Below are 115,343 nucleotides of genomic sequence, written 5' to 3' on the forward strand. Positions count from 1 at the left end.
GGTGGGTCGTGCAGGATTCGAACCTGCGACCAATTGATTAAAAGTCAACTGCTCTACCAACTGAGCTAACGACCCGAGTGGTGGGTGATGACGGGATCGAACCGCCGACCCCCTCCTTGTAAGGGAGGTGCTCTCCCAGCTGAGCTAATCACCCAATACTACGCTGGATATTACTGACTAACCGAAGTTAGCGGTGGGTCGTGCAGGATGACTCGGCTTCGCCTCGCCCTACGGGCCGTTGCTGACGCAACGTTATCCTTCACGTTTTATTCTCGTTTCCACCGAACGATTGGTGGGTCGTGCAGGATTCGAACCTGCGACCAATTGATTAAAAGTCAACTGCTCTACCAACTGAGCTAACGACCCACTTTTGCGTTGCTTTCGAGTTGTTTAATATCCCGTGGCAACGGCGGCATATATTACTGATTTCAGATTTGAGCGCAACAAAAATTTCGACGCAGGGGGCTCAACTGCTTAGGAATCGCACGACGCGACCAGAAAAAAGGCGTTTTCTGGTCGCATGGTACGCATTACATCGCGTTAAGACGCTTTTGCGCCTGTTTCGCGCCATCAGTGCCAGGATATTTGTTAATCACCTGCTGATAAACCGCTTTCGCTTTTGCCGTATCACCTTTGTCCTGCATGATAACGCCAACTTTGTACATCGCGTCCGCAGCCTTCGGCGACTTAGGATAGTTTTTTACTACCGAGGCGAAATAATAGGCGGCATCATCTTTTTTACCCTTGTTGTAATTCAACTGGCCCAGCCAGTAATTGGCGTTCGGCTGATAAGTAGAATCAGGGTATTTCTTGATGAAGTTCTGAAACGCCACAATCGCATCATCCTGGCGAGACTTATCCTGCACCAGCGCAATTGCCGCATTGTAATCGGTATTCGCATCGCCACTTTGTACCGGCGCCCCTGAGGTTGCCGTACCGGCATCCGGAGCGGAGGTCGCAGCGGTTGCCGCCCCACTCTGGTCACCAGCTGCTGGCTGCGCTGCGCCGCCATTATTTAAGCTCCCCAGCTGCAGCATAATTTGCTTCTGGCGTTCCATCACCTGATTCAGTTGATACTGATTTTCCTGGATTTGGCCGCGCAAAGAATCGATATCGGACTGATTATCGGAGAGCTGCTGCTGAAGTTGGGTTAAAAGCTGGCTGTGAGCGTTAGAGATACGCTCAAGTTGAGTGACGCGGTCTTCGACCGAGCCTGAGCCGACACTACTGATTGGCGCCTGAGCAAAAGCGGCCCAGGGGGCCGCTATGCCAACCAGTAACGACAGACTCAACAGGTGATGTCTGAAGTTACTGCTCATGCAATTCTCTTAGTAAACCAGTACAGCGCGACGGTTCTTAGCGTAAGCCGCTTCGTCGTGGCCCAGTACGGCAGGTTTTTCTTTACCGTAAGAAACGATGGAGATCTGGTCAGCGGAAACACCTTTACCCTGCAGGTACATTTTAACGGCGTTAGCACGACGTTCGCCCAGGGAGATGTTGTATTCAGGCGTACCACGTTCGTCCGCGTGACCTTCTACGGTGACTTTGTAAGACGGGTTGCTACGCAGGAAGTTAGCGTGCGCATCCAGCATTGCCGCGAAGTCAGAACGGATATCGTACTTGTCGAGATCGAAGTAAACGATGTTGTTCTGCTGCAGCTGCTGCATCTGCAGACGCGCTTGCTCTTCAGATGACATGTTGCCGTTGCCGTTAGCGTCCATACCAGTGCCGGCGCCGTTCAGCATGCCGCCTTCGCTACCGTCATTGCTGGCGTTCTTGTTGGAAGAACATGCCGCGATTGCCATAACAGGCAGGGCAATCATCAGGCCCTTCAGCACTTTGTTCAGTTGCATTTCTTTAATTCCTTTAGTAATCAATTAATTATTATCACAGATACGGCGACCAGGCAGGCGATTTCACCTGACCATCAGTTGCCGGAAGACGCGCTTTGAAACGCCCATCTGTAGAAACCAAATTCAGCACAGATCCCATCCCCTGAGAAGAGCTGTAGATTACCATCGTGCCGTTAGGTGCCAGACTTGGCGTTTCATCCAGGAACGTTGACGACAGAACCTGTACGCCACCCGTCACCAGATCTTGTTTGGCAATGTGCTGCTGCCCGTTATTTGAGCTTACCATTACCATAAATTTACCGTCGCTGCTGACATCCGCATCCTGGTTTTGCGAACCTTCCCAGGTAATACGCTGCGCCGCACCGCCGTTAATGTTCATTTTATACACTTGCGGACGTCCAGCCTGGTCAGAGGTAAAGGCCAGAGTCTGGCTGTCCGGGAACCAGGTCGGCTCCGTATTGTTGCTACGCCCGTCCGTTATCTGACGAATCTGGCCGGAAGCAAGATCCATAACGTACAGGTTCAGACTTCCGGTTTTCGATAACGCGAACGCCAGTTTCGTCCCATCCGGCGAGAAGGCCGGCGCGCCATTGTGACGCGGGAAGGACGCAACCTGACGCACTGCGCCGTTTGCCAGCGTCTGGATAACCAGCGCGGAGCGACCGCTTTCAAATGTCACGTAAGCCAGTTTTGAGCCGTCCGGAGACCACGCCGGAGACATCAACGGCTGCGGAGAACGGTGCACCACAAACTGATTGTAACCATCGTAATCCGACACACGCAGTTCATACGGGAACTGACCGCCATTAGTCTGTACCACATAGGCGATACGAGTACGGAACGCGCCCTTAATGCCCGTCAGTTTTTCAAAGACTTCGTCACTGGCGGTATGACCTGCATAACGCAACCACTGCTTGTTCACTTTATAAGAGTTTTGCGCCAGTACAGTCCCCGGCGCGCCTCCAGTGTCAACCAGCTGATAAGCAACATTGTAGGAACCGTCCGGATTCGGCGTGACCTGTCCAACGACGACGGCATCAATACCCAGCGCAGACCATGCGGTAGGCTGAACTTCCTGAGCGGTGGCTGGCTGCTGCGGCAGTCGGGACCGGTCTAACGGATTAAATTTACCGCTATTGCGTAAATCTGCCGCCACGATGCCGCCGATATCTTCAGGCGCAGCGCCCGGCCCGGCCCATTTAAAAGGCACAACGCCAATCGGTCGCGCCGAGTCCACCCCCTGGGTGATCTCGATACGGACTTCTGCGTGCAGCACCGCCGCCCACAGCATCAGAAAACCAAATGCTACTCGTAATGCCTGCTTCATCATATCTCCCATACCTGGGCCTGCGACCCACGATAATTTAGCAGAATGTTAACAAACTCAAATACACAAAACCACCAGGACCAGTAACAACTCAACTGCTCCAACTTCCATAAAGAAAAGTATCTACAGTTTAAAGTCTAGTTTGGCATCCTTTATTTTCTCATAAACAGCCTGGCTTGGCGGTTTAGGAATTTTCGCGGTTTTTGCCGCCATTAACGCCGCCTGACAAAGCGCCGGATCGCCGCCCTCAGACGTAATGCTTTTTAATGAGCCATCCGGCGCCAGGCTAATATGCAAGACACATTGTTTGCCCTGATACAGGCTCGCATCATACAGACGGCTCTGAATGGCGACCTGAATCTGTTTCGCGTAGGCGCTGATATCAGCGCCTGTCGTCCCACCGTTAGCGCCCGATGTACCGCTATCTTTCGATGGCTGACCATTCCCTTTCGCGCCGCCGCCGGTTTTCGGCGCATTCTTACCCGAGCTGAGATCGCCAAGCAGATCGTCGACGCCTTCTGCGGCGGCCGCTTTTTCGGCAGCCGCTTTCTTCTTAGCGTCCGCCGCTGCTTTCGCCGCCGCGGCATCCGCTTTCTTCTTCGCCTCCGCCGCCGCTTTCGCCGCCTCGGCATCCGCTTTCTTCTTCGCCTCCGCCGCTGCTTTCGCCGCTTCGGCCTCCGCTTTCTTCTTCGCCTCCGCCGCTGCTTTCGCCGCTTCGGCCTCTGCTTTCTTCTTCGCGTCCGCCGCCGCTTTCGCCGCTTCGGCTTCCGCTTTCTTCTTCGCGTCCGCTGCCGCTTTTACCGCCTCGGCCTCTGCTTTCTTCTTCGCGTCCGCCGCCGCTTTCGCCGCCTCGGCCTCCGCTTTTTTCTTCGCGTCCGCCGCCGCTTTCGCCGCTTCTTCGGCCTGTTGCTGCTGTTGCGCCAGTTTTGCCGCTTCTTCAGCCTGCTTTTGCTGCTCCTGAGCCGCTAAACGTTCTTTCTCAAGTTGTTTCAACCGCTCCTGTTCGGCAGCCTGCTTCTGCTGCAGCTCCTCTGCTTGCTGCTGTTGCAGCTTTTTACGCTCTTCTTCCGCGCGTCTGGCGCTGGCCTGTTGATCCTGCTGACGGTTGTACTGCTGCACAACGGCGCCAGGATCGACCATCACCGCGTCGATAGCGGAACCACCGCCGCCGCCGGCAGAAGCCTCTATATGCTCATCAAACGAACTCCAGATCAGCACTGCAAATAAGATGATATGCAGCACGGCTGAAATAATTATCGCCCGTTTGAGCTTGTCGTTTTGTTCGGTTGCCTTTGACACTCTCGGTTCCCAAAAAACTGTTCGCCTGTTACTCGCCGTCTTTCAAGCCAACGGGACGCAGACTTCAGATTGGCTGCGTCATTAAGCCAACCGATTTTACGCCCGCGCTGTGTAACAAGTTCAGCGCTTTAATTATTTCATCGTACGGCACCTCTTTCGCGCCGCCGATTAAAAAGACTGTTTTCGGATTAGCCTGCAGATGACGCTTTACTTCTGCGATCACCTGTTCAGACGGCAGTTGATCCATTCGATCTTTATCAACCACTACGCTGTATTGCCCTACTCCGGAAACCTCAATAATGACCGGTGGATCGTCGTTACTACTGACCGCTTGCGACTGATTCGCCTCCGGCAAGTCGACCTCCACGCTCTGGGTAATGATCGGCGCGGTTGCCATAAAGATCAGCAGCAGCACCAACAGTACGTCGAGCAGCGGTACAATATTGATTTCGGACTTAAGTTCGCGACGACCTCGTCCACGCGTTCTGGCCATGGCTTACCCCTTGTTGCTTTCGCTTACGGTAAACGCCTGGCGGTGCAGAATCGCGGTGAACTCTTCCATAAAGTTGTCGTAATTCAGTTCCAGCTTGTTCACGCGCTGATTCAGTCGGTTGTAAGCCATAACCGCAGGGATGGCGGCAAACAAACCAATCGCCGTGGCAATCAATGCTTCGGCAATACCCGGCGCAACCATTTGCAGAGTCGCCTGTTTCACCGCGCCCAGGGCGATAAACGCATGCATAATCCCCCATACGGTGCCAAACAGACCGATATAAGGACTGATAGAGCCTACCGTGCCAAGAAACGGGATATGCGTTTCCAGCGTTTCCAGCTCTCGGTTCATGGAGATGCGCATCGCACGCGACGCCCCCTCTACCACGGCCTCCGGTGCATGGCTGTTGGCGCGATGGAGCCGGACAAACTCTTTGAACCCGCTATAAAAGATTTGTTCCGAGCCCGACAGACTATCGCGTCTCCCCTGGCTTTCCTGGTACAGACGCGATAGTTCGATTCCGGACCAGAATTTATCTTCAAACGCTTCCGCCTCACGCGCAGCGGCGTTCAGGATACGCGTTCGCTGGATAATGATGGCCCAGGATGCTATTGAAAAACCAATCAAAATCAACATGATAAGTTTAACCAGAAGGCTTGCCTTCAGGAACAAATCAAGGATATTCATGTCAGTCACTGCTTAAACTCCGCGACAATAGACTTAGGAAGCGCACGAGGCTTCATTTTGAGTGGATCAACGCAAACAATCAGAACCTCTGCTTCATTTAGCAGCGTGTTCTCTGCGTTGACAATGCGTTGCGTGAAAACCAAAGCGGTGCCACGCATTGACGTAATTTCTGTTTGAACTTCAAGCATATCGTCGAGCCGCGCAGGCGCATAGTATTCCAGCGTCATCTTGCGCACCACAAAGGCGACCCGCTCCGCCAGCAGCACCTGTTGGCTGAAGTGATGGTGACGCAGCATCTCCGTGCGCGCTCTTTCATAAAAAGCGACATAGCTGGCGTGATAAACCACACCGCCGGCGTCCGTGTCTTCGTAATAAACTCGAATTGGCCATCGAAACATATACTTATTCATCCCTGCAGCCTCTTTGTTGGCGTCATCCGCTTGCCGCCGTAATGCCTCAAGAATGCCGTTGTATATCGCCTTGTATTCACTTTACATCCCGGTAATGCAACAAAAGTAGAGCTTTTAAACGTTGCTACTATACGCGCGGGAATGAGGCTTGGGAATGGGGGGAAGTTAAGGGAGAGTAAAAATATATGGGCTTATGCAAGCCCCTATATTTTTAAGGAGGTTTCTTATTCACAAGAAGAAGAAAATCAGGCCGACGATAAGGACGATATCCGCAAGGAGCGGACAAAAAATCCCTTGCCAGTGTACGGATTCAGGGCGAAAACCCACGCCGTGGATTATGCCTGCGCAAACCGCCCACATCAGCAATAATCCGTGCCAGATTTCAAGCGTGCTGGTCCTGGCGGCAAACCGTGACGGGTCCCAGAACATACATCCTGCCAGCACTATCGCCATCACGAAGGAAAGCGCCCTTAACGGGCGCTTGTCCATTACCGCATACAGTTTTGCGATAATATGGGTCATTAGCTTTCTTCTTGACCGGTTTTACCCGCTTCAACGTGCTCAAGCGCCAGGGCGGTAATGATCCCGAATGCACAGGCAAGAAGCGTTCCCAGAATCCATGCGAAATACCACATTTTAAGCTCCTTACTTAGTACAGAGAGTGGGTGTTGCTTTCAATATGTTCTTTAGTGATACGACCGAACATTTTCCAGTAACACCAGCTGGTGTAGATCAGAATGATCGGTACGAACACCGCCGCAACCCAGGTCATCAGGTTCAGCGTCATCTGGCTGGATGTCGCATCCCACATGGTCAGGCTGGCATTCATCATCGTGCTGGACGGCATCACAAATGGGAACATAGCGATACCCGCCGTCAGAATAATGCAGGCCAGGGTCAGCGAAGAGAACAGGAATGCCCACGCGCCTTTCTCCATACGGGAAGTCAGGATAGTCAGCAGCGGCAGAACCACGCCCAGAGCCGGAACCAACCACAGGATCGGAGCATTATTAAAGTTCACCAGCCAGGCGCCAGCTTCACGCGCCACTTCTTTAGTCAGCGGGTTAGAGGCGGCATGATGATCAATCGCGGATGTCACGACATAACCATCAATACCATACATTACCCAAACGCCCGCCAGCGCAAAGCACACTAATGTCACCAGCGCCGCAATCTGCGAGGTGGCGCGCGCGCGCAGGTGCAGTTCGCCAACGGTACGCATTTGCAGGTAAGTCGCCCCCTGCGTGATGATCATCCCTACGCTTACGATGCCCGCCAGCAGACCAAACGGGTTCAGCAACTGGAAGAAGTTACCGGTGTAGTACAGACGCAGATACTCATCTACGTGGAACGGTACGCCCTGCAACAGGTTGCCAAAGGCCACGCCAATCACCAGCGGCGGCACAAAGCTACCGATGAACACGCCCCAGTCCCACATGTTGCGCCAGCGCGGGTCTTCAATCTTGGAACGGTAATCAAAACCGACCGGACGGAAGAACAACGACGCCAGCACCAGGATCATCGCCACATAGAAACCGGAGAACGCCGCAGCGTAAACCATCGGCCAGGCAGCAAACAACGCGCCGCCCGCGGTGATCAACCACACCTGGTTACCGTCCCAGTGCGGGGCGATAGAGTTAATCATAATTCGACGTTCGGTGTCGTTACGACCGAGGAAACGGGTGAGCATCCCCACCCCCATGTCGAACCCATCGGTGACAGCGAAACCAATTAGCAAAATGCCAACCAGCAGCCACCAGATAAAACGTAGTACTTCATAATCGATCATTTGACGACTCCTGTCTTAGCGTGCCGGCTGAGAAGTCACGGTGGACTGCTCAAAGTGATAGCGACCGGTTTTCAGGCTGCTTGGGCCAAGGCGTGCAAATTTGAACATCAGGAACAATTCTGCCACCAGGAACAGGGTATACAGGCCGCAAATCAGGAACATGGAGAACAGCAGATCGCCTACGGTCAGCGATGAGTTCGCCACGGCTGTCGGCAACACTTCGCCGATCGCCCACGGCTGACGACCATACTCGGCGACGAACCAACCTGCTTCAACCGCAATCCACGGCAGTGGAATACCGTACAGCGCCGCGCGCAACAGCCATTTTTTCTCACCGATGCGGTTACGAATCACGCTCCAGAAGGAAAGTGCGATGATCGCCAGCAGCAGGAAGCCGCACGCCACCATGATACGGAAAGCGAAGTACAGCGGCGCAACGCGAGGAATGGAATCTTTCGTCGCTTGCTGGATCTGCGCTTCGGTCGCGTCAGTCACATTAGGCGTATAGCGTTTCAGCAGCAGGCCGTAACCGAGATCTTTCTTCATGCTGTTGAACTGGTCGCGAACGGCCTGGTCGGTAGAACCGGCGCGCAGCTGTTCCAGCAGTTCATAGGCTTTCATCCCGTTACGGATACGCTCTTCATGCTGAACCATGAGATCTTTCAGGCCAATAACCGGCGTGTCCACGGAACGCGTAGCGATAATACCGAGCGCATAAGGGATCTGAATCGCCAGATGGTTTTCCTGTTTGTCCTGGTCAGGAATGCCGAACAGGGTAAAGGAGGCCGGAGCAGGTTGCGTTTCCCATTCAGCTTCAATCGCAGCGAGCTTGGTTTTCTGCACGTCGCCCATTTCGTAACCGGATTCGTCACCGAGTACGATAACGGACAGTACGGCAGCCATACCGAAGCTGGCGGCAATAGCAAAGGAGCGTTTAGCAAAGGCGAAGTCACGACCTTTCAGCATGTAGTAAGCGCTGATACCGAGGATGAACATCGCGCCGGTGACATAGCCGGACGCCACAGTGTGAACAAATTTCACCTGTGCTACCGGGTTCAGCACCAGTTCAGAGAAGCTCACCATTTCCATACGCATGGTTTCGAAATTGAAATCCGCAGCGATTGGGTTTTGCATCCAGCCGTTCGCTACCAGAATCCACAACGCGGAGAGGTTGGACCCCAGAGCCACCAGCCAGGTGACGCACATATGCTGAACTTTACTCAGACGATCCCAGCCGAAGAAGAACAGACCTACAAAGGTGGATTCGAGGAAGAAGGCCATCAAACCTTCGATGGCCAGCGGCGCACCGAAGATATCCCCAACATAGTGGGAGTAGTACGACCAGTTTGTCCCGAACTGGAACTCCATGGTCAAACCGGTAGCCACACCCAGAGCAAAGTTGATACCAAACAACTTGCCCCAGAACTTGGTCATATCTTTATAAATCTGTTTGCCGGAAAGGACGTATACCGTTTCCATAATGGCCAGCAGGAACGCCATACCGAGCGTTAGCGGCACAAACAGGAAGTGGTACATCGCGGTCAAGGCAAACTGTAAGCGCGACAGTTCGACTATATCTAACATCATGACTCCTTGCTCATCGCATGAAGACTCCGAGAGTGAACCCCGTTAGAAAGGGTCACACGCATGCCCCAATACAAATTTATTTGCGGCCTCTCATCGTACTATCCCCTCGGGAAGGAAACAGTAATGATGAAAAGTTACAAACATGTTAATAAAAAACCCAAATTGATCCCGCAAATATATTACGCCGTAAAACCCTTACAATAAACAGGTTTTTAGTGGGTCAGATTTGCTTTTTTCGACAGCGATCAATTTATGGCTAATCTATCGCTTTTCAGGGAATTTGATCACGGACAATTTAACCAGTTTTGATGCTCTTTTCCAACATTTAAATATTGATTAAAATCAATTTTTGAAGTTAATGTTAATAATGTTTATTCATTGAATGCATGGTGAATTTTTTGTTAACTTTTTGTTTTTGCAAAGAGTAATTTCAAACTCCCTGTAAAAAGAGGCTTATTCGGTAAGGCTAAACATTTTGTGCGTTTTTTACTGCCCCGCATCCCGTAAAAAACATTGCACATTGATGTTCAATTATTGCTAAATAGCTCACAGATTTTTTCTGTAGGTTATCAACACTTATTATTTTATACATTTAATCTATTTTTATTTTACTTATAATTAACACCGCAAAGAAACTATCTCATTGCACACGCGCCATCATCCCACCGGGATTACCCTGCCCCAACTTCCCTTTCCCGACGACTAACGGCCAGGATCATCTTGCCAGGTTATCGCCTTAATTATCGCTAATAAGCTTTCCAGATAGCCAGAAACAAACATTTTATTCGCTAATTTTTCTTTATTTCAATAACACCGTATTTGCCTCTCTATAATTATTATAGTGAAGATTCTGTTATCACCTTCACAGATTTACCCTCAATTTCTACGTCACTCATAGTGATAATTCTGTTTATTCGCAGCCATAAATACCCTTTAAACATGATTAATCACGAACGAATAGTGTCAATAAGTTCTTAATAATTTTTAAAGTTAACCTCTTTTAACCAGCAAAAGTTCATATAATTTATTAAACGATATCTTTAATACTTCAGGGAAATAATGCCGGTACTCTTATGATTAAAATAGCTGTTTTATTCTGCCATTAAACAAGCAGTCTGTGTAAGCGCGATACATCTGAGGAGACATGTAGTTCGCGCTCAGGCAAACATGCGCGGCCACAGAGTCAAGCGTCAATTTACTATAGAGGTTAGCGTCAACATAGTGTAATGCTGCGATGCGTTTTTTTCATGGCGGAAAGCGCATAATCCGTCTCCAGTGAGGTCGGCAGGTCTTTCACTAAGACAGCATCTGTATTTGCTGAAAAAGAGTTAACCAGCAAACTGAGTAAATTTACTGCCGCTGCCAGACGGTTATTATCAATTATTTTTAGACTCCACCATGTTTTTTTAATGAGGCATCATTTTCCTATAGTTCAATATTTACAAAGCCAATAATTTTATATCCCGGATGCTTCACCCGTACTTTGCCACAAACAATAAAGCCATAAAAAAGGCCACCGTAAAGGTGGCCAACCATGTCGAAAACGGACATTTATCTGTTCCCGCAGGAACAGCGAGTTTTATTTTATAATTGCTTTCAGCGCTTCGCCGATATCGGCCAGGCTGCGAACGGTTTTCACGCCCGCGGCTTCCAGCGCGGCGAATTTTTCATCCGCAGTGCCTTTACCACCGGCAATGATGGCGCCAGCGTGGCCCATGCGCTTGCCTTTCGGCGCGGTAACACCCGCGATATAGCCAACAACCGGCTTGGTCACGTGGTCTTTAATATAAGCCGCCGCTTCTTCTTCTGCGCTACCGCCGATCTCGCCGATCATCACGATCGCTTCAGTCTGCGGATCTTCCTGGAACAGCTTCAGGATGTCGATGAAGTTAGAGCCCGGAATCGGGTCGCCGCCGATACCCACGCAGGTGGACTGGCCGAAACCGTAGTCGGTGGTCTGCTTAACCGCTTCATAGGTCAGCGTGCCGGAACGGGAAACGATACCCACTTTACCCGGCTTATGAATGTGACCCGGCATGATGCCGATTTTGCATTCGCCCGGGGTGATCACACCTGGGCAGTTCGGGCCGATCATGCGTACGCCCGCTTCGTCCAGCTTCACTTTCACGGTCAGCATATCCAGCGTCGGAATACCTTCGGTGATGGTGATAATCAGTTTGATGCCTGCGTCGATCGCTTCCAGAATGGAGTCTTTGCAGAACGGCGCCGGCACGTAGATAACGGATGCGGTCGCACCGGTAGCTTCTACCGCTTCGCGCACGGTGTTGAACACCGGCAGACCCAGATGCGTGGTGCCGCCTTTGCCCGGCGTTACGCCGCCGACCATCTGCGTACCGTAAGCAATCGCCTGTTCGGAGTGGAAAGTCCCCTGGCTACCGGTGAAGCCCTGGCAGATAACCTTGGTATCTTTATTAATTAAAACGGACATTATTTCCCCTCCACTGCGGCAACAACCTGCTGAGCTGCATCCGTCAGACTTTTCGCTGCAATAATATTCAGGCCACTGTCAGCCAGTTTCTTCGCGCCGAGTTCAGCGTTGTTGCCTTCCAGACGCACCACCACCGGAACGTTAACGCCCACTTCTTCCACCGCGCCGATGATACCGTCGGCAATCAGGTCACAACGGACGATACCGCCGAAGATGTTAACCAGAACCGCTTTCACGTTGTCATCCGAGAGGATGATTTTAAACGCTTCGGTGACGCGCTCTTTGGTTGCGCCGCCGCCCACGTCAAGGAAGTTAGCCGGTTCGCCGCCATGCAGCTTAACGATGTCCATGGTGCCCATCGCCAGGCCCGCGCCGTTCACCATGCAACCGATGTTGCCGTCCAGCGCGACGTAGTTCAGTTCCCACTGCGCCGCCTGCGCTTCACGCGGATCTTCCTGAGACTGGTCACGCATTTCACGCAGATCCGGCTGGCGGAACAGCGCGTTGCCGTCAGCGCCCAGCTTGCCGTCGAGGCAAATCAGATCGCCCTGCTTAGTGATCACCAGCGGATTAATTTCGATTAGCGCCAGGTCGCGCTCAAGGAAAATGGTTGCCAGGCCCATAAAGATTTTGGTGAACTGCTGCACCAGTTTACCTTCCAGACCCAGTTTGAACGCCAGTTCCCGTCCCTGATACGGCATCGGGCCGGTCAGCGGATCGAGCGCGACTTTATGGATCAGATGCGGGGTTTCCTCCGCAACTTTTTCGATCTCTACGCCGCCTTCGGTAGACGCCATAAAGACCACGCGACGAGAACTACGGTCAACTACCGCGCCGAGGTACAGTTCTTTGCCGATGTCGGTCGCCGCTTCAACCAGAATCTGGTTTACCGGTTGGCCATTAGCGTCTGTTTGATAGGTCACCAGACGTTTGCCCAGCCAGTTTTCCGCAAAGGCGCGAATCTCTTCCTTGCTTTTTACTACCTTCACACCGCCCGCTTTGCCGCGGCCGCCAGCGTGAACCTGACATTTCACTACCCACGGGCCGGCGCCGATTTTAGACGCGGCTTCTTCGGCTTCACGCGGAGTAGTACAGGCATAACCCACCGGCGCCGGTAAGCCATAGCGGGCAAAAAGTTGTTTTGCCTGATATTCATGTAAGTTCATGTGTTCTGTCCATCCTTCAGGTAATCGTTATCTTTAGACCTGTAGGCCTGAAAGCTGCGCGCCATCAGGCATTACACCATCGCCGGATGGCGGCGTGAACGCCTTGTCCGGCCTACAGGTAGCAGGTGATGCTCTTGCTGACTACACGTCCAACAGCAGACGGGTCGGATCTTCCAGCAACTCTTTGATGGTGACCAGGAAGCCCACGGATTCGCGACCATCGATCAGGCGATGATCGTAAGAGAGCGCCAGGTACATCATCGGCAGGATTTCTACCTTGCCATCCACCGCCATCGGCCTGTCTTTAATAGCATGCATTCCCAGAATCGCGCTCTGCGGCGGGTTGATGATCGGGGTAGACATCAGCGAACCGAATACGCCGCCGTTGGTAATGGTAAAGTTACCGCCGGTCAGGTCTTCTACGGTCAGCTTGCCGTCGCGGCCTTTGACAGCCAGTTCTTTAATTTTTTTCTCAATGTCAGCCATGCCCAGCGTATCCACGTCACGCAGGACCGGCGTGACCAGGCCGCGCGGCGTAGACACCGCCATGCTCACATCAAAGTAGTTGTGATACACCACGTCATCGCCGTCGATAGAGGCGTTCACTTCCGGATAACGCTTCAGCGCTTCCACTACCGCTTTCACGTAGAAGGACATAAAGCCCAGGCGGATACCATGACGTTTTTCAAACACTTCGCCATACTGCTTACGCAAATCCATAATCGGCTTCATGTTGACTTCATTGAAGGTCGTCAGCATGGCGGTGGAATTTTTCGCTTCCAGCAGACGCTCGGCCACGCGCTTACGCAGGCGGGTCATTGGCACGCGTTTTTCGCCGCGCGCGCCCAGAGCGGGTTGTGCTGCAGGTTCAACAGCGGGTGCTTTAGACTCGCCTTTCGCCAGATGTTTTTCCACATCTTCACGGGTCAGACGCCCACCCACACCAGTGCCTTTAATGGCGCTGGCTTCCAGATTGTGTTCAGCCAGCAGGCGACGGATCGCCGGGCTGAGCGCATCGTTGTTTTGTTCTTCCAGCGACGCCTGCTGGCGCTGTGCCGGCGTAGACGCTTTCTCTTCAGATTTCGCGCTGGTCTCTTTACCCGCGCTGTTGCCTTCACGCAGGCGACCCAGGATCTGGCGAGAGGTGACAGTCGTCCCCTCTTCTTCCAGAACCGCATCCAGAATGCCGTCCGCTGATGCCGGTACTTCCAGTACCACTTTGTCAGTTTCGATTTCTACCAGCACTTCGTCACGAACAACCGCATCGCCCGGTTTTTTATGCCAGGTGGCGACGGTCGCGTCCGCTACGGACTCAGGCAGGTCGGGAACAAGAATATCTACGCTACTCATTATTTATCCTTTATTTAATCGACGTTCAGCGCGTCATTAACCAGATCTTGTTGCTGTTTCTGGTGAACGGACATATACCCTACCGCCGGAGAGGCGGAGGCCGGGCGACCTGCATAACGCAGAGCGGCCCCAAACGGAATCACTTCACGGAAATGATGCTGGCTGCAGTACCATGCGCCCTGGTTGAGCGGCTCTTCCTGGCACCAGACAAAATCATGGACGTGAGCGTATGGTTGCAGCGCTTCCTGCACCGCTTTATGCGGGAACGGATAGAGCTGTTCGATGCGCACGATAGCGACATCTTTCTGGTCGTTTTTGCGACGTTGTTCCAGCAGGTCGTAATAAACCTTACCAGAACACATTACCACGCGTTTTACGGCTTTAGGGTCCAGCTCGTCAATTTCGCCAATGGCCGGCTGGAAGGAACCGTTCGCCAGTTCATCAAGCGTGGAAACCGCCAGCGGGTGACGCAGCAGCGATTTCGGCGACATCACCACCAGCGGACGACGCATCCCGCGCAGCGCCTGACGGCGCAGCATATGGTAGACCTGCGCCGGAGTGGACGGCACGCAAACCTGCATATTCTGCTCGGCGCAAAGTTGCAGATAACGTTCCAGACGCGCGGAGGAGTGCTCCGGCCCCTGCCCTTCATAGCCGTGCGGCAACAGCATCACCAGACCGCACATCCGACCCCATTTCTGCTCGCCGGAGGAGATGAACTGGTCAATCACCACCTGCGCGCCGTTGGCAAAATCGCCAAACTGCGCTTCCCAGATAGTCAGGGTACGTGGTTCCGCCGTGGCATAACCGTATTCAAAAGCCAGCACCGCTTCTTCAGACAGCACGGAGTCCCAGACTTTAAACTGTCCCTGACCGCTGTGAATATGCTGCAACGGCGTATACGTTGAGCCGTTCGTCTGGTTGTGGATCACCGCATGACGATGGAAAAAGGTGCCGCGACCAGAGTCTTCCCCGGACAGGCGCACCGGAATGCCTTCATCGACCAGCGTGGCGTAAGCCAGATTTTCCGCGCCGCCCCAGTCAAACAATTTCTCGCCTGCCGCCATTGCCTGACGGTCGCCATAAATTTTCGCCACGCGAGACTGCATTTCAATGGCTTCCGGCACGGTGCTGATACGTTTTGCCAGCTCCTGCAGGCGCTTCATTTCTACCTTGTTCGGGTATGCTTCATCCCATTCGTGGTTTAGATACGGCGACCAGGTGAACGAGTGCATATTCATCGGACGCCACTCTTTCACCACGCATTCGCCTGCATCCAGCGCATCGCGATAGAGGTTGACCATTTCGGTGGCATCTTCCAGCGTTGCGACCTTATCAGCTTCCAGTTTGTCGGCGTAGATTTTACGCGGCGTCGGATGCTTTTTGATTTTCTGGTACATCAGCGGCTGGGTTGCGCTTGGCTCGTCGGCTTCGTTGTGGCCGTGACGGCGGTAGCACACCAGATCGATGAACACATCGCGTTTAAAGGTATTACGGAAGTCCAGCGCCAGACGGGTCACAAAAGCTACGGCTTCCGGATCGTCCGCATTGACGTGGAAAATCGGCGCCTGGACCATTTTACCGATATCGGTGCAGTAAGGCGTTGAACGCGCATCCAGTGGGTTAGAGGTGGTGAAACCCACCTGGTTGTTGATAACGATACGTACCGTACCGCCCACTTCGTAACCGCGCGCTTTCGACATGTTCAGGGTTTCCTGAACCACGCCCTGGCCGGTCACCGCGGCGTCGCCGTGAATAGTGATCGGCAACACTTTGTTGCTGCTCGGTTCGTCCAGTCTGTCCAGACGGGCGCGCACGGAGCCCATCACCACCGGGCTCACAATTTCCAGATGCGATGGATTAAACGCCAGCGCCAGGTGAACCAGACCGCCTTCGGTTTCGATATCTGACGAGAAGCCCATGTGATACTTCACGTCGCCGGTACCCAGATGTTCTTTATGCTTACCGGCAAATTCGTCGAACAGATCCTGCGGTTTTTTACCCAGTACGTTGATCAGCACGTTCAGGCGACCGCGGTGCGCCATCCCCAGCACCACTTCGCGAGTGCCGCTGTTACCCGCATGGCGAACCATCTCTTTCAGCATGGGTATCAGCGCATCTCCCCCCTCGAGCGAGAAACGTTTCGCACCCGGGAATTTGGCACCCAGATAACGTTCCAGCCCTTCAGCGGCGGTCAGCTCGTTCAGGAAGCGTTTTTTCTCGTCAGCGCTAAAGGCCGCGCGACCGGATTCGATGCGCTGTTGGATCCAGCGTTTCTCTTCGGTGCTGGTGATGTGCATATACTCAGCGCCAATCGGGCCGCAGTAGGTCTGTTTGAGCGCGTCGAGCAGCTCGCCCAGCTTCATCGTCTCTTTGCCGCTGGCAAAGGAGCCGACATTGAAGGTTTCCTGGAAATCGGCCTCGGTCAAATCATGGAAAGAAGGATCCAGATCCGCCACGCGTTCTTGTTTCCACAGTCCCAGCGGATCGAGGTTTGCATGCTGATGGCCACGGAAACGATAAGCGTTGATAAGCTGCAGGACTTTAACCTGCTTCACATTGGTGTCAGGGTCGGAAATCGTAGAAGAGTGACGTGAGCCAGCCAACGCCTGCCGCCGGAAATATTCACGTGTTTTTGAATGGAGTTGATCCGGTTTGACTCCGGTACCAGGTAACTGCTGGAACGTCAAACGCCAGTTAGCGTCTACCGAGTCAGGATCGGTTAAGAAGTCTTCATAGAGCTGTTCTATCCAGCTCTGATTCGAACCAGAGAGGTAAGAAGAGTCCAACCAGGCTTTCAAAGCGCTGTTCTGCATCGTGATCCCTTAAGCATCTTTTCTGCTTATTTAATACTCTAAATAGGTCACGTTTCAGGAAGGCGGCAAGCTTGCGAATCCCTGGGAGCTTACATCCAGTAAGTGACCGGGGTGAGCAAGTGCAGCCAACGCACATGCAACGTGATCTATGACGAGTATTTCGCCGTGGATACTAACCACGCATACGCTGTATGCGTGCCGGGGTTCACTTGTTGCGGACTGTCGTGTCATCTGCGTCCGCTAAGGAACCTTTAAAAACTGTCTAATAATCTTCGCTGTTCAGGCTACGACTGCGTTGCGGCCTTCGCTCACTCCGGTCACATAGTTAACTATGCTCCCGAAGATTCGTTCAGACCGCGCCTTGTCTCGCTCTGAACATCTCGATTATTACTAATCATATGGCAGTTTTTAGAGGTTTCCTGCACTTCTATTGCCTGATGGCGCTGCGCTTATCAGGCCTACGGGATTGCGCCTGTAGGCCGGATAAGACGGTACGTCGCCATCCGGCAACCACTACAACTACTTACGCACTACGCTGCAACAGCATCGACTTAATATGGCCGATAGCGCGCGTCGGGTTCAGTCCCTTAGGACATACACTGACGCAGTTCATAATGCTGTGACAGCGGAATACGCTGAATGCATCGCTCATCCCTTCCAGACGACTATCGGTCTCGGTATCACGGCTATCGATCAGGAAGCGATACGCCGCGAGCAGACCCGCCGGACCGATAAACTTATCCGGGTTCCACCAGAATGACGGGCAGGATGTTGAGCAACAGGCGCAAAGAATACATTCATACAGCCCATCGAGTTTTTCACGCTGCTCCGGCATCTGCAGATGCTCACGAGCCGGTGGATTTTGCCCATTATTCAATAAGTAAGGCTTAATCTTCTCATATTGTGCGTAGAATTGCCCCATGTCTACCACCAAATCGCGGATCACCGGCAAACCGGGTAGCGGGCGAATCACAATCTTCTTACCCGGCTGAGTCAGCGCCGAAATAGGGGTAATACAGGCCAGACCATTCTTACCGTTCATATTCAAACCATCAGAACCACACACGCCTTCGCGGCAGGAACGGCGGAAAGAAAGGCTGGGATCTTTTTCTTTAAGCTGGATTAACGCATCCAGCAGCATCATGTCACGCCCTTCTTCGCCTTCCAGGGTGTAGTCCTGCATACGCGGAGCGTTATCGACATCCGGGTTATAACGATAAATCGAAAATTCGAGTTTCATCATCCTGTCTCCGCAATTAATAAGTACGAATCTTCGGCGGGAACGCCGGACGCAGTTTCGGTTCCATATTGACGCTTCGGCGCGTCATGGATTCCGTTTGCGGTTGATACAGGGTATGACACAACCAGTTGGCATCATCACGCTCCGGGAAATCGAAGCGGCTATGCGCGCCGCGGCTTTCCGTCCGGAAGTTGGCTGATACGGCAGTGGCGTAGGCGGTTTCCATCAGGTTATCCAGCTCCAGACACTCAACACGCTGGGTATTAAACTCGCTGGACGTGTCATCCAGACGGGCGTTTTTCAGACGCTCGCGGATCACTTTCAACTGCTCAAGCCCTTTCGCCATCGCGTCGCCTTCACGGAATACGGAGAAGTTATGCTGCATACACTCCTGCAACGCTTTGCGGATAGCCACCGGATCTTCGCCATTGCGGTTATTGTTCCAGCGATTCAGGCGCTCCAGAGAACCTTCAACGTCAGACTCGCTGGCGTCGCGCAGCACGCCCTGCTCGGCGATGGATTCCTGTAAATGCAGCCCCGCCGCACGGCCAAAGACCACCAGATCCAGCAGTGAGTTACCGCCCAGACGGTTGGCGCCGTGAACCGATACACAGGCGATTTCGCCTACCGCAAACAGCCCCGGAATCACCACATCTTCGCCCTGCTCGTTCACGGTCAGCGCCTGACCGGTCACTTTAGTCGGAATACCGCCCATCATGTAGTGGCAGGTCGGGATAACCGGAATCGGCTCTTTCACCGGATCGACGTGAGCGAAAGTGCGGGACAGCTCCAGGATACCCGGCAGGCGAGATTCCAGCACCTCTTTACCCAGGTGATCCAGTTTCAGCTTAGCGTGCGGCCCCCACGGACCGTCGCAGCCGCGGCCTTCACGGATTTCGATCATGATGGAACGCGCCACCACGTCACGACCCGCCAGGTCTTTGGCGTTCGGCGCATAACGCTCCATAAAGCGCTCGCCGTGTTTGTTCAGCAGGTAACCGCCTTCGCCGCGGCAGCCTTCTGTCACCAGTACGCCCGCCCCGGCGATACCGGTCGGGTGGAACTGCCACATTTCCATGTCCTGCACCGGGACACCGGCACGCAGCGCCATACCGACACCGTCACCGGTGTTGATGTGAGCGTTGGTGGTGGACTGGTAGATACGGCCTGCGCCGCCGGTCGCCAGCACCGTTGCGCGGGCTTTGAAGTACACCACTTCACCGGTTTCGATGCACAGTGCGGTACACCCTACCACCGCGCCATCCTGGTTTTTCACCAGATCCAGCGCATACCATTCGGAGAAAATCGTGGTGTGGTTTTTCAAATTCTGTTGATACAGCGTATGTAGCAAGGCGTGACCGGTACGGTCAGCCGCTGCCGCGGTACGTGCCGCCTGCTCGCCGCCAAAGTTTTTCGACTGGCCACCGAACGGGCGCTGATAGATACGTCCATCATCAAGACGGGAGAACGGTAACCCCATGTGCTCCAGTTCCAGAATCGCTTCCGGTCCGGTCTTACACATATATTCGATGGCATCCTGGTCACCAATGTAGTCCGACCCTTTTACGGTATCGTACATGTGCCATTCCCAGTTATCTTCATGGGTATTGCCGAGCGCCACGGTGATACCGCCCTGCGCGGAAACGGTATGGGAACGGGTCGGGAAGACTTTCGAGAGCAGCGCACAGGTTTGGCCGCTCTGGGAAATTTGCAGCGCCGCGCGCATACCTGCGCCACCGGCACCAATCACAACAGCATCAAATTCTCTGACTGGCAGTTTCATTACACACCCCACACCACAACAAATCCATAGATGACGTAAACCACCAGCGCAACAACAATAACGAGTTGCAGTATCAGACGCACTGCCAGTGGTTTAACGTAGTCGGTTAACACCTGCCACATGCCGATCCAGGCATGAATCAAGATGGAAAAAAGCGCCAGCAGGGTGAAGACTTTGGTGAAGGCCGATGAGAAGAAACCGGTCCAGGCTTCAAAGGTCAGTTCGCCGCTCGTGGCGAAAAAACCCACCATGTAGATGATGTATAACGTCAGAACGATAGCGGTAGCACGGACCAGGATGAAGTCATGTACGCCATTGCGTCCTAATGCGGAGGCGTTGCTTACCATACGAGGACTCCTGCGAGAAGTGAAAGCACGACAATGATAACAAAAGAGATTTTGGCAGAGCGTTGACCCGCTTCGAATGTTTCTTCCAGATAGCCAAAATCCATTAACATGTGACGAATTCCCACGATGACGTGATACGCCAGCGCGGTAAGGATGCCCCACATGATAAATTTAACGATGAAGCCGTCCATAATGTCGGCGGCCTGCTGGAATCCTTCCGGAGAAGAGAGGCTGGTGCCCAGTAGCCACAGTAGTATGCCGACGGCGATGAAAGTAATCACACCGGATACGCGATGGAGAATGGACGCTATCGCTGTGATGGGGAACCGAATCGTTTGTAGATCCAGATTGACAGGTCTTTGTTTTTTCACATTTCTTATCATGAATAACGCCCACATGCTGTTCTTATTATTCCCTTAAGACTTCGGTTACAGAGGTGAATCTACCTGTAGCCAGAAAGACGACGGGATTTCCTTCCTCCGGTCTGCGTGCGGGTCAGACAGCGTCCTTTCTATAACTGCGCGTCATGTAAAACACTGCTTCCAGTAGCTAAAACGACACGTTACAACGCTGGGTGGCTCGGGATTGCAGGGTATTCCGGAGACCTGGCGGCAGTATAGGACGTTCACAAAATCATTACAATTAACCTACATATAGTTTGTCAGGTTTTATCCTGAACAGTGACACAGGTCACGATAACAACATTTTTTTAATTTTCAATCATCTGATTTGACAAACATTAAACAAAATTGTTACAAACAACACCAGAAAAAGCATATAATGCGTAAAAGTTATGGGGTCACTCTTTCACCTGTTAATAAGTTATGCAACAGTACAATGATATTGACCCATTCTTTCAGGACAGTTATTAGTGATAGACAGGTTACATTACTCGGATTGCTACGTTCCTGATTTGCTGCTAATTCGAAATTAATCAATCCGTTACCTGCAAGCGCCCATTGCTCTGTACCCAGGTCATCCCCTCTTTCACAGAGCGGCGAGCCAAATAACAAACTGGTAACGGTTGATTGATGCATACACAGAATCTTCCCTGCGCTAACGACAGGGAAGGTGACGTGGAGAAGGCAAGTCTGAGTTCCGGCAGTCTTAAGCAATAAGGCGCTAAGGAGACCGTAAATGGCTGATACAAAGGCAAAAATCACCCTTACTGGTGACACTGCTATTGAACTGGATGTGCTAAAAGGTACACTCGGTCAAGATGTTATTGATATTCGTAGTCTCGGTTCAAAAGGAGTTTTTACTTTTGACCCTGGTTTCACCTCTACCGCATCCTGCGAATCTAAAATCACCTTCATCGACGGCGACGAAGGCATTTTGTTGCATCGCGGTTTCCCGATTGACCAGCTTGCTACCGATTCCAACTATCTGGAAGTCTGTTACATCCTGCTGTACGGCGAAAAACCGACGCAGGAAGAGTATGACGAGTTCAGAACGACAGTCACCCGCCATACGATGATCCATGAGCAAATCACTCGCCTGTTCCATGCTTTCCGTCGCGACTCACATCCGATGGCGGTAATGTGCGGGATCACTGGCGCGCTGGCGGCGTTCTACCACGACTCGCTGGATGTGAACAATCCGCGCCACCGTGAAATCGCGGCGTTCCGCCTGCTGTCCAAAATGCCGACCATGGCGGCGATGTGTTACAAATATTCCATCGGTCAGCCGTTTGTTTATCCGCGCAACGACCTTTCCTACGCCGGTAACTTCCTGAACATGATGTTCTCCACGCCGTGTGAAACCTATGAAGTGAATCCGGTACTGGAGCGCGCGATGGACCGTATTCTGATCCTGCACGCTGACCATGAGCAGAACGCCTCTACGTCAACGGTACGTACCGCAGGTTCAAGCGGCGCCAACCCGTTCGCCTGCATTGCCGCCGGGATCGCCTCCCTGTGGGGACCCGCGCACGGCGGCGCCAACGAAGCCGCGCTGAAAATGCTGGAAGAAATCAGCTCTGTTAAACACATTCCGGAATTTGTTCGTCGTGCGAAAGACAAGAATGATTCTTTCCGCCTGATGGGCTTCGGTCACCGTGTTTACAAAAACTACGATCCGCGCGCCACCGTGATGCGTGAAACCTGCCACGAAGTGCTGAAAGAGCTGGGCACCAAAGATGATCTGCTGGAAGTGGCGATGGAGCTTGAGCACATTGCGCTGAACGACCCGTACTTCATCGAGAAGAAACTGTACCCGAACGTAGACTTCTACTCCGGCATCATTCTGAAAGCGATGGGCATTCCGTCCTCCATGTTCACCGTGATCTTCGCCATGGCGCGTACCGTTGGCTGGATTGCACACTGGAATGAAATGCACACTGATGGCATGAAAATCGCCCGTCCTCGTCAGCTGTATACCGGCTACGATAAACGCGACTTTAAATCGGCGCTGAAGCGTTAATTGACAACCGGATGGCGACGCAACCCTCGCCATCCGTTACATTTTCCCTTTTTTCTTATCCTCATTATTTTATTCTTACCCCGTTACTCTCTATGATTAATTAAGGTTTCGCTAAATATCATTCAGGGAGCATGGAATGCCGATTCTGCAGTGGTTTTTGTTGTTCCTGTTATCGCTGCTCATTTCCCTTATTTTTCTCTATCTGCACCTTCCGGCGGCGATGCTGCTCGGTCCAATGATTGCGGGTATCGTGTTGAGTTTGCGAGGTAGTACGCTACAACTTCCGCGCGGTATTTTTCTCGCCGCACAGGCGATTCTCGGCTGTATGATCGCCCAAAATCTAACCGGTTCGATATTGACCACCCTCGCCCTCTACTGGCCGGTCGTGCTTTTAGTGTTGCTGGTGACGCTGCTTTCCAGCGCGATAGTCGGCTGGCTGCTGGTACGCTACAGCTCGCTGCCCGGCAACACCGGCGCATGGGGGTCATCGCCGGGCGGCGCAGCGGCAATGGTAGCGATGGCGCAAGATTACGGGGCGGATATCCGCCTGGTGGCGTTTATGCAGTATCTACGGGTACTGTTTGTGGCTGGCGCGGCGGTGCTGGTGACACGCCTGATACTCGGCGACAGCGCGGCAGCGGTCAGCCAACAGGTGATCTGGTTTCCGCCGCTTAGCGGTAATTTATTGACGACGCTGCTATTAGCGATCGTGGCGGGCATTGCCGGTCGCCTGATGCGTATCCCTTCCGGCACGATGCTGCTCCCCATGTTGGCAGGCGCGCTTCTCCATTCGCAAGGCATCATTGAGATTGAATTACCCGAATGGCTGCTGGCCGTGGCGTATATGGCGATAGGCTGGCGTATTGGGCTGGGTTTTGACAGACAGGTGTTTTTTATGGCGCTGCGGCCATTGCCGCAAATCTTATTGTCAATTTTCGCGCTGATGGCGATTTGCGCCGCGATGGCGTGGGGAATGGCTTACTACATGCAGATTGATTTTATGACGGCTTATCTCGCCACCAGTCCCGGGGGTCTGGATACGGTTGCCGCGATCGCGGCAGGAAGCAGTGCCGATATGGCGCTCATCATGGCAATGCAAACCCTACGGCTGTTCAGCATTCTGTTAACTGGGCCAGCAGTGGCCCGTTTTATATCAACCTATGCGCCCAGACAACCTTTGTAGGACTGATAAGCGTCGCGCCATCAGGCAATAGCCGCTCGCCGATGGCGGTTCCGGCTATTTCTGGCAATGCGGGCACCAGTAAAACGGGCGTGAGGACAGTGTTGTCTTTTCAATAATGCCGCCACACCGCTCGCACGCTTCGCCGTCACGGTGGAAAACCTTAAAGCGAAACAGTGCGCCATGATGCTTGTTTTCATCCGCCTGACCGCGAGTCGTGTAGGACAGGCGCGGAATATCCAACAGCGCGTGAGAAAGCGCATTCAGTTGCGCCTCGTTGAGATCTTTCGCTTTATGCTGTCCGGTTAACCCTACCTGCCAGAGGATTTCAACGCGCAGATAATTCCCCAATCCCGCCAGAAAGGCCTGATCCAGCAACAGTCCGGAAAATTGTCGGTTGCGAAAACGCGGCGACAGCAATCGAGCTTTAACCTCTTCCGGAGTGAGACGCGCGTCCAGCACATCCGGACCGACTCGCTGTAAAAAGGGGTGCGTCGTGAGCTGCTCTGCTGTCAGCATTTCGATATCAGACGCGCTATAAAGCAGTATAGTTTTATCCGCCGTTTGTAGCCTGACGCGCAATATACGCGTGGTCTGCGGTATTTCACCAGTGTCGATCACCCGCCATACGCCATAGAGTTGGTTGTGGCTGTAGAGCGTCAGGCCATTTGAAAAGTGGGTCAATAACGCTTTTCCCCGCGTCTCTATCCGGGTAACAATTTGACCGGTAAGCTGCGATTCATACGGTTTTAACTGTGCAAAGGCAAACCAGACATCGGTTAAGGGTTTGCCTTTGATTGCCGCCTCCAGATTATCCGCCGCACGACGAATTTCCGGGCCTTCAGGCATGATAATATCCTTTGTTAACAGTTGATTAATGGACTACACCGCCTCTGACTATCTGGAATGCACATCGAACGCCATAATGAACATCCACAGCGGATGGACAAACAAGCGGTGGTATCCAGTGATAATAACATTATCGCAGCACGAGACCACTTCCCCGTCAGGGTTAACGTGATCGCGCCAGGGCATAATCGACTCAGCCCTTGTCGGGCAAGCGCCCAATAATGATTGTCTGCCTACTGGAATTAAATGACGCTTAGTTATATTTTGCCCAAAATTTTTTTCTGTTGATCCTTTTAAAGCCTTCTTTCCAATAACTGGCATTCAACTCTTTGATATACTTTTCTCCGGGAAAAAGTTTATCCTTTAAAGGCAGTTTTTTGGCTAGCACGATTCTTTCTGCGTTAGATCCCGCGGACTCTGAATGTGTGAGGGAAGATAAGGCGTCCAGTTGAGCGCTTGAGGGTCTGGCTATCAATTCAAAAAAAGGTTCTGACAATACAACACTACTAAGTGCTGCATAATTTTCTTTTTGTATGAGCGGTTTGACGTACTCAAAAAAAGAAATAATCCCTGATTGCAATCTTGCCGCTTTTTTTAAATACTCAATTTCAGAACCACTGCTATCCTCACGTACAGGAATTATTCCATTATCCGTTTTTTTATAACCAATTGTTGACCCGGTATTGTCAGCCATAGCAAACTCCATTATTTCCACCCCTCCTGATAAGAAAAGATCACACTTATCGTGGGGATGGCCATAGTTAGTTAGCCAACCAAACATCTTATTATAAATAGATCGGTTATCATTGGCGCCAACAAAAGTTGCCAAATAAAACCCATGTATTTGTTTTTCTGCCCATTGCGCACCTAAAGAACGAGCAAATACTGATTGAATATTACCCATCCACCCTACATCGATAAGTGCTATATTTTTATAACCTTCACAGGCCGTTTTAAAGTAATCAGCGTAAACTTCCCTGTGCTGAGTATTTTTTAATAAAATATATGGAAATAATTTATTTATAAGCCAGTGAACCTTATGTTCCTCTCCTGAAACAGGAATATATTCCTCGTCAGGAAAGCCAACATGATGTATATCTGAAATATGCTCACTCGCATCTAACCCCGCGATAGCAAGTATCTTTTTAATACTTTTCTTATTCTTACCACCAAAAAGATGCCAAATCCTGTGCATCGGCCAATCAGTCATCCCCACCATATAAGCTGATGCGCGGGATATATATAAATATTCACATTTTACATGTTCTTCTGAAAAGTATTCATTATAAATTTTATAGATTAAGTGAGCATCGCGTGCTAAAAAAAGCGCTTTATCAATTTTATGAATCTTTAACTGATTCGCTAACCAGGATACATAACCTAATAATAACGGACCAAATACTTTAAATCCTATCTCGTTTAAAGGATCATTTTGATGGAAAGCAGAAACTTGTTTAAGTAATAAAGTCTTACAAATAGATTCACCAATAATATCTTTAGTTTTCCAATGATTAGATACCCCATGATTATACTCTGACCAATCAGCATGGAGAGTATTTATGCCGAGTTTTTTAGCATTCAGAATATCAGCATGAACATTGTCGCCAACATGCATCCATGATGCAATATCTACATTTTCATTTTTCTTGACTATTGAAAATAATTTACCACTATTTTTAGAGTACCGCTCTTCGCCAGATGAGTAAACTGGAATGTTACTGATATCATAGCCACATGATGTTAACAACTCCTTTAATATTGCTGATGGAAGGTACATATCACTAATTAAAATGACTTTACAACCATCACTAATAGCCTTTTCAAACAAACAGCTTCCACGCGCATTTTTATATAAAACAATCTTCTCCATTTGTATTTCCAGATCGATTATCTTTTTTACTGTCGCTGGTGAAAGCTGCGGATGCTTTTTTAAAATTTCATCGTATATTTCAGATATAAGTATTTCCGGCTCGCCGCCAAAACGCCTGACCCTATTCTCTCTGGCACTTACTTCCGCCTGAACTCTTATCTCTGGGAAATTATCAATAATACCAATCTCGTACGCTGATATAAAAAAGTTCTCAGTTGCTAAAGTTGATTGCATTAATGAAAACAAATCTCTGGGACGGTAAATCCTCCGGCTAACCAATGTATCAAAGATATCAAAGCTTACGGTCTTGTATTTTTTAAAGTTCATATCCATATTTTATTTAATCTTATTTTCAATATAAGAAATTTTATGAAAAAGACTATTGTTAGCAATATTTGAAAGTAACACATTGAGCAATGATGAGTCATCAATACTTCTCATCATTTTATTTTCTGCAATTTTGCATTCTATATCAAATAACTCATTGTTAATTACGGTATAATTGCCAAATTCAAAGTCATCATTTTCTCTGAAATGATAAAATGCCAGTGCTTCAGGTAAGATCCAAACATCATTTTCTGCCAGGTAATGAATAAAAAAAGGCCAGAAAAATGCAGGAGAGGATAATTTATGACTTTCAATCACATCGATAACAGAATTTTTATCGAATAAACACGAGGAAAGTGGAATAGAATTCCTGTAATAAATAACATCAAAACTAACAGGGCCAGCATTTAAATAGTGGTTCCATGGTTGCGTTGAATTTATAATTATTCTATTATTTTCCGCAATCTCAGCAACTTTATTTGTATGGCATGCTATTGCATTTACAGATGAATACATTGACTGTATATTCGCCAAAACACTGAGTAGCCTTGACACATATTCAGGGGCCCAGGAATCGTCATCATCCATAAAGCATAAATAATTAGATTCAGACATCTTAATAGCATTAAAGATAAAGTTTTCGTCGTAGATAACACTATATATATTTGACAGTTCTTTCAGATAAAAATCATCCACATTGTGACATTTCAATTCTTCCTCCATGCAGAAAATGATGATATTTATTTTTTTGAACGTCTGGTCATTAATGGATTGCAAGGCCCGCATTAATAGACGAGTACGCCCAGGTTTATGTCGGACAATAACTAAAAGACTCTTTTCCATATTCTGATTTCGCGTTTTACGGTATATATAAAAATTAACACCCTATGAATGAATGCTGACATTGGGTAAGGATTATAATATTTTATTAGACTGACACCAGATAAGGTGTAGCAACAGAACCATACCTAAGATTATCATAGTCATATAATTAAAAAATCGGTATAATTCTCATCAACACCACTTACATCATGTTTAATATTTATCTTCAGATTTTTTATTGAATTTTTTATACCAAAAGAGCTTTGAGGTAAGATAGGGCAAACTATTTTTCATCTCTTTTTTTGCAGATTTAAACCGATAAAAATTTTTGACTGCCGTAAACAAACCATTAATAATAACTTTAAAAAACTCCATTTTTGAGTGGGTAAGTTTTAATAATTTGCCATTTTCTATATTTAAATGATAGATAGTAATTCTCCGGAATGAAAACTTAGTAGGGTGATAATGACGATAATCAACCACGATTGGTTTTTTAATTAAAAAGAAAGCTGGAATTAAGTGTCCATTAAGGGTTATGCATCTAAAAAATTTGTAGATGGCTTTTTCTTTACCAGAACATGGGTAATCAACACAACCATTAACAATATCAATACCTTCTACATTGAATTTTTCATTATGAGTTATTGCATTAATTCTTTTTCTTATCTCCAGAAGATCTACATTATCTTCCCAAAACTCCCGCCCAGAAAGACAATCGTTATATGACATAATCATTGCTCTGGCAAGTTCATAGCGGCATGAAAAACTCGCAAGAAAGACTTCCCTCACAAAGAAAACACTTAACAGTAGTGCAGCAAACTTTCTTTTACTAATTAATGCAGGTACAGCAACAGTCCTGAAGTTCAAATAGCTATTTAGAACCGATATTTTTCTTTCAAAATCCATTTGCCACGAAGCCACACCATTAAGTGTGACAATATTATGTTTTTTATGCATATATCCAAATAGCAGGTCATCACCACGAACAAAGAAAGGAAATGAGTAATATTCAATAGCGTTAATATTAAAGGCAAAAAACCACCATCCACCGTAGCCTATTTTTCTTTCATTATCAAAAGTATCTAAAGAATCTATTTCCCGAGCATCCAGATAATGTTTATCCGGGTAATGTAAAAAATCTCTATGCCATATGGCACCAGATTCATGTATGATTGCCGGGTTATCCTCAAAAAGCATACAGCCAGTAACAACTGTATTTTTGTCTTTAGCCATCAGTAAAAAAGCATGAGTTCGACAAATCGATTCAATTTCACATGAGCCGTCGTCATCCATAAATATGACATGTTTGACATCGTTGATTTTCCCTGCCTCTATCAAACCTCTCATAAACCCGCCTGAACCACCGAGGTTTTCATTATTGATAACCATAATGCCGTTTCCTGACGGGTGATTAATCGCCTCGCCATTATTAACGACAATCAATTTAAAACGATCTTTAAATTCGCTCTGGGTTAAGAGTGTTTTATTAATTCTATTGATTGTTTTAGTAACAGCTTCTTTTCTATTATAAGTTGTTATAACTAAAGCCATAGATGATTTACTAACATGATCTTTAGTCAGAAATTCAAATCCATTTAAAACAGAGTCTTCGTCTGATTGCCACTCCACATAGATATATCCGAAATTTATTTTTGATATATCAATCTCAATCTCATCACTAATATTGCATGACGATTTAAAATCAATTTGTTTTAATACTCTAATGACACCATTCTCTTTGTGCCTTACGTTTATAGTTCCGCGACCAATTATATTAACCCGCAAAAAAAGTGATGTTAAGGTTGTATATTTTTTCCATTTCTTAACTGAGAATGCATTAAAAAAAGTATCAAAACATGCAACCTTATGACGCGGAACAAGTAAGTTACGTGAGGTATAGTTATACTTCCCGCCCTGAGTTCTGAAATAAAGCTGCTCTTCCGTGCATAGATCAATGTTTGGTAAAATTACTTTTTGAAGTAAAAAATACATAACGAACCTATAAATTTATATTATCCGGGGTAACGCTATTATAAAATAGTAAATTACTCACCGCGTAGTGATATAAATACTGCAATAAGAATATTAAAATCCGCCTTTGCTAACTATCTCACCGTGCTCAAGCCTGATGAACTTATTACATACAGATTTAGCCAGTTCATCATCGTGAGTGGCCATTACCATAATGCCCGCTTTAGAGATAAAGCTATTTAATCTCATCTCTGCTTTTCTTTTAAAATCACTATCACCCACGCTCATCCATTCATCCATCAGTAAAATTTCAGGATTGATTGCAGTGGAAATAGAAAAACCAAGCCTCAGAACCATACCACTAGAATACGTTCTAACGGGGACTTTAATAAAATCACCTAACTCGCTGAACTCGATGACATCTTCTGTAATATTTTTTATTTCATTTTTTGACAGACCGAGAAATAGTCCTCTCAGTTTTATATTTTCCAGGCCGGTAAGCTCACCATCCATTCCCATCATGGGATCAATGAGGCTGGTGACTCGACCGATACATTCATACTTCCCTGAAGTTGGTTTATAGGCCCCTGCAAGTACTCTCAGAAGAGTTGTTTTGCCCGAACCATTGTGTCCAATAAGCGCAAGACGGTTACCTTCGGTAAGCGTAAAATCAATTTTTTTTAATGCCTCTACTTCAATAATCCCGGTATTCGATGAGCCAATTCGTCCACCTGAAGCAGCCTGTAGAAAAGTTTTTTTAAATGAACGGTGGCTGGAGTTAAATATGGGGAGTATTACGCCAACGTTTTTGCAAGAGATTTTCATTAATTATAACCAGTATACGATTCTTGAGCGATATTTAGTCAACACTAAGGTTGAGACCATCAACATAATAATAGAGGTTATTATTGTGTAAAACCATATAGTTACATCTGGTACAGTTCCCATTAGTGGTTTCCTGAGCATCTCCATAAAGTAATAAAAAATATTATAATCAACAAATTCCTTTCTTCCCTTTGGTAATTGTTCCGATGTCCAGATGATAGGAGTTATAAAAAAACACAACGTTACTACACTTTGAACAACCGGTCCCATATCACGATATCTTGTGCAAAAAATGGCGAGAATCATACCTGTAGAAATTAATGAGATGGATGTTATTATAATTGCAGGTATAAAAAGGAGAATATCAAGATTTACCGATGTATTGGTAAAAAAAATCACGAAAGGTATAATGATAAAATTATGCAACATAATCATAAACTGCCGATAGAAAACACGTAATATATATAAATATAGCGGAAGGTCAGATTGTTTAATAATTGATGCGGACTCATTAAATATTCCGCATGACTCATTAATAGTTGCTGATAGAAAGGCCCAAAAGATCATACCTAAAGTAAGATGCATGATAAAATTTTCGGAACCAGAACTGAACAGCGAACCGTAAAGAGGTCCCATTGCTGATATGGTGACCCCCATCGAAATCGTTATCCAAAAAGGCCCTAACACCGATCGCCGGTATCGTCCCAGGACATCATTCCAACCTAGCGAAATCCAAAGTTGGTGCCTGGCCAGAGCTTCTTTCAAATCATTCATTGTTTCCGTGTCACCTTTACCTGAAGAACTTATTCTTTAACGATATGAAAATATAACTTATTTATTTTCTATAATATTTACATACTATTTATCTAAACACTGACCCACTTCATAAGCACTTTATGGTGTTAGCAACCAATAGTGTCTTTATAAATTTGCAATGTCTTATTAATGACTAATATGCTGGAAAACAATTCCTTTACACGTTTTCTTCCATTCGCCCCCATCTCTAAGCGAATCTGTGGATTTTTTAACAAATACTCTAATTCTACCGCTAACTCCTGAGCTGAATTACTTTTCACGATCAACCCATTATAGTTATGAATAATCAAGCTATCACATCCGCCGGTATCATAAGCAATACATGCACGTCCTACAGATGATGCCTCTAATAAAAGCCGTGGTACTCCTTCCGGATAAATAGATGGTAATGCAACGATATTCGATTTCTGAATAAGCTCATATACATTCGAAGAGCGTCCCAGCCAGTTAATTAGTCCTTCATTATGCCAGTGATGAATGAGCTCCAAAGGGATAGCATCTTTATCGTCCTCGGCCAATATACCTGCAACATTTAAAACAAAATGAATATTTTTTTGTCTGAGGATCTTTTTTGCTTCAATGAGATCGCCAAGACCTTTACTCCATAACATTCGGCTTGCAAAAAGGACTATCGGTATCTCATGTTTTTTCTCTATAGAGAATTTATAAATATCCGGGTTAATTCCAGCACCTTCGATAACGATGGTTTTATGATAATCAATACCTACTAAACGCGATATTTTTCGTCGATCTTTATCATGTTCAAAAACAAAAACACCACGCTTATTACCGGCAATGTATTTGTAAACCAAAACGGTTAACGCACGCAATATTCTCATTGGCACGGTATTATATAAAAAGATTCGACCAAGTCCGACAAAGCTGATAACAACTGGACTATTACTTCTCCTGGCGCTAACCCCACCAATCAGACAAGGTTTGAGCGTAATACAATGCAATAAGTCAGGATTAATCTCTTTAATAATTTTCCGAGCGTTAAGGAATGCTCTAAAAAAAACAAACATATTAAATGACTGAGCAACAAGAGACACATTGTGACAAATAAAACCAAGCGTTTTGAATTTTTTTATAATCTCTTCACCAATAAAATGACTTATGATATGAATTTCATAACCCGCATCCCTTGCCGCTATCGCACGTTCTGTCCAATGTAAATCAAAGTACCAGTCTGAATTTACAAAATAACATAACCTTTTCATCTCTTCGTCCTGCTAATGATATTTCCCGCTAATACCTTTAAGTCCATGAAGTATTCCCTGCCAGATAAAATATAGATAATGAAATTTCTTACGCTGCCATGGTAATATGGCGAGATATTTAGAGAGGCGTAATACTATAGAAAGAACACTGAATATCCTGGGAACGGGTAAAAGTTTTCTCAGCAGCAACAAATTTCTACAAAGATAATATACTTTCCATTCGGGGCAGATACACCTTCCATGAATAGAGATATCATGAATAAATTTAATTTCTGGGGAGTAACGAATTTTCTGCCCGGACAATACTAGCTTATAACCAAAGAAAAAATCATCATAATAAAGGAAAAGTTCATCATGGATATCGTTAAGATGGTTATTCAATACCTTTCGATCAATAATCATACCAACGAATGACACAGTTTGAACATCAGTAACCTGAGTTCTTACTGGAGAAAACCTCTCTGGGCGTATCACATAATAAATAGTCTCAAACACCGTAGATGGAACCCTGATGAAAGGCAAATTCATCCGACAAGACCGTCCATAGGTGTCCTGAACTCGCGACGCAAATATACGGTATCTTGAGGTATCTAATAACGAGAAATGCTTTAAAATATTAATTTCCGGGTAAGCATCATCATCATAGAAAAATACCCAATCGGCATTACTATATGAGCATATATATTGACTACCTACTTTAAATCCGCCAGCACCACCAAGATTATCTTTAAGATTAAGTATCGTGATGCCAGGTTCACTTAATGAAGAAAGCCATTCCCTGGTACCGTCGCTTGAGCCATTATTAACGATAACAATAGAGGAAAAACCCGCCTTAACAGTCTCTCGCACACTTTTTTTTAATTTTTCAAGACGGTTAAAAGTTACGATTAGCGCTGTACACTTCATCAAACGGTAACTGTAAAAGCTGGCATTTCTTTTTGTTCATATAGCGACGTTAAGTATACGTCCGCCGTCTGTAATGCTTCAGCTATCGTGATGTCCATATCGAGATAACGATAAGTGCCAAGACGACCAATGAAAGTAATATTTTTTTCTTTTTTAGCCCGCGACAGATATTTATTCAGTAAATCCATTTTATCTGCCCTGCGAACAGGATAGTAGGGTATATCACCAGCTTCACATTCCCGACTATATTCTTGATAACATATTGAAGCTTCATGTCTCTCCCACGGAGAAAAATATTTGTGCTCAGTAATCCGAGTATAAGGAGTATCTATTGAACAATAATTCATTACTGCGCATCCTTGATAATCACTCTGGCAAATTATTTTTTTAAAGTCTAATGTACGATATTCCAGTCGGCCATATTGACAGGAGTAAAAGGCATCCAGCGCGCCACTGAAAAAAACATGATCATAATCTGTCCGCATTTCCTGAGTGAAGGAGCGACATAGTTCAACAGCGATATTTTCGTGTTCGACAATGGACTTGACCATTTGTGTATAACCAAATTTTGGTATTCCCTGAAACTTATGATTGAAATAGTTATCATTATAATTAAAGCGAACAGGGATACGTTTCAATACAGAAGCGGGTAACGCGGAAGGATGAAGCCCCCATTGTTTAATGGTATAACCTTTAAAAAAAGCTTCATATAACTCTTCGCCAATGAAACGCAAGGCCTGTTGCTCAAAATTTTGTGGTTCCAGAATGGTGCTATCACATTTTTGAAGCAGTAATTTCCTGGCGTCATCAGGTGAGCAGGCGACACCAAAAAATTGATTGATGGTATGAAGATTGATAGGTAGAGAAAATACCTGACCATTTACTGTAGCCTTAACCTTATTGATATAAGGCATCATCTCAGCGTATTTATTTACATAATTCCATACAGTTTCATTATCAGTATGAAAAATATGAGGACCATAAACGTGCACCATAATACCCGTGTGCTCATCTCGGGCATCATAAGCGTTACCACCGATATGCGAACGTTGATCAATAATATTGACTACATGTCCCTGCTCGGCTAACTGGCGTGCTATTACTGCGCCTGAAAGGCCCGCACCTACAATTAGTATCTTTTTACGTTGCATTATTTTTGTCACTCTGTTCGCAGACACAGATAATATTAGATGGTTTATCCAGAATCATTGTCATTTATATCAGTAGGGTAAAGTGAAATTTACTCAACGCATCCAGATAATTCCACGCTACCGCCACAGCGCGTAAACCCTCGCACTGATTACAGATTCATTAATGTCACACGTTATGCGGTATTTCCGGACAACGATGATTGCCATATTTATTTTGCGAAGATAACTCATTCAGAACGCAACATAACGGGTCTGAATACCGCGCGGCATGATGTAAATATGCTGTCAGCATAAATCCGGTGCGTTACCGGCCCCAGTTTTTACCAACGCACTCTGTTGACTGATGTCCGGGCCGACGTCCGGTATCCTTATTCTTACCGCATCAGATAGCGGTACTCCTGTCGGGATATCCCAGCGTTGTTTCAGCGTCTGCTCCGCGAGCCAGACCTGCCTCACGCCGGTTCCCAGCATACGGGCCGTCATTTCCGGGCTACAGCCTGACAACAGTAATCCCAGCACCCGCCGTCCCTGTTTTGGCAGACGCTCTGACAGTAACCTGACCAGCGTGCGGCTGTTTATCTCCATCACCAGCTCCGGTACGCTCAACGCGTTTTTCATCTCCTCCTCGTAAGGCGATGTCTGTAGTGATGACCATATGGCAAGCTCAGCCATTCTGGCCAGAACCCTTACCGACATAGCGCGTTTAATCAACCTCAGATGGCGGAAATAACCTTCCACGCTGACGTCAACCGGTAAAAACGCGTTACTGCTGCAAAAAACCACTGTCCGCGGATAACGCTGAAAAACCTGTTGCCACAGCAGAAGCTGAGTTGATGGCCGTCCGGCGGATATCACCATCGCGCCGGGCCACCGACGCAACCGATCCAGCAGCCCTTCTGGTGTCCTGAGACGAACGCAGTCCTCCACGCAAAGGCCACCGGTATCCGGAAACTGCGCAGGATTTTCGCCTGACTGACAAAACATAATCAGCCGGAGAGGCGGCAGTACTCTGGTTAACGTCTGCATATCAGTACGTCAGAACCTGGTACAGGCTGAACAACGCTGCGACGGTGGAGACCGACAGCAGGAGCAAAAATATTTTCGCGCCCATACTGTACCGACACTTACTGGTGCCCCCCCTTCCGGTGGACATTTCCGCATATTCTTGCGTCATCAGATTGTTCTCCTCTGGCCATTGCCGACCCGGCACTGCGCCAGCAACGGCAGCTTCGTGTTGTGGAAACAACATGTCCGCACCCTTTCGTGGACCGGGAGCCATTCCATGTCTGTATGAAAAATGACGTCTGGCCCTATCTAAACACAGCACTCTGACACCCTGTCCGGTTCTGCTTTTCGGCTGCACAGGCCGTCAGTCCCCCTGGTAGTAAATGCTCCTGCCGCAGGGTAATTCTGCCCTGTGCGGAGTACAAAATGACAAATAAAAAACACAGTAATCTATTGATTTATATATTTATTATGTAAATCAGCTTTCCCTGAACAGACTTCTCTGTGATTTAACAATATGATTCAAAAAGTTAAGTCCGCTTCGCGCTTTCATCATCCTCTCAGATTTACCCCTTCCACACAAGAGTCATGCAATCGTAATCTCTTGCTTATTAAGAAGTTATCCATATAACAATAAAAAAACTAAGGGAAAATTTACCTGGTCCAACCAGCACTATGCTGTATCCATTTTTGTCCTGCCTGCACAAAATGTTAATTTTAAGTGTTAAAAAAACGTATTAAATAATATTTAATGCTGATTAATCATCATATCAAAGAATTAAATCCTTTATTTAACTTTTTGAATCAGAACGTACGGTTATACTCGACGTTTTTTTCGCCATATTCCATGAAAACGCCCGGCGTTACTTGCGGTGTATCTTACGGTGTGCTGGATATTCCTGTGCCCCAGATAGTCCTGTATGAGCCGTGTATCAATCCCTTTATCAGCAAGGGCGTAGCCGCAGGCATGTCGCAGCATATGAGGATGTGGCGCTATCGTTAATTCGGCTAACCGCCCTGCCTCACGAAGTATGTAAAAAAATTGTTGCCGGCTGAGCGGATGCCGTCGCAGCGACAGGAACAGCCAGTCTCCGTCAGCCCCTTTCTCAAGATACTTCCTGGCCCTGAGCCAGCTTTTCAGTACGTTATACTCATCGGGAAGGAGGGGGTGACACGTTGAAAAGCCATTTTTGAGGCGCCGGATATAAAGCTGTCTTCCTGCAAGATCAATATCCGACAAGCGCAGCCCCAGCAGCTCACTGGCCCGGAAGCCGTGAATAAACGCCATCAGGATTAAGCAGCGGTTTCTTTCCGGGAAGGGCATTCTGTCGGTCGCTGACAGCAGTTTTTCAATCTCTTCTTGCGTAAGATATTTTCTTTTCACAAAACAAATCCATCATAACAAAATGAGTAATATACTAAAAAATCACTGATCAGATGAGTTTAATTTTCGCTAAAAAAGTTGCTATGCGTAAACAGCTTAAAATCCATATAGCTGACAATCTGGCACGCTATCCATGACGTGATAGTGAAACAGCGAATCAATCTGGCTTCAGTCTCCTGATAAGTTGTCATGACGAGGAATATAAATGCTAAAAATGAGGCTATCGTGAGGTAAATCAATCAGAAAGGGGTAATAGAGAGTCAGGTAGTTTACCCGCCCCGGAGGTTTGATTAGATGGCGATAGCTAACAATATCATAGTGATTTTCAAAAATTCTGCTGCTAACAGCAATAAGCTCATCATACTGGCTATTACAGCATCACTTGGTTATTTTTAAAATAATATATTATAAAGGGATTTATATAGTATTGAATAAATCCCTCTTCCTGACATTAAGAGGACAGAACACGATAATTTTTAGCAGCCGTAATATAATAGCTTCAATCGTCTGGCTCTCAGGCAATAACGTGTATATTACGCGCATTGAACGCGGCGCGTAGCCTGCGTGCGAATGCAAGCGCATACTCGCCGTCGCCATGAATGCACACCGTTTGCGCCGTGACAGTCGTCCACACACCAGTAACACTTTTCACTCTCCCGGCTTGCACCATATCCAGCGTTTGCGCCAGCGCCTGCTCTTCGTCGTGAATCAGCGCGCCAGGTTGCGTGCGCGGCACCAGGCTACCGTCGGCCTGATAGCCGCGATCGGCAAACACCTCCTGCCGCGTCACCAGGCGATAGCGTTCACCGGCCCGGATCAGCTCACTTCCCGCCAGTCCAACCAGTATCAGTGACGGATCATAGTCGTGTACCGCTTTCGCAATCGCCTGTGCCAGACGGGGATCTTTCGCCGCCTGGTTATAGAGCATACCGTGCGGTTTAACATGGCGCATCACGCCGCCTTGCGCCTGAACAATCGCCCCCAGCGCGCCGATTTGGTACAGCGTCTGGGCGTATACCGTTTCCGGCGGTAAAACCATCGCCGTCCGCCCAAAATTATCCCGATCCGGAAAGCTGGGATGCGCGCCGATCGCCACGCCGTTTTTCAGCGCCTCGCGCACGCAGGTCAGCATGGTTTGCGCATCACCGGCGTGAAAACCACAGGCGATATTGGCGGAGGAGACCAGCGTTAATAATTCGCTGTCGCTGGCGCAACCTTCGCCCAAATCCGCATTTAAATCAATGTTCATGCTGAAGTCGCCAGGTAAGCTGTTCCAGATAGCGCTGACGCTCGCGTCGCGCGTTGAGCGCCTCTTCCAGCGAACATTGCACAAAATGGATCGGTTGCCCTAGCGGGATCTGCGCCAGATGGTACATATCTGCCTCGATGATGCAGGCAATGCGCGGATAGCCGCCAGTTGTCTGGGCATCATTCATTAGCACAATAGGTTGACCGTTGTAAGGCACCTGTACGACACCGGGCAGCAAACCGTGCGACAGCAGTTCGCGATCCGTTGTCCGCGTTAACGATTGTCCCTGCAAACGATAGCCCATGCGATTACTTTGCGGACTGAGTTGCCACGGCGAACGCCAGAACGCTTCTTGCGAGGCGCGATCGAATTCACGGTATTCCGGCCCCGGCAGCGCACGGATGCGATTCCCCCACAGTAACTGCTTCACGCCCTGCGGCCCGCTAAACTGTCGCGATGCTTTACCCGTCGCCAGCCGATCGCCATCTTTTAGCAGCCGTCCTTCCAGCCCACCGATACCGGACTTCAGATCGGTACTACACGATCCCATCACCTCCGGCACAGCAATACCACCCGCTACCGCCAGATAGCTACGCATCCCGTGAAGCGGTCGATGCAGCGTAAGACGTTGACCCGCTTTTACCAGCAATCGCCAGCCTGTCCAGACCGGTTGATCATCCAACTGCGCCTCGCAGCCTGCGCCGGTAAGAGCGAACCAGGTCTCATTTTCAAATTCGACAACCAGTTGACCGAGAGTGATTTCCAGCGCCGGGGCATTCGCATCGTTCCCGACCAGGAGATTAGCGGTCTGAAAGGCGGGTTTATCCAGCGCACCGCAGTGACTCAGCCCCGACTGACGAAAGCCGTGACGCCCGCTATCCTGCACGGAGGTGTAAATCCCCGCGCGAATAATATTCAGCATATTCCCTCCTTTTGCGGCACAAAGCGTACGCTATCGCCAGGGCGTAACAGAACCGGGAGCTCCCGCATCGGATCGAATAACTTCAACGGCGTGAGGCCGATCAGCTGCCAGCCGCCCGGCGTGGATAATGGATAAATCCCCGTCTGCGCGCCGCCGATGCCGACAGAACCGGCCGGAACCTGCAGGCGCGGCTCCGCGCGTCTGGGCATATGGAGCGGTTCTGGTAAATTCCCAAGATAGGGAAAGCCAGGCTGAAAGCCTAAAAACCAGACGACATACTCAACGGAGGCATGTAGCTCCACGACCTGCTTTTCACTCAAACCGCTGTGCCGTGCCACCGCCGCCAGATCCGGCCCGCCTGCGCCGCCATAGATCACCGGGATCTCAATCGAACGCGAGTCCGGCTCCAGCGCCTCGCTCTCTTCCCACCAGCGCTGCAGACGCTCAATCGCATCCAGCGCCAGGGTTTGCGGTTCCCGCAAGATCACGGTGATATTGTTCATCCCGGGAATGGCTTCCACCACGTTCGGCATATCGACCAGACGCTGCGTCAGACGCCAGATGCGTTTCTGGCTCGCCAGCGTAATCGGCGGTTCAAGTTCCAGGACGACTGCCGTTTCGCCTAACAGATAACAACGCGCTCGCTGCACTTTATTACCTCTCAGTTATGCCGGGTTAGGGATATCAATAAACGTCACATCCAACGCCGTGTTTTCGTTCAACCATTCGCTCAGGGCGCGAATACCGCCGCGTTCAGTGGCATGGTGCCCGGCGGCATAAAAATGCAGCCCCTGTTCGCGCGCGGAATGAATGGTCTGTTCAGACACCTCGCCGGTAATAAAAGCATCCACGCCGAAGCGGGCGGCGCTATCAATAAAACTTTGTCCGCCGCCGGTACACCAGGCGACACGCTGCACATTCTCTGGCCCGGTATCGCCGCACCATAGCGGTTTACGCCCCAGACGCGCTTCAATCCATGAGGCCAGTTCCAGCCCCGGCACCGGCATTGAGAGCTCTCCCCACGGCACCAGCGGCTCAATTTCTCCTTTCACGGTAATGCCCAATAGCGCCGCCAACTGCGCATTGTTGCCCAGCTCAGGGTGCGCATCCAGCGGCAGATGCCAACCGTAAAGGTTAATATCATTTGCCAGTAACGTTTTTAAGCGACGGCGTTTCATGCCGCGAATAACCGGAGACTCGCCTTTCCAGAAGTAACCATGATGAACAATGACCGCATCGGCCTGCAAACGCACCGCCTCATCGAGCAGCGCCTGACTTGCGGTCACGCCGGTAACGATTTTCTGTACCGTCTCTTTTCCTTCGACCTGTAAACCATTCGGCGCATAATCGCTTATTGCCGCACTGTTCAGCTTGTCGTTAATCAGTTGTTCCAGCTCGGTGTTTTTCATCATCGCTCCCTTTAACCCACGTTCTACTTTCCCGTTACGGGTTCAGTCTCCGTTAACATAGCCTCCCGTTAGCCGTTCGTCGATAAACATTTGTTTGACACATCAAGAAACAATCACCCCCGGGTTTGGCGCAAATTACTTAGCAAAACACGATCGGTTTCATGTATATTTATGCAATCAGAACGCATATTGCAGAAAAAATCAGTTCTGTATCATGTTGGTAACTTTAAGGAAACACGGCGATACGGCAGGCTTAATAAGCCCACAAAGAAAGGCATTATCTGAGAATGCCGCGTTCTTGCCGCAGCGTCTCTATCCCGGAAATACGATGAATAAACAAGCATCTCAACCCCGCGCTATTTACTACGTTGTCGCCCTGCAAATTTGGGAGTACTTCAGCTTTTATGGTATGCGCGCCCTACTGATTCTTTATCTCACCAATCAGCTAAAATACGACGATAACCACGCCTATGAGTTATTCAGCGCTTATTGTTCGCTGGTCTACGTAACGCCGATTCTTGGCGGCTATCTGGCGGATAAGGTGCTTGGCAACCGAATGGCAGTCATGCTGGGCGCATTTTTAATGGCGATCGGTCATTTAGTGCTGGGCGCCAGTGAGATCGCGCCGACATTCCTTTATCTGTCGCTGGCGATCATTGTCTGCGGCTACGGCCTGTTTAAATCGAATATTAGCTGCCTGCTGGGCGAACTGTACCAGCCTGAAGATCCGCGCCGCGACGGCGGGTTCTCGCTGCTTTACGCAGCGGGTAATATTGGTTCGATCGTGGCGCCTATCGCCTGCGGCTATGTGCAAGAGGAGTACAGTTGGGCGATGGGCTTTGCGCTCGCCGCCATTGGTATGCTGGCGGGGTTAGTGATCTTCCTGTGTGGAAATCGTCATTTCACCCACACCACCGGCGTGAATAAAGCCGTGTTGTGCGCCAGAAACTACCTGCTGCCGAACTGGGGCTGGCTGTTAATTCTGCTGGTAGCGGCGCCGTTGCTGATTACCGTTCTGTTCTGGAAAGAATGGTCTGTCTATGCCTTAATCGTGGCGACCGCGATCGGCCTGATCGTGCTGGCAAAAATTTATCGCCAGGCGCAAACGGCCAAACAACGCAAAGAACTGGGGCTGATTGTCACCCTGACCCTGTTCAGTATGCTGTTCTGGGCGTTTGCCCAGCAGGGCGGCAGTTCTATCAGCCTGTATATCGACCGCTTTGTGAACCGCGATATTCTGGGCTATTCCGTTCCTACCGCCATGTTCCAGTCGGTGAACGCCTTTGCCGTGATGCTGTGTGGGGTCGTCCTGGCCTGGCTGGTTAAAGAGAGCGTAAGCGGTAATCGCACCGTGCGTATCTGGGGCAAATTCGCGCTGGGTCTCGGTCTGATGAGCGCCGGATTCTGTATTCTGACCCTGAGCGCACGCTGGTCCGCCGCTTACGGACACTCTTCAATGCCGCTAATGGTGCTGGGACTGGCGGTGATGGGCTTTGCCGAGCTGTTTATCGACCCGGTCGCCATGTCGCAAATTACGCGCATTGATATCCCCGGCGTCACCGGCGTATTAACCGGAATTTATATGCTGCTGTCCGGCGCGATAGCTAACTATCTGGCAGGCGTCATCGCTGACCAGACCTCGCAAAGCGCCTTCGACGCCAGCGGCGCGGTTAATTACGCCATCAACGCCTATGTGGATGTTTTTGAACAGATCACCTGGGGCGCGTTAGCCTGCGTAGGGGTTGTCCTGCTGATTTGGCTGTATCAGTCCTTCAAATTCAAAAGCCGCGCGCTGGCCGTCGAATCCTGATAGCAGAAGGCCCGGTAGTTTGCGCTACCGGGCCTGTATCACGCCCCTTTTCTCGCCGCCTCATAGGCGGAAAGCGTCGCGATTCTCGCCTGTTTGTGTTCAACAATGGGCCGAGGATAATCAAGCACGACTCCCGCTTTTTCCGCCCACCGCCACGGCTCGTGAATCGCTTTTCCAGGGATATCGCGTAATGCCGGTAGCCACTGGCGGATAAATTCGCCGTCGCGATCGAACCTTTCCCCCTGGGTCGTGGGATTAAAAATACGAAAATAAGGCGCGGCATCAGTACCGGTTGAGGCGGCCCACTGCCAGCCGCCATTATTGGCGGCAAGATCGCCGTCAATAAGCTGCGACATGAAATAGCGCTCCCCCAACCGCCAGTCAATCAACAGATCTTTTACCAGAAAGCTGGCGGTAATCATGCGTAAACGGTTATGCATCCAGCCCGTCGCGTTAAGCTGGCGCATCGCCGCATCGACAATGGGATAACCGGTTTCGCCTTTCTGCCATGCCTGAAAATAGTGCGGGTTCTCCTGCCACGCGACGCGTTTTGTCCAGCGGATAAACGGCTGGTGTTTGCATAATGCCGGATACCAGGTCATTAAATGACGGTAAAATTCCCGCCAGATGAGTTCATTCAACCAGACGCTTCCCGGTCCGCCGTCCAGCGCCTGCGGCTGCTCCGCCAGTAATCGGTGCAGGCACTGTCGCGGCGACAGGCCACCCGTCGCCAGGCTGGCGGAAAGCCGACTGGTGCCGTCGACCGCAGGGAAATCCCGCTGTGACTCATACTCGTCTGCGCCCTGCGCGCAAAACTGACGTAGCTGCGCGATAACCGCGTTTTCTTCCACCGGGAAAAGCGCGGCGTCAAACGCCTGTTGCGGGTAGTTAAGCGAGACTGGCGTTAAGGGTGTAGAAAGCGCGCCGCTCACCCGGATCTTCGGGGCCGGAACGCATGGCGGAATATCCTCTTTTAGCCGTTTCAACCAAGCGTTTTTAAACGGCGTAAAAACTTTATACATTTCATGATTGCCGGTCATCACCACGCCGGGCGCCAGAATCACGCTATCGTCAAAGCCTTCGCAGATGATAGATGGCAGCGTTTTTTCCACCGCCGCATCACGCTGACGCTCGTTAAACTCATACTGATAGTTATAAAACAGATGGCTGACGTCATGCTGTCGGCAAACGTTTTTGACCGTTTCAATACTGGCGTTAAAATCCGCCACTTCATGAAACAGCAGAGGAATGCCTTTCTCTGCAAGGGCCGCCTGTAGCGCATTGAGCTGCGCGCTGATGAATGCCGCCTGCCGCGGCGCCATATCATGGGCCTGCCACTGCGCGGGGGTGGAAATATAAAGCGCCAGCACCCGCGCGGATGCATCGCGGCAGGCGGCGGCCAGCGCAAGGTTATCCTGTAAACGCAGATCGCGCCTGAACCAGACTAAATGGGTGGGCATACAACTCCTGAAAGATGAAACGTCACGGCGAATAGCGTTAAACAGTGTAGACCCTGGCGCATAAAAAAACCGCCAGCGTGGCGGCTGACGGTTTTTTCAGATGCCCCATTCCCCTTACCAGTTGCCGTAAGGGTATTTTTTATCTTTGATAAAATCTTCGGTTTCTTTTATATATTTATATCCACGGCTAAATCTGGTTACCCCCTTGCACATCGCCAGTTTTTCACCGGATACCGTCTCGACCACGATATCTTTGTCCTCCGTTAATCGCGTATTGGGCTTTTTAGTGTTCTCCAGCCAGACTCGTACCCGGCCTTCCGGTGCCAGACCAATTAGCAGATAACGGCGGTACTCCTGTACGCCAGCGTCCCATGGCGACGGGTAAGGAGTCAGCATCATTTCCCAGACCGGATAACCAAACGTTATCCACGTCTCATACACTTTTTTATCGATTACCGAATCCCAGCAAAAATGCATAGCCTGGGGAGGATTTTTGGCCTTATTGAATGACGCCATCCCAACGCTAAGATCGTCCTCCCATTCCGCAACCGTCGTTGAGCTGGGTATCGTGCCATCCAGCGCTCTGTACCGATACAGTATTCCATCCGTGTCCAGCAACTCCACATAAGTCACATCTGCTGGCAACGCATTTGGATAGAAAAAATTGAAATACCACTCATCATAGGGAGCAAGTAGCGAGGTCAGCTTTTTATCCGCCGCATGAACGGGTATTTCTGCGCACAGCAAAAGCGTCAACATCAGTATGGTCGTCACGCCGGATTGTATTTTCATCATCGCTTACCAGTTACCGTAAGGGTATTTTTTATCTTTGATAAAATCTTCGGTTTCTTTTATATATTTATATCCACGGCTAAATCTGGTTACCCCCTTGCACATCGCCAGTTTTTCACCGGATACCGTCTCAACCACGATATCTTTGTCCTCCGTTAATCGCGTATTGGGCTTGCCATTATTTACCAGCCAGACTCGCACCCTGCCTTCCGGCGCCAGACCGATTACCAGATAACGGTGGTATTCCTGTATGCTGGCATCCCATGGCGACGGGTAAGGGGTCAGCATCATTTCCCAGACCGGATAACCAAACGTTATCCACGTCTCATACACTTTTTTATCGATTATCGAATCCCAACAGAAATGCATAGCCTGGGGAGGATTTTTAGCCTTATTGAAATCTGAATGGATACCCATCACCTCTTCATTCCATTTTCCAACACTGGCTGAACTGGCGTTTGTGCTTCCCAGCATCCTGTACCGATACAGTATTCCATCCGTGTCCAGCAACTCCACATAGGTCACATCTGCTGGTAACGCATTTGGATAAAGGAAATTGAAATACCACTCATCATAGGGAGCAAGTAGCGAAGTTAACTCTTTACTGGTTGCGGTAACCGACAGTCCCAGCAAACCGCCCAGCAGTAACAACCTGAAATTACGCGTCATTTTTGAGAATTCCCTGCCATGTCATAAACGGTCCGGGTCCAGTTTTCATCCGGCCGGTTAACAAAACTAAATGTCTCAGAAGACGAGACCGCAGAGGAAATATTATTTTTCAGATGATAATCAACGGCATTCCAGTTGGCCGAACAGTGAATATACTTGCCGATAGTGTTCAACTCATCTGAAGAAAACTGAAGCGAATTGGCCCCATTAAAGACATTTTTTGCTTGTGATAAGGCTTTCTGGCATATCGCATCCAGTTCCGTCGGCCAGGAATAATCATTATTCTCCTGCATAGCATCAAACACAACGCCAGCCTCTTTGGCGACCTCATACATTACCCGAAGAGCAACTTTAGACCAGTCATTGCTGACAATTCGCTGGAAGGTGACCGCAGCGGCTACGCGCTTTTTCGCATTACCAAGGTGATCCGGCGATACCTTTTCATCCGTATTGGTCTCGACCTTCATAAGGCCTGACGGCAACATGGGCGCCAGCGCAAAGTAATACGGTAAAGTTTCTGCCTGCTGGACCGCCTTCTGGTAGACGCCGGTCGCCTCTGTCGGCACGTCGGCTAATACAGTTTCAACAGCGGGCCGACTCAAAAAAAGATATTCCTCTTCCTGCGGGTTATATCCCCCGCCAATATCGGCATGAGCCCCCGGCAAGCTTAATTCAGGCCATTGCGCTTTGATGCTATTGAGGCAAAAGTTATAACGGCACTCGTGCATCGCCGTCAGGTGAAAAACCTGTTTTGCCACCCCCGGCGGTAAACCTATTTTAACCGCCAGATTATTACCGTCATGGGGGTCAAGACCGTCCAGCATTCCCCCCACGGCTGTGACGGTGTCGAAAAGGCCTAAAAATTGCACCTCACCTGCCGGTTTCCCCTGGTATTCAACGGGCTGAAAAGCGGTCGTGATCGTCCTGACCAACACAGGATCTTGCTCAAAGACGCGGTTGGTAAAGTGGCGAGCGGCTGCGGCGCCGCGGCTGAACCCAAAGACATCAAACTGCAAACTTGCGATCGTAATGTCTTTGCCCCGAAGAGCGCCAACCACTTCCGTCAGTACCCTGCGCAGTTGGATCATCGCGCGATCGGTTTTGGCGATAACCCCGGTATCGTTATTTCCCAGCCCCATCCCCCACAGAGAATCGGCTTTGTTATTCTCGGTGCCAATACCTTCGATATAGATATCGCGTTGAATATTCTTTACCCCATCTTTAAGCTCTGGTTCTTTATGATACAACTTATTCAACCAGTAAATATTCGTATAATAATTCAGATAACTACCTGCTTCCGTTCCGTCAAAGCCCGTTTTCTTTATACAACGCTGGTTAAACTCCGTTAACGTCCGCGCATCAAGGCCATAGTTTTCTGGATTGCATTTCTGCATCCGTAAATTCGTGTTGAGCAGGTTGTTCCCCGTACCGTCAAAGAAGACGCCAATGGTTAAGACAATTTCTCGTTTTTTTGCAGGGTTATCAGGTGGTTCAACCACGGGAAGGGTTGCCGGAAAAAGTCGATTGTAGTTTTCTGGCGTTAACAGGACACTGTATTCCGTATTGGCTATCAGATGTTTTGAGCGAATATAATCATAATGTATTGTGATAAGTTCTTCAGGTATCCCCTCTGTTTGGGAATGCATTGAGTATGTTGTAATACCCGCTCCACGAACCTCAATATGATAATACTTCTCCCACCTTCCCCAGCGGTTAATACGATAAAAGCTAAAATCCAGAGAGCAACGCTCATTGTTATTTATTGCCTAGGCAAACAGCGGCGAGCTTTTATCAATCGGCTTACAAAAGCGAATCCCATGATGGTTGACGCCGTCCACAGTACTGCTGACCAGCGCCTGCAGGCTAAAAACAAAAATTTCATTTTCATGTCCGGTCTGGTAACGATTACCGACAGAGGGTTCACTGCCGCAGCCTTCGGATATCATCCCCTGACGTTCGCCGACTATTTTTAAATAAATAATATCGCTCATATATATTTATCACTTCTATATTTCATGCGGATATTGCAAATAAAAATATAAACAACATAGATAAATTTTATTTGCCAATAAAAGCGTATTTTTCAAAGAATTGTCGAATTAGTTTCCCGGCATGATAATGCTGGCAAACTTTATATGTGCTTTAAATATTTTGAGTTGCAGGATAAAGCGCCAACACTTTTAGTAACGCAAAGCATTGGTCCTGAAATTTACACTGTCTTTTCCCACCATATCAAATCTCTGCTGCGGTATTTGAGTCTGAGATCGCCGGATTGCTCATAGACAAAAACCGCCAGCGTGGCGGCTGACGGTTTTTCAGGCTGGTCGCGATTAATAAAAGTCGCAGGTGGCTTTTTCAGCCTGCGCCATCCATACCGGTTTATCACTGGTTTTCGACCAGACACGGTGCAGATAACTATAAAAACGCGCGCGGTCTTTCCAGAAGAGCATCACCGGCAGCGCCAACACGCCTGCGATCACCGCGAAAGCACGACGGACAAAAATGACATGCGCCGGATAGTCTTTATAGTGTTCCATACGTTTCCCCCCTTTATACCGACGCTACCCGCCCCGGTATAGATTGAATCGGTGAATAGCACCGAAAAATTGAACCTCGTTACCTGATTAAAATAGTACCGCTTTCGGTGTAATTTTACTACTCATCCGACCACTTATTTTCACGCTTTTCCAGCAGATTTACATTCAAAGCGTAAATTAGTTACAAAAAGGTTAAATTAATACTAATCATTAGTTAAATAATGGTCTTTGCCATTTTTATACTTTTTTTACACTCCGCCCGCCAATTTTTGCGAAATCTTTGCAGCCAAAAAATTACCTTTCTCAGGAGTAAAACAATGCCACTGGAGGTGCTCTGTGAGTGCAGGCGTGATAACCGGCATCGTGCTGGTTTTCTTACTTTTAGGTTATCTGGTCTATGCCCTGATTAATGCGGAGGCGTTCTGATGGCCGCGCAAGGATTTTTACTGATCGCCAGTTTTTTACTGATTTTATTAGTACTGGCGAAACCGTTGGGTTCGGGCCTGGCAAGGCTCATCGCCGCCGTTCCGTTGCCGGGCGTGGCTGGCATTGAGCGTATCCTCTGGCGGACTCTTGGCATTACCGACCACGAAATGAACTGGCGTCAGTATTTACTGGCGCTACTGACGCTCAATCTGCTGGGACTAGGCATCCTGTTTTGCCTGCTGTTCTGGCAGGAGTGGCTGCCCTTAAATCCGCAGCGGCTACCGGGTCTGTCCTGGGATCTGGCGCTGAATACCGCCGTCAGCTTTGTCACCAATACCAACTGGCAAGCCTACAGCGGCGAAAGCACGCTGAGCTACTTTAGCCAGATGGCGGGGCTGACGGTGCAAAATTTCCTGTCGGCGGCGACCGGGATTGCGGTGGTTTTTGCACTTATCCGCGCCTTTACGCGCCAGAATGTGCACACGCTGGGTAATGCCTGGCAAGATCTGGTACGCATTACGCTATGGATATTATTTCCTGTCGCGTTAATTATCGCGCTGTTTTTTATCCAACAAGGCGTACCGCAAAACCTGTCGGCTTATCAGCCCATCACCACTCTTGAAGGCGCTAAACAACTCTTGCCGATGGGTCCGGTTGCTTCGCAGGAGGCGATCAAAATGCTTGGCACCAACGGCGGCGGTTTCTTTAACGCCAACTCTTCGCATCCGTTCGAAAACCCCACCGCGCTCACTAATCTGGCGCAGATGCTGGCGATATTTTTGATTCCAGCCGCGCTCTGTTTCGCCTTTGGCGAAGCGGCGGGCGATCGCCGTCAGGGACGCGCGCTACTGTGGGCAATGTCATTCATTTTTGTGGTCTGCGTAGCGGTAGTGATGTGGGCGGAAGTTCAGGGAAATCCACATCTGTTGGCGGCAGGCGCGGACAGTAGCGTCAACATGGAGGGTAAAGAAACACGCTTTGGCGTGCTGGCCAGCAGCCTGTTTGCCGTCGTCACGACCGCGGCGTCCTGCGGGGCGGTAAATGCCATGCACGACTCGTTTACCGCTCTGGGCGGTATGGTGCCGATGTGGCTGATGCAAATTGGCGAAGTGGTCTTTGGCGGCGTCGGTTCAGGCCTGTACGGCATGTTGCTGTTTGTCCTGCTGGCGGTGTTCATCGCGGGACTGATGATCGGTCGCACGCCGGAGTATCTGGGGAAAAAAATCGACGTGCGCGAAATGAAAATGACCGCGCTGGCGATCCTGGTCACGCCGATGCTGGTCTTGTTGGGTTCGGCGCTGGCGATGATGACGGATGCCGGACGCAGCGCAATGCTAAACCCTGGCCCGCACGGTTTTAGCGAAGTGCTATATGCCGTCTCCTCTGCCGCCAACAACAACGGTAGCGCCTTTGCAGGTCTGAGCGCTAACTCGCCTTTCTGGAACTGTTTGCTGGCGTTCTGCATGTTCGTCGGACGTTTCGGCGTGATTATTCCTGTCATGGCCATCGCCGGATCGCTGGTCAGTAAAAAAGTACAGCCGGCCAGTCAGGGAACGCTGGCGACCCACGGCGCGCTATTTATTGGACTGCTTATCGGCACGGTACTGCTGGTCGGCGCGCTGACATTTATTCCTGCCCTGGCGCTTGGCCCGGTAGCGGAACATTTCTCTTTACCTTGAGCGATGCGGAGTACATTGATATGAGTCGCAAGCAACTGGCGCTGTTTGAACCTGTTTTACTCGTACAGGCGCTAACGGATGCCGTAAAAAAATTAAGCCCACGCGCCCAGTGGCGTAACCCGGTGATGTTTGTGGTCTGGGCCGGCAGCGTGCTAACCACTCTGTTAACGCTCGCTATGGTAACAGGACAAATAGCGGGAAGCGCCTTGTTTACAGGGGTGATCAGTCTGTGGTTATGGTTCACCGTACTGTTCGCCAATTTTGCCGAAGCGCTGGCGGAAGGCCGCAGCAAAGCCCAGGCAAACAGTCTGAAAGGGGTGAAAAAGACCGCGTTCGCTCGCCGTCTGCGCGCCCCGCGCCATGATGCGCAGGCCGATAACGTGCCCGCCGCTGAACTGCGGAAAGGCGACATTGTCCTGGTCAAAGCGGGCGATATTATTCCCTGCGACGGCGAGGTCATCGAAGGCGGCGCCTCGGTGGATGAAAGTGCGATTACCGGCGAATCCGCGCCCGTGATCCGTGAGTCCGGCGGCGATTTCGCCTCTGTCACCGGCGGCACGCGAATTCTTTCCGACTGGCTGGTGATTGCCTGTAGCGTCAATCCTGGCGAAACCTTTCTTGACCGGATGATCGCGATGGTGGAAGGCGCGCAGCGGCGGAAAACGCCTAACGAGATTGCCCTGACGATTTTGCTCATTGCCCTGACCATTGTCTTTTTACTGGCGACCGCCACTCTGTGGCCCTTCTCCGCCTGGGGCGGTAACGCGGTCAGCGTCACCGTGTTGGTGGCGTTGCTGGTGTGCCTGATCCCCACTACCATCGGCGGGCTACTCTCCGCCATTGGCGTAGCCGGAATGAGCCGAATGTTGGGCGCGAACGTCATCGCCACCAGCGGCCGCGCCGTAGAAGCCGCGGGCGATGTCGACGTGTTACTGCTGGATAAAACCGGCACTATCACGCTCGGCAACCGCCAGGCGTCCGATTTTATACCCGCCCGAGGGGTGGACGAACGCACGCTGGCTGACGCCGCGCAGCTCGCTTCGCTGGCCGACGAAACGCCGGAAGGCCGCAGCATTGTGATCCTCGCCAAACAGCGCTTTAACCTGCGTGAACGCGATGTGCAGTCGCTTCATGCCACCTTTGTTCCGTTTACCGCGCAAAGCCGCATGAGCGGGATTAATATCGATAACCGGATGATCCGTAAAGGCTCGGTGGACGCGATTCGGCGTCATGTCGAGAGCAATGGCGGCCATTTTCCCGCCGATGTCGAGCAAAACGTCGAGAACGTGGCGCGTCTGGGCGCGACGCCGCTGGTGGTCGTGGAAGGCGCGCGCGTACTGGGTGTTATCGCCCTCAAGGATATCGTTAAAGGCGGCATTAAAGAACGTTTCGCCCAGCTACGAAAGATGGGCATTAAAACGGTGATGATCACTGGCGATAACCGCCTGACGGCGGCAGCGATTGCCGCCGAAGCCGGTGTGGACGATTTTCTTGCCGAAGCCACGCCGGAAGCCAAGCTGGCGCTGATCCGTCAATATCAGGCGGAAGGACGGCTGGTCGCCATGACCGGCGACGGCACTAACGATGCCCCGGCGCTGGCGCAGGCTGACGTCGCGGTGGCGATGAACTCCGGCACCCAGGCGGCAAAAGAAGCCGGTAATATGGTGGATCTGGACTCTAACCCGACCAAGTTGATTGAAGTGGTGCATATCGGTAAGCAGATGCTGATGACGCGCGGCTCGCTCACCACCTTCAGTATCGCGAATGATGTAGCGAAATATTTCGCCATTATTCCCGCCGCGTTTGCCGCTACCTATCCGCAGCTAAACGCGCTCAACGTGATGGGGCTGCATTCGCCGAACTCCGCCATTCTGAGCGCGGTGATCTTTAACGCCCTGATTATTATTTTTCTGATCCCGCTGGCATTAAAAGGCGTGAGTTATAAGCCGCTTTCCGCATCGGCCATGCTGCGCCGTAATTTATGGATCTATGGTCTGGGTGGTCTGGTGGTGCCGTTTATTGGTATCAAAGTGATTGATGTGCTGCTGACCCTGCTGGGTCTGGCGTGAGGTGTATGATGATCGGTTTACGTCCTGCTTTTTCGACAATGTTATTTCTGCTGTTATTGACCGGCGGCGTGTATCCGCTTCTGACCACGGCGCTGGGGCAGTGGTGGTTTCCCTGGCAGGCTAATGGCTCGCTGATTCATAAAGACAATGTGATACGCGGCTCAGCGCTTATCGGACAATCGTTTACCGCCGCAGGCTATTTTCATGGCCGGCCCTCCGCCACCGCCGATACGCCTTATAATCCACTGGCGTCGGGCGGAAGCAACCTGGCCGCCAGCAATCCCGAACTGGATGCGCAAATTCAGGCCCGCGTCGCCACGCTACGCGCCGCTAACCCCCAGGCGAGCTCCGCGGTTCCGGTTGAGCTGGCGACGGCGTCGGCAAGCGGGCTGGATAATAATCTAACGCCCGGCGCCGCAGCATGGCAAATCCCCCGCGTGGCGGCGGCTCGCCAGCTTCCCGTTGAACAGGTCGCGCAACTGGTTGCAGAATATACGCACAGGCCGCTGGCGCGCTTTCTTGGGCAACCGGTGGTGAATATTGTTGAGCTTAATCTGGCGCTGGATGCGCTACAGGGACACAGAGCGAAATGAACGACGAACCCTTGCGTCCTGATCCGGATCGCTTGTTGGAACAAACGCCCCCGCCCCACCGGGGGAAGTTGAAAATTTTCTTCGGCGCCTGCGCAGGCGTCGGAAAAACCTGGGCGATGCTGGCGCAAGCGCAGCGGCTGCGAGCGCAGGGGCTGGATGTGGTGATCGGCGTTGTAGAGACGCACGGCCGTGAAGAGACCGCCGCACTACTTGACGGGCTGACCATTCTGCCGCCAAAACGTCACTCGCACCGGGGGCGGCAAATTCGCGAATTTGACCTGGATGCCGCCCTCGCCCGGCGTCCGGCGCTGATTTTAATGGATGAGCTGGCGCACAGTAACGCGCCTGGCTCACGCCATCCTAAGCGCTGGCAGGATATTGAAGAGCTGCTGGAAGCGGGAATCGACGTTTTCACCACCGTGAACGTACAACATCTGGAAAGTCTGAACGATGTGGTGAGCGGCGTCACGGGGATTCAGGTGCGCGAAACCGTCCCCGATCCCTTTTTTGATGCCGCCGATGAAGTCGTACTGGTCGATCTGCCGCCCGACGATCTGCGCCAACGGCTCAACGAAGGTAAAGTGTATATCGCCGGTCAGGCGGAACGCGCTATTGAACATTTTTTCCGCAAGGGCAATCTGATCGCCCTCCGCGAGCTGGCGCTACGCCGGACAGCCGATCGCGTGGACGATCAGATGCGCGCCTGGCGCGCGCATCCGGGCGAAGAAAAAGTATGGCATACCCGCGATGCGATTTTACTGTGTATCGGGCATAACACCGGCAGCGAAAAACTGGTGCGTACCGCGGCGCGTCTGGCCTCCCGGCTCGGCAGCGTCTGGCACGCCGTCTATGTCGAAACGCCAACGTTACACCGCTTACCGGAAAAGCAACGACGGGCCATTTTAAGCGCGCTGCGCCTGGCGCAGGAGCTTGGCGCGGAAACCGCCACCCTGTCCGATCCCGCCGAAGAGAAAGCGGTCGTGCGCTATGCCCGCGAGCATAATCTGGGGAAAATCGTCATGGGCCGCCCGGCGTCGCGACGCTGGTGGCGACGTGACGCTTTCGCCGACCGTCTTGCCAGGCGCGCGCCGGATCTCGATCAGGTGATCGTCGCGCTGGAAGAACCGCCTGCCCGCGCGTTGGCGCAAACGCCTGATAACCGACCTTTTAAAGAGAAATGGCGTGGGCAGATTCAGGGCTGTCTGGTCGCCGTGGCGCTTTGCGCCATCACCACGCTTATCGCTATGCAGTGGCTTGTCACCTTCGACGCCGCCAATCTGGTGATGCTCTATTTGCTGGGCGTAGTGGTGATTGCGCTGCTTTACGGACGCTGGCCGTCGGTGGTGGCGACGGTGATTAACGTGGCGAGTTTCGATCTCTTTTTTATCGCGCCACGCGGTACGCTCGCCGTTTCGGACGTGCAGTATTTGCTGACCTTTGCTGTGATGCTGACGGTTGGTCTGGTGATTGGCAATCTTACTGCCGGGGTGCGCTATCAGGCGCGCGTCGCCCGTTATCGGGAACAGCGTACCCGCCATTTATATGAAATGTCTAAAGCGCTGGCCGTCGGGCGTAGCGAACATGATATCGCCGCGACCAGCGAGCGGTTTATCGCCTCGACATTTCAGGCGCGCAGCCAAATTTTATTACCTGATGCTAACGGTAAGTTGCTGCCTCTCACCCACCAGCAAGGCATGACGCCGTGGGACGACGCAATTGCGCGCTGGAGTTTTGATAAAGGCCAGCCTGCCGGCGCAGGCACCGATACCCTCCCTGGCGTGCCTTATCAAATCCTGCCGCTGAAAAGCGCCGATAAAACGTACGGTCTGGCTATCGTCGAACCGGGTAATTTGCGTCAGTTAATGGTGCCGGAGCAGCAACGCCTGCTGGAAACATTTACTCTGCTTGTCGCCAACGCGCTGGAACGACTGACGCTAACCGCCAGCGAAGAACAGGCGCGTCTCGCCAGCGAGCGCGAAAGTATTCGCAACGCTCTGCTGGCGGCGCTATCGCATGATTTACGCACGCCGCTGACGGTATTGTTCGGCCAGGCGGAAATTTTGACGCTGGATTTAGCCAGCGCAGGATCGCCCCACGCGCGTCAGGCCAGTGAAATCCGCCAGCATATTCTCAACACCACCCGGCTGGTGAATAATTTGCTGGATATGGCGCGTATTCAGTCCGGCGGGTTTAATCTTAAAAAAGAGTGGCTGACGCTGGAAGAGGTCGTCGGTAGCGCGTTACAGATGTTAGAGCCGGGTTTATTGCATCCGATTACATTGTCGCTGCCGCAACAGTTAACGCTTATCCATGTCGATGGCCCCTTATTTGAGCGTGTCCTGATCAACTTGCTGGAAAACGCCGTTAAGTACGCCGGGCCGCAGGCCAGTATCGGCATTGATGCTGCGGTTAAGGACGATCGTTTACAACTGGATGTCTGGGATAACGGGCCGGGTATTCCTGCGGGGCAAGAACAGAAGATTTTCGATAAGTTCGCCCGCGGCAACAAAGAGTCCTCCGTCCCCGGCGTGGGGCTGGGGCTGGCGATTTGCCATGCTATCGTAGAGGTACACGGCGGCACGCTTACCGCCTATAATCGACCGCAGGGCGGCGCCTGTTTCCGTGTGACGCTGCCGCAAGGAAAGCCACCTGAACTTGATGATTTTCATGAGGATATGTGACAAACGTTCTGATTGTTGAAGATGAACAGGCCATCCGCCGCTTTCTGCGCGCCGCGCTGGAAGGCGACGGCCTGCGCGTGTATGAAGCTGAAACATTACAACGTGGTTTACTGGAAGCCGCCACGCGAAAGCCCGATCTGATTATTCTCGATCTCGGCCTGCCGGATGGCGACGGAATCGATTTTATTCGCGACCTGCGTCAGTGGAGCGCAATACCGGTGATTGTCCTTTCCGCCCGCAGCGAAGAAAGCGATAAGATTGCCGCGCTTGACGCCGGAGCTGATGATTACCTGAGCAAGCCATTCGGCATTGGCGAGTTGCAGGCGCGTTTGCGTGTCGCGCTGCGACGGCACGCCGCCAGCCCTTGCGCCGATCCGATCGTCCGCTTTTCCGGCGTGACGGTCGATCTCGCCGCACGGTTGATCCACCGTGGCGACGAAGAAATCCATCTGACGCCGATTGAGTTCCGCCTGCTGGCGGTATTACTCAATAATGCCGGCAAGGTATTAACCCAACGGCAGTTATTAAACCAGGTCTGGGGCCCTAACGCCGTGGAGCATAGCCACTATTTGCGCATCTATATGGGACATTTACGCCAGAAACTGGAACAAGATCCCACCCGCCCACGCCATTTTATTACCGAAACCGGAATTGGCTATCGCTTTATGCCGTGAATAGCCATTCATTATTTTTAAATAACTTCTAATTTTTATGTCATTTATTTTCGGCGTCGCGAATAATTATTTTCGCGGCGATATTATATTTTATGAAGGATATAAAAAACATATAATTAACATTTAAGAAACAATCCGTTATTTCACAGCACGATATGCATAATCGCCGACTAATTATTTTTCAAATGATCGTTTTTTGTTGATCTGGTTCACAGATCGCTGGCGCTCCCTGGATAAAATATCCATGCTTTCAATAAATCAATGAAAGGACCTCAAAATGGAAAATAATAATCGTTTTATGCCCCATATAAGGCGGACAACGCATATTATGATGTTTGCCCACCGTAATAGTTTCGATTTTCATTTCTTTAATGCCCGGTAGTTTTTCTGCTACGGGTACTTCAGCATACAGGTCTTTCCGACCCTTATGTCATTCAGGTCTATTGCCTAAATAACTCGAATTGTTAAAAGCGACAGTACGGTAATTCCTTTACACCAAGCCAGCTAACCATCTGGTTTGATAGAAGAAATTCCGACTCAGCGCAATTTTAGTTATCACGGTTTCTGCCTGTATATCGTAGTACTCAACTCCTTAAATCCTGAATTTCCTGCAACCGGACGGGTTGGGATTTATTACATCTAAAATAAAGCTAATTTACTGATTTTTTTATCAGCGGGATAGCTTTGATTTTTTCCGGAAGAATCAGTTTCTCATGCGAGAAATTGAGGGCCTGCTATTACCTGAAATAAAGAGATGAAAAAATGTCAGAATTAAAAATTGCCGTTAGCCGTCATTGCCCGGATTGTTTTTCTACACACCGTAATATTGTAAATGTTGATGAGAGTCGTTTCATCGACGTGGCTGCCATCGTGTTATCCATCGACGACATTGAACACGGAAAACTCGATGAAATCGACGCAACGGGTTACGGTATTCCCGTGTTTGTCGCGACTCATGACGAAGGGCGCGTACCGCCTGAGTATTTGCCGCGTATCTCTGGTGTATTCGAATATAATGAATCCCGTACTGCCTTCTATGGTCGTCAGTTGGAAACCGCAGCAAGCCACTACGAAACGCAGTTACGTCCACCGTTTTTCCGCGCGCTGGTGGATTATGTCAACCAGGGCAACAGCGCATTTGACTGCCCGGGGCATCAGGGCGGCGAATTCTTCCGCCGTCATCCTGCCGGTAATCAGTTCGTGGAATACTTTGGCGAAACGCTCTTCCGCTCCGACCTATGCAACGCGGACGTGGCGATGGGCGATCTGCTGATTCACGAAGGCGCGCCTTGCATTGCGCAGCAACATGCGGCGAAAGTCTTTAACGCCGATAAGACCTACTTTGTGCTGAACGGGACCTCCTCCTCTAACAAAGTCGTACTCAACGCGCTGTTAACGCCGGGCGATCTGGTACTGTTTGACCGTAACAACCACAAATCTAACCACCACGGCGCATTATTGCAGGCGGGCGCAACGCCAGTTTACCTGGAAACCGCGCGTAACCCGTATGGTTTTATCGGCGGGATCGACGCTCACTGCTTCGAAGAAGATTACCTGCGCGAGCTGATTAGCGAAGTCGCGCCGCAGCGTGCCCGCGAAGCACGTCCATTCCGTCTGGCCGTCATCCAGTTAGGCACCTATGACGGTACTATCTATAACGCCCGTCAGGTCGTCGATAAAATTGGTCATCTGTGCGACTACATCCTGTTTGACTCCGCCTGGGTCGGCTATGAACAATTTATTCCGATGATGGCCGATTGTTCGCCGCTGCTGCTGGAACTGAACGAAAACGATCCGGGTATTCTGGTGACGCAGTCCGTTCATAAACAACAAGCCGGTTTCTCCCAGACCTCGCAGATCCATAAAAAAGATAGCCATATCAAAGGGCAATCGCGCTACGTTCCGCATAAGCGCATGAACAACGCCTTTATGATGCACGCCTCCACCAGCCCGTTCTATCCGCTGTTCGCCGCGCTGGACGTTAACGCCAAAATGCACGAAGGCGTCAGCGGTCGCAATATGTGGATGGATTGCGTGGTTAACGGCATCGATGCCCGTAAATTGATCCTCGAAAACTGTCATCACATCCGTCCGTTCGTACCGGAACTGATTGATGGTAAGCCGTGGCAGTCATACCCGACATCAGAGATCGCCAGCGATCTGCGCTTCTTCCACTTCGTTCCGGGAGAACACTGGCATGCGTTTGAAGGCTATGCCGAACATCAGTACTTTGTCGACCCTTGCAAACTGCTGCTCACCACACCGGGCATTAATGCAGCGAGCGGCGAATATGAAGACTTTGGCGTTCCTGCCACGATCCTCGCCAACTTCCTGCGCGAGAACGGCGTTGTGCCGGAAAAATGCGACCTCAACTCCATTCTGTTCCTGCTGACGCCGGCAGAAGACATGGCGAAGTTACAACAGCTTGTCGCCCTGCTGGCTCGTTTCGAAAAACTGCTGGAAGCTGATGCGCCGTTAGCGGAAGTATTACCGTCCATCTACAAACAGCATGAAGCGCGTTATGCCGGCTATACCCTGCGTCAGCTTTGCCAGGAGATGCACGATCTCTATGCGCGGCACAACGTGAAACAACTGCAAAAAGAGATGTTCCGTAAATCGCATTTCCCGAAAGTCAGTATGAATCCGCAAGAGGCCAACTATGCCTATCTGCGCGGCGAGGTCGAACTGGTTCGCCTGCCGGAAGCGGAAGGTCGTATCGCGGCTGAAGGCGCTCTGCCTTACCCGCCGGGAGTGCTGTGTGTAGTTCCGGGTGAAATCTGGGGCGGTTCTGTCCTGCGTTACTTCAGCGCCCTGGAAGAAGGGATCAACCTGCTGCCGGGCTTTGCGCCTGAACTGCAGGGCGTTTATATCGAAGAACACGACGGCCGTAAGCAGGTCTGGTGCTACGTCATTAAACCTCGTGACGCGCAGCGCTCCCTGCTGAAGGAGGAAAAATTATGAGTAAACCTAAATCCAATAAAATGGGTGTCGTGCAGCTCACAATTCTGACTATGGTCAACATGATGGGCTCCGGGATCATCATGCTACCGACCAAACTGTCTGAAGTCGGCACGATATCCATTATCTCCTGGCTGGTCACCGCCGTCGGCTCGATGGCGCTGGCCTGGGCGTTTGCGAAATGCGGTATGTTTAGCCGTAAATCCGGCGGCATGGGCGGTTACGCCGAATATGCCTTCGGTAAATCCGGCAACTTTATGGCGAACTATACCTACGGCGTCTCGCTGCTGATCGCCAACGTGGCTATCGCCATTTCCGCTGTCGGCTATGGCACCGAGCTGTTCGGCGCCGCGCTGACGCCGCTCCAGATCGGCCTGGCGACTATCGCCGTATTGTGGGTTTGTACCATCGCAAACTTTGGCGGCGCGCGTATTACCGGACAGATCAGTAGCGTTACCGTCTGGGGCGTCATCATTCCGGTTGTCGGCCTGTGCATCATTGGCTGGTTCTGGTTTAGCCCCAGCATGTACGTAGCGTCATGGAACCCGCACCATGTTCCGTTCTTTAGCGCGGTCGGTTCTTCCATCGCCATGACGTTGTGGGCATTTCTTGGACTGGAATCCGCCTGCGCCAACGCAGACGTGGTCGAGAATCCAGAAAAGAACGTCCCCATTGCGGTACTGGGCGGTACGCTGGGCGCGGCGGTCATCTATATCGTTTCGACTAACGTGATTGCCGGGATTGTGCCGAACATGGATCTGGCGAACTCCACGGCGCCGTTTGGTCTGGCGTTTGCACAGATGTTCACGCCTGCGGTAGGTAAAGTGATCATGGCGCTGATGGTAATGTCCTGCTGCGGCTCGCTGCTGGGCTGGCAGTTCACTATCGCCCAGGTCTTTAAATCCTCCGCTGACGAAGGCTATTTCCCGAAAGTCTTCTCTCGTGTAACGAAAGTCGACGCGCCGGTTCAGGGGATGTTGATTATTGTGATTATTCAGACTGGCCTGTCGCTGATGACCATTAGCCCGTCGCTGAATAGTCAGTTTAACGTCCTGGTTAACCTGGCGGTGGTGACGAACATTATTCCGTATATTCTGTCGATGGCCGCGTTGGTTATCATTCAGAAAATGGCGAATGTGCCGTCATCAAAAGCGAAAGTCGCTAACTTCGTGGCCTTCGTTGGTGCCATGTATAGCTTCTACGCGCTCTATTCCTCCGGTGAAGAAGCCATGCTGTACGGCTCAATTGTGACCTTCCTCGGCTGGACGTTATACGGCCTGGTCTCACCGCGTTTTGAATTGAAAAATAAACACGGCTGATGGCGCGCCCGGGCTGCGGTAACGGTAGTCCGGGCATTTTCACACTTTGAATAAGATAATAGAAATGAGTAATCCAGAACGGGAAGTCACTGATATAGCAGAAATACTGGCTATTCTCAGTAAACACGAAGTGTGTCGGATAGGGTTTAACGACAATCTCTGTCCGTATGTTGTCCCCGTAAATTTTGGCTACGAGTATCAGAACGGACGCTGGATATTTTATTTTCACGGCGCACGCACCGGGAAAAAGATGCGTCTGTTACGTAAGAACCCGGCAGTATGCATTGAAATGGACGGCGACCATGCATTACTACGTGCCGATGACCCCTGTGATTATAGCTACGCCTACACCAGCGTTTTCGCCACCGGACTGGCATCGATATTGCAAACACGCGAGGAGATGCGCTACGGCCTGGACGTCATTATGCGTCAGACCGATCCGGGAAAAACCTTCAGTTATCGGGAAGATATGATGAAAGCGGTTTGCGTGGTGCGTATTGAATGCGACGCCCTCACCTGCCGCCGACATCTGGCGACTCAGAGCGAATAAGTCAGATAGCACAAGCGCCTTATCCGGCCTGGAGGCGGTTTACAGGCCTGATAAGCGCAGCGCCGTTAATATAAAAAAGGAGCCTTACGGCTCCTTTTTCTTCCATATCGCCCATCAGGCGTTTTTCAATACTTCGCTAACGATTTCAACGGCTTCTTTCTCAATCTGCTTGCGATGTTCTTCCCCCAGGAAGCTTTCGCAATAGATCTTGTAAGCGTCTTCCGTACCGGATGGACGCGCGGCGAACCAGCCGTTATCGGTCATTACCTTCAGGCCGCCAATCGATGCGCCATTACCCGGCGCTGCGGTAAGACGCGCGGTGATCGGGTCGCCTGCCAGCGTGCTGGCGCTGACCATTTCCGGAGACAGTTTAGACAATGCCGCTTTCTGGGCCGAGGTCGCTGCCGCCTGCAGACGGTTATAGCTCGGCGCGCCAAAACGCGCTGCCAGTTCATTGTAATGCTCTTGCGGGTTTTTCCCGGTAACGGCGGTGATTTCTGCCGCCAGCAGGCACATGATGATACCGTCTTTATCGGTAGACCACGGCGTACCGTCGAAACGCAGGAACGAAGCGCCCGCGCTCTCTTCCCCGCCGAAACCAAAGCTGCCGTCGAACAAACCGTCAACAAACCATTTGAAGCCAACCGGCACTTCTACCAGCTTGCGTCCCAAATCATTCACCACGCGGTCAATCATCGCGGAAGAGACCAGCGTTTTACCGACAGCCACGTCTTTGCCCCACAGCGGACGATGCTGGAACAGATAGTTAATGGCGACCGCCAGATAATGGTTCGGGTTCATCAGCCCTGCAGGCGTCACGATGCCATGACGGTCGTAGTCCGGGTCGTTGGCGAAGGCCAGGTCAAACTTGTCACGCAGCGCCAGCAAACCCGCCATCGCACATTCGGAGGAGCAATCCATACGGATCGCGCCATCTTTATCAAGGTGCATAAAGCGGAAGGTTTGATCAACCTGATCGTTAACTAACGTCAGGTTAAGCTTGTAATGCTCAGCGATACGTTTCCAGTATTCAATACCGGAGCCGCCCAGCGGATCGACACCCAGCGTCAGACCGGCTTTCTGAATCGCCGCCATATCAACGATATCCGCCAGCCCTTCGACAAATGGCTGCACCAGATCTACCGCTTTAACGTGGCCCGAGGCCATTGCCGCATCCAGAGAGATGCGCTTAACGCCTTGCAGGCCATCCGCCAGCAGCGCATTGGCGCGATCTTCTACCACTTTAGTGACGTTGGTGTCCGCCGGGCCGCCATTGGGCGGATTATATTTAATACCGCCATCTTCCGGCGGGTTGTGCGACGGCGTAATGACAATACCATCAGCCAGCGGGCCGCCTTTTTTGTTATGGACCAGGATAGCATTTGACACGGCAGGCGTTGGCGTGAAGCCATTATTTTCCTGCACGATAACGTCTACGCCGTTTGCCGCCAGCACTTCCAGCACGGAAATGAAGGCCGGTTCCGAGAGCGCATGGGTGTCTTTCCCCACATAGCAGGGGCCGGTAATGCCATTCTTCGCCCGCTCTTCAGCAATCGCCTGGGCGATCGCCAGAATATGCGGTTCGTTGAAACTGTGACGACCTGCGCTACCGCGATGGCCGGAAGTGCCAAATTTCACGGCATGTTCTGCATTCCCTGCCTCCGGTTTCAGTACATAATACTGCGCCGTCAGTTGGGCGACGTTAATCAAATCACTCTGTTGCGCGGGTTGTCCTGCGCGGTTGTGGATTGCCATTGCCTGGTCCTTCTAATGCAAGGATTAAATTGTTCCGCAAACCTTTTCAATCAATTCCGCCGGGAATTGCATTGACTGCATGATGTGTTCGATCATGCTGCATTTACGGCCGGTGTTGGTGTTGGTGATCACCCAGTACGGCGTGCCGGGAACGTGCTTAGGTTTAGTTTGATTCCCATTTTTCAGCAGCGTTTGTTCATCCGCCGCAAAATAGACGCGCGTGCGGCCATGCAACGACTCCGTCGCCTCCGCAAACGCGTGGTGATCCAATGAATAGAGTGTAGTCAGAATCAGCATAAAGCGGTTGACCGCTTTTTTCTGCTCGGCATATTCGTCAGACAACAGCAGCTCACGCATCGCGCGAACTTTGTCTTTTACCGGGTTGACCGGTTTCGCTTCGGCAACGGGTTGCGCCGCAGGCGTCCCCTTCACCGCTGAAGTCGTTGGCTGTGTCGTGGCGGAAAACTTCAACATACGCCGTAAAATGTCGGATGCGCTCTCGCCGATATGCTTGGTGTGGCTGGCAATATAGCTATAGAGTTCATCATCAACTTCAATCGTTTTCATCTTAATCCAGTGCGATGTCTTTGCTGAATACAAGTCATTGGGATTATAGGAACAAATCCCAACAGCGGATAGCGTTAAGCCCGGCTGACAAAAAAACTCGGAGTAAACCTTAGAGGTTGCAGCCCAGTGGCAGAATGGTCAACATAATACCCTAACCCGACAGAGCGAAAAAAAGAACTTTGCCATGAAATTAAACATCCGAGCGCAATCTGCACAAAACCTGCACAATAATTCCCCCATCGTTCTCGTTCATGGTCTGTTTGGCAGCCTGGACAACCTCGGCGTACTGGCGCGCGATCTGGTGACCGATCACGACATTATTCAGGTCGATATGCGCAATCATGGTTTATCGCCGCGCGATCCGGTCATGGATTATCCGGCAATGGCCCAGGATCTTCTGGATACGCTTGACGCGCAGCAGATTGAAAAAGCGACGTTTATTGGTCATTCCATGGGCGGAAAAGCGGTAATGGCGCTGACGGCGCTGGCGCCCGATCGCATCGATCGTCTGGTCGCGATTGATATCGCCCCCGTGGATTATCACGTTCGCCGCCACGATCGCATTTTCGCGGCCATTAACGCCGTCAGCGAATCCGACGCGACATCCCGCCAACAGGCGGCAGGGATTATGCGCCAGCACCTCAACGAAGAAGGCGTGATCCAGTTTCTGTTAAAATCCTGGGCTGAAGGCGAATGGCGTTTTAATGTTCCGGTATTATGGGAGCAGTATCCGCATATCGTCGGCTGGGAAACCATTCCGCCCTGGGAATATCCGGCGCTGTTTATTCCAGGCGGTAACTCGCCGTACGTGACCGAAGCGTACCGCGACGCGCTGCTGGCGCAATTCCCTCTGGCGCGCGCGCATGTGATCGCCGGCGCGGGCCACTGGGTACATGCTGAAAAACCAGAGGCGGTTCTGCGCGCCATCCGCCGTTATCTGCACGATAAACGCTAACTGATTAAAAACTCATCGCCTGTGCGCGATTACGCGCGCGGGCGTTGGCGTCGCTTCCTCGCTGATGTATGATGGCGCGCTATCCATCCGGGCATAAGCCTGGCTGATTGTTTCCCCCGAAGTCACCAAAATCATGGCCAAAGAACAAACGGACCGTACGACATTAGATCTGTTCGCGCACGAGCGTCGCCCGGGACGACCTAAAACGAATCCGCTTTCGCGCGATGAACAGTTACGCATCAACAAGCGCAACCAGTTAAAACGCGACAAAGTTCGTGGCCTCAAGCGTGTCGAATTAAAACTCAACGCACAAGCGGTTGACGCGCTGAATGAGCTGGCCGAAGCGCGCAACATTAGCCGCAGCGAGCTCATTGAAGAAATATTAATGAAGCAGCTTATGGCGCTGCGCGGCCAGGGTTTAGTCTGAAAATAAGTTTTGTTTCATATTTCGTGTAGCAGAGCGTGCAGTCCCGCGTGATTGCTGTTTCCGCATATCTGCCTGTTCTGCTATGATTGCCCTTATCCGTGGGCAATTCGCCACCACCATTTCAATAAGTTTCAAGAGGTTATTTTACTCATGGCAATCACTGGCATCTTTTTCGGCAGCGACACCGGTAATACCGAAAATATCGCAAAAATGATTCAAAAACAGCTTGGTAAAGACGTTGCCGATGTGCATGACATTGCAAAAAGCAGTAAAGAAGACCTGGAAGGGTACGACATTCTGCTGCTGGGCATCCCAACCTGGTACTATGGCGAAGCGCAATGTGACTGGGATGACTTCTTCCCGACTCTCGAAGAGATTGACTTTAACGGTAAGCTGGTGGCGCTGTTTGGCTGTGGCGATCAGGAAGACTACGCGGAATACTTCTGTGATGCGCTGGGCACGATTCGCGACATTATTGAGCCGCGCGGCGCCACGATTGTGGGTCACTGGCCAACCGCAGGCTATCATTTTGAAGCCTCTAAAGGTCTGGCTGACGACGATCATTTTGTCGGCCTGGCGATTGACGAAGACCGTCAGCCTGAACTGACCGCCGAGCGTGTTGAAAAATGGGTTAAGCAAGTTTCAGCTGAATTGCACCTCGACGACATCCTCAACGCCTAATCTTATGCGGCGCAGCGTTATATCTGCGCCGCATCAATAGACAAGACCAATCAAAATAATTGCTACAAATTTGTAACTTTCGCACCCATCCCTGTACAATGTCCGGGTGTAATCAGGTGGCGCCAGAATTTGCAGGCAAAACCACAGTTTTATTAACATCTGCGAGAGACTTGCGGTTTTCATTTCGGCATGGCAGTCCTATAATGATACGCATTATCTTGAGTGCAATTTCTGTCACTTCTCTAATGAAGTGAATCGTTTAGCAACAGGACAGATTCCGCATGACTGACAACAATACCGCATTAAAGAAGGCTGGCCTGAAAGTAACGCTTCCTCGTTTAAAAATTCTGGAAGTTCTTCAGGAACCAGATAACCATCACGTCAGTGCGGAAGATTTATACAAACGCCTGATCGACATGGGTGAAGAAATCGGTCTGGCAACCGTATACCGTGTGCTGAACCAGTTTGACGATGCCGGTATCGTGACCCGCCATAATTTTGAAGGCGGTAAATCCGTTTTTGAACTGACGCAACAGCATCATCACGACCATCTTATCTGCCTTGACTGCGGAAAAGTGATTGAATTTAGTGATGACTCTATTGAAGCGCGCCAGCGTGAAATTGCGGCGAAACACGGTATTCGTTTAACTAATCACAGCCTCTATCTTTACGGCCACTGCGCTGAAGGCGACTGCCGCGAAGACGAGCACGCGCACGATGACGCGACTAAATAAGTGTAAATCTTTCGAAGAGCCAACCGCCCGGTTGGCTTTTTTATATCCTCCTCTTTCCTGCCGCTTGATGTTGATTTAATGTAAAAAACGCTATCGCATCTCAGGAGAGCAGGAATGGAGCTTCGCCAGTTACGCTATTTCGTGCGTATTATTGAAACCGGCAGTATGGGCAGCGCCGCACAGGATCTTGATATTGGCGTTTCAGCATTAAGTCAACAGATGTCCCGTCTGGAAAACGAGCTCGCCATCCGTCTGCTGCAGCGCACCTCGCGCGGCGTAACGCCAACCAACGCCGGGCTGGCCTTTTATTCACAGGCGCAACTCGCCCTGCGTCATGCTGACGACGCGATTCTCGCCGCCAGAGAAGCGCGCCTTTCCGGTCATGTGAGCGTAGGAATGGCCCCCAGTACCGCCTCCATACTGGGTATACCGTTTATCCATGCCATGCAGGAAAACTATGCCGATGTCCGACTGCATGTGGTGGAAAGCTTGTCCGGTAATCTGGAAAGAATGATCAATACCCGCCAGATTGATTTAGCCGTTGTCTTTCAAAAAGATAAAATCCTGCGCTGGAGCGCCAGACCGATCCTTGAAGAACAGCTTTTTCTGATTGGCTCCCATGCCCTGCTGGCGGCGCTTCCTGATAACCCGATCACACCTGAACAACTGGCAGGCATTCCGCTCATTATGCCAAGCCAGGGACACGGGCTGCGCGGCAGGCTGGACGCTGTCTGCCAGGAACATGCGCTTAACGTTGAAATCGTCGCGGAAATTGACGGCCTGGCGTTGTTGATGCGCGCCGTGCGCGACGGTCTTGGCGCCACGTTGCAGCCCGGCGCGGCGATTTCTCATCTGGATAACGACGCGCTACGCGTGATCGGCGTCCATAATCCGGTACTCAGCCGCCCCAATTTTTTAGTCAGCCTGTCGGATGATGAACTGACGCCCGCCGGCCTTGCCGCCAGAGTAGTCCTTACCAAAGTTATGCGTCAGTTAGTCGACGCCGGTGAATGGCCAGGCGCAACCCTTTACGCTTACTAAACCCCTGTTTAGCGCTACCTGATAGCGCGCCGCTTATTTATCCGTATACATTTCAATTACAAATTTAACAAATAGTTAAATGGTACGGGAGTATAAGATGGTTGATGTACTGGTGATAGGCGGAGGCAATGCCGCATTATGCGCCGCCCTGACCGCACGGGAAGCGGGCGCATCGGTTCTGCTGCTGGAGGCTGCCCCGCGGGAATGGCGCGGCGGAAATTCTCAGCACACACGAAACCTGCGCTGTATGCATGATGCGCCGCAGGATGTGCTGGTAGAAAGCTATCCTGAAGAGGAATTCTGGCAGGATCTGTGGCGAGTCACCGACGGCAACACCAACGAGGCGCTGGCGCGGCTGGTCATTCGCACCTCTTCGCAATGCCGCGACTGGATGCGCAAACATGGCGTTAACTTTCAACCGCCACTGTCTGGGGCGCTCCACGTTGCGCGCACCAATGCGTTTTTTATGGGCGGCGGGAAAGCGCTCGTCAATGCCTATTACCGTAGCGCCGAACGGCTGGGCGTACAGATTCGCTATAACACGCCGGTTCACGCGCTTGAACTTCATGACGGCGAATTCGTGGCAGCGCTGGCGGGTAGCGAACGTATTACCGCCAAAGCCTGCGTATTAGCGGCTGGCGGTTTCGAATCAAACCGTGAATGGCTGCGGGAAGCCTGGGGAGAAAACGCCCGCGGCGAATGGCCCGCGGATAATTTCCTGATTCGCGGCACGCGTTTTAACCAGGGCGTATTACTCAAATTTATGATGGATGCCGGCGCGGATATCATTGGCGATCCGTCCCAGTCGCACTGCGTAGCGATTGATGCCAGGGCGCCGCTGTACGACGGCGGTATTTGTACTCGCGTGGATTGCGTATCGCTGGGTATTGTCGTGAATCGCGACGCCGAACGTTTTTATGATGAAGGCGAAGATTTCTGGCCGAAGCGTTACGCCATTTGGGGGCGGCTGGTGGCTCAACAGCCAGGACAAATTGGCTATTCGATTATTGACAGCAAAGCCATCGGCCACTTTATGCCGCCGGTTTTTCCTGGCGCGCAGGCCAATACGCTGGCAGAACTGGCCTGCCAGTTGGGGCTGGACGCGGAAAAATTTACCCATACCGTCACGCAGTATAACCAGGCCTGCCAACCCGGTCATTTTGATCATACCTTGCTTGATGACTGCGCCACCAAAAACCTGACGCCGGCGAAAACCCACTGGGCGCGCCCGCTTGATGCGCCGCCCTACTACGGTTATGCGCTGCGACCCGGCATCACGTTTACCTACCTGGGCCTGAAAGTTAACGAACGTGCCGCGGTGCATTTTGCCGGTCATCCAAGCCGCAACCTGTTTGTTGCCGGCGAGATGATGGCAGGAAATGTACTGGGCAAGGGGTATACCGCAGGCGTAGGCATGTCTATCGGCACAACCTTTGGCCGCATTGCGGGAATAGAAGCCGCCCGCGCGGCGCACAAGGAGGCGCAGCATGAAACAGCTTGAAAAATTAATCATTGAGGCCACCGTGCTTACCGAACCGGAAGCCGAGGTCGAACGCGTCATGCAAGTGTGTAACGCATGTCGCTACTGCGAAGGTTTTTGCGCGGTATTTCCGGCGATGACCCAGCGGCTCGAATTCGGTAAAGCCGATATTCATTATCTGGCGAATTTATGTCATAACTGCGGCGCCTGCCTGCACGCGTGCCAGTACGCGCCGCCCCATGAATTTGCCATTAACGTGCCGAAAGCGATGGCGCAAGCCCGCCTGGAGACGTATCAACAGTATGCCCAGCCCGCCGCTTTTGGCGCGTTATACCGCCGGGCGGGGATCACCGTCGCGCTGGCGCTGATAGTCGGTCTGACGCTCTTTTTATTACTGGCGATGGCGCTGAAAGGGTCGCTGATTCATCCACCGCTGGCCGGTGACTTCTATCAAATTTTTCCGCATAGCCTGCTGGCATGGATGTTTGGCTCAGTTTTTGTGCTGGCAATCGGTTTGCTTATGGCGGGCGTAATTCGCTTCTGGCGTGAGATCTCGCCGGGCGTACCGCGTTCGGCGGAGATTGCGGAAGCGTCGCACAATGCGTTAACGCTGAAATATCTCGACGGCGGTCACGGCAAAGGTTGTAACGAAGCGGACGATGCGTTCACGCTGCTGCGCCGTCGCTTTCATCACTTTACCTTCTACGGTTTTATGCTCTGTTTTGCCGCCACGGTCGTGGCGACGGGCTATCACTATGTCGCCGGTTGGGAAGCGCCCTACCCGTTTTTTAGCCTGCCGGTCATGCTCGGCACGCTGGGCGGTATCGGTCTGCTTATCGGCCCGGCCGGGCTACTGTGGCTCAATCTGCGGCGGTCGCCGTTACATGGCGATGCGCGCCAGAAACCCATGGATCGCAGCTTTATTCTGCTGCTGTTCTTAACCAGTCTTACCGGGCTGGCGCTGCTGGCAGGCAGAGACACCAGCGGAATGGGCATACTGCTGGCGCTCCATTTAGGCGTGGTGATGGCGCTCTTTCTCACCCTTCCCTACGGAAAATTCGCCCACGGATTTTTCCGCTGCGCGGCCTTACTCAAATGGGCAATTGAGAAGCGACGCGGAAAACATGCGGGGGATACAGGCAACTGACCCGCAACATCTTACCCATAAAACAATAAAGACAGTGGAGAGCAAACCCTATGGCACAACACACACCTGCAACATCGCGCGCCGGCACGTTCGGCGCAATACTGCGCGTGACAAGCGGCAATTTTCTTGAACAGTTTGATTTTTTCTTGTTCGGATTTTACGCCACCTATATCGCCAGAACGTTTTTTCCGGCGGAAAGCGAATTTGCCTCATTAATGTTGACCTTTGCCGTCTTTGGCTCCGGTTTTTTAATGCGCCCCGTCGGCGCGATTGTGCTTGGCGCCTATATTGACAGAATCGGACGCCGTAAAGGGCTGATGGTGACGCTGGCGATTATGGGCTGCGGTACGTTGCTCATCGCCCTCGTCCCCGGCTACCAAACGATCGGCCTGGCAGCGCCTGCGTTGGTGCTGTTGGGCCGGTTATTACAAGGATTTTCTGCGGGCGTTGAGTTAGGCGGCGTCTCGGTCTATCTGTCCGAAATCGCAACGCCAGGCAATAAAGGGTTTTATACCAGTTGGCAATCCGCCAGTCAGCAGGTCGCGATTGTTGTCGCCGCGTTGATTGGTTATAGCCTGAATATCACGCTGGGACACGACGCGATATCGGAGTGGGGCTGGCGAATTCCGTTCTTTATCGGCTGTATGATCATTCCGCTGATTTTTGTTTTACGTCGTTCATTACAAGAAACAGAAGCGTTTTTACAACGCAAGCATCGCCCCGACACCAGGGAAATTTTTGCAACTATCGCCAAAAACTGGCGCATTATTACAGCCGGAACGCTGCTGGTGGCGATGACCACCACAACGTTTTATTTTATCACCGTTTATACGCCGACCTATGGCAGAACCGTGCTTAATCTCAGCGCGCGGGACAGTTTGATCGTCACCATGTTAGTGGGGGTGTCCAATTTTATCTGGTTACCCATTGGCGGCGCGATTTCCGACCGGATTGGCCGTCGCGCCGTGTTAATGGGCATTACGTTGCTGGCGCTGATCACCACCTGGCCCGTCATGCAGTGGCTGACCGCCGCGCCCGACTTTACCCGCATGACGCTGGTACTGCTGTGGTTCTCTTTCTTTTTTGGCATGTATAACGGCGCAATGGTCGCGGCGTTAACCGAAGTGATGCCAGTCTATGTGCGTACCGTTGGTTTCTCGCTGGCCTTTAGCCTGGCGACGGCGATTTTTGGCGGCCTGACGCCGGCCATCTCTACCGCGCTGGTAAAGTTAACCGGCGATAAAAGCTCGCCCGGCTGGTGGCTGATGTGCGCAGCGTTATGTGGACTTGCCGCGACGGCGATGCTGTTTGTACGTCTGAGTCGCGGCTATATCGCGGCAGAAAATAAAGCCTGAAAAAACCACGGGCGGAAAACATTCGCCCGTGGGTGGCAAGGCAGGGTTTTATTGCACGTTATTATGACTGCGAATTTCCTGCCAGACCTTATCGCAGTCAGCCTTGACCGCCTGATCGTTACCCGTGCGCGTCGCCTGAATGCACTGCTGATAGTCCAGTACCCGCACGCTTTCTTCGTTAGCAAATTGCTGATGTTTACGCTCTTTTTTAAGGACATTCAGCACGCTTTGGCAGGCCTCTATCTTCTCAGGCGAGCCCTGTGCGGTATTGATACAGGCGCTGTACGCCTCTTTCAGCCGACTATCTTCTTCCGGCGCGGATGATGACGCGCAGGCCGTCAAACCGGCGGTCATGCTGGCGATGAGTAAAATTTTTTTCATAGGTCGTTCCTCAACAGCGCGGCAGACCGGCAGCCTGCCGCATCTGACATCAGAAAATAGTGAATGGCGCAATAACGATAAATTTCACGTCACGTTCATCCTGGAAGATGTTGCCGTAACCACCGCCCCAGCTTGGAATATTGGAGTGGTTGTCATATTCGGTGAAGTGCAGTTTGAACATGGTGCCTTTGGCACGCCCCTCCTGCAGGGTATAGACCGCATCCAGACTGTATGAGGACTCTTCGATAGTGCGGTTTTTGTCGTAGTAAGCATCCGGGTTACTTTGCCAGGTTGCCGGTTTAGCATCCCAGGCGTAAACGTAAGACGCGCCCACAGCCCAGCCCGGCAGATTCCAGTTTTTCAGGTCATACATCGCGCCGAAGAAAACCGCCTTTTCACCGTTAGCGTTAAAGTCGGAGCGGTTATCCCACCAGATATCCAGACGACCGTTTGAAGAGGCGTAGGTTGGCGTCATACGTTGCAGAAAATAGCCCTGCTGACCGTCCGCTTTCACCCAGGTGCCTTCCAGACGCAGGTCAACCACTTCCGCGACTTTGTAGCCGAAGGTCAACGCCTGCAGCCAGGCCGTACCGTCGTAAATATCATTCACGCTGCGATCGTCTACTTTGTCGCGCGCGCCGTAGAACTGGTAACTGGTGGTGAACGGATTGCCGCCTAAATCAAATTTATAGCTGGCCTTCGCGAAATATTGATCGACATAGCCTTCGGACTGACCAAACGCCGCTTCCAGCACCAGATCATTTTTGAAGTCGTACTTCGCGCCGATGGAGTGGAGATAATCCACATTGGTTTTTTTATCCGCCTGATAAAACTTATCCATTTCGGTATGCCACGGCGCTTTATATTCGTTAGTCCACATGTAGGAAAAACTTAACGCGCCCGCATCGCCATAGTCAAAACTGGCGCCGGCTTCCGCACCCTGATAGGTACCCGGCATAAAACTCCAGTGCGGCGCTAACAGCGTCTGACCGGTAGGCTGAATATAACCGGCACGCGCCCAGACCGGGCCATATTTAAATTTCGCGGCGGCTTTATAAAGACTGATACCGCTCTTATCGCCGGAATAGTCTTCGTCGTAGCCTTTATTCTTTTTCGAGAAGGCAATTTCGTTTGGATGACCGCTGTCGCCGTTTTCTGCCATTTCAATCGCGGTAAACGCTGCGATATCCAGACCGAACATATCCGCAGCGTAACCAGACTGAAAATCCAGGTTAGCGTTCCAGGTCGCATGAGAAAGGTTAGTTTTATATTTGTCGCCGTCGGTCACATCTTTGCGATCGCGTTCACGCTGCCAATAATAGATGCCGCCCGTTAACGTGGAGTCGTCGAAAAAGCCGGAGGCTTGCGCCTGCGGAACAACGATCCACCCCGACATTGCTGTGATACCGGCGATAGCCAGAGCCAGAGCCAGCGTACTACGTTTGCCACTAAACGTACGCATAAGTTAATCCTCTTTGACGTATAAATTGCTGCCGACAAAAGCGAACAGCGAAAAAATAAAAATAAAAAGTAGCGCTGAGAAACCTCATTTACTACGTTAAATAGACTATTTTTCGCGATGCGAATTATCAATCTCTTTCTGTAACCAGTATGTAATAATATGAGCAACCGCACATATTTAATTGCTTTCTGTTACATTCGGCTGCTGGTGGGGGAAGCAGACCGCCAGAAAGAAAATTGACTTGTTTTCCATAGGCATGAAAATAATTGTCTCCTGTTGACCTGACGCTTATAACATTTAGATTAATAATCATTTATCAGATCAATAATTTTCAGAAAATAATTAATTCGCCTCGCAAAAAAGAGAATCGACTTAGAGCCTATCCCACCAGGCGTTATTGGCGCAGCCAGTTTGGACACGGACAGCGCGCAAAAACCGGAGCGTACACGTAGTACGTGAGGTTTGACTCGCTACGCTCGCCCTTCGGGCCGCCGCTAGCGGCGTTCAAAACGCTAACGCGTTTTGGCGAGCACTGCCCAGGTCCAAAATGGCAAGTAAAATAGCCCTAATGGGATAGGCTCTTGGAAATGCAGAGAAAAAACGCCGCAAAACGCGGCGTTGACAAGGTATTTTTACAGCATTCGCCTGTTGGCGCAGTGCTTATTCGCCCGCTTTCGCCCAGGTATCACGCAGGCCCACGGTGCGGTTAAAGACCAGCTTATCGGCCGTTGCATAGCGGCTGTCGAGGCAGAAGTAGCCTTCACGTTCAAACTGGAAAGCTTTCCCTGCTACCGCCGCTTTCAGCGACGGCTCGCCATACCCCTGCTTAATCACTAATGATTCGGGGTTGATAACGGACAGGAAGTCCTCCGCGGCGCCTGGATTCGGCACGCTGAACAGACGGTCGTAGAGACGAATTTCAATCGGCAGCGCATGTGCTGCGCTAACCCAGTGGATTACGCCTTTCACTTTACGCCCGTCAGCCGGATCTTTACTCAGCGTATCGGCATCATAGGTACAGAAGATGGTGGTGATATTCCCTTCGGCATCCTTCTCTACGCGCTCCGCTTTAATGACGTAGGCATTACGCAGACGCACTTCTTTGCCCATCACCAGACGCTTGTACTGTTTGTTCGCTTCTTCGCGGAAATCTGCGCGATCGATCCAGATCTCACCGCTAAACGGCACTTCACGGCTGCCCATCTCCGGTTTATTCGGATGGTTAGGCATGGTAACCATTTCGCTCTCACCCTGCGGGTAGTTTTCGATAACCAGTTTTACCGGATCGATTACCGCCATTGCGCGCGGCGCGTTTTCGTTCAGATCTTCGCGAATGCAGGATTCCAGCGACGCCATCTCAATGGTGTTGTCCTGCTTGGTGACGCCGATGCGTTTGCAGAACTCACGAATAGAAGCCGCGGTATAGCCGCGACGGCGCAGACCGGAAATAGTCGGCATACGCGGATCGTCCCAACCTTCGACGTGTTTGTCGGTCACCAGCAGGTTCAGCTTACGCTTGGACATCACGGTGTATTCCAGATTCAGCCGCGAGAATTCGTACTGGCGCGGGTGAACCGGAATGGTGATGTTGTCCAGTACCCAGTCGTACAGACGACGGTTGTCCTGGAACTCCAGCGTACACAGAGAATGAGTAATACCTTCCAGCGCATCGCTGATGCAGTGAGTAAAGTCGTACATCGGGTAGATGCACCACTTCGTGCCGGTCTGATGATGCTCGGCGAATTTAATGCGATACAGCACCGGATCGCGCATCACGATAAACGGCGACGCCATGTCGATTTTAGCGCGCAGACAGGCTTTACCCTCTTCAAAACCGCCGGTACGCATTTTTTCAAATAGCGCGAGGTTTTCTTCCACGCTGCGATCGCGGAACGGGCTGTTTTTACCCGGCGCGGTCAGCGTACCGCGGTATTCGCGGATCTGCTCCGGCGTCAGCTCATCAACGTAGGCCAGGCCTTTATTGATCAGCTCGACCGCATAGGCGTGCAGTTGGTCAAAGTAATCGGAGGAGTAGCGAATATCGCCAGACCAGTGAAAGCCTAACCACTCGACGTCGTTTTTGATCGAATCAACGTACTCGATATCTTCTTTTACCGGGTTGGTGTCATCGAAACGCAGGTTGCACTGGCCCTGATAATCTTGCGCGATGCCAAAGTTCAGGCAGATAGATTTCGCGTGGCCGATGTGCAGATAGCCATTCGGCTCCGGCGGAAAACGGGTATGGACAGTGGTATGTTTACCACTCGCCAGATCTTCATCAATAATCTGACGAATAAAGTTAGTCGGGCGGGCTTCAGCCTCACTCATCGTGGATTCCTCAAAGCGTAAACAACGTATAACGGCATATGATCTTATAAGCCGGACAGACTGACAACCTTTAGTTACTTAAAAAGTGGCTTTGCAGAAAATATTGGGGCTAATTGCGGTAAAAAAAAGCGGCGAAGGTTCCCCTCTGCCGCTTATGTTTTCTGTGATATCGCCGGATGACGTCTTACGCCTTATCCGGCCAGGAAGCGATTATTTGCTCTTGATCTCGTACAGCGGCGTTTGACCCGCTACCACGTGACCATCCGCTTTGATGACCAGAGCGCTGAAGTCATCGCTGTTGCTACAAACAACCGGGCTTATCATGGAACGCGCATTGGCATTCAGGAAGTCCAGATCCAGTTCCAGAACCGGCTGACCCGCCGTGACTTCCGCACCCTCTTCTACCAGACGCTTGAAGCCCTGACCGTTCAGCGCGACGGTATCGATACCCATATGGACAACGATCTCCGCGCCTTTTTCGGTTTCCAGACAGAACGCGTGGTTAGTGTTGAAGATTTTCACAATAGTACCCGCCGCCGGAGAAACCACGGTTTTATCGGTGGGTTTCACCGCTACGCCGTCGCCGACCGCTTTGCTGGCGAAAGCTTCATCCGGTACCTGATCCAGCGCCACTACCTCACCGGTAATCGGAGAGACCAGTTCAGCGATAGTCACCGCATTCGGCACCGCCTGGGGTTTGGCCGCCGGAGCAGGTGTTGCAACGTGAGCCGCATCAGCAGACGCTGCCGCGACCGGTCCCCGCGCCACCACTTTCTTCATTTCATCGCCAATCGATTCCGCTTTCGCGCCGACAATAACCTGAATGGTCTGTTTGTTCAGTTTAACCACCCCGGAAGCGCCGAGGCGTTTGCAGGCCGCATCGTTGACGCGAGCAGAGTCGTTCACGGTCAGGCGCAGACGGGTAATACACGCATCGATCGCTTTCAGGTTGTCCGTACCGCCAACCGCAGCAATATAGCTGGTCGCCAGTTGCGTTAACCCTTCTTCGGTGTTGCTGTTGGCTTCTTCCGTTACCATCTCATCAACTTTATCTTCGCGGCCCGGCGTTTTCAGGTTAAACATACGAATAACCGCGCTGAACAGCAGGAAGTAGATGATAAAGAATACAACGCCCATCACCAGCAACATCCAGACGTTATTGCTGGCCGCTGGCAGGTTATACATCAGAACATAGTCGATCGCGCCTGCCGAGAAAGAGAAGCCTGCATGGATACCCAGCAGCGTCGCGACGAACAGGCTGATACCAGTCAAAATGGCGTGCAGGAGGTACAGCAGCGGCGCCAGGAACATAAACAGGAATTCCAGCGGCTCGGTTACGCCGGTCAAAAACGCGGTGATCGCGACAGACAGCAACATACCGCCCACCATCGGACGACGTTCTTTCGGCGCGGCGAAATACATCGCCAGAGCAGCGCCCGGCAGACCAAACATCATGATCGGGAAGAAGCCGGACATAAACATCCCCGCCGTGCCGTCGCCAGCATAGAAGCGGTTGATGTCGCCGTGGAATACAGTGCCTGCGGCATTGGTGAATTCGCCAATCTGGAACCAGGCGATGGTGTTCAGTACCTGATGCAGACCGGTTGGGATCAGCAGACGGTTGATGAAGCCAAAGATACCGGAACCCAGCGCGCCTGCGGAAACGATCCATTCACCGCCCGCATGGATGCCATGCTGTACCGGCGGCCAGACGTAACCGAAAATAGCGGCCAGCACCAGACAGAAAAAGCCCGTTGCTATCGGCACAAAACGTTTTCCACCGAAGAAACTGAGAAAATCAGGCAGTTTGATACCAGACCAGCGATTATAAACCGCGCCGCCGACCAGACCGGTAATAATCCCCGCCAGCACGCCCATGTTGATTTCCGGGTTAATCGTCACCATCGCTTTGGTCATGACGAAGTAACCCACGGCTCCCGCCAGCGCTGCCGCGCCCGCGCTATCTTTAGACCAACTGGATGCCACGCCGATAGCGAAGACCAGCGCCAGGTTATCGAAAATAGACCCGCCCGCTTGCGCGATAAACGGCATATTCAGCAAATCTGGTTGGCCGAATCGCAGCAACAACGCTGCCACCGGCAACACGGCGATAGGGAGCTGCAACGCCCTACCCAGCCGCTGGAAAAAACCTAAAATATTCATCTTATTCCCCCTACGAGACGCCGATATGGCTTCTTTGAAGCCGTTTTTTATTGTGCTGCAAACGTTAAAAACGTGATGTTCTGTAATCGAACGGTGAGATCATCTTCTACAGAGTGTGTGGAAAATTAATTCGCCTCGCAAATTAAACGGGTGTTTTTTGTGATTATAATCACTAAATATCGTAATCACCCCCACCATCCACTGGCTAACACGGAAAACTTATTTTATGATTCAAAAAATCAGGACGGATTGAACACGAACCCTGGATATCCAGGTTACGCTTAATACGATCCGCCAAATTTTGACATTGATTATTGAGGTGAAGAATGAGACTGATCCCCCTGAGTACCGCAGAACAGGTTGGCAAATGGGCCGCTCGCCATATCGTTAACCGTATTAATGCGTTCAAACCGACCGCCGATCGTCCGTTTGTCCTTGGACTGCCTACCGGCGGCACGCCGCTAACGGCGTACAAAGCGCTGGTTGAGATGCACAAAGCGGGCGAGGTCAGCTTTAAGCATGTGGTCACCTTTAATATGGACGAATATGTTGGCCTGCCGAAAGAGCACCCGGAAAGCTACCACAGCTTTATGCATCGTAACTTTTTCGATCACGTTGATATTCCAGCAGAAAACATCAATCTTCTCAACGGTAACGCACCGGATATCGATGCAGAATGCCGTCAATATGAAGAAAAAATTCGTTCTTACGGTAAAATCCATCTGTTTATGGGCGGCGTCGGCAACGACGGTCACATCGCCTTTAACGAACCGGCGTCTTCCCTGGCTTCCCGTACCCGTATCAAAACGTTAACCCATGATACTCGCGTAGCGAACTCCCGCTTCTTTGACGGCGACGTAAACCAGGTGCCGAAATACGCGCTGACGGTAGGCGTGGGCACGCTGCTGGATGCGGAAGAAGTGATGATTCTGGTGCTGGGCCATCAGAAAGCCCAGGCGCTGCAGGCGGCGGTTGAAGGCAACGTCAACCACATGTGGACTATTAGCTGCCTGCAACTCCATCCGAAAGCGGTTGTGGTATGCGATGAGCCGTCCACAATGGAACTTAAAGTTAAAACATTGAAATATTTCAATGAATTAGAAGCAGAAAATATTAAAGGTCTGTAATGTTGTCTCCGCCCCGCCAGTCAATGCGGGGCGGTAAATTTTTGATATCGGGGGTCAGAATGTATGCTTTAACCCAGGGCCGGATCTTTACCGGTCACGAAATTCTTGATGACCATGCGCTTGTTGTCGCTAATGGCCTGATTGACCGCGTTTGTCCGATGGCCGAACTGCCGCCGGGAATAGAACAACGCTCATTGAATGGGGCCATTCTCTCCCCCGGTTTTATTGATGTGCAGTTAAACGGCTGCGGCGGCGTGCAGTTTAACGATACCGCAGAAGCCGTCAGCGTTGAAACGCTGGAAATTATGCAGAAAGCCAATGAAAAATCGGGCTGTACTAACTTTCTGCCAACGCTTATCACTACCAGCGACGAATTGATGAAACAGGGTATTCGCGTCATGCGCGAATACCTGGAAAAACATCCGCACCAGGCGCTGGGTCTCCACCTGGAAGGCCCCTGGCTTAATCTGGTAAAAAAAGGCACCCATAATCCTGATTTCGTGCGTAAACCAGACGCTGCGCTGGTCGATTTCTTGTGCGATAATGCCGACGTCATCACCAAAGTTACACTCGCGCCGGAAATGGTGCCTGCTGACGTAATCGCTAAACTGGCGAATGCGGGCATTGTGGTTTCCGCAGGCCACTCCAACGCGACGTTAAAAGAGGCAAAAGCGGGCTTCCGCGCCGGGATTACCTTTGCGACTCACCTGTTTAACGCGATGCCGTACATTACAGGGCGTGAGCCGGGCCTTGCTGGCGCTGTTCTGGACGAAGCGGATATTTATTGCGGCGTTATCGCCGATGGTCTGCATGTCGACTACGCCAACATTCGCAATGCCAAACGCCTGAAAGGCGACAAACTTTGTCTGGTGACAGACGCCACCGCACCGGCGGGGGCCAATATTGAGCAGTTCATTTTCGCAGGTAAAACAATATACTACCGCAATGGACTGTGTGTGGATGAAAACGGTACGTTGAGCGGTTCGTCCTTAACCATGATTGAAGGCGTACGTAACCTGGTCGCGCATTGCGGCATCGCGCTGGATGAAGTGCTGCGCATGGCAACGCTCTATCCGGCACGCGCTATCGGCGTTGATAAACATCTCGGTAGCATTGCGCCGGGTAAAGTCGCCAACCTGACCGCGTTCACCCACGATTTTAAAATTATCAAGACCATCGTTAATGGTGACGAGGTCGTTGACTTGAGTAAGTGAGAATATGACACCAGGCGGACAAGCTCAGATAGGTAACGTTGATCTCGTAAAACAGCTTAACAGCGCGGCCGTTTACCGCCTGATTGACCAGCATGGTCCTATCTCGCGCATACAAATTGCCGAGCAAAGCCAGCTTGCTCCCGCCAGCGTAACGAAAATTACGCGTCAACTCATTGAACGCGGGCTGATCAAAGAAGTCGATCAGCAGGCCTCTACCGGAGGCCGCCGCGCTATCTCTATCGTCACGGAAACCCGTAACTTCCATGCCATTGGCGTTCGCCTGGGTCGTCATGACACCACTTTAACGCTCTACGATCTGAGCAGTAAATTGGTCTCTGAGGAGCATTATCCGCTGCCGGAGCGCACCCAGGAGACGCTGGAACACGCGCTGCTCAACACCATCGCCGTCTTTATTGATAGCTGTCAGCGTAAAATTCGTGAATTGATCGCTATCTCGGTGATCCTGCCAGGGCTTGTCGATCCGGAAAGCGGCGTGATTCGTTACATGCCGCACATTCAGGTTGAAAACTGGGGACTGGTCGAAGCGCTGGAAAAACGGTTTCACGTTACCTGTTTCGTGGGACACGATATTCGTAGCCTGGCGCTGGCGGAACACTACTTCGGCGCCAGTCAGGATTGCGAGGACTCGATTCTGGTGCGCGTCCATCGTGGTACAGGCGCCGGGATTATCTCCAACGGGCGCATCTTCATTGGCCGTAACGGCAACGTCGGCGAAATTGGGCACATTCAGGTGGAGCCGTTGGGCGAGCGCTGCCACTGCGGTAATTTCGGCTGTCTGGAAACCATTGCCGCCAATGTGGCAATTGAACAACGGGTGCTGAATTTGCTTAAACAAGGGTATCAAAGCCGTGTTCCGCTTGACGACTGCACGATTAAAACCATTTGTAAGGCGGCAAACCGGGGCGACAGCCTGGCCTCGGAAGTCATTGAGCATGTTGGTCGCCATTTGGGCAAAACGATCGCCATTGCTATCAACCTGTTTAATCCGCAAAAAATCGTCATTGCCGGCGAGATCATTGAAGCCGATAAAGTCCTGTTGCCCGCTATCGAAAGCTGTATCAATACGCAGGCGTTAAAGGCATTTCGCAAAAATTTGCCGGTGGTACGCTCCACGCTGGATCACCGTTCTGCTATCGGCGCATTTGCCTTAGTTAAACGCGCCATGCTCAACGGAACATTGCTGCAACGTTTGCTGGAAAGTTGATGCGCTCTTATAGTATCGGATTATTCACAAATTCCCTGGGTAGTTCATGACCATCAAGAATGTAATCTGCGATATCGACGGCGTGCTGATGCACGACAACGTAGCCGTACCCGGTGCGGCGGAATTTCTGACGGGGATTCTGGAAAAAGGTCTGCCGCTGGTGCTGCTGACCAATTACCCGTCGCAAACCGGCCAGGATCTGGCGAACCGTTTTGCTACCGCTGGCGTTAACGTGCCGGACAGCGTGTTTTATACGTCAGCAATGGCGACAGCCGATTTTCTGCGCCGTCAGGAAGGTAAGAAAGCGTATGTCGTGGGCGAAGGCGCGCTTATTCACGAGCTCTATAAAGCGGGTTTTACCATTACCGATGTGAACCCTGATTTTGTCATCGTTGGAGAGACCCGCTCCTACAACTGGGACATGATGCATAAAGCAGCATTTTTCGTCGCCAATGGCGCGCGCTTTATCGCCACCAATCCGGATACCCACGGTCGCGGCTTTTATCCGGCCTGCGGCGCGCTGTGCGCAGGCATTGAAAAAATTTCCGGCCGGAAGCCGTTTTATGTCGGCAAACCCAGCCCGTGGATCATCCGCGCGGCGTTAAACAAAATGCAGGCGCACTCGGAAGAGACCGTTATCGTCGGCGACAACCTGCGCACCGACATTCTGGCGGGATTCCAGGCCGGTCTGGAGACCATTCTGGTGCTTTCAGGCGTATCAACAATCAATGATATTGACAGTATGCCGTTCCGCCCAAGCTGGATTTACCCTTCCGTCGCTGAGATCGACGTTATCTAAACCTGTCCCCTGCCTGATGACGCATAGCTTTCAGGCCTACGGTTCGAACAACATTGTAGGTCTGATAAGCGAAACGCCATCAGGAAAAACATAATTCAATTAATCCACGATAAAACTGAAGATCCATCAATAAATCCGCGCAATATGTAATCATTTTTCACTAATCAACAATGACGATTGCATTTTTCATTTTTCAGACCGTAATCCCCTTGCGCCTTCCACGCCTTTGCGGCATTTTTTAGTCAAGCAAACACAAAAAGTACGATGCAACAGATTAACGGAGAAGGCTATGTGTTCTATTTTCGGCGTATTCGATATCAAAACAGATGCAGCGGAACTGCGTAAAAAAGCCCTTGAACTGTCACGCCTGATGCGCCATCGCGGCCCGGACTGGTCCGGCATCTACGCTTGCGATAACGCGATTCTCGCACATGAACGCTTGTCGATTGTTGATGTTAACGCCGGCGCCCAGCCCCTGTATAACGCCAGAAAAACCCACGTACTGGCGGTGAACGGTGAAATTTATAACCATCAGACGTTACGCGCGGAGTATGGCGATCGTTACGCGTTCCAGACAGGCTCCGACTGCGAAGTTATTCTCGCGCTATATCAGGAAAAAGGGCCGGATTTCCTTGACGATTTACAGGGGATGTTCGCCTTCGCCCTGTATGACAGCGAAAAAGACGCTTATCTGATTGGTCGTGACCATATCGGTATTATTCCGCTCTACATGGGCTATGACGAATTCGGCAACTTCTACGTAGCGTCAGAAATGAAAGCACTGACCCCGGTCTGCCGCACCATTAAAGAGTTCCCGGCGGGCAGCTACCTGTGGAGCAAAGACGGCGAAATTCGTCAGTACTATCAGCGCGACTGGTTCGATTACGATGCGGTAAAAGACAACGTTACCGACAAAAACGCGCTGCGCCAGGCGCTGGAAGAATCCGTGAAAAGCCACCTGATGTCCGACGTCCCTTACGGCGTGCTGCTCTCCGGCGGTCTGGACTCGTCGATTATCTCGGCTATCACCAAAAAATTCGCCGCCCGTCGCGTCGAAGATCAGGAGCGCTCCGAAGCCTGGTGGCCACAGTTGCACTCTTTTGCGGTCGGTCTGGAAGGTTCGCCTGACCTGAAGGCGGCCCAGGAAGTGGCTAACCACCTCGGCACCGTGCATCATGAAATTCACTTCACCGTGCAGGAAGGCCTTGATGCCATTCGTGATGTTATCTATCACATTGAAACCTATGACGTGACCACTATCCGCGCCTCAACGCCGATGTATCTGATGTCGCGTAAGATCAAAGCGATGGGCATCAAAATGGTGCTCTCCGGCGAAGGTTCCGATGAGGTGTTTGGCGGCTACCTGTACTTCCATAAAGCGCCGAACGCCAAAGAGTTACATGAAGAGACGGTCCGTAAGCTACAGGCGCTGCATATGTATGACTGCGCCCGCGCCAACAAAGCGATGTCCGCCTGGGGCGTGGAAGCGCGCGTACCGTTCCTGGATAAAAAATTCCTCGACGTGGCGATGCGTATCAACCCACAGGATAAAATGTGCGGCAACGGCAAGATGGAAAAACACGTGCTGCGCGAGTGCTTCGAGTCTTATCTGCCGGCAAGCGTCGCGTGGCGTCAGAAAGAGCAGTTCTCTGACGGCGTAGGCTACAGCTGGATTGATACGCTAAAAGAGGTGGCGGCGAAACAGATTTCCGATCAACAACTGGAAACCGCCCGCTTCCGCTTTCCATACAACACGCCGTCGTCTAAAGAGGCGTATCTGTACCGGGAAATTTTTGAAGAGCTGTTCCCGGTGCCGAGCGCGGCGGAATGCGTACCCGGCGGCCCGTCCGTGGCCTGTTCTTCCGCCAAAGCCATTGAGTGGGATGAAGCATTCAAAACGATGGATGACCCGTCAGGCCGCGCGGTCGGCGTGCATCAGTCGGCGTACCAGTAAATTAACGATGACGAAAGAGCCCTTAGGGGCTCTTTTTTTATAGCAAACCACTTTCGGAAAAACGATTAATAACCAATAATTGCCGAATATTGCGCCACGCTGTTCGCAACCTAACCAAACAGACACTTTCCGACGTTTTTCGATGAAAAAGAGGTTGACGCTTCAAGGCTCAATACGCATAATGCGCCCCGCAACGCCGATAAGGTAACGCGAAAAAAAGATGGCTACGTAGCTCAGTTGGTTAGAGCACATCACTCATAATGATGGGGTCACAGGTTCGAATCCCGTCGTAGCCACCATCTTTTTTGCGGGAGTGGCGAAATTGGTAGACGCACCAGATTTAGGTTCTGGCGCCGCAAGGTGTGCGAGTTCAAGTCTCGCCTCCCGCACCATTCACCGATAAGCGTTGTACGGATGGGGTATCGCCAAGCGGTAAGGCACCGGTTTTTGATACCGGCATTCCCTGGTTCGAATCCAGGTACCCCAGCCATATTTCTTCGAGTTTGCGGTTCACCGCGACGGTATTGGGGTATCGCCAAGCGGTAAGGCACCGGTTTTTGATACCGGCATTCCCTGGTTCGAATCCAGGTACCCCAGCCATCGAAGAAATCATCTGGCTACGTAGCTCAGTTGGTTAGAGCACATCACTCATAATGATGGGGTCACAGGTTCGAATCCCGTCGTAGCCACCATATTCAGAACGCGTCGAGGTATCCGACCGGTTCGAAAATAATTTGTTGGGGTATCGCCAAGCGGTAAGGCACCGGATTCTGATTCCGGCATTCCGAGGTTCGAATCCTCGTACCCCAGCCAGTTTTAAAGACGCTCTGCTAATGAGCGCAAGAAGTACGACAATTGGGGTATCGCCAAGCGGTAAGGCACCGGATTCTGATTCCGGCATTCCGAGGTTCGAATCCTCGTACCCCAGCCACCTTTAAAAAGCTCGCTTCGGCGAGCTTTTTGCTTTTCTGGCAATTCGGACTGCCTGATGGCGCTACGCTTATTAGGCCTACGGGCGAATACAGGCCGGGTAAGGTATTACCGCCACCCGGCATAACACAAACTACAACCCCAACGCATACTTCAGCGCCTGACGTTTTAGCACGCCTGCGCGCTGCGCCGCCATCAGCCCCATATTGCGTAAAATACGCAGCGGCGGCAGTTCATTGCTGAACCCGGCATAAAACAGATCCATTCCACTTTGCATCATAAAATTATCTGCCATGCGCCGCGTCTGATAGCGTTTCAACACCGAATGGCTGGCCCAGGACTCGCCATAGCTACGGGCACTCGCCAGCACATCAATCAACGCATCAACATCCCGATACCCCAGGTTGACGCCCTGCCCGGCCAGCGGATGAATGGTATGCGCCGCGTCGCCTACCAGCGCCAACCCCGGTTGTACATACTGCAACGCGTGACGACGGGTTAGCGGAAACGCGCCCGCCGCGACCGGCATCACCGCCCCCAGACGCGCCGGAAAATGCTGGTTAATTTCCACCTGCAATTGCGTCATCGATAAACTCTGTAGCTGGCGAATACGTGCCGGAGCGTCATACCACACCAGCGACGCCCAATCGTCGAACAGCGGCAAAAAGGCGCGCGGCCCCGTCGGCGTAAACTGCTGCCAGGTGCTGTCGCCTGGCGCATTTTCACACTTGACGGTGATAAGCATACACGACTGCGCATATTGCCAGGCATGAATGCCAATTCCCGCCATTTGCCGAACCTGCGAATTCGCGCCGTCGGCGCCAATCACTAACTTCGGCGTTACCCATTCGTCGTCGGCCAGTTCCAGCGCATAACCATCGTGGCGGCGGTGCAATGCCGCCAGTGAAGCCGGAACGCGCAGCGTCACGCCGGGGTGCGCTTCCAGCGCCTGCCATAGCGCCTGTTGCAGGACGTTGTTCTCTACCATATAGCCTAACAGCGGCAGCTTGAGTTCAGCGGCGTCGAACACCACATGGGCGTTTTCCCACTCCCAGGTCTCCAGTCGCCGATAAGGATGGCTACGCATCCCCTGCACCGCCTCCCAAACGCCCAGCCCCTTAAGCAGCGCCACGGATGCCGCGCTAATGGCCGAAATCCGCACGTCAGGCTGGCTGTCAGCCACAAACGGCGCAGGCGCGGCATGTTCTATTACCATCACCGTAAATCCTTGCTGCGCCAGACCCAGCGCCAGCGCGCCGCCGACCATTCCCCCGCCGACAATGGCAATTTCCGTTGGTTGATTTGTCATGGTCATTCATCCTGTTACGTTTTAGACAAGTTTACAGGATTTTTTACCCATTAGGGCTGACGTCAGTCATACTGGTCACAACCGCGCCAAAGCATTACACTATGCGCCCTGCTTTTCAGCCACTATTTCGCAAGAGCAAGTCGATGACTAAAAAACTCCATATTAAAACCTGGGGCTGTCAGATGAACGAGTACGATTCATCGAAGATGGCCGATCTGCTGGACGCCACCCACGGCTATCAACTGACCGACGTGGCGGAAGAGGCGGATGTGCTGCTGTTGAATACCTGCTCAATCCGCGAGAAGGCTCAGGAAAAAGTCTTCCATCAATTAGGTCGCTGGAGACTGTTAAAAGAGAAAAATCCCGATCTGATTATCGGCGTCGGCGGCTGCGTGGCTTCCCAGGAAGGCGAGCACATTCGTCAACGCGCCCATTACGTCGACATTATTTTTGGCCCGCAAACCTTACACCGTCTACCGGAGATGATTAACTCCGTGCGTGGCGACCGCAGCCCGGTGGTCGATATCAGCTTCCCGGAAATCGAGAAGTTCGACCGTTTGCCGGAACCGCGCGCAGAAGGCCCGACCGCTTTCGTTTCTATCATGGAAGGCTGCAATAAATATTGTACTTACTGCGTGGTACCGTATACCCGCGGTGAAGAAGTCAGCCGTCCCTCAGACGATATCCTGTTCGAAATCGCCCAGTTAGCGGCGCAGGGCGTGCGTGAGGTCAACCTGCTGGGCCAGAACGTTAACGCCTGGCGCGGAGAAAACTACGACGGCACCACCGGCACCTTTGCCGATCTGCTGCGTCTGGTTGCCGCCATCGACGGCATTGACCGTATTCGCTTTACCACCAGCCATCCGATTGAGTTCACCGACGATATTATCGAGGTGTACCGCGATACGCCGGAGCTGGTCAGTTTCCTGCATCTGCCGGTACAGAGCGGTTCCGATCGCGTGTTGAATCTGATGGGGCGCACCCACACTGCGCTGGAATATAAAGCAATCATCCGTAAACTGCGCGCGGCGCGGCCGGACATTCAGATAAGCTCTGACTTTATCGTCGGTTTCCCAGGCGAAACTACCGATGATTTCGAAAAAACCATGAAGCTTATCGCCGACGTCAATTTTGATATGAGCTACAGCTTTATCTTCTCTGCGCGTCCGGGAACGCCGGCTGCCGATATGGTTGATGACGTACCGGAAGAAGAGAAAAAGCAGCGTCTGTATATTCTGCAAGAGCGTATCAATCAGCAGGCGATGGCATGGAGCCGCCGTATGCTCGGCACGACACAGCGCATTCTGGTGGAAGGCACGTCACGTAAAAACATTATGGAACTGTCTGGCCGTACCGAAAACAATCGGGTGGTGAACTTTGAAGGCACGCCGGAGATGATTGGTAAGTTTGTCGATGTGGAAATTACTGACGTCTATCCGAACTCCCTGCGCGGAAAAGTGGTGCGTACCGAAGATGAAATGGGTCTGCGCGTCGCCGAAACGCCGGAGTCCGTCATTGCCCGTACCCGTAAAGAAAATGAGCTGGGCGTAGGATTCTACCAGCCTTAATCCTGCTGGAAAGGCAATAATGCCCGATGGCGCTACGCCTGTCGGGCTTCCTGTTCATGGCCTGTCGCCCGACGGGCCTTGCAATTTTCTCTCTTCATCCCCATCTTCATTGCAATGCTTGCGCCTTTTCCCTATGGCGTGAATAATTTCCTTAGATGCCGGTAAATGTTCAGCGTCCGGCGATACAGACACAAGAGGAACAGTTTGAATATAGACACTCGCGAAATTACCCTTGAGCCCGCAGACAACGCCCGTCTGTTGAGCCTTTGCGGGCCGTTTGATGACAATATTAAACAGCTCGAACGTCGTCTCGGTATTGAAATCAACCGCCGTGACAATCACTTTAAACTGACCGGTCGTCCGATTTGCGTGACCGCGGCGACAGATATTTTGCGAAGTCTGTATGTCGATACCGCACCGATGCGCGGCCAGACTCAGGATATCGAACCGGAACAAATTCATCTGGCGATCAAAGAAGCGCGGGTGCTGGAACAGAGCGCGGAAAGCGTGCCTGACTATGGCAAAGCGATTAATATCAAAACTAAGCGCGGCGTGATTAAACCGCGTACCCCGAACCAGGCGCAGTACATCGCCAATATTCTCGATCACGATATTACCTTTGGCGTCGGCCCGGCGGGTACCGGTAAAACTTATCTTGCGGTCGCTGCTGCGGTAGACGCCCTTGAGCGCCAGGAGATTCGCCGTATTCTGCTGACCCGTCCGGCGGTGGAAGCGGGCGAAAAACTCGGCTTCCTGCCAGGCGATTTAAGTCAGAAAGTGGACCCGTACCTGCGTCCGCTGTATGACGCGTTGTTCGAAATGCTCGGCTTTGAAAAAGTCGAGAAGCTGATTGAACGCAATGTGATTGAAGTCGCGCCGCTGGCCTATATGCGCGGACGCACATTAAACGACGCCTTTATCATTCTGGATGAAAGCCAGAACACCACTATCGAACAGATGAAGATGTTCCTGACGCGTATCGGCTTTAACTCGAAAGCGGTGATCACCGGCGACGTGACGCAAATTGACCTGCCACGCAACACCAAATCCGGCTTACGTCATGCTATTGAAGTGCTGGCGGAAGTCGATGAAATCAGCTTTAACTTCTTCCACAGCGAAGACGTGGTGCGCCATCCGGTCGTTGCCCGCATTGTTAACGCCTATGAAGCCTGGGAAGAGGCAGAACAAAAACGCAAAGCGGCGTTGGCGGCAGAGCGTAAGCGTGAAGCCCAGGAGCAGGAGCAGAAATGAGCCAGGTGATCCTCGATTTACAGTTGGCCTGTGAAAACCACGCGGGCCTTCCGGATGAAGCTCAGTTTCAACGCTGGCTGGACGGCGTTATTCCGCAGTTTCAGGAAGAGGCGGAAGTCACAATCCGTCTGGTGGATGAGGCCGAAAGCCACGACCTTAATTTAACGTACCGCGGGAAAGATAAACCCACTAATGTTCTCTCCTTCCCGTTTGAAGCGCCCCCCGGCATTGAAATGCCGCTACTGGGCGATCTGATTATTTGCCGTCAGGTCGTGGAGCAGGAAGCGCAGGAACAGAGCAAGCCGCTGGAGGCGCACTGGGCGCACATGGTCGTGCACGGTAGCCTGCATTTGCTGGGTTACGATCATATCGACGATGACGAAGCGGAAGAGATGGAGTCTCTCGAAACGGAGATTATGCTTGCTATGGGCTATGAGGATCCGTACATTGCCGAGAAGATTGCAGAATAGTAGCTTGCCGGATGGCGGCGCTTGCGCCTTATCCGGCCTACATTCATGCCTTTTGTAGGCCTGATAAGCGTAGCGCCATCAGGCAAAACATGCCGTCACAGCTGAGTATACGCATGACGAGCTTTGTATTAACTAACATGAGAACCCATACGACGCCATGAGCGACGACAATTCACACAGTAGTGACACAGTAAACAGTAAAAAGGGATTTTTTTCCCTGCTACTCAGCCAGCTTTTCCACGGGGAACCTAAAAACCGTGATGAGTTGCTGGCGCTGATCCGTGATTCCGGGCAGAACGAGCTTATCGATGAAGATACGCGCGATATGCTCGAAGGCGTAATGGACATCGCCGACCAGCGCGTTCGCGATATTATGATCCCGCGCTCCCAGATGATTACCCTGAAACGCAACCAGACGCTGGACGAATGTCTCGATGTTATCATCGAGTCCGCCCACTCGCGTTTTCCGGTGATCAGCGAAGATAAAGATCACATTGAAGGGATTCTGATGGCCAAAGATTTGCTGCCGTTTATGCGCAGCGATGCCGAAGCCTTCAGCATGGACAAAGTGTTACGCACCGCGGTTGTCGTACCGGAAAGCAAACGGGTTGACCGTATGCTCAAGGAGTTCCGCTCCCAGCGCTACCATATGGCCATCGTTATCGATGAGTTTGGCGGCGTTTCCGGCCTGGTGACTATCGAAGACATCCTCGAACTGATTGTCGGTGAAATTGAAGATGAGTATGACGAAGAAGACGATATCGACTTCCGTCAGCTTAGCCGCCATACCTGGACGATTCGTGCGCTGGCGTCGATTGAAGACTTCAACGACGCTTTCGGCACCCACTTCAGCGATGAAGAGGTCGATACCATCGGCGGGCTGGTGATGCAGGCGTTCGGCCATTTACCGGCCCGCGGCGAAACCATTGACATTGATGGTTACCAGTTCAAAGTGGCGATGGCCGATAGTCGTCGTATTATTCAGGTGCATGTCAGGATCCCGGATGACTCGCCCCAGCCAAAACTGGACGAATAACAGCAATAGTGGACTAAAAATGGCATTTGCCTCGTTAATTGAACGCCAGCGTATTCGCCTGCTGCTGGCGTTATTATTCGGCGCCTGCGGAACACTGGCTTTCTCTCCGTATGACGTCTGGCCCGCAGCGATAGTGTCGCTTATCGGGCTACAGGCCTTAACGTTTAATCGCCGCCCGCTCCAGTCTGCCGCCATCGGCTATTGCTGGGGACTCGGACTTTTCGGTAGCGGGATTAACTGGGTTTATGTCAGTATCGCGCAGTTTGGCGGCATGCCGGGCCCGGTTAACGTTTTTCTGGTGGTGCTGCTTGCAGCTTATCTCTCGCTGTATACCGGACTGTTTGCCGGGATTTTGTCGCGCCTGTGGCCAAAAACCAACTGGCTGCGCGTCGCTATCGCCGCACCTGCAATATGGCAAATCACCGAATTTTTACGCGGCTGGGTGCTGACCGGCTTCCCCTGGCTGCAATTTGGCTATAGTCAGGTCGACGGCCCGCTAAAAGGCCTGGCGCCGGTAATGGGCGTCGAAGCGATCAACTTCCTGCTGATGATGGTCAGCGGCCTGTTAGCGCTGGCACTGGCGACGCGGAACTGGCGTCCGCTGGCTGTCGCCGTGATTCTGTTTGCTTTGCCCTTTCCGCTACGTTATATCCAGTGGTTTACGCTGGAACCGGCCAAAGCGACCCAGGTATCGCTGGTGCAGGGCGATATCCCGCAGTCGCTGAAGTGGGACGAAAACCAGCTACTGAATACGCTAAAAATTTATCTCAACGAAACTCGCCCAGAGTTAGGCAAATCACAGATTATTATCTGGCCTGAGTCGGCGATTCCGGATCTCGAAATCAATCAGCAGCCCTTCCTTCGTTCGCTGGACGAGATGTTACGCGAAAAAAATAGCACGCTGATCACCGGTATTGTCGATGCGCGTCTCAATAAACAGAATCGATACGACACCTACAATACGATTATTACGTTGGGCAAGGATAATCCATACAGTTATGACTCGCCCAATCGCTACAATAAAAATCACCTTGTACCCTTTGGCGAGTTCGTTCCGCTGGAGTCTATCCTGCGTCCGCTGGCGCCGTTCTTCGATCTGCCCATGTCCTCCTTTAGCCGCGGCCCTTATATCCAGCCGCAGTTACATGCGCACGACTATAAGCTGACGGCGGCAATCTGTTATGAAATTATTCTTGGCGAACAGGTGCGGGATAACTTCCGCCCGGACACCGACTATCTGCTGACGATTTCTAACGACGCCTGGTTTGGTAAGTCCATTGGCCCGTGGCAACATTTCCAGATGGCGCGGATGCGTTCGCTGGAGCTGGCGCGTCCGTTACTGCGCAGTACTAATAACGGTATTACGGCGGTGATTGGCCCGCAGGGCGAAATCCAGGCGATGATTCCGCAGTTCACACGCCAGGTGCTGACCACCCACGTCACGCCAACCACGGGGTTAACTCCCTATGCTCGTACCGGCAACTGGCCGCTATGGGTACTGACCGCGCTGTTTGCTTTTGGCGCGGTAGTGATGAGTCTGCGACAACGACGGAAATAATATCTCCCCAGGCCGGATAGCGCTTCATTTATCCGGCCTGAAAATCCTCCTTTTTCCCCCATTCTGGCACGTCTATTGCTTTGTTAAACATGGCAAACCTGTTCTGGCTGCTTGTGCAACCTGGTCGCACCAAAATCGATCATCGGTAGCACCTGAACGGTGCAATGTAGGATTTTTGCCTCTGAACGGTGCGGCGCACTTCGCAAAAATAAACAATATAGCAGCAAAATATTTACAACAAGCCACACTAAATGTTAACAAACACACATAACACTGCACGCGCAAGTTGCAGGCAATAACAACATCACAATAGCTATCAATGCGTCGACGGCGCAGATGATAAAGGAGTTGGATATGCAATTACGTAAGCTAACCACAGCAATGCTGGTCATGGGACTGTCTGCGGGCCTTGCGCACGCAGAAGATGGCGCGCCTGCCGCTGGTAGCACCCTGGACAAGATCGCTAAAAATGGCGTGATCGTCGTCGGGCATCGCGAATCTTCTGTGCCCTTTTCTTATTACGACAACCAGCAGAAAGTGGTCGGCTATTCCCAGGACTACTCCAACGCCATTGTGGAAGCGGTAAAAAAGAAACTTAACAAGCCGGATCTGCAGGTGAAGCTGATTCCGATCACCTCGCAAAACCGTATTCCGCTGTTGCAAAACGGAACCTTCGATTTTGAATGTGGTTCAACGACTAACAACCTTGAGCGCCAGAAACAGGCCGCCTTCTCCGATACGATTTTCGTCGTCGGGACGCGACTGCTGACTAAAAAAGGCGGCGATATTAAAGATTTCCCGGATCTGAAAGGCAAAGCGGTCGTCGTCACCTCCGGGACGACCTCTGAAATTCTGCTGCATAAGCTTAACGAAGAGCAAAAGATGGGGATGCGTATTATTAGCGCGAAAGACCACGGAGACTCGTTCCGCACCCTGGAAAGCGGTCGCGCCGTCGCCTTTATGATGGATGACGCGCTGCTGGCCGGCGAGCGCGCCAAAGCCAAGAAACCGGATAACTGGGAGATTGTCGGTAAACCGCAGTCCCAGGAAGCCTACGGCTGTATGCTGCGTAAAAACGACCCTGAGTTTAAAAAGCTGATGGACGATACCATCGCCCAGGCGCAAACCTCCGGCGAAGCGGAAAAGTGGTTTGATAAGTGGTTTAAAAATCCAATCCCACCGAAAAACCTGAACATGAATTTTGAGTTGTCTGACGAGATGAAAGCCCTGTTCAAAGCACCGAATGATAAAGCGCTTAACTAACTAAAACTAAATGGGACGGGACTCCTGTCCTCTCGATTGTCGCTCAGCACGGACAGACTATAAGCCTGATGGTCGTTCCCCCTCGGGCCTGAAACCGCAAATCGCCGGGCAACAATCTTCGAGGGTAGCACTGCTACCCTTTTTTTTCGGAGTAGATGTATGTCAATAGACTGGAACTGGGGTATTTTTTTACAGGAAGCCCCCTTCGGCAATACCACCTATCTCGGCTGGCTATGGAGTGGTTTTCAGGTCACCGTAGCCCTTTCGATTACCGCCTGGATTATCGCTTTCCTGGTAGGATCTATTTTCGGCATTTTACGTACCGTTCCCAACCGTTTCCTCTCCGGACTGGGCACATTGTACGTAGAACTGTTCCGTAACGTGCCGCTGATCGTGCAATTCTTCACCTGGTACCTGGTGGTGCCTGAACTGTTGCCGGAAGATCTTGGCATGTGGTTTAAGGCGGAACTCGATCCCAATATTCAGTTTTTCCTCTCCTCAATGATCTGTCTGGGACTGTTTACCGCCGCCCGCGTTTGCGAACAGGTGCGCGCCGCGATTCAGTCTCTGCCTCGCGGGCAGAAGAACGCGGCGCTGGCGATGGGGCTAACGCTGCCGCAGGCTTATCGCTATGTCCTGCTGCCGAATGCCTATCGCGTTATCGTGCCGCCAATGACGTCAGAGATGATGAACCTGGTGAAAAACTCGGCTATTGCCTCAACCATCGGTCTGGTGGATATGGCGGCGCAGGCAGGCAAACTGTTGGATTACTCGGCGCACGCCTGGGAATCCTTCACCGCCATTACGCTGGCCTATGTGCTGATTAACGCCGTTATCATGCTGGTCATGAGCCTGGTTGAACGCAAAGTCCGCCTGCCGGGCAACGTGGGGAGCAAATAATGTACGAATTTGACTGGAGTTCGATTATCCCCTCACTGCCTTACCTGCTGGCCGGGTTGGTCATCACGCTGAAGATCACCGTCACCGCCGTTGTCGTGGGGATAGTCTGGGGAACCATTCTGGCCGTCATGCGCCTCTCAAGCTTTGCCCCTATTGCCTGGTTTGCTAAAGCGTATGTTAACGTTTTCCGTTCCATCCCGTTGGTCATGGTCTTGCTGTGGTTTTATCTGATTGTCCCCGGCTTTCTGCAAAACGTGCTGGGACTATCGCCGAAAACCGATATCCGCCTGATCTCCGCGATGGTGGCATTCTCCATGTTTGAAGCGGCCTACTATTCCGAGATTATTCGCGCCGGTATTCAAAGTATTTCCCGCGGGCAGTCCAGCGCCGCGCTGGCGCTGGGGATGACCCACTGGCAGTCGATGAAGCTCATTATTCTGCCGCAGGCGTTTCGGGCGATGGTGCCGCTGTTGCTTACGCAGGGCATCGTGCTATTTCAGGACACCTCTTTAGTTTATGTACTCAGCCTGGCGGACTTCTTCCGCACCGCGTCGACTATCGGCGAGCGTGACGGTACTCAGGTCGAAATGATTCTGTTCGCCGGCGCCGTTTATTTTGTTATCAGCCTGAGCGCGTCGTTGCTGGTCAGCTATTTGAAGAAAAGGACAGTTTAATGATTACCCTGAAAAATGTTTCAAAATGGTATGGTCACTTTCAGGTGCTGACCGATTGTTCAACAGAAGTGAAAAAAGGTGAGGTGGTGGTAGTCTGCGGGCCATCGGGTTCCGGTAAATCCACGCTAATTAAGACCGTCAACGGTCTGGAACCGGTGCAAAAAGGCGAAATTACCGTTAACGGCATTATTGTGAACGACAAAAAAACCGATCTGGCGAAACTGCGTTCCCGCGTGGGCATGGTATTCCAGCACTTCGAGCTATTTCCCCACCTGTCGATCATCGAAAACCTGACGCTGGCGCAGGTGAAAGTGCTGAAACGCGATAAAGCCGCCGCCCGCGATAAAGGCCTGAAGCTGCTGGAGCGCGTTGGTCTGTCTGCACATGCCAACAAGTTCCCGGCGCAGCTTTCCGGCGGTCAGCAGCAGCGTGTCGCCATCGCCCGTGCGCTATGTATGGACCCCATTGCCATGTTATTCGATGAACCGACTTCCGCACTCGATCCGGAAATGATCAACGAGGTACTGGACGTGATGGTCGAACTGGCGAACGAAGGGATGACCATGATGGTGGTGACGCACGAAATGGGCTTTGCCCGTAAAGTGGCTAACCGGGTGATCTTTATGGATGAAGGTAAAATCGTCGAAGATTCGCCAAAAGAGGAGTTCTTCGCTAACCCCAGTTCCGATCGCGCAAAAGACTTCCTTGCAAAAATCCTGCACTAATCTTCCCGGCGCGCACGTCAGAGTGCGCGCTATCTCACGCTTTACCGCTTCGCTTCTCGAAACGTATCCAGCCGGGCGTTACCCTTGTCACAAAGTACCGCTTACAAGGAACCGCTATGGCATTGCCCATTATTATTGATTGCGATCCGGGTCATGATGACGCGATCGCCCTCGTTCTCGCCCTCGCCTCCCCTGAACTGGAAGTGAAAGCGATCACCTCTTCCGCCGGCAACCAGACGCCGGAGAAGACCCTGCGCAACGTGCTGCGGATGCTGACACTGCTCAAACGCCCGGATATTCCGGTGGCGGGCGGCGCGGTGAAACCTCTCATGCGCGAACTGATTATCGCCGATAACGTTCACGGCGAAAGCGGCCTCGACGGCCCGGCGCTGCCCGAGCCCTCATTCGCCCCGCAAAGCGGCACTGCCGTTGAGCTGATGGCAAAAACACTGCGCGAGAGCTCACAGCCAGTCACCATCGTCTCCACTGGCCCACAGACCAACGTGGCGCTGCTGCTGAATAGCCATCCTGAACTGCATACGAAAATCGCCCGCATTGTGATCATGGGCGGCGCGATGGCGCTGGGTAACTGGACGCCCGCTGCGGAATTTAATATTTACGTCGACCCGGAGGCCGCCGAAATTGTCTTCCAGTCAGGCATTCCGGTGGTGATGACCGGGCTGGACGTCACGCATAAGGCACAGATTCACGCCGCCGATATCGAACGCTTTCGCGCTATTGGCAACCCGATTTCCACCATCGTCGCCGAACTGCTGGACTTCTTTATGGAGTACCACAAAGACGAAAAATGGGGATTTGTCGGCGCGCCGCTGCATGACCCATGCACCATCGCCTGGCTGCTGAAACCGGAGATTTTCACCACCGTTGAGCGTTGGGTTGGCGTGGAAACTCAGGGGAAATACACCCAGGGGATGACGGTGGTGGATTATTATTTCCTGACGGAGAATAAGCCGAATGCGACGGTGATGGTCGATGTAGACCGCCAGGGATTTGTCGATTTACTGGCGGAACGGCTGCAATACTACGCATAAAGCGCAAAGTAGAATCCAGGGATGAATAGCGATGTTTTGGCGTAACAATAGACCTGAAATTAGCCTGCTACAGCACGACGTAGCCCATATAACGTTTTCAGTACGTAACGGAAAAGCATTGCTTCGTCCCTGCGTTATCCACGATCCCGACTCTTACGCCGGTATTCATACGCTCTCCTGGCATGGCTCGCCGCTGATTCGTTTTTACACTGAAGCCTGGTGCCCAACCTGCGCAGAATTTGTTTATGCCGGTTTTAGCAATGATGATGAAGGCGCCGCGCAGTTTTTATCCTCACTTGCCGAGTGGAATCAGCCAGGAGTCGGGTTGAACGAAGCATTTACCGCCCTGACGCCGCTATTTTCACTCTTTGCCGATGGCTATTACCGGCTGGAAGAACGCGAACTTTATCCGACGGATGGCAACGGACATTTTTTCTGGGCGGTGGGTAACGAAAAACAACCGAATCCCGCGACCACAGGGCAGTGGATTGCTGACGTGGACTATCACTACCAGTCCGGCGAACCCTGTTTTTTGCTGCCAGGCCAGCCCCCATCGCGATTTAACCCACAACGCGCCGGGTATTATCGCGATAAGCCAGAGAGCCACGCGCTGGCCTGGCATATGAATGACAGCTGGCTTTGCGTCCTGCTTGATGGTCACCATAAAGCTACCGCCGCGGCGCTGGAAGGCCGGCCCGTGAAGACCTGGGTCATCAGCCAGCCGGTGGCGATGACATGCTACGAGACGCGACAGCAATGCCTGCGATTTTATGACGGCGAGCGCCTGGAGGAAGCCCAGTTTCAGCGCCGCATCCCCCTGAAAATACAGTACGAAAAACTACCGCCATCCCTTTGGGAGGATTACTTTACTCGCCATGACGGACGTTATACCCACGTCAACTGGCCGAACGCATTGGCTAACTGCGCAACGCATTATCCCGATCTTGCGGCCTGCGCAGATATTATTGCCGCAGGCGATCTGAGCGAGGCCGGCCTCAACAAAATCATGGCGCAAGGGATCACCGAAGAGGGATTTCCCGCCGTACTGTTACGCGCGCTGTTTTATACCCATTCTCCCTTGTTGATTGATTTTGTCCGTTTTCTGACTCGCGCACCCGGTTATGCCTGCCACTACCCGCTGGCGTTTCATTTACTGGCCCAGAAACGCACGCCACAGGCCGATGCTTTTTTCCTCGATTTCGCCATCAATGATGACGGCGAGCGCCCGGAGTTGACGAACATTATGGATGAATACTTTCGCCAGGCGTGACATTGATAAAGATCACCACGCCAGAGGGTGGTGTTCTTTATTCTATAAACTCTCTTTCCCGATAAATTAAACGCAATGGATAATGCAACGTTAGCGATTGGTATCGATCTCGGCACCACTAATAGTTTAATCGCCGTCTGGCAAGACGGAGCCGCACAATTAATACCTAATAAATTTGGTGAATATTTAACACCATCCATAATTAGTATGGATGAAAATAAACAAATTCTGGTGGGAAAACCTGCCGCAGCTCGTAAAACATCTCATCCAGATAAAACCGCTGCCTTATTTAAACGCGCAATGGGCAGTAATACTCACTGGCATTTGGGTGAAGAGTCGTTTAATGCGCCGGAATTATCTTCGCTGGTTTTACGCTCGCTGAAAGAAGATGCGGAAGACTACCTTCAGCAGCCAATCAAGGACGTCGTGATCTCGGTTCCGGCTTATTTCAGCGATGAGCAGCGGAAGCATACACGACTTGCCGCTGAGCTTGCGGGGTTAAACGCCGTGCGCTTGATCAATGAACCCACGGCGGCGGCAATGGCTTATGGCCTGCATACGCAGCAAAACAGCCGTTCGCTGGTTTTCGATCTGGGGGGCGGAACCTTTGATGTGACCGTTCTGGAATACGCTACGCCGATTATCGAAGTTCACGCCTCCGCTGGCGATAACTACCTCGGCGGCGAAGATTTCACGCATTTGTTACTTGATGAAGTGCTGAAACGCTGGAATCTCGATAAATCAGCGCTGACGGATAGCGATCTGGCTGCGCTGTATGCCTGTGTTGAAGCCGCAAAATGCGCCAGCGGCTCCCCGCTGCGCATGAGCTGGCTTTATCAGGAGCGCGTGCTGGAAAGCACGTTTTATGATGATGAGCTGGAAGCCCTGTGGCTACCGTTGCTCAACCGGCTGCGCACGCCCATTGAGCAGGCGCTGCGCGACTCCCGACTCAAACCGGAGCAAATTGACAGCCTGGTGCTGGTCGGCGGCGCGTCACAGATGCCGCTGGTGCAACGCATCGCGGTGCGCTTATTCGGTAAATTGCCCTATCAAAGTTACGATCCCAGCACCATCGTGGCGCTTGGCGCCGCGACTCAGGCCGCCTGTCGCCTGCGCCATGAAGACGTTGAAGAGGTGATCCTCACGGATATCTGCCCCTACTCGCTGGGCGTGGAAGTCAACCGACAGGGCGTGCCTGGTATTTTCTCGCCCATCATTGAACGCAATACCACCGTTCCGGTGTCAAAAGTGGAAACGTACTCCACCATGCACCCTGAGCAGGACTCTATTTGCGTCAGGGTATACCAGGGTGAAAGCCACAAGGTAAAAAATAATATCCTGATCGATTCTTTTGACGTCATGCTGAAGCCGAACGGGCACATTCAGGCCATTGATATTCGTTTTAGCTACGATATTAATGGTCTGCTGGAAGTTGACGTGCTGCTGGAAGACGGCAAGAGTGAATCCAGAATCATCAGCCATAATGCCGCCTCACTGACGACGCAGCAAATCGAAGCCAGCCGTGAGCGCTTGCAGGCGCTGAAAATTTATCCCCGCGATATGCTGATTAACCGGACGTTTAAAGCGCAGTTAGAGGAGCAGTGGTCACGCGCATTAGGCGATGAGCGCGAAATGCTGGGGGAGATTATTACCGATTTCGACGCGGCGCTGCTGTCTAATGATATGCAGCGCGTCGATGACGTGCGCCGTCGCGCCTGCGAATATCTGGGTATTGACGAGCCAAAAGCGCCGTAACGGCGCTTTCACTGCCCCTGTTCAGAAAAAATGGAAGAATCGATTTAACGCGCAGACAATCAACGCGATCAAACCGACAATCTTCATGATTTTCATCACCCCGCCAGATTCCGTCTGACGGGGTGCTTCGGTTTTCGCTTCAGAAGACAATTTTTTCTCTTCTTTCTCAGCCGCCAGCCTGAGCTCTTCCGCCAGCTCCTTTTTGTCGCGAATATCGCCTGGCTTCATGGCGATTTTAGATGACAACGCCTGGGTTATCAGCGACTCCAGCGGACAGGCTTGCCCCTCCTCCAGCCGGATCAGCAGGCGAAAAAAGGGCTTTTCTTTGGGAAACGCTTCCAGCACCACCTGCTCCGCCGTCCGGTACAGATCCAACAGCGGCGTTTCGGGTTCCCCCTGGGTACTCAGCCGTGAATTTGCCCACGCCATCGCTTTTCGCTTATAAAACAGGGAGTCAACAAATGAACGCCCCAGCGGTGATAACCTACCGCTGTGCAAAATGTCGGCCCACAGTAAACGCGTGCGCGCACTTTCACCGGGCACATATTCAGCATCCGCCATACAGCGCGCTTCGACCGCCATCACCGCCAGCGGGAAGAAATCAGGCCGCTGCTGGCGGCACCAGCCCAGCAACAGGTCGTCCGCCTGCGTGGAGGGATAACGCTGCCAGAAATCGCAAAGATCGGCCAACAGGCTTTCCCCCTCGCCGCAGAGCAAACGCTGTTTGCACAGGTAATAGTGCGCATCTTCGTCATCCGGCTCCGCGGCCTGCCAGCGACGAGCAATATCGACCAGTTCCGCCATGCCCCACTGCTCGGCGCTAAACCAGTGTAATAGTTTACGATGCAGCTGTTTATCATCGGGAATTATCCAGGCTCCCTGAACCTGCAGAGCGTCGGCAAAATGTTCGGGATAAAAGCGCCAGATATGCTCAAGCTTAAAAAAGTAGGCGTCAGTTTGGTCTTGAACAATAAGAGGCAATTTGGCCAGACTTAGCAGATCAAACGCATCGCCCCGCTTTACGGTCTCCAGAAATGCTTCCAGCTCTCCTCCCTCAGCATCATCTTCTGCTTCTTGCGGCTGCCAGTTCAGACGCTGCGCCAACAGTGCCAGGCAAGACAGCGAAATCGTTTCTGTTTTCATGGCGATGTCGCACAACTGCCAGCGCAGCTTATCTATCTCATCCATTGAACACTGGTTCAATTGCTGAATAAATTTCTGCCATGCCGAGGGCTGAAAGCGATCGCGCTCTGATGCCAGCAATTCCCTGAACGCCACCAGTATTTCATGTTCGTCGCCCACCTCTTCCGTTTTTACATCTTCCGCAGGCGAGGCGGCCCAGTGCTGCGCTTCTTCATAGGCCTGGCGCAATCGCTTAAAACCCTGCGGATCGCTCTCAGGGTGGAATGAGGGCAACAGGGCAAGATAAGCCTGACGGATACATTCCAGATCGGTGGTGGGTTCAATGCCCAGGATTTCCCAACAGATATTCATAAATCGCTCACTCCTTTAAGCGTTTCCGGGCATGTCGGTTGTTCGTTGAGCGGACGCCACGGTAGCTGCGCATAATAACTCTCTGTCGTAGAGGTCAGTTCATTAAACATCCGTGCGCCTGAAGCGTCGTACTTTAGGTGGGCGAAATATGCCTGCATGGCGTCCCCTTCGGCCTGCCAGTACAGCCGCCCCAACGAATAGGCGGCAAAATATTGCGTCCAACCGTCGTAAAAATAGTGCGCCCGCGCATAGATACGCGATTGCAGCCACAGGCTTTCCTCTTCCGTCAGCCATTGATTCAACACCCCCATCCGGCATAAAAACCCCATACGCACATAGTCCCAGGCTTTAATGCCGCCGCGTCCGCAGCATAGTGCGGTTTCGGCAACAAATCGCGCATAAATCTGGCCCTGCTTGCCAAACTGCGCGGTAAATTCGCGCCATTGACGCGGAGATAGCGTAAACCAGCGGATATAAAAGGGAGCCAAATCTGCCGCATGACCGTCGTCCGTCATCCGATAGATGGTTTGAATAAGATCTTCACGGTTATCAATCCCCCATGAATCGGAGAGATCGACAGCAGGAATTCCGGTATACATTGCTGGAGAGGTATGCGAAGGCTCATTGCCGATATATAGCACCTCCATCGGTGTGGAGAGCGCAAAAAGTAAATATTGTTCTTCCTTGTCCATATTCGATATCCCTAATGCATAAACTGGCGTAATACATGGCCGACAACGCCAATAAATAAAATGATTTTAATCACCTGCCAGAGGCCAAAGCCGCCGCCAGATTCCTCCACACTCTGCGAAGTCACCGTTGTCACCGGTTCTTCATTTGCGACTACAGCTTCACACGGTGTGTCGACAGCCGCAGCCCGCCCCAGCAACCCGCGAATAACCAGCGCTTCCAACGGGCAGATATCCGGCGCATCAAGCTTCGTTACCAGACTCTGTAACAATGCCGCTGACGGCTCCTCGGCGCACGCCAGGCTATCCGCCACCTGATACAACAGCCAGTATGGATGCTGGCTATGCGCCTCACTCATCGCTGGCGCGCCGTAATTCAAACGCCGCGCAATAAAACTTTCGCTCAGTGGCGATAATGCGACGCTGTGCAGCGCCTCGGCCCACAGCAAGCAGGTACGCGCGCTTGAGCCGGGAATATACAGCAGCGGTTCGCCATCGATATCGACCTGCTCACGCCCCTCAACCGCCATCACCAGCAGCGGGAAAAAGTCCGGGCGATGCTGGCGGCACCAGCGCAGCAACAGATCGTCAAGCTGGGTGGAAGGATGTTCCCACCACTGTGCGTAAAGCTCCGGCAGCAGACTATCGCCTTCACCGCAGAATACGCGCTGGGCTAAGTGGTAATAACCCGGCGTTGCGTTATCGGGTTCGGCTTCCTGCCATGCCAGGGCGACAGGCAGCAGCTCCGCGACGCCCTGGCGCTGAGTGCTGAACCAGCGTAACAAGCGTCGGTGAAAGCGCAGATCGTCCGGGACAACCCAGGCCCCGTGCTGCGCCATAAGTTGGGCGAAATAGAGAGGATGCTCGAAAAAGGTGTTGTCCAGGGCATCATAAAAAGCAATGGTCTGGTTTTGTACCGCCACTGGCAAATGCAGCAATAGCGAATAATCAAACAGGTCGCCACGGCGGATTTCAAACAAAAGATCCTCCACCTCCTCGGCATCGACATCTCGATTATCACTCCCCTGTTCCCAGGCCAGGCGATCTGACAGCAGTTTCAGACACGAGTACGAAACAGGAAAGGTCTTCATCGCGATAGCGCACAGCCACCAGCGCGATTTTTCGACCTGTGAAATCGATAATTTATTGATCTGTTGGATAAACTCCTGCCATGCCTGCGGCTGAAAGCGCCGTTCGCCATCCGCCAGCAAATCACCGAATATCTCCCTGAGATAATTCACCCACGGGGTATCGGGATCCTCTTCAACCATCGTTATGGCGGGAGATTTCGTAAACCGCAATGCGTATTCATAAGCTTCTCGCAATTGCTTAAAACCCTGCGGATCGGTTTCCGGATGAAATGACGGCAGCAGCGCCAGATAAGCCTGACGAATGGCGTCGGTATCCGTGGTGGCCTCAATGCCAAGGACTTGCCAACAGGTTTTCATAGATCGCTCACCTCCTGAAGCGTGTCCGGGCATTCAGGGTAATGGGGCAGGTAGCGCCACGGCAGCGTGGCGTAAAAACTGTCCTTCCCGGCGATCAGCTTATTCATCATACGTCGCCCCGCATCATCAAACTCCTTACGGGCGAATGTCTCGCGTAGCAACGGTAGGTTATCGCCATTCCGTAACTGCCAGTACAAACGCCCGGTGTAATAAGCGCTGAAATACGGCAACCAGCCGGAATAATAGCTGAGCGCGCGAAGCTGTATCCTCGACTGCAGCCACAGGCTCTCCTCTTCCGTCAGCCATTCATTGAGCACACCCATGCGGCAGAGAAATCCCATCCGCACATAATCCCAGCTGCGAATACCGCCTTCGCCGCAACACACGGCGGTATCAGCGACGAATCGGGCATAAATGCGCTCTCTCTCGTCCAGCGTGTCGGTATACTCCTGCCACTCCTGCGGCGCATACCTAAACCAGCGGCGATATAGCCATTCCAGTTGCGTGGCATGACCGTCATCCGTCATGCGGGAAATGGTCTGAAGCAGCTCATCACGATTTTCAATACCCCACGACGATTCAAGATCGAAACGTTTTATCCCTATATACATTTTCGGTGACGAATGTGAAGGTAAACAGTCCTCGTTCAATACTTCCATCGGCGAGGAAAGTGCAAAGAGTAAATATTGTGATTCTTTATCCATAATAAATCGCCAAAATATATTCACACCACAAATAAAAAAGCAATTGAAAACTAAAATAGAGTACAACAAAGCCAAATCTCAATATATTATTAATCTAAAAAACAATGGCGGGATAAATTAAAAAATGAATCATTCCATAACCAGTCATCCCTGCGACAACGTATCTTTAGCACAATTAACCGAACTGGCGCAGTCAGGAAATAGTGAAGCTCAATATATATTAGGCCGTTTATATAATGACGAACGTATAGATGGCAGCGAAGAGGATAAGCTCTCTTTTTATTGGTTGCAGCAGGCAGCTGAACAAGGGCATTGCGAGGCGCAATATTGGCTCGGCTTACGATACAAAGACACGCCTACCGACATGAAAGATAATACGCTGGCTTTATTCTGGTCAGAAAAAGCCGCACAGCAAGGACACCGACACGCTTTCAACACATTAGGCTGGGTTCAGGAAGGAGAAACCGGGATGGCTCCAGATTATGCCCAGGCCGTTGCCTGGTATCGCAAAGGAGCAGAACAGAGCCACAACCTTGCGCAATATAATCTCGGGAGAATGTATCGTTCAGGAACTGGCGTAGAGCAAAATGATACACAGGCACTCTACTGGTTTAAACAGGCAGCATTACAAGGACATTGTGCCAGCCAGGAAAGACTGGCGTATATGTATGGCAATGGGAAAGGATGTCGGAAAAATTTATCCCTTGCCGCCCTTTGGTATAAGAAGAGCGCGCTACAAGAGAGCAGCTACTCGCAATATCAGATGGGCTATTGTTATTACATCGGAGAAGGTATCAAACAAGATTACCAGCAGGCAATATACTGGTTTCGAAAAGCGGCAGACCAGGGTGACGATGGTGCCTATAACAGTATCGGCTGGATGTACAAATGCGGTCATGGCGTCGAGCAAAATTATTCGCTAGCACTGGAATGGTTCCACAAATCAGCAGAATGTAACAATTCATCGGGCTGGTACAACCTCGGATGCATGTACAGAGATGGATACGGTACCGCACAAGACCTACAACAAGCGCTCTACTGGTTCAAAAAAGCACAGCCCACGGGCAAATGGGACGTCGACGAAGAGATCCGCAAACTGGAAGCGCAGTTGAATGCGTGATACAGGCTTCGATACAGAGCAATATTGGTTATTTCAGCGTCCAGAGGGGCTGGCTAATCACGTCAATGGTCGTCACCTCTTTCGCGTCGTCATAGATAGCCTGCGTGACGCGTATCCGCCCCGGACGCTGTAAATCGGGTTTCACCAAATCCGATGCTGTTTCCGTCGGCTGCATATTAAGGTTGCGAGTAAAAGCGGACGTGGCCTGAATCCATTGTTTCTTCTGGATATCAAACAGATACACCACACGAAATACGCTACTCCACCATTGTGGAGAAACCATGACGCGATCCCGCCCGCTATCGTCCAACCCGGATAGCGTCTCAATATTTCCGACCAGGCATTGCGATAACTTCACTGGCTTCACTTCCGCATCGCTGCTCCACAGCGAGCAATCACAATCACTATCGTCCGAACACGCACCGCCAGTCCGTGGATTTTCCTCGCGAAGCCAGACGTAGCTCAAATGTTGGCCATCAAATTTACCCCTGGCAACTTCGGCACTTTTCTCTTTACTCTGATTAGCACGCGTAATGCCGTCGGTTTCGCGGGTGATTCGCCATCCCGCCGCGTCGCGCATCAGCAATATTTCCTCGGGATAGTTGGTCATTTTTCCCGTCGTACCTGCGCGTTTAACAAAACGAACGATGACTGATTTATCATCTTCCGCTGGCTGAATATTCAATGCGGTGACAATGTGTTGCTGATAGTCACTATTTTTCGCCAAAAACGCCTGCTCCCTGGCCACAACCTGCTGCGCGGAAAGCGACTGACCATACCACTCCACCTTTCCCCTATACAGTGACTGCGGCGGCGTGCTTTCCGTTCGATTCAGAGCATCGTTCCAACTATCCACCAACGCATTGATTTGCTGTCCGTCGGCTGGCGTCAGCGCGGCGAAAGCGGAAAAGGATCCCAGCCCCCATAGCAAAACCACAGCCCGGCAACCCATGGAGCAAAACACATTCATCAACACATTCCTTGTCAGTTACGATTCCTGATAAACCTACTGAGCAGGCGATCATACGCCTGCTCCCTGCAATAATGAACCTTACGGCTCAAACGGCCTGCGCTGGAACTGATCGTGCCCACACTTCGGGCACAGCGGCAACACATCCGGCGTGTAAACCGCCAGATGATAGTGGCACTTCTCGCACACCAGATTCCCCAATCCCACCACTTCGCCGCTGTGATACACGCCGTGGTGATTCAAATCCTGGAAGACTTCACGCCACTCCAGCTGGGTTTTATCGGTAATATCCGCCAGTTCCTGCCAGAGACTCTCTTTAATCACCCGCAAGAAGACGCTATCTTCCTGGCTCTCTTCGTAGCTCATGGCGAACTCTTCCAGATCGCGTCTGACAGCGCGCGTCAGTTCGTCCACCTCGGTTCGCGTTAACTCCCCTGTTTGCATCACGCGCTGGCGCGCCTGCTCCACCAGCGCATCAATGTCGCGCTCGCCATTGCGTAAACGCTCGCTTAATGAGGCCACCAGTTCACGGTAATATTGAGCAACCTTGTTCATCACTTCACCTCTTGGATCGTTAACTGTCTATAATAATAGACGTTATTTGCGTTACGCTTTGCAAGGCTGCCCACAGAGTCTGTAAATTCTTGTCAGGCCGACTCACGTATCCAGCGCGTCAGCGAGGTACGATCGACATTTAATCGTTTCGCCACTAACGATTTATTATCCCTTTCCGCCTCTAATAATTTTCTCAAAATACGCAGGCGAATCGTTTTATAATCGCCAGCCAGCATCTGGCAGTCGTGGCAGGTACTTGGCTCGCGTCGGCTCCCCTCTTCCAGATCGTCCAGCAAGAGGCGACCCTCATCCAGCGTTGCCGGGGAGTGATCAATAGAGAGCACCAGCCGTTCGATAATATTGCTTAACTGCCTGACGTTTCCGGGCCAGGCGAAGCGCTGAAGCTCTTGCCACAGCGCCGGGGTTAACGTTAGTGCCGGGCGTTTATAATGCTGGCTGAAACTAGTAAGCAGCGACAGGCCGATGGCTTTGATATCCTCCGGACGTTTGCGTAGCGGGATGGTGGTCACTTTTAATACGTTAAGCCGATAGTAAAGATCTTCGCGAAATGTCCCGTCCGCAATGAGCTTCGTTAACGTCTGATTGGTCGCCGCAATCACGCGAATATCAACAGGTATCATCTGGTCTGAGCCCAGCCGCATAATCTGCCGCTCCTGCAATACCCGTAATAAGCGCGTCTGTAGCGGTTTATCCAGTTCGCTAATCTCATCCAAAAAAATGGTACCGTGGTGCGCTAATTCAAACAGGCCTATTTTGCCTTTCGGCGACGCGCCGGTAAATGCGCCGGCGACATAGCCAAAGAGTTCGCTCTCCAGAATCTGAGGGGCCATCGCGCCGCAGTTAATGGCGACAAACGGGCCGTTAACGCGTTGGCTGGCATTATGAATACTTTGCGCCAGCACCTCTTTCCCCGTCCCGCTTTCGCCATTAATTAAGATAGTCGCGTCCGTACCGGCATAATTTTTAATGATCGCCAGACGACGCAGCATTTCCGGGTTTTCGGTAAGCAGATCGTCGAAATGATAGCGGGCGCTCAAGCCGCGGCGAGACAGTTCCTGGCGGCGAACATGATGTTCCGCCCCCTGTAAACTGGAGACGGTTTGCATCGTCAACACTACCCGGCTTAACTGTCTGGCCGCAAATACCGGATACAGATTAACCACCATCGCGCCTTGCGGCGTATCGACGACTTTCGCGCTGACGGTTTTTCCCTCACGTAATGTATGCCGCTCCTGGTGCAATACCTGTTTCAGGAAAGATGCGTCATAAATTTCACCGGAGGCGTTAATTTTAAAAAGTTGGCTCGCATATTTATTGTAATGCAGTAACGCGCCGGTATCATCAAGCGTGATAACAGCTTTATCAAACTGATCGAGAATCAGCTGCAGATGATGACGCTCCAGTAATTGGCTGCGAAAAGCCAGATATAATGAGCGGGCTTCTTCCAAAGCTTCGGTTATTGAGGCGGGGCTGGAATCAAGCAAACGGAATTGCGAACCCAGCGGTGAAAAATAATCCTGACAAACGGTATCGCCAACAATGCAATCTAATGGCGTGGACGCTAATTGTTGCTTCAGGCAAGAAATCGTTTCTTTATCATTTCCCTGTAAGGTAAAAATTTTATAGTTAATATTTAACTGTTCCGCTACGCGCGCGCATCCTTTGATCACACTGGAAAAGCCGACAATACCGACAGTGCCTTTTTGTCCTTTAAAAGGGATAAGCGCATCAAGAATGTCGTAGCCGGACATTTTAATTTCGACTACCGGTAATTTACTGTGCTTTTTTAATATTTCCGCACAGCCGCCACGACTAATGAGTACCTGGTGCCCACGGGACTCTAATAAAGGTAACTCATCCAGGATACGATTAAGCGTCGTTTGATGAATAGTGACGGCGTAATCCAACTGCGCGACCAGCGCCTCGGCAGCCTTTGCCAGTTGCGGGTAAGGAGAGACAAAACAGAGAGGAGATGCGGCTATATCTTTCGTCTTATTCATCACTCACCATCCTGTTGGTTTATGAACGGGCGAGACCGCCCGTCGTGATTTATTTTCCGCCGAAACGCTAACCGCCTGCGGCGGCTGGGTTCAGTTTACGATCGTAACGTTTTTTTATCCATACGGTCAGGAAGGGGGCGCACAGAGCGGTAATAATCGTCGAGGCCGCCACCTGCGCCGCCGCCGTCGACGCCAGGTCAGTAAAATGCGGATCGAGCAGCGCGATTGCCGCTGGCGTCGCGACGGCGTTGCCAGAGGTGGTGGATACCGCCGCGCCTGCCACGCCGCTGCCTCCCGTCACACGATCGGCGAAAATATTAAAAAATCCGCCAATCGCCACCGTCATGAGTCCCAGTAAAATGCCTGAAGAACCTGCCGTGATAAGTCTTGCGAAATCAATACCGTATCCTAACCCAAAGGCAAAAAAGGGAATCGTTACCACGCTGCCCTGTTTAAGAAACTTGCGCATGTCCTCATCCAGATTGCCCAAAATCATGCCAATGATAATGGGAATAATAACCGCCACCAGATTCATAAAGGGTATCGACACCATGCCTGCCGACCCTAACGCCAGCATGGTGAAAAAGGGACCATCGTTCAACGATATTACCGCAATCGCGCCGCCGTCGGTTTCATCGCCGTACTCCCCCACCAACGCGGCATATAACCCACTGTTCGAGTTGGTCATCGCCGAAATAATCGCTAAAGCCGACAGACCTAATAACCCATCCGGGCCGCAAAATTTTCCGACCAGAATGCCAATAATCACGCCGCTGGCAAATTTCGCAAAGGTGATCGCAGCGCCTTTTTTCAGCGCTTTCGGCGCGGCTTTAAACTGGATATCCGCGCCCATACAGACTAAAAACATGCCTAAAATCGCCATTGCGCCATGCGAAATAGAGGTGACAAAACCGCCTATTTCCAGCGCCTCCGGCGCAAAGGTTTTAAACAATGCGCCGATGATCAGCGGTACAACCATCATACCACCAGGAAAACGTTCCAGTGTTTTTTTAATTTTCATAGCTTATTCCCAGGAGATAACCGGACAGCTTGTGCTGCCCGATTTGGTATCAGAACGTCGGCGCGATCTTATAAATAGAGAATTCGTTATGACCTAAATCTTCTGATTTAGTCGTTTTCCCATTCGCGACGCGTAAAATTTCCTGATAAATTTCCTCGCCCATTTGCGTAATAGAAGCCTCGCCAGACATAATGGCGGACACATCAATATCAATATTGTCCTGCATCATTTCCCACGTTGCTTTATTACCCGTAATTTTTATTACCGGCGCTATTGGGTTACCGGCAGGCGTTCCGCGACCGGTAGTAAAAATAACGATCTGCGCTCCACCCGCCACCATGCCGGAAATAGATTCAATATCCTGCCCCGGGGTATCCATAATCCACAGGCCCGGATGCGTTGGGCTATCGGCATATTCCAGTACGCCCTGTAACGGCGCATGACCCGCTTTATGCATACAGCCTAACGATTTTTCTTCAATGGTAGTCAGCCCGCCTTTAATATTGCCCGGCGTCGGCTGTCCCCCGCGAATATCCTCGCCCAGCGCTTTTGCTCGCGCCTCGCAGCCGACCACTAAATCAATAAGCTGTTGACCAACCTCCGGCGTCACCGCGCGTTTCGCCATCACATGCTCGGCGCCAATAAATTCCGTCGTTTCAGAAAGAATTGAGCTTCCGCCGCAGCGTATCAGCTTATCCGAGGCGACCCCGCAGGAAGGGTTAGACGCCAGCCCCGATGTCGTATCTGACCCGCCGCACTCCATCGCCAACAGCAGCTCGCTAACCGGTGCTTGCTGCGGTTTTTGCATGGAGAGTTGTTGCGCATAGTCGCGGGCCAGCGAAATCCCCCTGGCCTGACATTTAAGCGTGCCGCCCTCTTCCTGAATGGTAATGCAGGAAGTCGGTTTGCCAAATGCGGTAATCTCTTCTGCGATGCGCAGCGGCTCCGCGCCTTCACAGCCTAAGCCCACAACCACAATAGCGCCGACGTTGGGATTATTCGCCACATTAATCAATGTCTTTTCCGTCAGACGCGCATCGCCTGCCACCTGGCAGCAGCCAAAATCGTTATTCACCCATGTCGCGCCTTTTACCTGCCGGGCAATATCCTGGGCAACTTTATTCGCACAAACGCTGGTAGGTAAAATCAGTACATAATTACGGATGCCAAAACGGCCGTCAGGGCGGCGGAAACCCAAAAAAGTCTCATTGCTCATAATCATTTTCCCTTGTTTTATATTATTTCCAGTCACCACGTCCGCGTTCGCTTTCCACATTGTGGACATGCACATAGTCGCCACTTTTTATTTCCTGAGTGGCGCGGCCAATGGATTCACCATATTTATAAACTTCGCCATGAAAAGGCACATCGCAGATGGCGAATTTGTGGCCAAATGGCACATCCTGATGTAACACAACGCTTATCTCGCGTTCGCCAACGAACATTGTGGCGGTTTCGCCGGCCTTGAGCGCCGTAATAGCCGTCGCGACGCAATCCTGAGGGTGAATCACCACTGCATTTTTTTTCACGATTAACTCCTTTGCTTTAGTCCTGTCTTCCCTAATCAAAAGGCGTGCCATTTTTTAACTACATGGTTTATATGACTTTATTTTTATGGGCCAATCTGGCGGTGACAGGAACTGCGGTAATTTGCCTCAGTCGTGTCGCATTTTGCGTCACCTCCTCATGAACACCTGGCGCGACAAATGTTCTACCCCCTGTTTTGACGTGCGTGTTTGGGCTATGCTATGCGGATCTAAACACCACCTCTAAAGCTACATTTGTAGCTGTATCGAAAACAGGACTACTGGCTGCCATGCAAGAGCAATACCGCCCGGAAGAGATAGAATCCAAAGTACAGCTTCACTGGGATGAGAAGCGCACATTTGAAGTGACCGAAGACGAGAGCAAAGAGAAGTATTACTGCCTGTCGATGCTTCCCTATCCTTCTGGCCGACTACACATGGGCCACGTACGTAACTACACCATCGGCGACGTGGTTGCCCGCTACCAGCGTATGCTGGGCAAAAACGTGCTGCAGCCAATCGGCTGGGACGCCTTCGGCCTGCCGGCGGAAGGCGCGGCGGTGAAGAACAACACCGCGCCGGCGCCGTGGACGTACGACAACATCGCGTACATGAAAAACCAGCTCAAAACGCTGGGTTTTGGCTATGACTGGAGCCGTGAAATCGCGACCTGCACCCCGGAATACTACCGCTGGGAACAGAAATTCTTCACCGAGCTGTATAAAAAAGGCCTGGTGTACAAGAAGACTTCTGCCGTTAACTGGTGCCCGAACGATCAGACCGTTCTCGCCAACGAACAGGTGATCGACGGCTGCTGCTGGCGCTGCGACACCAAAGTTGAGCGTAAAGAGATCCCACAGTGGTTTATCAAAATCACCGCTTACGCAGACGAGCTGTTGCGCGATCTGGATAAGCTGGACCACTGGCCTGATACCGTAAAAACGATGCAGCGCAACTGGATTGGCCGCTCTGAAGGCGTGGAAATCACCTTCGATGTGAAGGGTTACGATAACACCCTGACCGTCTATACCACCCGTCCGGATACCTTTATGGGCGCCACCTACCTGGCAGTGGCCGCCGGTCATCCGCTGGCGCAAAAAGCGGCGGCGAACAACGCCGAGCTGGCGGCGTTCATCGACGAATGCCGTAACACCAAAGTGGCCGAAGCCGAAATGGCGACCATGGAGAAAAAAGGCGTCGACACCGGCTTTAAAGCGATTCATCCGTTAACTGGCGAAGAGATCCCGGTCTGGGCGGCAAACTTTGTCCTGATGGAGTACGGCACTGGCGCGGTGATGGCCGTTCCGGGTCACGATCAGCGCGACTACGAATTTGCCTCCAAATACGGTTTGACCATCAAGCCGGTGATTCTGGCCGCCGACGGTTCCGAGCCGGATCTTTCCGAACAGGCGCTGACCGAAAAAGGCGTGCTGTTTAACTCCGGCGAGTTCGACGGTCTGGCCTTTGAAGCGGCGTTTAACGCCATTGCCGATAAACTGGCGGAAAAAGGCGTCGGCGAACGTAAAGTGAACTATCGTCTGCGTGACTGGGGCGTTTCCCGTCAGCGTTACTGGGGCGCGCCGATCCCAATGGTCACCCTGGAAGACGGCACCGTGCTGCCGACGCCGGAAGATCAACTGCCGGTTATTTTGCCGGAAGACGTCGTCATGGACGGCATCACCAGCCCGATCAAGGCCGATCCTGAGTGGGCGAAAACCACCGTTAACGGTATGCCGGCGCTGCGTGAAACCGACACCTTCGACACCTTTATGGAATCGTCATGGTACTACGCGCGTTACACCTGCCCGCAGTATCAGGAAGGAATGCTGGATTCGAAAGCGGCAAACTACTGGCTGCCGGTCGATATCTACATCGGCGGTATTGAACATGCCATCATGCACCTGCTCTACTTCCGCTTCTTCCATAAGCTGATGCGCGATGCCGGCATGGTCACCTCTGACGAGCCGGCTAAACAGTTGCTGTGCCAAGGCATGGTGCTGGCGGATGCGTTCTATTATGTCGGCGAGAACGGCGAACGTAACTGGGTTTCGCCAGTTGACGCTATCGTCGAGCGCGATGAAAAAGGCCGCATCGTCAAAGCAAAAGACGCAGCGGGTCATGATCTGGTCTACACTGGCATGAGTAAAATGTCCAAGTCGAAAAATAACGGTATCGACCCGCAGGTAATGGTTGAACGTTATGGCGCGGACACGGTACGCCTGTTTATGATGTTCGCTTCTCCGGCGGATATGACTCTGGAATGGCAGGAGTCCGGCGTAGAAGGCGCAAACCGCTTTATTAAACGTGTCTGGAAGCTGGTTTACGAACACACCGCTAAAGGTTCTGTCGCGGCGCTGAACGTCGATGCGCTGAGCGAAGATCAAAAAGCGCTGCGTCGCGATGTGCATAAAACCATTGCCAAAGTGACCGATGATATCGGCCGCCGTCAGACGTTCAACACCGCCATTGCGGCGATCATGGAGTTGATGAACAAACTGGCGAAAGCCCCGCAGGAAGGCGAACAAGACCGCGCACTGCTTCAGGAAGCGCTGCAGGCCGTCGTGCGTATGCTTAACCCGTTCACCCCGCACGTCTGCTTTACCTTGTGGCAGGAACTGGGCGGCGAAGGCGATATCGACAACGCGCCGTGGCCGGTTGCCGACGAGCAGGCAATGGTGGAAAACACCACGCTGGTTGTCGTGCAGGTTAACGGTAAAGTTCGCGGTAAGATCACCGTTGCGGTGGATGCCACCGAAGAACAGGTGCGTGAACGTGCAGGCCAGGAACATCTGGTGGCAAAATATCTTGATGGCGTTACCGTGCGTAAAGTGATTTACGTTCCGGGTAAACTCCTCAATCTGGTTGTTGGCTAAGCGCGGGAGGAAGCGTGCGATATCTGGTAACACTGTTGTTATCTCTGGCGGTGCTGGTCACCGCCGGATGCGGCTGGCATCTGCGTAGCACTACGCAGGTTCCGGCTTCAATGAAAACGATGATCCTCGATTCCGGCGATCCGAACGGTCCGCTAAGTCGTGCGGTACGTAATCAGTTACGGCTGAATAACGTAAACCTGCTTGATAAAGACACAACGCGCAAAGACGTTCCGTCTCTGCGGCTTGGAACGGTGACTATTTCGCAGGATACGGCGTCAGTGTTCCAGGACGGCCAGACGGCGGAATATCAGATGGTGATGACCGTCAATGCCTCGGTATTGATTCCGGGCCATGACATCTATCCTATCAGCACGAAAGTGTACCGTTCGTTCTTCGATAACCCGCAGATGGCGTTGGCGAAGGATAACGAGCAGGCCATGATCGTTCAGGAGATGTACGACAAAGCCGCTGAACAGCTGATTCGTAAGCTGACCAGCGTCCGCGCGGCGGATATTCAGGCGACGAAAGAGGAGGCTACCGCCGACAATGAGACGGCGGCGCCCGCCTCTACTCCAGCACGCGTCTCCACTACGCTGAGTAACTAATGATCAGGTTGTATCCTGAACAACTCCGCGCGCAGCTCAACGAAGGGCTGCGTGCGGCATATCTATTATTGGGCAACGATCCGCTGCTGCTGCAGGAAAGTCAGGACGCTATTCGTCTGGCGGCTGCGTCGCAAGGCTTCGAAGAGCACCACGCTTTTACTCTCGATCCCAGTACCGACTGGGGATCGCTTTTCTCACTCTGCCAGGCGATGAGCCTGTTCGCCAGCCGTCAAACGCTGGTGCTGCAACTGCCGGAAAACGGGCCTAACGCAGCAATGAATGAGCAACTCGCCACGCTGAGCGAGCTGCTGCATGACGACCTGTTATTAATAGTACGCGGAAACAAGCTCACCAAAGCGCAGGAAAACGCCGCCTGGTATACCACGCTGGCAGACCGTAGCGTTCAGGTCAGTTGCCAGACGCCGGAGCAGGCGCAGCTTCCCCGCTGGGTGGCCGCCAGAGCGAAAGCACAGAATTTGCAACTGGATGACGCCGCGAACCAACTGCTGTGCTATTGCTATGAGGGCAATCTGTTGGCGCTGGCGCAGGCGCTGGAACGACTGTCGCTGCTTTGGCCTGACGGTAAGTTAACGCTTCCTCGCGTGGAGCAGGCCGTCAATG

General features: G+C 51.6%; 101 protein-coding genes, 10 tRNA genes and 2 pseudogenes (1 of these 113 running past the window's edge). 50 read left to right on the forward strand and 63 right to left on the reverse strand.

Features of this window, described 5'->3' with window-relative positions; all coding sequences use genetic code 11:
- Positions 1-2 precede the first annotated feature (2 nt).
- The 23 genes from ACLJRH_RS04105 to ACLJRH_RS04215 form a co-directional block, all read right to left on the reverse strand.
- Positions 3-75, reverse strand: a tRNA-Lys gene (locus tag ACLJRH_RS04105).
- 3 nt (positions 76-78) lie between these two features.
- Positions 79-154: transfer RNA gene (locus ACLJRH_RS04110), tRNA-Val, on the reverse strand.
- A gap of 136 nt (positions 155-290) precedes the next feature.
- Positions 291-366 (reverse strand) — tRNA-Lys (locus ACLJRH_RS04115).
- Between the two features lie 164 nt (positions 367-530).
- Entirely contained in the window at positions 531-1,319 is a 789-nt protein-coding gene (gene cpoB / locus ACLJRH_RS04120) for a cell division protein CpoB (RefSeq protein WP_000097551.1), read from the reverse strand.
- Positions 1,320-1,328: 9 nt separating this feature from the next.
- Complete coding sequence (gene pal, locus ACLJRH_RS04125; RefSeq protein WP_001176621.1) at positions 1,329-1,853, reverse strand: peptidoglycan-associated lipoprotein Pal; 525 nt, start codon at positions 1,851-1,853, stop codon at positions 1,329-1,331.
- 34 nt (positions 1,854-1,887) lie between these two features.
- Entirely contained in the window at positions 1,888-3,180 is a 1,293-nt protein-coding gene (gene tolB / locus ACLJRH_RS04130; RefSeq protein ID WP_001562341.1) for a Tol-Pal system beta propeller repeat protein TolB, read from the reverse strand.
- Between the two features lie 123 nt (positions 3,181-3,303).
- The gene (gene tolA / locus ACLJRH_RS04135; RefSeq protein WP_023223312.1) at positions 3,304-4,479 is read right to left on the reverse strand and encodes a cell envelope integrity protein TolA; all 1,176 of its coding nucleotides are present in this window, start codon (positions 4,477-4,479) and stop codon (positions 3,304-3,306) included.
- Positions 4,480-4,543: 64 nt separating this feature from the next.
- Positions 4,544-4,972, reverse strand: a complete 429-nt coding sequence (tolR, locus tag ACLJRH_RS04140; RefSeq protein WP_000124676.1) for a colicin uptake protein TolR — start codon at positions 4,970-4,972, stop codon at positions 4,544-4,546.
- Between the two features lie 3 nt (positions 4,973-4,975).
- Positions 4,976-5,668 carry a Tol-Pal system protein TolQ gene (gene tolQ / locus ACLJRH_RS04145; protein ID WP_000131318.1) on the reverse strand — a complete coding sequence of 231 codons (693 nt, stop codon included), beginning with the start codon at positions 5,666-5,668 and terminating at the stop codon, positions 4,976-4,978.
- Positions 5,665-6,069: a tol-pal system-associated acyl-CoA thioesterase gene (gene ybgC / locus ACLJRH_RS04150; RefSeq protein ID WP_001046240.1), complete on the reverse strand. Its 405-nt coding sequence runs from the start codon at positions 6,067-6,069 to the stop codon at positions 5,665-5,667. The genes tolQ and ybgC overlap by 4 nt, the downstream gene beginning before the upstream one ends.
- 228 nt (positions 6,070-6,297) lie before the next feature.
- On the reverse strand, positions 6,298-6,591 hold the full coding sequence (gene ybgE, locus ACLJRH_RS04155; RefSeq protein ID WP_000148790.1) for a cyd operon protein YbgE: 294 nt from the start codon (positions 6,589-6,591) through the stop codon (positions 6,298-6,300).
- Positions 6,591-6,704, reverse strand: coding sequence for a cytochrome bd-I oxidase subunit CydX (cydX, locus tag ACLJRH_RS04160; protein WP_000270278.1), 114 nt, complete (start codon positions 6,702-6,704; stop codon positions 6,591-6,593). The genes ybgE and cydX overlap by 1 nt, the downstream gene beginning before the upstream one ends.
- A gap of 14 nt (positions 6,705-6,718) precedes the next feature.
- Complete coding sequence (gene cydB, locus ACLJRH_RS04165) at positions 6,719-7,858, reverse strand: cytochrome d ubiquinol oxidase subunit II (RefSeq protein ID WP_000568258.1); 1,140 nt, start codon at positions 7,856-7,858, stop codon at positions 6,719-6,721.
- A 15-nt stretch (positions 7,859-7,873) separates the two neighbouring features.
- Positions 7,874-9,442 carry a cytochrome ubiquinol oxidase subunit I gene (gene cydA / locus ACLJRH_RS04170; protein WP_000884369.1) on the reverse strand — a complete coding sequence of 523 codons (1,569 nt, stop codon included), beginning with the start codon at positions 9,440-9,442 and terminating at the stop codon, positions 7,874-7,876.
- 1,582 nt (positions 9,443-11,024) lie between these two features.
- A complete protein-coding gene (gene sucD / locus ACLJRH_RS04175; RefSeq protein WP_000114631.1) occupies positions 11,025-11,894 on the reverse strand; it encodes a succinate--CoA ligase subunit alpha in 870 nt (289 codons plus the stop codon).
- Positions 11,894-13,060 carry an ADP-forming succinate--CoA ligase subunit beta gene (gene sucC / locus ACLJRH_RS04180; RefSeq protein WP_001048590.1) on the reverse strand — a complete coding sequence of 389 codons (1,167 nt, stop codon included), beginning with the start codon at positions 13,058-13,060 and terminating at the stop codon, positions 11,894-11,896. Before sucC ends, sucD begins: the two co-directional genes overlap by 1 nt.
- A 141-nt stretch (positions 13,061-13,201) precedes the next feature.
- Positions 13,202-14,410 (reverse strand): 2-oxoglutarate dehydrogenase complex dihydrolipoyllysine-residue succinyltransferase, encoded by a 1,209-nt coding sequence (gene odhB / locus ACLJRH_RS04185; RefSeq protein ID WP_000099858.1) that lies wholly within the window; start codon positions 14,408-14,410, stop codon positions 13,202-13,204.
- Positions 14,411-14,424: 14 nt separating this feature from the next.
- On the reverse strand, positions 14,425-17,226 hold the full coding sequence (gene sucA, locus ACLJRH_RS04190) for a 2-oxoglutarate dehydrogenase E1 component (RefSeq protein ID WP_001181500.1): 2,802 nt from the start codon (positions 17,224-17,226) through the stop codon (positions 14,425-14,427).
- 523 nt (positions 17,227-17,749) lie between these two features.
- Positions 17,750-18,466 carry a succinate dehydrogenase iron-sulfur subunit SdhB gene (sdhB, locus tag ACLJRH_RS04195; protein ID WP_001537859.1) on the reverse strand — a complete coding sequence of 239 codons (717 nt, stop codon included), beginning with the start codon at positions 18,464-18,466 and terminating at the stop codon, positions 17,750-17,752.
- A gap of 16 nt (positions 18,467-18,482) precedes the next feature.
- Entirely contained in the window at positions 18,483-20,249 is a 1,767-nt protein-coding gene (gene sdhA, locus ACLJRH_RS04200; RefSeq protein WP_000775561.1) for a succinate dehydrogenase flavoprotein subunit, read from the reverse strand.
- Positions 20,249-20,596, reverse strand: a complete 348-nt coding sequence (sdhD, locus tag ACLJRH_RS04205) for a succinate dehydrogenase membrane anchor subunit (RefSeq protein ID WP_000254356.1) — start codon at positions 20,594-20,596, stop codon at positions 20,249-20,251. Before sdhD ends, sdhA begins: the two co-directional genes overlap by 1 nt.
- The gene (gene sdhC / locus ACLJRH_RS04210) at positions 20,590-20,994 is read right to left on the reverse strand and encodes a succinate dehydrogenase cytochrome b556 subunit (RefSeq protein ID WP_023892252.1); all 405 of its coding nucleotides are present in this window, start codon (positions 20,992-20,994) and stop codon (positions 20,590-20,592) included. The genes sdhD and sdhC overlap by 7 nt, the downstream gene beginning before the upstream one ends.
- A gap of 393 nt (positions 20,995-21,387) precedes the next feature.
- Entirely contained in the window at positions 21,388-21,633 is a 246-nt protein-coding gene (locus ACLJRH_RS04215; RefSeq protein ID WP_001539488.1) for a hypothetical protein, read from the reverse strand.
- A 100-nt stretch (positions 21,634-21,733) separates the two neighbouring features.
- On the opposite strand from ACLJRH_RS04215, the gene ACLJRH_RS04220 reads away from it, so the two are divergent.
- Positions 21,734-23,017 carry a citrate synthase gene (locus ACLJRH_RS04220; protein WP_000785811.1) on the forward strand — a complete coding sequence of 428 codons (1,284 nt, stop codon included), beginning with the start codon at positions 21,734-21,736 and terminating at the stop codon, positions 23,015-23,017.
- Positions 23,018-23,153: 136 nt separating this feature from the next.
- On the forward strand, positions 23,154-24,200 hold the full coding sequence (locus ACLJRH_RS04225) for an AbrB family transcriptional regulator (protein ID WP_001122054.1): 1,047 nt from the start codon (positions 23,154-23,156) through the stop codon (positions 24,198-24,200).
- Positions 24,201-24,254: 54 nt separating this feature from the next.
- Here ACLJRH_RS04225 and nei read toward each other — a convergent pair whose 3' ends face one another.
- The 18 genes from nei to ybgI all read right to left on the reverse strand — a co-directional run bounded on the left by nei (position 24,255) and on the right by ybgI (position 40,923).
- Complete coding sequence (gene nei, locus ACLJRH_RS04230) at positions 24,255-25,046, reverse strand: endonuclease VIII (protein WP_001113962.1); 792 nt, start codon at positions 25,044-25,046, stop codon at positions 24,255-24,257.
- A 48-nt stretch (positions 25,047-25,094) separates the two neighbouring features.
- Positions 25,095-25,232 carry a hypothetical protein gene (locus ACLJRH_RS04235; RefSeq protein WP_001145917.1) on the reverse strand — a complete coding sequence of 46 codons (138 nt, stop codon included), beginning with the start codon at positions 25,230-25,232 and terminating at the stop codon, positions 25,095-25,097.
- Positions 25,233-25,299: 67 nt separating this feature from the next.
- A complete protein-coding gene (locus tag ACLJRH_RS04240) occupies positions 25,300-27,195 on the reverse strand; it encodes an HAD family hydrolase (RefSeq protein WP_060635099.1) in 1,896 nt (631 codons plus the stop codon).
- Between the two features lie 57 nt (positions 27,196-27,252).
- Positions 27,253-28,086 (reverse strand): glycosyltransferase family A protein, encoded by an 834-nt coding sequence (locus ACLJRH_RS04245; protein ID WP_023136709.1) that lies wholly within the window; start codon positions 28,084-28,086, stop codon positions 27,253-27,255.
- A gap of 192 nt (positions 28,087-28,278) precedes the next feature.
- Positions 28,279-30,057 carry a glycosyltransferase gene (locus ACLJRH_RS04250; protein WP_001528777.1) on the reverse strand — a complete coding sequence of 593 codons (1,779 nt, stop codon included), beginning with the start codon at positions 30,055-30,057 and terminating at the stop codon, positions 28,279-28,281.
- Positions 30,058-30,150: 93 nt separating this feature from the next.
- Positions 30,151-30,861, reverse strand: coding sequence for an ABC transporter ATP-binding protein (locus tag ACLJRH_RS04255; RefSeq protein ID WP_001528845.1), 711 nt, complete (start codon positions 30,859-30,861; stop codon positions 30,151-30,153).
- Between the two features lie 3 nt (positions 30,862-30,864).
- Entirely contained in the window at positions 30,865-31,635 is a 771-nt protein-coding gene (locus ACLJRH_RS04260; protein ID WP_000998822.1) for an ABC transporter permease, read from the reverse strand.
- Positions 31,636-31,763: 128 nt separating this feature from the next.
- A complete protein-coding gene (locus ACLJRH_RS04265) occupies positions 31,764-32,897 on the reverse strand; it encodes a glycosyltransferase family 4 protein (RefSeq protein WP_023136711.1) in 1,134 nt (377 codons plus the stop codon).
- Positions 32,898-32,909: 12 nt separating this feature from the next.
- On the reverse strand, positions 32,910-33,806 hold the full coding sequence (locus ACLJRH_RS04270) for a glycosyltransferase (RefSeq protein WP_162493579.1): 897 nt from the start codon (positions 33,804-33,806) through the stop codon (positions 32,910-32,912).
- Positions 33,803-34,954, reverse strand: coding sequence for a UDP-galactopyranose mutase (gene glf, locus ACLJRH_RS04275; RefSeq protein WP_001531005.1), 1,152 nt, complete (start codon positions 34,952-34,954; stop codon positions 33,803-33,805). Before glf ends, ACLJRH_RS04270 begins: the two co-directional genes overlap by 4 nt.
- A 285-nt stretch (positions 34,955-35,239) precedes the next feature.
- Positions 35,240-35,980, reverse strand: a complete 741-nt coding sequence (locus tag ACLJRH_RS04280; protein ID WP_001194235.1) for a hypothetical protein — start codon at positions 35,978-35,980, stop codon at positions 35,240-35,242.
- 1 nt (position 35,981) lies between these two features.
- Complete coding sequence (locus ACLJRH_RS04285; RefSeq protein WP_077906418.1) at positions 35,982-36,317, reverse strand: hypothetical protein; 336 nt, start codon at positions 36,315-36,317, stop codon at positions 35,982-35,984.
- 459 nt (positions 36,318-36,776) lie between these two features.
- Positions 36,777-37,343, reverse strand: coding sequence for a tyrosine-type DNA invertase (locus tag ACLJRH_RS04290; RefSeq protein ID WP_000824704.1), 567 nt, complete (start codon positions 37,341-37,343; stop codon positions 36,777-36,779).
- 59 nt (positions 37,344-37,402) lie between these two features.
- On the reverse strand, positions 37,403-37,534 hold the full coding sequence (locus tag ACLJRH_RS04295) for a hypothetical protein (RefSeq protein WP_001528846.1): 132 nt from the start codon (positions 37,532-37,534) through the stop codon (positions 37,403-37,405).
- A gap of 323 nt (positions 37,535-37,857) precedes the next feature.
- Positions 37,858-38,592, reverse strand: a complete 735-nt coding sequence (gene pxpA / locus ACLJRH_RS04300; RefSeq protein WP_001017913.1) for a 5-oxoprolinase subunit PxpA — start codon at positions 38,590-38,592, stop codon at positions 37,858-37,860.
- Positions 38,582-39,514, reverse strand: coding sequence for a 5-oxoprolinase subunit PxpC (pxpC, locus tag ACLJRH_RS04305; protein ID WP_000932036.1), 933 nt, complete (start codon positions 39,512-39,514; stop codon positions 38,582-38,584). The genes pxpA and pxpC overlap by 11 nt, the downstream gene beginning before the upstream one ends.
- Positions 39,508-40,164: a 5-oxoprolinase subunit PxpB gene (gene pxpB / locus ACLJRH_RS04310; RefSeq protein WP_001188366.1), complete on the reverse strand. Its 657-nt coding sequence runs from the start codon at positions 40,162-40,164 to the stop codon at positions 39,508-39,510. Before pxpB ends, pxpC begins: the two co-directional genes overlap by 7 nt.
- Before the next feature lie 15 nt (positions 40,165-40,179).
- Positions 40,180-40,923: a radiation resistance protein YbgI gene (gene ybgI / locus ACLJRH_RS04315; RefSeq protein WP_000798844.1), complete on the reverse strand. Its 744-nt coding sequence runs from the start codon at positions 40,921-40,923 to the stop codon at positions 40,180-40,182.
- Positions 40,924-41,251: 328 nt separating this feature from the next.
- Here ybgI and ACLJRH_RS04320 point away from each other — a divergent pair, with 328 nt between their 5' ends.
- Positions 41,252-42,733, forward strand: coding sequence for an MFS transporter (locus tag ACLJRH_RS04320; RefSeq protein WP_023136713.1), 1,482 nt, complete (start codon positions 41,252-41,254; stop codon positions 42,731-42,733).
- 38 nt (positions 42,734-42,771) lie between these two features.
- Here ACLJRH_RS04320 and phrB read toward each other — a convergent pair whose 3' ends face one another.
- The 5 genes and pseudogenes from phrB to ACLJRH_RS04345 all read right to left on the reverse strand — a co-directional run bounded on the left by phrB (position 42,772) and on the right by ACLJRH_RS04345 (position 48,191).
- Complete coding sequence (gene phrB, locus ACLJRH_RS04325) at positions 42,772-44,193, reverse strand: deoxyribodipyrimidine photo-lyase (protein WP_023136714.1); 1,422 nt, start codon at positions 44,191-44,193, stop codon at positions 42,772-42,774.
- Between the two features lie 114 nt (positions 44,194-44,307).
- Positions 44,308-44,988, reverse strand: coding sequence for a DUF2931 family protein (locus ACLJRH_RS04330; protein WP_031307558.1), 681 nt, complete (start codon positions 44,986-44,988; stop codon positions 44,308-44,310).
- A 3-nt stretch (positions 44,989-44,991) separates the two neighbouring features.
- Complete coding sequence (locus ACLJRH_RS04335; protein ID WP_023136716.1) at positions 44,992-45,654, reverse strand: DUF2931 family protein; 663 nt, start codon at positions 45,652-45,654, stop codon at positions 44,992-44,994.
- Positions 45,651-47,645: pseudogene (tssD, locus tag ACLJRH_RS04340) on the reverse strand (type VI secretion system tube protein TssD). The gene ACLJRH_RS04335 and the pseudogene tssD overlap by 4 nt, the downstream one beginning before the upstream one ends.
- 339 nt (positions 47,646-47,984) lie before the next feature.
- On the reverse strand, positions 47,985-48,191 hold the full coding sequence (locus tag ACLJRH_RS04345; protein WP_000401437.1) for a YbfA family protein: 207 nt from the start codon (positions 48,189-48,191) through the stop codon (positions 47,985-47,987).
- A 336-nt stretch (positions 48,192-48,527) separates the two neighbouring features.
- On the opposite strand from ACLJRH_RS04345, the gene kdpF reads away from it, so the two are divergent.
- From kdpF to ACLJRH_RS04395, 10 genes are all read left to right on the forward strand, one after another.
- Positions 48,528-48,617, forward strand: coding sequence for a K(+)-transporting ATPase subunit F (kdpF, locus tag ACLJRH_RS04350; RefSeq protein WP_001670793.1), 90 nt, complete (start codon positions 48,528-48,530; stop codon positions 48,615-48,617).
- Complete coding sequence (gene kdpA / locus ACLJRH_RS04355) at positions 48,617-50,296, forward strand: potassium-transporting ATPase subunit KdpA (protein WP_000730068.1); 1,680 nt, start codon at positions 48,617-48,619, stop codon at positions 50,294-50,296. Before kdpF ends, kdpA begins: the two co-directional genes overlap by 1 nt.
- Before the next feature lie 20 nt (positions 50,297-50,316).
- Positions 50,317-52,365, forward strand: coding sequence for a potassium-transporting ATPase subunit KdpB (gene kdpB / locus ACLJRH_RS04360; RefSeq protein WP_000088034.1), 2,049 nt, complete (start codon positions 50,317-50,319; stop codon positions 52,363-52,365).
- Positions 52,366-52,373: 8 nt separating this feature from the next.
- Positions 52,374-52,958: a potassium-transporting ATPase subunit KdpC gene (gene kdpC / locus ACLJRH_RS04365; protein ID WP_023136718.1), complete on the forward strand. Its 585-nt coding sequence runs from the start codon at positions 52,374-52,376 to the stop codon at positions 52,956-52,958.
- Positions 52,955-55,639 (forward strand): two-component system sensor histidine kinase KdpD, encoded by a 2,685-nt coding sequence (kdpD, locus tag ACLJRH_RS04370; protein WP_023136719.1) that lies wholly within the window; start codon positions 52,955-52,957, stop codon positions 55,637-55,639. The genes kdpC and kdpD overlap by 4 nt, the downstream gene beginning before the upstream one ends.
- On the forward strand, positions 55,636-56,313 hold the full coding sequence (kdpE, locus tag ACLJRH_RS04375; RefSeq protein WP_000186053.1) for a two-component system response regulator KdpE: 678 nt from the start codon (positions 55,636-55,638) through the stop codon (positions 56,311-56,313). The genes kdpD and kdpE overlap by 4 nt, the downstream gene beginning before the upstream one ends.
- Before the next feature lie 277 nt (positions 56,314-56,590).
- Positions 56,591-56,695 carry a leader peptide SpeFL gene (gene speFL / locus ACLJRH_RS04380; RefSeq protein WP_015632840.1) on the forward strand — a complete coding sequence of 35 codons (105 nt, stop codon included), beginning with the start codon at positions 56,591-56,593 and terminating at the stop codon, positions 56,693-56,695.
- Between the two features lie 380 nt (positions 56,696-57,075).
- On the forward strand, positions 57,076-59,274 hold the full coding sequence (gene speF / locus ACLJRH_RS04385; RefSeq protein ID WP_001292402.1) for an ornithine decarboxylase SpeF: 2,199 nt from the start codon (positions 57,076-57,078) through the stop codon (positions 59,272-59,274).
- The gene (potE, locus tag ACLJRH_RS04390) at positions 59,271-60,590 is read left to right on the forward strand and encodes a putrescine-ornithine antiporter (protein ID WP_000042658.1); all 1,320 of its coding nucleotides are present in this window, start codon (positions 59,271-59,273) and stop codon (positions 60,588-60,590) included. Before speF ends, potE begins: the two co-directional genes overlap by 4 nt.
- 64 nt (positions 60,591-60,654) lie before the next feature.
- Positions 60,655-61,140 carry a pyridoxamine 5'-phosphate oxidase family protein gene (locus ACLJRH_RS04395; RefSeq protein ID WP_000070056.1) on the forward strand — a complete coding sequence of 162 codons (486 nt, stop codon included), beginning with the start codon at positions 60,655-60,657 and terminating at the stop codon, positions 61,138-61,140.
- A 114-nt stretch (positions 61,141-61,254) separates the two neighbouring features.
- Here ACLJRH_RS04395 and pgm read toward each other — a convergent pair whose 3' ends face one another.
- Positions 61,255-62,895: a phosphoglucomutase (alpha-D-glucose-1,6-bisphosphate-dependent) gene (gene pgm, locus ACLJRH_RS04400; protein WP_000974372.1), complete on the reverse strand. Its 1,641-nt coding sequence runs from the start codon at positions 62,893-62,895 to the stop codon at positions 61,255-61,257.
- A gap of 24 nt (positions 62,896-62,919) precedes the next feature.
- Positions 62,920-63,462: a replication initiation negative regulator SeqA gene (gene seqA, locus ACLJRH_RS04405; protein ID WP_023137387.1), complete on the reverse strand. Its 543-nt coding sequence runs from the start codon at positions 63,460-63,462 to the stop codon at positions 62,920-62,922.
- Between the two features lie 184 nt (positions 63,463-63,646).
- Between seqA and ybfF the strand changes: the two genes are divergently transcribed.
- The 9 genes and pseudogenes from ybfF (at position 63,647) to tcuC (ending at position 71,282) form a co-directional block, all read left to right on the forward strand.
- Positions 63,647-64,417, forward strand: coding sequence for an esterase (gene ybfF, locus ACLJRH_RS04410; protein ID WP_000773249.1), 771 nt, complete (start codon positions 63,647-63,649; stop codon positions 64,415-64,417).
- Positions 64,418-64,550: 133 nt separating this feature from the next.
- A complete protein-coding gene (gene ybfE / locus ACLJRH_RS04415) occupies positions 64,551-64,844 on the forward strand; it encodes a LexA regulated protein (RefSeq protein WP_001040939.1) in 294 nt (97 codons plus the stop codon).
- A gap of 150 nt (positions 64,845-64,994) precedes the next feature.
- Entirely contained in the window at positions 64,995-65,525 is a 531-nt protein-coding gene (fldA, locus tag ACLJRH_RS04420) for a flavodoxin FldA (protein WP_001018621.1), read from the forward strand.
- Positions 65,526-65,728: 203 nt separating this feature from the next.
- Positions 65,729-65,814: pseudogene (locus ACLJRH_RS04425) on the forward strand (ryhB-regulated fur leader peptide).
- Complete coding sequence (gene fur, locus ACLJRH_RS04430) at positions 65,807-66,259, forward strand: ferric iron uptake transcriptional regulator (protein WP_000131699.1); 453 nt, start codon at positions 65,807-65,809, stop codon at positions 66,257-66,259. Before ACLJRH_RS04425 ends, fur begins: the two are co-directional and overlap by 8 nt.
- Before the next feature lie 114 nt (positions 66,260-66,373).
- The gene (gene tcuR, locus ACLJRH_RS04435; RefSeq protein ID WP_000423371.1) at positions 66,374-67,300 is read left to right on the forward strand and encodes a tricarballylate utilization LysR family transcriptional regulator TcuR; all 927 of its coding nucleotides are present in this window, start codon (positions 66,374-66,376) and stop codon (positions 67,298-67,300) included.
- A 97-nt stretch (positions 67,301-67,397) separates the two neighbouring features.
- Positions 67,398-68,801, forward strand: coding sequence for an FAD-dependent tricarballylate dehydrogenase TcuA (gene tcuA / locus ACLJRH_RS04440; protein WP_000228705.1), 1,404 nt, complete (start codon positions 67,398-67,400; stop codon positions 68,799-68,801).
- Positions 68,788-69,927 (forward strand): tricarballylate utilization protein TcuB, encoded by a 1,140-nt coding sequence (gene tcuB / locus ACLJRH_RS04445; RefSeq protein WP_000811136.1) that lies wholly within the window; start codon positions 68,788-68,790, stop codon positions 69,925-69,927. The genes tcuA and tcuB overlap by 14 nt, the downstream gene beginning before the upstream one ends.
- A gap of 50 nt (positions 69,928-69,977) precedes the next feature.
- Positions 69,978-71,282, forward strand: coding sequence for a tricarballylate/proton symporter TcuC (tcuC, locus tag ACLJRH_RS04450; RefSeq protein ID WP_000057014.1), 1,305 nt, complete (start codon positions 69,978-69,980; stop codon positions 71,280-71,282).
- 48 nt (positions 71,283-71,330) lie between these two features.
- On the opposite strand, the gene chiQ is transcribed toward tcuC, so the two are convergent.
- The 4 genes from chiQ to nagE all read right to left on the reverse strand — a co-directional run bounded on the left by chiQ (position 71,331) and on the right by nagE (position 77,616).
- Positions 71,331-71,663: a ChiQ/YbfN family lipoprotein gene (chiQ, locus tag ACLJRH_RS04455; protein ID WP_000722262.1), complete on the reverse strand. Its 333-nt coding sequence runs from the start codon at positions 71,661-71,663 to the stop codon at positions 71,331-71,333.
- Between the two features lie 49 nt (positions 71,664-71,712).
- Positions 71,713-73,125 (reverse strand): chitoporin ChiP, encoded by a 1,413-nt coding sequence (chiP, locus tag ACLJRH_RS04460; protein WP_023223314.1) that lies wholly within the window; start codon positions 73,123-73,125, stop codon positions 71,713-71,715.
- Between the two features lie 660 nt (positions 73,126-73,785).
- Positions 73,786-75,453 (reverse strand): glutamine--tRNA ligase, encoded by a 1,668-nt coding sequence (glnS, locus tag ACLJRH_RS04465; protein WP_001287186.1) that lies wholly within the window; start codon positions 75,451-75,453, stop codon positions 73,786-73,788.
- Between the two features lie 210 nt (positions 75,454-75,663).
- Positions 75,664-77,616 carry a PTS N-acetyl glucosamine transporter subunit IIABC gene (gene nagE, locus ACLJRH_RS04470; protein ID WP_001023069.1) on the reverse strand — a complete coding sequence of 651 codons (1,953 nt, stop codon included), beginning with the start codon at positions 77,614-77,616 and terminating at the stop codon, positions 75,664-75,666.
- Positions 77,617-77,942: 326 nt separating this feature from the next.
- Between nagE and nagB the strand changes: the two genes are divergently transcribed.
- The 12 genes from nagB (at position 77,943) to ACLJRH_RS04530 (ending at position 84,866) form a co-directional block, all read left to right on the forward strand.
- Positions 77,943-78,743 (forward strand): glucosamine-6-phosphate deaminase, encoded by an 801-nt coding sequence (gene nagB / locus ACLJRH_RS04475; RefSeq protein ID WP_001237059.1) that lies wholly within the window; start codon positions 77,943-77,945, stop codon positions 78,741-78,743.
- Between the two features lie 59 nt (positions 78,744-78,802).
- Complete coding sequence (gene nagA, locus ACLJRH_RS04480) at positions 78,803-79,957, forward strand: N-acetylglucosamine-6-phosphate deacetylase (protein ID WP_000271186.1); 1,155 nt, start codon at positions 78,803-78,805, stop codon at positions 79,955-79,957.
- A gap of 4 nt (positions 79,958-79,961) precedes the next feature.
- On the forward strand, positions 79,962-81,182 hold the full coding sequence (locus tag ACLJRH_RS04485; RefSeq protein WP_023137385.1) for an N-acetylglucosamine repressor: 1,221 nt from the start codon (positions 79,962-79,964) through the stop codon (positions 81,180-81,182).
- 46 nt (positions 81,183-81,228) lie between these two features.
- Positions 81,229-81,981, forward strand: a complete 753-nt coding sequence (gene nagD, locus ACLJRH_RS04490) for a ribonucleotide monophosphatase NagD (RefSeq protein ID WP_000153143.1) — start codon at positions 81,229-81,231, stop codon at positions 81,979-81,981.
- A gap of 289 nt (positions 81,982-82,270) precedes the next feature.
- Positions 82,271-83,935 (forward strand): asparagine synthase B, encoded by a 1,665-nt coding sequence (asnB, locus tag ACLJRH_RS04495; RefSeq protein ID WP_000337032.1) that lies wholly within the window; start codon positions 82,271-82,273, stop codon positions 83,933-83,935.
- Positions 83,936-84,157: 222 nt separating this feature from the next.
- Positions 84,158-84,234, forward strand: a tRNA-Met gene (locus tag ACLJRH_RS04500).
- Positions 84,235-84,242: 8 nt separating this feature from the next.
- Positions 84,243-84,327 (forward strand) — tRNA-Leu (locus ACLJRH_RS04505).
- Positions 84,328-84,350: 23 nt separating this feature from the next.
- Positions 84,351-84,425 (forward strand) — tRNA-Gln (locus ACLJRH_RS04510).
- 35 nt (positions 84,426-84,460) lie between these two features.
- Positions 84,461-84,535, forward strand: a tRNA-Gln gene (locus tag ACLJRH_RS04515).
- A gap of 15 nt (positions 84,536-84,550) precedes the next feature.
- A tRNA-Met gene (locus ACLJRH_RS04520) sits at positions 84,551-84,627 on the forward strand.
- Between the two features lie 46 nt (positions 84,628-84,673).
- Positions 84,674-84,748, forward strand: a tRNA-Gln gene (locus ACLJRH_RS04525).
- A 43-nt stretch (positions 84,749-84,791) separates the two neighbouring features.
- Positions 84,792-84,866 (forward strand) — tRNA-Gln (locus ACLJRH_RS04530).
- Positions 84,867-84,998: 132 nt separating this feature from the next.
- On the opposite strand, the gene ubiF is transcribed toward ACLJRH_RS04530, so the two are convergent.
- Entirely contained in the window at positions 84,999-86,174 is a 1,176-nt protein-coding gene (gene ubiF / locus ACLJRH_RS04535; protein WP_023136539.1) for a 3-demethoxyubiquinol 3-hydroxylase, read from the reverse strand.
- A gap of 143 nt (positions 86,175-86,317) precedes the next feature.
- On the opposite strand from ubiF, the gene miaB reads away from it, so the two are divergent.
- The 12 genes from miaB to hscC all read left to right on the forward strand — a co-directional run bounded on the left by miaB (position 86,318) and on the right by hscC (position 99,696).
- Entirely contained in the window at positions 86,318-87,742 is a 1,425-nt protein-coding gene (gene miaB / locus ACLJRH_RS04540; protein ID WP_001519200.1) for a tRNA (N6-isopentenyl adenosine(37)-C2)-methylthiotransferase MiaB, read from the forward strand.
- A 204-nt stretch (positions 87,743-87,946) separates the two neighbouring features.
- Entirely contained in the window at positions 87,947-88,993 is a 1,047-nt protein-coding gene (locus ACLJRH_RS04545; RefSeq protein WP_001018045.1) for a PhoH family protein, read from the forward strand.
- Complete coding sequence (gene ybeY, locus ACLJRH_RS04550) at positions 88,990-89,463, forward strand: rRNA maturation RNase YbeY (RefSeq protein ID WP_000084477.1); 474 nt, start codon at positions 88,990-88,992, stop codon at positions 89,461-89,463. Before ACLJRH_RS04545 ends, ybeY begins: the two co-directional genes overlap by 4 nt.
- A 157-nt stretch (positions 89,464-89,620) precedes the next feature.
- Complete coding sequence (corC, locus tag ACLJRH_RS04555; RefSeq protein ID WP_001278615.1) at positions 89,621-90,499, forward strand: CNNM family magnesium/cobalt transport protein CorC; 879 nt, start codon at positions 89,621-89,623, stop codon at positions 90,497-90,499.
- Positions 90,500-90,518: 19 nt separating this feature from the next.
- Positions 90,519-92,057: an apolipoprotein N-acyltransferase gene (lnt, locus tag ACLJRH_RS04560; RefSeq protein WP_001749116.1), complete on the forward strand. Its 1,539-nt coding sequence runs from the start codon at positions 90,519-90,521 to the stop codon at positions 92,055-92,057.
- A gap of 354 nt (positions 92,058-92,411) precedes the next feature.
- On the forward strand, positions 92,412-93,320 hold the full coding sequence (locus tag ACLJRH_RS04565; protein ID WP_001518176.1) for an amino acid ABC transporter substrate-binding protein: 909 nt from the start codon (positions 92,412-92,414) through the stop codon (positions 93,318-93,320).
- Positions 93,321-93,479: 159 nt separating this feature from the next.
- Complete coding sequence (gene gltJ / locus ACLJRH_RS04570; RefSeq protein WP_000020930.1) at positions 93,480-94,220, forward strand: glutamate/aspartate ABC transporter permease GltJ; 741 nt, start codon at positions 93,480-93,482, stop codon at positions 94,218-94,220.
- Positions 94,220-94,894 (forward strand): glutamate/aspartate ABC transporter permease GltK, encoded by a 675-nt coding sequence (gene gltK, locus ACLJRH_RS04575; protein ID WP_000272799.1) that lies wholly within the window; start codon positions 94,220-94,222, stop codon positions 94,892-94,894. Before gltJ ends, gltK begins: the two co-directional genes overlap by 1 nt.
- Entirely contained in the window at positions 94,894-95,619 is a 726-nt protein-coding gene (gene gltL / locus ACLJRH_RS04580; RefSeq protein ID WP_000631369.1) for a glutamate/aspartate ABC transporter ATP-binding protein GltL, read from the forward strand. Before gltK ends, gltL begins: the two co-directional genes overlap by 1 nt.
- Positions 95,620-95,735: 116 nt before the next feature.
- A complete protein-coding gene (gene rihA, locus ACLJRH_RS04585) occupies positions 95,736-96,671 on the forward strand; it encodes a pyrimidine-specific ribonucleoside hydrolase RihA (protein WP_023136540.1) in 936 nt (311 codons plus the stop codon).
- 31 nt (positions 96,672-96,702) lie between these two features.
- Positions 96,703-97,941 carry a hypothetical protein gene (locus ACLJRH_RS04590; RefSeq protein ID WP_023136541.1) on the forward strand — a complete coding sequence of 413 codons (1,239 nt, stop codon included), beginning with the start codon at positions 96,703-96,705 and terminating at the stop codon, positions 97,939-97,941.
- 75 nt (positions 97,942-98,016) lie between these two features.
- Positions 98,017-99,696, forward strand: a complete 1,680-nt coding sequence (hscC, locus tag ACLJRH_RS04595; RefSeq protein WP_023136542.1) for a molecular chaperone HscC — start codon at positions 98,017-98,019, stop codon at positions 99,694-99,696.
- Positions 99,697-99,717: 21 nt separating this feature from the next.
- Here hscC and ACLJRH_RS04600 read toward each other — a convergent pair whose 3' ends face one another.
- Genes ACLJRH_RS04600 through ACLJRH_RS04615 form a run of 4 tightly spaced genes read right to left on the reverse strand, consistent with a single transcriptional unit; the run spans position 99,718 to position 104,031 of the window.
- Entirely contained in the window at positions 99,718-101,190 is a 1,473-nt protein-coding gene (locus ACLJRH_RS04600; protein ID WP_023136543.1) for a J domain-containing protein, read from the reverse strand.
- Positions 101,187-101,882, reverse strand: coding sequence for a DUF1266 domain-containing protein (locus ACLJRH_RS04605; protein WP_023223315.1), 696 nt, complete (start codon positions 101,880-101,882; stop codon positions 101,187-101,189). The genes ACLJRH_RS04600 and ACLJRH_RS04605 overlap by 4 nt, the downstream gene beginning before the upstream one ends.
- Positions 101,883-101,893: 11 nt before the next feature.
- A complete protein-coding gene (locus ACLJRH_RS04610) occupies positions 101,894-103,327 on the reverse strand; it encodes a J domain-containing protein (RefSeq protein WP_023136545.1) in 1,434 nt (477 codons plus the stop codon).
- Positions 103,324-104,031, reverse strand: a complete 708-nt coding sequence (locus ACLJRH_RS04615; protein ID WP_023136546.1) for a DUF1266 domain-containing protein — start codon at positions 104,029-104,031, stop codon at positions 103,324-103,326. The genes ACLJRH_RS04610 and ACLJRH_RS04615 overlap by 4 nt, the downstream gene beginning before the upstream one ends.
- Before the next feature lie 124 nt (positions 104,032-104,155).
- Here ACLJRH_RS04615 and ACLJRH_RS04620 point away from each other — a divergent pair, with 124 nt between their 5' ends.
- Positions 104,156-105,151, forward strand: a complete 996-nt coding sequence (locus tag ACLJRH_RS04620; RefSeq protein ID WP_023136547.1) for a tetratricopeptide repeat protein — start codon at positions 104,156-104,158, stop codon at positions 105,149-105,151.
- A 28-nt stretch (positions 105,152-105,179) separates the two neighbouring features.
- Here the strand turns inward: ACLJRH_RS04620 and ACLJRH_RS04625 are convergent, their stop codons facing one another.
- The 6 genes from ACLJRH_RS04625 to ACLJRH_RS04650 form a co-directional block, all read right to left on the reverse strand.
- Positions 105,180-106,121, reverse strand: a complete 942-nt coding sequence (locus ACLJRH_RS04625) for a hypothetical protein (protein ID WP_001100314.1) — start codon at positions 106,119-106,121, stop codon at positions 105,180-105,182.
- Between the two features lie 81 nt (positions 106,122-106,202).
- The gene (locus tag ACLJRH_RS04630) at positions 106,203-106,676 is read right to left on the reverse strand and encodes a zinc ribbon-containing protein (protein WP_001044885.1); all 474 of its coding nucleotides are present in this window, start codon (positions 106,674-106,676) and stop codon (positions 106,203-106,205) included.
- Between the two features lie 92 nt (positions 106,677-106,768).
- Complete coding sequence (locus ACLJRH_RS04635; protein ID WP_001044170.1) at positions 106,769-108,697, reverse strand: sigma-54 interaction domain-containing protein; 1,929 nt, start codon at positions 108,695-108,697, stop codon at positions 106,769-106,771.
- Positions 108,698-108,764: 67 nt separating this feature from the next.
- Complete coding sequence (locus tag ACLJRH_RS04640; RefSeq protein WP_000694480.1) at positions 108,765-109,718, reverse strand: 2-keto-3-deoxygluconate permease; 954 nt, start codon at positions 109,716-109,718, stop codon at positions 108,765-108,767.
- A 49-nt stretch (positions 109,719-109,767) separates the two neighbouring features.
- Positions 109,768-110,940 carry a UxaA family hydrolase gene (locus tag ACLJRH_RS04645; protein ID WP_001670689.1) on the reverse strand — a complete coding sequence of 391 codons (1,173 nt, stop codon included), beginning with the start codon at positions 110,938-110,940 and terminating at the stop codon, positions 109,768-109,770.
- Positions 110,941-110,956: 16 nt separating this feature from the next.
- Positions 110,957-111,298 (reverse strand): UxaA family hydrolase, encoded by a 342-nt coding sequence (locus tag ACLJRH_RS04650; RefSeq protein WP_015632837.1) that lies wholly within the window; start codon positions 111,296-111,298, stop codon positions 110,957-110,959.
- 236 nt (positions 111,299-111,534) lie between these two features.
- Between ACLJRH_RS04650 and leuS the strand changes: the two genes are divergently transcribed.
- The 3 genes in view from leuS to holA are tightly spaced (at most 14 nt apart) and all read left to right on the forward strand, a layout consistent with a single transcriptional unit that may run on beyond the window.
- Positions 111,535-114,117 carry a leucine--tRNA ligase gene (leuS, locus tag ACLJRH_RS04655; protein ID WP_023137129.1) on the forward strand — a complete coding sequence of 861 codons (2,583 nt, stop codon included), beginning with the start codon at positions 111,535-111,537 and terminating at the stop codon, positions 114,115-114,117.
- 14 nt (positions 114,118-114,131) lie between these two features.
- The gene (gene lptE / locus ACLJRH_RS04660) at positions 114,132-114,722 is read left to right on the forward strand and encodes an LPS assembly lipoprotein LptE (RefSeq protein ID WP_001269950.1); all 591 of its coding nucleotides are present in this window, start codon (positions 114,132-114,134) and stop codon (positions 114,720-114,722) included.
- Positions 114,722-115,343 carry the 5' portion of a DNA polymerase III subunit delta gene (gene holA, locus ACLJRH_RS04665; RefSeq protein ID WP_001623105.1) on the forward strand. It continues 410 nt past the right edge of the window, so only the first 622 of its 1,032 coding nucleotides appear in the window; its start codon is at positions 114,722-114,724; the stop codon falls past the right edge of the window. Before lptE ends, holA begins: the two co-directional genes overlap by 1 nt.

It is taken from the genome of Salmonella sp. SAL04162, assembly GCF_046551535.1.
Taxonomy (GTDB): Bacteria; Pseudomonadota; Gammaproteobacteria; order Enterobacterales; family Enterobacteriaceae; genus Salmonella; species Salmonella enterica.

What these genes read in the sequence shown, in the direction of transcription:
- ACLJRH_RS04265 (WP_023136711.1), bottom strand. Translation starts at nt 32,897, where the DNA reads ATGAAAAGGTTATGTTATTTTGTAAATTCAGACTGGTACTTTGATTTA.
- ACLJRH_RS04320 (WP_023136713.1), top strand. Translation starts at nt 41,252, where the DNA reads ATGAATAAACAAGCATCTCAACCCCGCGCTATTTACTACGTTGTCGCC.
- ACLJRH_RS04610 (WP_023136545.1), bottom strand. Translation starts at nt 103,327, where the DNA reads ATGAAAACCTGTTGGCAAGTCCTTGGCATTGAGGCCACCACGGATACC.
- ACLJRH_RS04330 (WP_031307558.1), bottom strand. Translation starts at nt 44,988, where the DNA reads ATGATGAAAATACAATCCGGCGTGACGACCATACTGATGTTGACGCTT.
- tcuA (WP_000228705.1), top strand. Translation starts at nt 67,398, where the DNA reads ATGGTTGATGTACTGGTGATAGGCGGAGGCAATGCCGCATTATGCGCC.
- ACLJRH_RS04395 (WP_000070056.1), top strand. Translation starts at nt 60,655, where the DNA reads ATGAGTAATCCAGAACGGGAAGTCACTGATATAGCAGAAATACTGGCT.
- ACLJRH_RS04630 (WP_001044885.1), bottom strand. Translation starts at nt 106,676, where the DNA reads ATGAACAAGGTTGCTCAATATTACCGTGAACTGGTGGCCTCATTAAGC.
- ybgI (WP_000798844.1), bottom strand. Translation starts at nt 40,923, where the DNA reads ATGAAAAACACCGAGCTGGAACAACTGATTAACGACAAGCTGAACAGT.
- ubiF (WP_023136539.1), bottom strand. Translation starts at nt 86,174, where the DNA reads ATGACAAATCAACCAACGGAAATTGCCATTGTCGGCGGGGGAATGGTC.
- ACLJRH_RS04215 (WP_001539488.1), bottom strand. Translation starts at nt 21,633, where the DNA reads ATGCATCAATCAACCGTTACCAGTTTGTTATTTGGCTCGCCGCTCTGT.
- ACLJRH_RS04590 (WP_023136541.1), top strand. Translation starts at nt 96,703, where the DNA reads ATGTTTTGGCGTAACAATAGACCTGAAATTAGCCTGCTACAGCACGAC.
- ACLJRH_RS04220 (WP_000785811.1), top strand. Translation starts at nt 21,734, where the DNA reads ATGGCTGATACAAAGGCAAAAATCACCCTTACTGGTGACACTGCTATT.
- cydX (WP_000270278.1), bottom strand. Translation starts at nt 6,704, where the DNA reads ATGTGGTATTTCGCATGGATTCTGGGAACGCTTCTTGCCTGTGCATTC.
- kdpD (WP_023136719.1), top strand. Translation starts at nt 52,955, where the DNA reads ATGAACGACGAACCCTTGCGTCCTGATCCGGATCGCTTGTTGGAACAA.
- ybgC (WP_001046240.1), bottom strand. Translation starts at nt 6,069, where the DNA reads ATGAATAAGTATATGTTTCGATGGCCAATTCGAGTTTATTACGAAGAC.
- glf (WP_001531005.1), bottom strand. Translation starts at nt 34,954, where the DNA reads ATGCAACGTAAAAAGATACTAATTGTAGGTGCGGGCCTTTCAGGCGCA.
- ACLJRH_RS04650 (WP_015632837.1), bottom strand. Translation starts at nt 111,298, where the DNA reads ATGGCACGCCTTTTGATTAGGGAAGACAGGACTAAAGCAAAGGAGTTA.
- hscC (WP_023136542.1), top strand. Translation starts at nt 98,017, where the DNA reads ATGGATAATGCAACGTTAGCGATTGGTATCGATCTCGGCACCACTAAT.
- ybeY (WP_000084477.1), top strand. Translation starts at nt 88,990, where the DNA reads ATGAGCCAGGTGATCCTCGATTTACAGTTGGCCTGTGAAAACCACGCG.
- chiP (WP_023223314.1), bottom strand. Translation starts at nt 73,125, where the DNA reads ATGCGTACGTTTAGTGGCAAACGTAGTACGCTGGCTCTGGCTCTGGCT.
- odhB (WP_000099858.1), bottom strand. Translation starts at nt 14,410, where the DNA reads ATGAGTAGCGTAGATATTCTTGTTCCCGACCTGCCTGAGTCCGTAGCG.
- pxpA (WP_001017913.1), bottom strand. Translation starts at nt 38,592, where the DNA reads ATGAACATTGATTTAAATGCGGATTTGGGCGAAGGTTGCGCCAGCGAC.
- asnB (WP_000337032.1), top strand. Translation starts at nt 82,271, where the DNA reads ATGTGTTCTATTTTCGGCGTATTCGATATCAAAACAGATGCAGCGGAA.
- ACLJRH_RS04235 (WP_001145917.1), bottom strand. Translation starts at nt 25,232, where the DNA reads ATGCCCTGGCGCGATCACGTTAACCCTGACGGGGAAGTGGTCTCGTGC.
- ACLJRH_RS04345 (WP_000401437.1), bottom strand. Translation starts at nt 48,191, where the DNA reads ATGGAACACTATAAAGACTATCCGGCGCATGTCATTTTTGTCCGTCGT.
- ACLJRH_RS04625 (WP_001100314.1), bottom strand. Translation starts at nt 106,121, where the DNA reads ATGAATGTGTTTTGCTCCATGGGTTGCCGGGCTGTGGTTTTGCTATGG.
- ACLJRH_RS04620 (WP_023136547.1), top strand. Translation starts at nt 104,156, where the DNA reads ATGAATCATTCCATAACCAGTCATCCCTGCGACAACGTATCTTTAGCA.
- leuS (WP_023137129.1), top strand. Translation starts at nt 111,535, where the DNA reads ATGCAAGAGCAATACCGCCCGGAAGAGATAGAATCCAAAGTACAGCTT.
- ACLJRH_RS04295 (WP_001528846.1), bottom strand. Translation starts at nt 37,534, where the DNA reads ATGACAACTTATCAGGAGACTGAAGCCAGATTGATTCGCTGTTTCACT.
- ACLJRH_RS04225 (WP_001122054.1), top strand. Translation starts at nt 23,154, where the DNA reads ATGCCGATTCTGCAGTGGTTTTTGTTGTTCCTGTTATCGCTGCTCATT.
- seqA (WP_023137387.1), bottom strand. Translation starts at nt 63,462, where the DNA reads ATGAAAACGATTGAAGTTGATGATGAACTCTATAGCTATATTGCCAGC.
- nagB (WP_001237059.1), top strand. Translation starts at nt 77,943, where the DNA reads ATGAGACTGATCCCCCTGAGTACCGCAGAACAGGTTGGCAAATGGGCC.
- sucD (WP_000114631.1), bottom strand. Translation starts at nt 11,894, where the DNA reads ATGTCCGTTTTAATTAATAAAGATACCAAGGTTATCTGCCAGGGCTTC.
- ACLJRH_RS04280 (WP_001194235.1), bottom strand. Translation starts at nt 35,980, where the DNA reads ATGCAGACGTTAACCAGAGTACTGCCGCCTCTCCGGCTGATTATGTTT.
- gltJ (WP_000020930.1), top strand. Translation starts at nt 93,480, where the DNA reads ATGTCAATAGACTGGAACTGGGGTATTTTTTTACAGGAAGCCCCCTTC.
- ACLJRH_RS04255 (WP_001528845.1), bottom strand. Translation starts at nt 30,861, where the DNA reads ATGAAAATCTCTTGCAAAAACGTTGGCGTAATACTCCCCATATTTAAC.
- ACLJRH_RS04245 (WP_023136709.1), bottom strand. Translation starts at nt 28,086, where the DNA reads ATGGAAAAGAGTCTTTTAGTTATTGTCCGACATAAACCTGGGCGTACT.
- ACLJRH_RS04645 (WP_001670689.1), bottom strand. Translation starts at nt 110,940, where the DNA reads ATGATTATGAGCAATGAGACTTTTTTGGGTTTCCGCCGCCCTGACGGC.
- lnt (WP_001749116.1), top strand. Translation starts at nt 90,519, where the DNA reads ATGGCATTTGCCTCGTTAATTGAACGCCAGCGTATTCGCCTGCTGCTG.
- cydA (WP_000884369.1), bottom strand. Translation starts at nt 9,442, where the DNA reads ATGTTAGATATAGTCGAACTGTCGCGCTTACAGTTTGCCTTGACCGCG.
- corC (WP_001278615.1), top strand. Translation starts at nt 89,621, where the DNA reads ATGAGCGACGACAATTCACACAGTAGTGACACAGTAAACAGTAAAAAG.
- cpoB (WP_000097551.1), bottom strand. Translation starts at nt 1,319, where the DNA reads ATGAGCAGTAACTTCAGACATCACCTGTTGAGTCTGTCGTTACTGGTT.
- cydB (WP_000568258.1), bottom strand. Translation starts at nt 7,858, where the DNA reads ATGATCGATTATGAAGTACTACGTTTTATCTGGTGGCTGCTGGTTGGC.
- kdpA (WP_000730068.1), top strand. Translation starts at nt 48,617, where the DNA reads ATGGCCGCGCAAGGATTTTTACTGATCGCCAGTTTTTTACTGATTTTA.
- miaB (WP_001519200.1), top strand. Translation starts at nt 86,318, where the DNA reads ATGACTAAAAAACTCCATATTAAAACCTGGGGCTGTCAGATGAACGAG.
- ACLJRH_RS04565 (WP_001518176.1), top strand. Translation starts at nt 92,412, where the DNA reads ATGCAATTACGTAAGCTAACCACAGCAATGCTGGTCATGGGACTGTCT.
- ybfE (WP_001040939.1), top strand. Translation starts at nt 64,551, where the DNA reads ATGGCCAAAGAACAAACGGACCGTACGACATTAGATCTGTTCGCGCAC.
- nagD (WP_000153143.1), top strand. Translation starts at nt 81,229, where the DNA reads ATGACCATCAAGAATGTAATCTGCGATATCGACGGCGTGCTGATGCAC.
- potE (WP_000042658.1), top strand. Translation starts at nt 59,271, where the DNA reads ATGAGTAAACCTAAATCCAATAAAATGGGTGTCGTGCAGCTCACAATT.
- ACLJRH_RS04600 (WP_023136543.1), bottom strand. Translation starts at nt 101,190, where the DNA reads ATGAATATCTGTTGGGAAATCCTGGGCATTGAACCCACCACCGATCTG.
- pal (WP_001176621.1), bottom strand. Translation starts at nt 1,853, where the DNA reads ATGCAACTGAACAAAGTGCTGAAGGGCCTGATGATTGCCCTGCCTGTT.
- sdhA (WP_000775561.1), bottom strand. Translation starts at nt 20,249, where the DNA reads ATGAAACTGCCAGTCAGAGAATTTGATGCTGTTGTGATTGGTGCCGGT.
- ACLJRH_RS04335 (WP_023136716.1), bottom strand. Translation starts at nt 45,654, where the DNA reads ATGACGCGTAATTTCAGGTTGTTACTGCTGGGCGGTTTGCTGGGACTG.
- pxpC (WP_000932036.1), bottom strand. Translation starts at nt 39,514, where the DNA reads ATGCTGAATATTATTCGCGCGGGGATTTACACCTCCGTGCAGGATAGC.
- ACLJRH_RS04605 (WP_023223315.1), bottom strand. Translation starts at nt 101,882, where the DNA reads ATGGACAAGGAAGAACAATATTTACTTTTTGCGCTCTCCACACCGATG.
- ACLJRH_RS04250 (WP_001528777.1), bottom strand. Translation starts at nt 30,057, where the DNA reads ATGTATTTTTTACTTCAAAAAGTAATTTTACCAAACATTGATCTATGC.
- sdhC (WP_023892252.1), bottom strand. Translation starts at nt 20,994, where the DNA reads ATGTGGGCGTTATTCATGATAAGAAATGTGAAAAAACAAAGACCTGTC.
- nagA (WP_000271186.1), top strand. Translation starts at nt 78,803, where the DNA reads ATGTATGCTTTAACCCAGGGCCGGATCTTTACCGGTCACGAAATTCTT.
- speFL (WP_015632840.1), top strand. Translation starts at nt 56,591, where the DNA reads ATGGAAAATAATAATCGTTTTATGCCCCATATAAGGCGGACAACGCAT.
- pgm (WP_000974372.1), bottom strand. Translation starts at nt 62,895, where the DNA reads ATGGCAATCCACAACCGCGCAGGACAACCCGCGCAACAGAGTGATTTG.
- speF (WP_001292402.1), top strand. Translation starts at nt 57,076, where the DNA reads ATGTCAGAATTAAAAATTGCCGTTAGCCGTCATTGCCCGGATTGTTTT.
- sucA (WP_001181500.1), bottom strand. Translation starts at nt 17,226, where the DNA reads ATGCAGAACAGCGCTTTGAAAGCCTGGTTGGACTCTTCTTACCTCTCT.
- tolR (WP_000124676.1), bottom strand. Translation starts at nt 4,972, where the DNA reads ATGGCCAGAACGCGTGGACGAGGTCGTCGCGAACTTAAGTCCGAAATC.
- phrB (WP_023136714.1), bottom strand. Translation starts at nt 44,193, where the DNA reads ATGCCCACCCATTTAGTCTGGTTCAGGCGCGATCTGCGTTTACAGGAT.
- nei (WP_001113962.1), bottom strand. Translation starts at nt 25,046, where the DNA reads ATGCCTGAAGGCCCGGAAATTCGTCGTGCGGCGGATAATCTGGAGGCG.
- gltK (WP_000272799.1), top strand. Translation starts at nt 94,220, where the DNA reads ATGTACGAATTTGACTGGAGTTCGATTATCCCCTCACTGCCTTACCTG.
- rihA (WP_023136540.1), top strand. Translation starts at nt 95,736, where the DNA reads ATGGCATTGCCCATTATTATTGATTGCGATCCGGGTCATGATGACGCG.
- sdhB (WP_001537859.1), bottom strand. Translation starts at nt 18,466, where the DNA reads ATGAAACTCGAATTTTCGATTTATCGTTATAACCCGGATGTCGATAAC.
- nagE (WP_001023069.1), bottom strand. Translation starts at nt 77,616, where the DNA reads ATGAATATTTTAGGTTTTTTCCAGCGGCTGGGTAGGGCGTTGCAGCTC.
- fldA (WP_001018621.1), top strand. Translation starts at nt 64,995, where the DNA reads ATGGCAATCACTGGCATCTTTTTCGGCAGCGACACCGGTAATACCGAA.
- ACLJRH_RS04260 (WP_000998822.1), bottom strand. Translation starts at nt 31,635, where the DNA reads ATGAATGATTTGAAAGAAGCTCTGGCCAGGCACCAACTTTGGATTTCG.
- glnS (WP_001287186.1), bottom strand. Translation starts at nt 75,453, where the DNA reads ATGAGTGAGGCTGAAGCCCGCCCGACTAACTTTATTCGTCAGATTATT.
- ybfF (WP_000773249.1), top strand. Translation starts at nt 63,647, where the DNA reads ATGAAATTAAACATCCGAGCGCAATCTGCACAAAACCTGCACAATAAT.
- ybgE (WP_000148790.1), bottom strand. Translation starts at nt 6,591, where the DNA reads ATGACCCATATTATCGCAAAACTGTATGCGGTAATGGACAAGCGCCCG.
- gltL (WP_000631369.1), top strand. Translation starts at nt 94,894, where the DNA reads ATGATTACCCTGAAAAATGTTTCAAAATGGTATGGTCACTTTCAGGTG.
- ACLJRH_RS04635 (WP_001044170.1), bottom strand. Translation starts at nt 108,697, where the DNA reads ATGAATAAGACGAAAGATATAGCCGCATCTCCTCTCTGTTTTGTCTCT.
- ACLJRH_RS04485 (WP_023137385.1), top strand. Translation starts at nt 79,962, where the DNA reads ATGACACCAGGCGGACAAGCTCAGATAGGTAACGTTGATCTCGTAAAA.
- kdpC (WP_023136718.1), top strand. Translation starts at nt 52,374, where the DNA reads ATGATCGGTTTACGTCCTGCTTTTTCGACAATGTTATTTCTGCTGTTA.
- ACLJRH_RS04640 (WP_000694480.1), bottom strand. Translation starts at nt 109,718, where the DNA reads ATGAAAATTAAAAAAACACTGGAACGTTTTCCTGGTGGTATGATGGTT.
- ACLJRH_RS04615 (WP_023136546.1), bottom strand. Translation starts at nt 104,031, where the DNA reads ATGGATAAAGAATCACAATATTTACTCTTTGCACTTTCCTCGCCGATG.
- kdpB (WP_000088034.1), top strand. Translation starts at nt 50,317, where the DNA reads ATGAGTCGCAAGCAACTGGCGCTGTTTGAACCTGTTTTACTCGTACAG.
- tcuR (WP_000423371.1), top strand. Translation starts at nt 66,374, where the DNA reads ATGGAGCTTCGCCAGTTACGCTATTTCGTGCGTATTATTGAAACCGGC.
- fur (WP_000131699.1), top strand. Translation starts at nt 65,807, where the DNA reads ATGACTGACAACAATACCGCATTAAAGAAGGCTGGCCTGAAAGTAACG.
- tcuB (WP_000811136.1), top strand. Translation starts at nt 68,788, where the DNA reads ATGAAACAGCTTGAAAAATTAATCATTGAGGCCACCGTGCTTACCGAA.
- sdhD (WP_000254356.1), bottom strand. Translation starts at nt 20,596, where the DNA reads ATGGTAAGCAACGCCTCCGCATTAGGACGCAATGGCGTACATGACTTC.
- chiQ (WP_000722262.1), bottom strand. Translation starts at nt 71,663, where the DNA reads ATGAAAAAAATTTTACTCATCGCCAGCATGACCGCCGGTTTGACGGCC.
- tcuC (WP_000057014.1), top strand. Translation starts at nt 69,978, where the DNA reads ATGGCACAACACACACCTGCAACATCGCGCGCCGGCACGTTCGGCGCA.
- sucC (WP_001048590.1), bottom strand. Translation starts at nt 13,060, where the DNA reads ATGAACTTACATGAATATCAGGCAAAACAACTTTTTGCCCGCTATGGC.
- tolB (WP_001562341.1), bottom strand. Translation starts at nt 3,180, where the DNA reads ATGAAGCAGGCATTACGAGTAGCATTTGGTTTTCTGATGCTGTGGGCG.